Annotated in this window: 102 protein-coding genes, 1 tRNA gene, 7 pseudogenes and 2 riboswitches (2 of these 112 only partly in view); of the genes and pseudogenes, 71 read left to right on the top strand and 39 right to left on the bottom strand. The window is 59.3% G+C overall.

From position 1 onward, the window contains the following. The 5 genes and pseudogenes from JHX88_RS18255 to JHX88_RS18235 form a co-directional block, all read left to right on the top strand. Positions 1 to 194 (top strand): annotated as a pseudogene (locus JHX88_RS18255) (transposase) (its annotated part extends 193 nt beyond the left edge of the window); the annotation flags it as partial. 643 nt (positions 195 to 837) lie between these two features. Beyond that, positions 838 to 1623: a phosphatase PAP2 family protein gene (locus JHX88_RS18250; protein ID WP_076527849.1), complete on the top strand. Its 786-nt coding sequence runs from the start codon at positions 838 to 840 to the stop codon at positions 1621 to 1623. Between the two features lie 33 nt (positions 1624 to 1656). Further along, complete coding sequence (locus JHX88_RS18245) at positions 1657 to 2358, top strand: response regulator (RefSeq protein ID WP_141225905.1); 702 nt, start codon at positions 1657 to 1659, stop codon at positions 2356 to 2358. 5 nt (positions 2359 to 2363) lie between these two features. Next, the gene (locus JHX88_RS18240; protein ID WP_076527852.1) at positions 2364 to 3650 is read left to right on the top strand and encodes an ATP-binding protein; all 1287 of its coding nucleotides are present in this window, start codon (positions 2364 to 2366) and stop codon (positions 3648 to 3650) included. A 396-nt stretch (positions 3651 to 4046) separates the two neighbouring features. Then, positions 4047 to 4670 (top strand): annotated as a pseudogene (locus JHX88_RS18235) (IS6 family transposase). 9 nt (positions 4671 to 4679) lie between these two features. Here JHX88_RS18235 and JHX88_RS22380 read toward each other — a convergent pair. Both JHX88_RS22380 and JHX88_RS18230 read right to left on the bottom strand, forming a co-directional pair. After that, positions 4680 to 4766, bottom strand: a complete 87-nt coding sequence (locus tag JHX88_RS22380) for a sugar phosphate nucleotidyltransferase (RefSeq protein ID WP_076527854.1) — start codon at positions 4764 to 4766, stop codon at positions 4680 to 4682. A 186-nt stretch (positions 4767 to 4952) separates the two neighbouring features. Beyond that, on the bottom strand, positions 4953 to 6098 hold the full coding sequence (locus tag JHX88_RS18230; protein WP_076527856.1) for an amidohydrolase family protein: 1146 nt from the start codon (positions 6096 to 6098) through the stop codon (positions 4953 to 4955). A gap of 555 nt (positions 6099 to 6653) precedes the next feature. Here JHX88_RS18230 and JHX88_RS18225 point away from each other — a divergent pair. After that, on the top strand, positions 6654 to 7460 hold the full coding sequence (locus JHX88_RS18225) for a MipA/OmpV family protein (protein ID WP_076527858.1): 807 nt from the start codon (positions 6654 to 6656) through the stop codon (positions 7458 to 7460). A 158-nt stretch (positions 7461 to 7618) separates the two neighbouring features. On the opposite strand, the gene JHX88_RS18220 is transcribed toward JHX88_RS18225, so the two are convergent. Further along, a complete protein-coding gene (locus JHX88_RS18220; protein ID WP_272848099.1) occupies positions 7619 to 8665 on the bottom strand; it encodes an NmrA/HSCARG family protein in 1047 nt (348 codons plus the stop codon). Between JHX88_RS18220 and JHX88_RS18215 the strand changes: the two genes are divergently transcribed. Further along, a complete protein-coding gene (locus JHX88_RS18215) occupies positions 8664 to 9092 on the top strand; it encodes a winged helix-turn-helix transcriptional regulator (RefSeq protein ID WP_076527860.1) in 429 nt (142 codons plus the stop codon). The genes JHX88_RS18220 and JHX88_RS18215 overlap by 2 nt on opposite strands. A 233-nt stretch (positions 9093 to 9325) precedes the next feature. Here JHX88_RS18215 and JHX88_RS18210 read toward each other — a convergent pair whose 3' ends face one another. Continuing rightward, a complete protein-coding gene (locus JHX88_RS18210; protein ID WP_272848098.1) occupies positions 9326 to 10300 on the bottom strand; it encodes a quinone oxidoreductase family protein in 975 nt (324 codons plus the stop codon). Positions 10301 to 10437: 137 nt separating this feature from the next. Further along, positions 10438 to 11046: a TetR/AcrR family transcriptional regulator gene (locus tag JHX88_RS18205; RefSeq protein ID WP_272848097.1), complete on the bottom strand. Its 609-nt coding sequence runs from the start codon at positions 11044 to 11046 to the stop codon at positions 10438 to 10440. A gap of 78 nt (positions 11047 to 11124) precedes the next feature. On the opposite strand from JHX88_RS18205, the gene JHX88_RS18200 reads away from it, so the two are divergent. Together JHX88_RS18200 and JHX88_RS22375 are read left to right on the top strand one after the other, a co-directional pair. Beyond that, complete coding sequence (locus JHX88_RS18200; RefSeq protein ID WP_076527862.1) at positions 11125 to 12192, top strand: saccharopine dehydrogenase; 1068 nt, start codon at positions 11125 to 11127, stop codon at positions 12190 to 12192. Beyond that, complete coding sequence (locus tag JHX88_RS22375; protein WP_076527865.1) at positions 12189 to 12446, top strand: ankyrin repeat domain-containing protein; 258 nt, start codon at positions 12189 to 12191, stop codon at positions 12444 to 12446. The genes JHX88_RS18200 and JHX88_RS22375 overlap by 4 nt, the downstream gene beginning before the upstream one ends. Positions 12447 to 12716: 270 nt before the next feature. Here the strand turns inward: JHX88_RS22375 and JHX88_RS18195 are convergent, their stop codons facing one another. After that, positions 12717 to 13619 carry a LysR family transcriptional regulator gene (locus JHX88_RS18195; protein ID WP_076527868.1) on the bottom strand — a complete coding sequence of 301 codons (903 nt, stop codon included), beginning with the start codon at positions 13617 to 13619 and terminating at the stop codon, positions 12717 to 12719. Positions 13620 to 13716: 97 nt separating this feature from the next. Here JHX88_RS18195 and JHX88_RS18190 point away from each other — a divergent pair, with 97 nt between their 5' ends. The 5 genes from JHX88_RS18190 to JHX88_RS18170 all read left to right on the top strand — a co-directional run bounded on the left by JHX88_RS18190 (position 13717) and on the right by JHX88_RS18170 (position 18646). Further along, a complete protein-coding gene (locus JHX88_RS18190; RefSeq protein WP_076527871.1) occupies positions 13717 to 14535 on the top strand; it encodes an SDR family oxidoreductase in 819 nt (272 codons plus the stop codon). A gap of 126 nt (positions 14536 to 14661) precedes the next feature. Further along, on the top strand, positions 14662 to 15696 hold the full coding sequence (locus JHX88_RS18185) for an alpha/beta hydrolase (protein ID WP_084203272.1): 1035 nt from the start codon (positions 14662 to 14664) through the stop codon (positions 15694 to 15696). A gap of 310 nt (positions 15697 to 16006) precedes the next feature. Continuing rightward, entirely contained in the window at positions 16007 to 16636 is a 630-nt protein-coding gene (locus tag JHX88_RS18180) for a TetR/AcrR family transcriptional regulator (RefSeq protein WP_076527875.1), read from the top strand. A gap of 101 nt (positions 16637 to 16737) precedes the next feature. Continuing rightward, positions 16738 to 17757, top strand: coding sequence for an alpha/beta hydrolase (locus tag JHX88_RS18175; RefSeq protein ID WP_076527877.1), 1020 nt, complete (start codon positions 16738 to 16740; stop codon positions 17755 to 17757). Positions 17758 to 17888: 131 nt separating this feature from the next. Beyond that, positions 17889 to 18646, top strand: a protein-coding gene (locus tag JHX88_RS18170) for an IS5 family transposase (protein ID WP_141225907.1) whose coding sequence is annotated in 2 segments (ribosomal slippage) — positions 17889 to 18225 and positions 18225 to 18646 — 759 coding nt in all. Because the reading frame shifts where the segments join, the coding sequence is not laid out codon by codon here. A gap of 474 nt (positions 18647 to 19120) precedes the next feature. Here JHX88_RS18170 and JHX88_RS18165 read toward each other — a convergent pair. The 8 genes from JHX88_RS18165 to nrdH form a co-directional block, all read right to left on the bottom strand. Next, positions 19121 to 19570: a thermonuclease family protein gene (locus JHX88_RS18165; protein WP_076527885.1), complete on the bottom strand. Its 450-nt coding sequence runs from the start codon at positions 19568 to 19570 to the stop codon at positions 19121 to 19123. Between the two features lie 87 nt (positions 19571 to 19657). Continuing rightward, positions 19658 to 20422 (bottom strand): ABC transporter ATP-binding protein, encoded by a 765-nt coding sequence (locus JHX88_RS18160; RefSeq protein WP_076527887.1) that lies wholly within the window; start codon positions 20420 to 20422, stop codon positions 19658 to 19660. Beyond that, the gene (locus tag JHX88_RS18155; RefSeq protein ID WP_084203275.1) at positions 20419 to 21468 is read right to left on the bottom strand and encodes a FecCD family ABC transporter permease; all 1050 of its coding nucleotides are present in this window, start codon (positions 21466 to 21468) and stop codon (positions 20419 to 20421) included. Before JHX88_RS18155 ends, JHX88_RS18160 begins: the two co-directional genes overlap by 4 nt. After that, positions 21465 to 22505, bottom strand: coding sequence for an ABC transporter substrate-binding protein (locus JHX88_RS18150; RefSeq protein WP_076527889.1), 1041 nt, complete (start codon positions 22503 to 22505; stop codon positions 21465 to 21467). Before JHX88_RS18150 ends, JHX88_RS18155 begins: the two co-directional genes overlap by 4 nt. Positions 22506 to 22559: 54 nt before the next feature. Beyond that, positions 22560 to 22775, bottom strand: a riboswitch (cobalamin riboswitch). 67 nt (positions 22776 to 22842) lie between these two features. Beyond that, a complete protein-coding gene (nrdF, locus tag JHX88_RS18145; protein WP_419182349.1) occupies positions 22843 to 23799 on the bottom strand; it encodes a class 1b ribonucleoside-diphosphate reductase subunit beta in 957 nt (318 codons plus the stop codon). Positions 23800 to 23884: 85 nt separating this feature from the next. Beyond that, entirely contained in the window at positions 23885 to 26008 is a 2124-nt protein-coding gene (gene nrdE, locus JHX88_RS18140; RefSeq protein ID WP_076527893.1) for a class 1b ribonucleoside-diphosphate reductase subunit alpha, read from the bottom strand. Next, positions 25993 to 26406, bottom strand: coding sequence for a class Ib ribonucleoside-diphosphate reductase assembly flavoprotein NrdI (gene nrdI / locus JHX88_RS18135; protein WP_076527895.1), 414 nt, complete (start codon positions 26404 to 26406; stop codon positions 25993 to 25995). The genes nrdE and nrdI overlap by 16 nt, the downstream gene beginning before the upstream one ends. Positions 26407 to 26412: 6 nt before the next feature. Continuing rightward, entirely contained in the window at positions 26413 to 26634 is a 222-nt protein-coding gene (gene nrdH, locus JHX88_RS18130) for a glutaredoxin-like protein NrdH (protein WP_076527896.1), read from the bottom strand. A 95-nt stretch (positions 26635 to 26729) separates the two neighbouring features. Next, a riboswitch (cobalamin riboswitch) is annotated at positions 26730 to 26912 on the bottom strand. A 689-nt stretch (positions 26913 to 27601) separates the two neighbouring features. Here nrdH and JHX88_RS18125 point away from each other — a divergent pair. The 3 genes from JHX88_RS18125 (at position 27602) to JHX88_RS18115 (ending at position 30384) form a co-directional block, all read left to right on the top strand. Further along, positions 27602 to 28882 carry a hemolysin family protein gene (locus JHX88_RS18125; protein ID WP_076527898.1) on the top strand — a complete coding sequence of 427 codons (1281 nt, stop codon included), beginning with the start codon at positions 27602 to 27604 and terminating at the stop codon, positions 28880 to 28882. Positions 28883 to 28996: 114 nt separating this feature from the next. Continuing rightward, positions 28997 to 29473, top strand: a complete 477-nt coding sequence (locus tag JHX88_RS18120) for a hypothetical protein (protein ID WP_141225908.1) — start codon at positions 28997 to 28999, stop codon at positions 29471 to 29473. A gap of 518 nt (positions 29474 to 29991) precedes the next feature. Then, a complete protein-coding gene (locus tag JHX88_RS18115) occupies positions 29992 to 30384 on the top strand; it encodes a pore-forming ESAT-6 family protein (RefSeq protein WP_141225909.1) in 393 nt (130 codons plus the stop codon). A 400-nt stretch (positions 30385 to 30784) separates the two neighbouring features. Here JHX88_RS18115 and JHX88_RS18110 read toward each other — a convergent pair whose 3' ends face one another. Together JHX88_RS18110 and JHX88_RS18105 are read right to left on the bottom strand one after the other, a co-directional pair. Beyond that, on the bottom strand, positions 30785 to 31051 hold the full coding sequence (locus JHX88_RS18110; protein ID WP_076527903.1) for a conjugal transfer protein TraD: 267 nt from the start codon (positions 31049 to 31051) through the stop codon (positions 30785 to 30787). A 1-nt stretch (position 31052) separates the two neighbouring features. Continuing rightward, on the bottom strand, positions 31053 to 31379 hold the full coding sequence (locus tag JHX88_RS18105; RefSeq protein WP_176011488.1) for a conjugal transfer protein TraD: 327 nt from the start codon (positions 31377 to 31379) through the stop codon (positions 31053 to 31055). Positions 31380 to 31551: 172 nt separating this feature from the next. Between JHX88_RS18105 and traA the strand changes: the two genes are divergently transcribed. From traA to JHX88_RS18080, 5 genes are all read left to right on the top strand, one after another. Beyond that, complete coding sequence (gene traA / locus JHX88_RS18100; RefSeq protein ID WP_076527907.1) at positions 31552 to 34554, top strand: Ti-type conjugative transfer relaxase TraA; 3003 nt, start codon at positions 31552 to 31554, stop codon at positions 34552 to 34554. A gap of 120 nt (positions 34555 to 34674) precedes the next feature. Then, positions 34675 to 34881, top strand: coding sequence for a helix-turn-helix transcriptional regulator (locus tag JHX88_RS18095; RefSeq protein WP_076527909.1), 207 nt, complete (start codon positions 34675 to 34677; stop codon positions 34879 to 34881). Positions 34882 to 35104: 223 nt separating this feature from the next. Continuing rightward, entirely contained in the window at positions 35105 to 37132 is a 2028-nt protein-coding gene (locus JHX88_RS18090; protein WP_076527911.1) for a type VI secretion system Vgr family protein, read from the top strand. A gap of 95 nt (positions 37133 to 37227) precedes the next feature. Then, positions 37228 to 38088, top strand: a complete 861-nt coding sequence (locus JHX88_RS18085) for a hypothetical protein (protein WP_141225910.1) — start codon at positions 37228 to 37230, stop codon at positions 38086 to 38088. Next, positions 38089 to 39423: a Tle-like phospholipase domain-containing protein gene (locus tag JHX88_RS18080; RefSeq protein ID WP_076527915.1), complete on the top strand. Its 1335-nt coding sequence runs from the start codon at positions 38089 to 38091 to the stop codon at positions 39421 to 39423. A gap of 2 nt (positions 39424 to 39425) precedes the next feature. Here JHX88_RS18080 and JHX88_RS18075 read toward each other — a convergent pair whose 3' ends face one another. The 5 genes from JHX88_RS18075 to JHX88_RS18055 all read right to left on the bottom strand — a co-directional run bounded on the left by JHX88_RS18075 (position 39426) and on the right by JHX88_RS18055 (position 41930). Continuing rightward, positions 39426 to 39689, bottom strand: coding sequence for a PAAR domain-containing protein (locus JHX88_RS18075; RefSeq protein WP_076527917.1), 264 nt, complete (start codon positions 39687 to 39689; stop codon positions 39426 to 39428). Between the two features lie 184 nt (positions 39690 to 39873). After that, the gene (locus tag JHX88_RS18070) at positions 39874 to 40374 is read right to left on the bottom strand and encodes an Hcp family type VI secretion system effector (RefSeq protein ID WP_076527919.1); all 501 of its coding nucleotides are present in this window, start codon (positions 40372 to 40374) and stop codon (positions 39874 to 39876) included. A gap of 547 nt (positions 40375 to 40921) precedes the next feature. Then, positions 40922 to 41269 carry a type II toxin-antitoxin system HicB family antitoxin gene (locus JHX88_RS18065; protein ID WP_076527921.1) on the bottom strand — a complete coding sequence of 116 codons (348 nt, stop codon included), beginning with the start codon at positions 41267 to 41269 and terminating at the stop codon, positions 40922 to 40924. Then, a complete protein-coding gene (locus JHX88_RS18060) occupies positions 41266 to 41520 on the bottom strand; it encodes a type II toxin-antitoxin system HicA family toxin (protein ID WP_076527923.1) in 255 nt (84 codons plus the stop codon). Before JHX88_RS18060 ends, JHX88_RS18065 begins: the two co-directional genes overlap by 4 nt. Positions 41521 to 41723: 203 nt before the next feature. Next, on the bottom strand, positions 41724 to 41930 hold the full coding sequence (locus JHX88_RS18055) for a helix-turn-helix domain-containing protein (RefSeq protein ID WP_076527926.1): 207 nt from the start codon (positions 41928 to 41930) through the stop codon (positions 41724 to 41726). 192 nt (positions 41931 to 42122) lie between these two features. On the opposite strand from JHX88_RS18055, the gene JHX88_RS18050 reads away from it, so the two are divergent. The 12 genes from JHX88_RS18050 (at position 42123) to JHX88_RS17995 (ending at position 56653) form a co-directional block, all read left to right on the top strand. Continuing rightward, complete coding sequence (locus JHX88_RS18050; protein WP_076527928.1) at positions 42123 to 42803, top strand: hypothetical protein; 681 nt, start codon at positions 42123 to 42125, stop codon at positions 42801 to 42803. A 251-nt stretch (positions 42804 to 43054) separates the two neighbouring features. Next, entirely contained in the window at positions 43055 to 43297 is a 243-nt protein-coding gene (locus tag JHX88_RS18045; protein WP_076527930.1) for a hypothetical protein, read from the top strand. A gap of 16 nt (positions 43298 to 43313) precedes the next feature. Continuing rightward, complete coding sequence (locus JHX88_RS18040) at positions 43314 to 44984, top strand: recombinase family protein (protein ID WP_076527932.1); 1671 nt, start codon at positions 43314 to 43316, stop codon at positions 44982 to 44984. 933 nt (positions 44985 to 45917) lie between these two features. Continuing rightward, complete coding sequence (locus JHX88_RS18035) at positions 45918 to 46880, top strand: Dyp-type peroxidase (protein ID WP_076527934.1); 963 nt, start codon at positions 45918 to 45920, stop codon at positions 46878 to 46880. Positions 46881 to 46886: 6 nt separating this feature from the next. After that, on the top strand, positions 46887 to 49184 hold the full coding sequence (locus JHX88_RS18030) for an FdhF/YdeP family oxidoreductase (protein ID WP_076527936.1): 2298 nt from the start codon (positions 46887 to 46889) through the stop codon (positions 49182 to 49184). 39 nt (positions 49185 to 49223) lie between these two features. Then, the gene (locus tag JHX88_RS18025; RefSeq protein ID WP_076527959.1) at positions 49224 to 50612 is read left to right on the top strand and encodes a cytochrome ubiquinol oxidase subunit I; all 1389 of its coding nucleotides are present in this window, start codon (positions 49224 to 49226) and stop codon (positions 50610 to 50612) included. A gap of 4 nt (positions 50613 to 50616) precedes the next feature. After that, positions 50617 to 51621: a cytochrome d ubiquinol oxidase subunit II gene (gene cydB, locus JHX88_RS18020; protein WP_076527957.1), complete on the top strand. Its 1005-nt coding sequence runs from the start codon at positions 50617 to 50619 to the stop codon at positions 51619 to 51621. Then, entirely contained in the window at positions 51621 to 51752 is a 132-nt protein-coding gene (locus JHX88_RS18015; RefSeq protein WP_076527938.1) for a DUF2474 domain-containing protein, read from the top strand. The genes cydB and JHX88_RS18015 overlap by 1 nt, the downstream gene beginning before the upstream one ends. 74 nt (positions 51753 to 51826) lie before the next feature. Then, entirely contained in the window at positions 51827 to 54757 is a 2931-nt protein-coding gene (locus tag JHX88_RS18010; RefSeq protein ID WP_076527940.1) for an ATP-dependent Clp protease ATP-binding subunit, read from the top strand. Between the two features lie 137 nt (positions 54758 to 54894). After that, entirely contained in the window at positions 54895 to 55695 is an 801-nt protein-coding gene (fdhD, locus tag JHX88_RS18005; RefSeq protein WP_076527942.1) for a formate dehydrogenase accessory sulfurtransferase FdhD, read from the top strand. Between the two features lie 193 nt (positions 55696 to 55888). Further along, positions 55889 to 56296 carry an ion channel gene (locus JHX88_RS18000; RefSeq protein WP_141225912.1) on the top strand — a complete coding sequence of 136 codons (408 nt, stop codon included), beginning with the start codon at positions 55889 to 55891 and terminating at the stop codon, positions 56294 to 56296. A gap of 48 nt (positions 56297 to 56344) precedes the next feature. After that, positions 56345 to 56653: a YrhK family protein gene (locus JHX88_RS17995; RefSeq protein ID WP_076527946.1), complete on the top strand. Its 309-nt coding sequence runs from the start codon at positions 56345 to 56347 to the stop codon at positions 56651 to 56653. A 3-nt stretch (positions 56654 to 56656) separates the two neighbouring features. On the opposite strand, the gene JHX88_RS17990 is transcribed toward JHX88_RS17995, so the two are convergent. Further along, entirely contained in the window at positions 56657 to 57043 is a 387-nt protein-coding gene (locus JHX88_RS17990) for a DUF488 domain-containing protein (protein WP_141225913.1), read from the bottom strand. 257 nt (positions 57044 to 57300) lie between these two features. Here JHX88_RS17990 and JHX88_RS17985 point away from each other — a divergent pair, with 257 nt between their 5' ends. The 22 genes from JHX88_RS17985 (at position 57301) to JHX88_RS17880 (ending at position 89046) form a co-directional block, all read left to right on the top strand. Then, positions 57301 to 58230 (top strand): LysR substrate-binding domain-containing protein, encoded by a 930-nt coding sequence (locus JHX88_RS17985; protein ID WP_076527948.1) that lies wholly within the window; start codon positions 57301 to 57303, stop codon positions 58228 to 58230. Between the two features lie 352 nt (positions 58231 to 58582). Continuing rightward, positions 58583 to 59935: a sigma-54-dependent transcriptional regulator gene (locus JHX88_RS17980; protein ID WP_272848096.1), complete on the top strand. Its 1353-nt coding sequence runs from the start codon at positions 58583 to 58585 to the stop codon at positions 59933 to 59935. Positions 59936 to 59938: 3 nt separating this feature from the next. Continuing rightward, complete coding sequence (locus tag JHX88_RS17975; RefSeq protein ID WP_076529182.1) at positions 59939 to 61906, top strand: sensor histidine kinase; 1968 nt, start codon at positions 59939 to 59941, stop codon at positions 61904 to 61906. A gap of 229 nt (positions 61907 to 62135) precedes the next feature. Next, entirely contained in the window at positions 62136 to 63860 is a 1725-nt protein-coding gene (locus tag JHX88_RS17970; RefSeq protein ID WP_272848095.1) for an OFA family MFS transporter, read from the top strand. Between the two features lie 191 nt (positions 63861 to 64051). After that, complete coding sequence (locus tag JHX88_RS17965; RefSeq protein WP_076529100.1) at positions 64052 to 65719, top strand: formate--tetrahydrofolate ligase; 1668 nt, start codon at positions 64052 to 64054, stop codon at positions 65717 to 65719. Between the two features lie 93 nt (positions 65720 to 65812). Continuing rightward, positions 65813 to 66712, top strand: a complete 900-nt coding sequence (folD, locus tag JHX88_RS17960; protein WP_076529102.1) for a bifunctional methylenetetrahydrofolate dehydrogenase/methenyltetrahydrofolate cyclohydrolase FolD — start codon at positions 65813 to 65815, stop codon at positions 66710 to 66712. A gap of 37 nt (positions 66713 to 66749) precedes the next feature. Beyond that, complete coding sequence (locus JHX88_RS17955) at positions 66750 to 67727, top strand: HpcH/HpaI aldolase/citrate lyase family protein (RefSeq protein WP_076529104.1); 978 nt, start codon at positions 66750 to 66752, stop codon at positions 67725 to 67727. A gap of 3 nt (positions 67728 to 67730) precedes the next feature. Continuing rightward, a complete protein-coding gene (locus JHX88_RS17950) occupies positions 67731 to 68987 on the top strand; it encodes a glycerate kinase type-2 family protein (protein ID WP_076529105.1) in 1257 nt (418 codons plus the stop codon). Positions 68988 to 69070: 83 nt separating this feature from the next. Then, positions 69071 to 70321 (top strand): pyridoxal-phosphate-dependent aminotransferase family protein, encoded by a 1251-nt coding sequence (locus JHX88_RS17945; RefSeq protein ID WP_076529107.1) that lies wholly within the window; start codon positions 69071 to 69073, stop codon positions 70319 to 70321. Between the two features lie 27 nt (positions 70322 to 70348). Continuing rightward, positions 70349 to 71545 (top strand): malate--CoA ligase subunit beta, encoded by a 1197-nt coding sequence (locus tag JHX88_RS17940; RefSeq protein WP_076529109.1) that lies wholly within the window; start codon positions 70349 to 70351, stop codon positions 71543 to 71545. Beyond that, positions 71545 to 72435, top strand: coding sequence for a succinate--CoA ligase subunit alpha (sucD, locus tag JHX88_RS17935; protein WP_076529111.1), 891 nt, complete (start codon positions 71545 to 71547; stop codon positions 72433 to 72435). Before JHX88_RS17940 ends, sucD begins: the two co-directional genes overlap by 1 nt. Before the next feature lie 11 nt (positions 72436 to 72446). Continuing rightward, positions 72447 to 73418 (top strand): 2-hydroxyacid dehydrogenase, encoded by a 972-nt coding sequence (locus JHX88_RS17930; RefSeq protein WP_076529113.1) that lies wholly within the window; start codon positions 72447 to 72449, stop codon positions 73416 to 73418. After that, positions 73418 to 76072, top strand: a complete 2655-nt coding sequence (locus tag JHX88_RS17925; RefSeq protein ID WP_076529115.1) for a phosphoenolpyruvate carboxylase — start codon at positions 73418 to 73420, stop codon at positions 76070 to 76072. Before JHX88_RS17930 ends, JHX88_RS17925 begins: the two co-directional genes overlap by 1 nt. Positions 76073 to 76093: 21 nt before the next feature. After that, the gene (glyA, locus tag JHX88_RS17920; protein ID WP_076529117.1) at positions 76094 to 77389 is read left to right on the top strand and encodes a serine hydroxymethyltransferase; all 1296 of its coding nucleotides are present in this window, start codon (positions 76094 to 76096) and stop codon (positions 77387 to 77389) included. A gap of 109 nt (positions 77390 to 77498) precedes the next feature. Further along, on the top strand, positions 77499 to 79073 hold the full coding sequence (locus JHX88_RS17915) for a Re/Si-specific NAD(P)(+) transhydrogenase subunit alpha (RefSeq protein ID WP_076529195.1): 1575 nt from the start codon (positions 77499 to 77501) through the stop codon (positions 79071 to 79073). A 10-nt stretch (positions 79074 to 79083) separates the two neighbouring features. Continuing rightward, the gene (locus JHX88_RS17910) at positions 79084 to 80526 is read left to right on the top strand and encodes an NAD(P)(+) transhydrogenase (Re/Si-specific) subunit beta (RefSeq protein WP_076529197.1); all 1443 of its coding nucleotides are present in this window, start codon (positions 79084 to 79086) and stop codon (positions 80524 to 80526) included. 127 nt (positions 80527 to 80653) lie between these two features. Beyond that, the gene (locus JHX88_RS17905) at positions 80654 to 81511 is read left to right on the top strand and encodes a delta-class carbonic anhydrase (protein WP_272848094.1); all 858 of its coding nucleotides are present in this window, start codon (positions 80654 to 80656) and stop codon (positions 81509 to 81511) included. A 118-nt stretch (positions 81512 to 81629) separates the two neighbouring features. Continuing rightward, the gene (locus tag JHX88_RS17900) at positions 81630 to 83564 is read left to right on the top strand and encodes an acyl CoA:acetate/3-ketoacid CoA transferase (protein WP_076529151.1); all 1935 of its coding nucleotides are present in this window, start codon (positions 81630 to 81632) and stop codon (positions 83562 to 83564) included. Between the two features lie 317 nt (positions 83565 to 83881). After that, the gene (locus tag JHX88_RS17895; protein ID WP_076529147.1) at positions 83882 to 85627 is read left to right on the top strand and encodes a sigma-54-dependent Fis family transcriptional regulator; all 1746 of its coding nucleotides are present in this window, start codon (positions 83882 to 83884) and stop codon (positions 85625 to 85627) included. Positions 85628 to 85776: 149 nt separating this feature from the next. Beyond that, the gene (locus JHX88_RS17890) at positions 85777 to 87576 is read left to right on the top strand and encodes an NAD(P)/FAD-dependent oxidoreductase (RefSeq protein ID WP_076529145.1); all 1800 of its coding nucleotides are present in this window, start codon (positions 85777 to 85779) and stop codon (positions 87574 to 87576) included. 66 nt (positions 87577 to 87642) lie between these two features. Further along, on the top strand, positions 87643 to 88698 hold the full coding sequence (locus JHX88_RS17885) for a 2,3-butanediol dehydrogenase (RefSeq protein ID WP_076529143.1): 1056 nt from the start codon (positions 87643 to 87645) through the stop codon (positions 88696 to 88698). Positions 88699 to 88743: 45 nt separating this feature from the next. After that, complete coding sequence (locus tag JHX88_RS17880) at positions 88744 to 89046, top strand: FCD domain-containing protein (protein ID WP_084203349.1); 303 nt, start codon at positions 88744 to 88746, stop codon at positions 89044 to 89046. A gap of 131 nt (positions 89047 to 89177) precedes the next feature. On the opposite strand, the pseudogene JHX88_RS17875 reads toward JHX88_RS17880, so the two are convergent. Next, positions 89178 to 89725, bottom strand: a pseudogene (locus JHX88_RS17875) (transposase); the annotation flags it as partial. Positions 89726 to 89775: 50 nt separating this feature from the next. Then, a pseudogene (locus tag JHX88_RS22370) lies at positions 89776 to 91307 on the bottom strand (transposase). Between the two features lie 219 nt (positions 91308 to 91526). On the opposite strand from JHX88_RS22370, the gene JHX88_RS17860 reads away from it, so the two are divergent. Beyond that, positions 91527 to 92135, top strand: a complete 609-nt coding sequence (locus JHX88_RS17860) for a glutathione S-transferase family protein (protein ID WP_272848093.1) — start codon at positions 91527 to 91529, stop codon at positions 92133 to 92135. A gap of 228 nt (positions 92136 to 92363) precedes the next feature. Here JHX88_RS17860 and JHX88_RS17855 read toward each other — a convergent pair whose 3' ends face one another. Beyond that, the gene (locus tag JHX88_RS17855; RefSeq protein WP_272848092.1) at positions 92364 to 92768 is read right to left on the bottom strand and encodes a hypothetical protein; all 405 of its coding nucleotides are present in this window, start codon (positions 92766 to 92768) and stop codon (positions 92364 to 92366) included. 137 nt (positions 92769 to 92905) lie between these two features. On the opposite strand from JHX88_RS17855, the pseudogene JHX88_RS17850 reads away from it, so the two are divergent. Further along, positions 92906 to 94305: pseudogene (locus tag JHX88_RS17850) on the top strand (IS3 family transposase). A 531-nt stretch (positions 94306 to 94836) separates the two neighbouring features. Here JHX88_RS17850 and JHX88_RS17845 read toward each other — a convergent pair. Together JHX88_RS17845 and JHX88_RS17840 are read right to left on the bottom strand one after the other, a co-directional pair. Further along, entirely contained in the window at positions 94837 to 95778 is a 942-nt protein-coding gene (locus JHX88_RS17845) for a DMT family transporter (protein WP_076528968.1), read from the bottom strand. Positions 95779 to 95825: 47 nt separating this feature from the next. Next, positions 95826 to 96443 carry a nitroreductase family protein gene (locus JHX88_RS17840; RefSeq protein ID WP_076528970.1) on the bottom strand — a complete coding sequence of 206 codons (618 nt, stop codon included), beginning with the start codon at positions 96441 to 96443 and terminating at the stop codon, positions 95826 to 95828. A 129-nt stretch (positions 96444 to 96572) separates the two neighbouring features. Between JHX88_RS17840 and JHX88_RS17835 the strand changes: the two genes are divergently transcribed. Next, positions 96573 to 97466 (top strand): LysR family transcriptional regulator, encoded by an 894-nt coding sequence (locus JHX88_RS17835; RefSeq protein WP_076528972.1) that lies wholly within the window; start codon positions 96573 to 96575, stop codon positions 97464 to 97466. 44 nt (positions 97467 to 97510) lie between these two features. Then, positions 97511 to 97831: a hypothetical protein gene (locus JHX88_RS17830; RefSeq protein WP_272848091.1), complete on the top strand. Its 321-nt coding sequence runs from the start codon at positions 97511 to 97513 to the stop codon at positions 97829 to 97831. 88 nt (positions 97832 to 97919) lie between these two features. Here JHX88_RS17830 and JHX88_RS17825 read toward each other — a convergent pair whose 3' ends face one another. After that, positions 97920 to 98738 carry an alpha/beta fold hydrolase gene (locus tag JHX88_RS17825; protein WP_076528976.1) on the bottom strand — a complete coding sequence of 273 codons (819 nt, stop codon included), beginning with the start codon at positions 98736 to 98738 and terminating at the stop codon, positions 97920 to 97922. Between the two features lie 47 nt (positions 98739 to 98785). On the opposite strand from JHX88_RS17825, the gene JHX88_RS17820 reads away from it, so the two are divergent. Next, positions 98786 to 99094 carry an ArsR/SmtB family transcription factor gene (locus JHX88_RS17820; protein WP_076528978.1) on the top strand — a complete coding sequence of 103 codons (309 nt, stop codon included), beginning with the start codon at positions 98786 to 98788 and terminating at the stop codon, positions 99092 to 99094. A 179-nt stretch (positions 99095 to 99273) separates the two neighbouring features. On the opposite strand, the gene JHX88_RS17815 is transcribed toward JHX88_RS17820, so the two are convergent. Together JHX88_RS17815 and JHX88_RS17810 are read right to left on the bottom strand one after the other, a co-directional pair. Then, on the bottom strand, positions 99274 to 100488 hold the full coding sequence (locus JHX88_RS17815) for an SGNH/GDSL hydrolase family protein (protein ID WP_076528980.1): 1215 nt from the start codon (positions 100486 to 100488) through the stop codon (positions 99274 to 99276). Further along, a complete protein-coding gene (locus tag JHX88_RS17810; RefSeq protein ID WP_076528982.1) occupies positions 100485 to 101678 on the bottom strand; it encodes an MFS transporter in 1194 nt (397 codons plus the stop codon). The genes JHX88_RS17815 and JHX88_RS17810 overlap by 4 nt, the downstream gene beginning before the upstream one ends. Before the next feature lie 108 nt (positions 101679 to 101786). On the opposite strand from JHX88_RS17810, the gene JHX88_RS17805 reads away from it, so the two are divergent. Further along, positions 101787 to 102635, top strand: a complete 849-nt coding sequence (locus tag JHX88_RS17805) for a LysR family transcriptional regulator (protein ID WP_076528984.1) — start codon at positions 101787 to 101789, stop codon at positions 102633 to 102635. A gap of 178 nt (positions 102636 to 102813) precedes the next feature. Here the strand turns inward: JHX88_RS17805 and JHX88_RS17800 are convergent, their stop codons facing one another. Further along, positions 102814 to 103719, bottom strand: a complete 906-nt coding sequence (locus JHX88_RS17800; RefSeq protein WP_076529012.1) for a LysR substrate-binding domain-containing protein — start codon at positions 103717 to 103719, stop codon at positions 102814 to 102816. Between the two features lie 148 nt (positions 103720 to 103867). On the opposite strand from JHX88_RS17800, the gene JHX88_RS17795 reads away from it, so the two are divergent. After that, positions 103868 to 104548 carry an FMN-dependent NADH-azoreductase gene (locus JHX88_RS17795; RefSeq protein WP_076528986.1) on the top strand — a complete coding sequence of 227 codons (681 nt, stop codon included), beginning with the start codon at positions 103868 to 103870 and terminating at the stop codon, positions 104546 to 104548. A gap of 25 nt (positions 104549 to 104573) precedes the next feature. Then, on the top strand, positions 104574 to 105263 hold the full coding sequence (locus JHX88_RS17790) for a DUF1989 domain-containing protein (RefSeq protein WP_076528989.1): 690 nt from the start codon (positions 104574 to 104576) through the stop codon (positions 105261 to 105263). Between the two features lie 91 nt (positions 105264 to 105354). On the opposite strand, the gene JHX88_RS17785 is transcribed toward JHX88_RS17790, so the two are convergent. After that, positions 105355 to 105714 (bottom strand): MerR family transcriptional regulator, encoded by a 360-nt coding sequence (locus tag JHX88_RS17785; RefSeq protein WP_076528992.1) that lies wholly within the window; start codon positions 105712 to 105714, stop codon positions 105355 to 105357. A gap of 78 nt (positions 105715 to 105792) precedes the next feature. On the opposite strand from JHX88_RS17785, the gene JHX88_RS17780 reads away from it, so the two are divergent. Next, complete coding sequence (locus JHX88_RS17780) at positions 105793 to 106605, top strand: aminotransferase class IV family protein (RefSeq protein ID WP_076528994.1); 813 nt, start codon at positions 105793 to 105795, stop codon at positions 106603 to 106605. 281 nt (positions 106606 to 106886) lie between these two features. On the opposite strand, the pseudogene JHX88_RS17775 reads toward JHX88_RS17780, so the two are convergent. From JHX88_RS17775 to JHX88_RS17750, 6 genes and pseudogenes are all read right to left on the bottom strand, one after another. Beyond that, positions 106887 to 107362: pseudogene (locus tag JHX88_RS17775) on the bottom strand (IS5 family transposase); the annotation flags it as partial. A gap of 391 nt (positions 107363 to 107753) precedes the next feature. Next, positions 107754 to 107984 (bottom strand): hypothetical protein, encoded by a 231-nt coding sequence (locus tag JHX88_RS17770; RefSeq protein WP_076528996.1) that lies wholly within the window; start codon positions 107982 to 107984, stop codon positions 107754 to 107756. Between the two features lie 134 nt (positions 107985 to 108118). Beyond that, entirely contained in the window at positions 108119 to 108322 is a 204-nt protein-coding gene (locus tag JHX88_RS17765; RefSeq protein ID WP_419182348.1) for a hypothetical protein, read from the bottom strand. Between the two features lie 200 nt (positions 108323 to 108522). Next, positions 108523 to 109305, bottom strand: a complete 783-nt coding sequence (locus JHX88_RS17760; protein WP_076528998.1) for a metal ABC transporter permease — start codon at positions 109303 to 109305, stop codon at positions 108523 to 108525. Between the two features lie 24 nt (positions 109306 to 109329). Then, positions 109330 to 110064, bottom strand: coding sequence for a metal ABC transporter ATP-binding protein (locus tag JHX88_RS17755; RefSeq protein ID WP_076529000.1), 735 nt, complete (start codon positions 110062 to 110064; stop codon positions 109330 to 109332). Further along, positions 110061 to 110555: a Fur family transcriptional regulator gene (locus tag JHX88_RS17750; protein WP_076529003.1), complete on the bottom strand. Its 495-nt coding sequence runs from the start codon at positions 110553 to 110555 to the stop codon at positions 110061 to 110063. Before JHX88_RS17750 ends, JHX88_RS17755 begins: the two co-directional genes overlap by 4 nt. Before the next feature lie 95 nt (positions 110556 to 110650). On the opposite strand from JHX88_RS17750, the gene JHX88_RS17745 reads away from it, so the two are divergent. Together JHX88_RS17745 and hemP are read left to right on the top strand one after the other, a co-directional pair. Continuing rightward, positions 110651 to 111718, top strand: coding sequence for a zinc ABC transporter substrate-binding protein (locus JHX88_RS17745; protein ID WP_076529005.1), 1068 nt, complete (start codon positions 110651 to 110653; stop codon positions 111716 to 111718). A 131-nt stretch (positions 111719 to 111849) separates the two neighbouring features. Beyond that, positions 111850 to 112026 carry a hemin uptake protein HemP gene (gene hemP, locus JHX88_RS17740; RefSeq protein ID WP_076529018.1) on the top strand — a complete coding sequence of 59 codons (177 nt, stop codon included), beginning with the start codon at positions 111850 to 111852 and terminating at the stop codon, positions 112024 to 112026. 43 nt (positions 112027 to 112069) lie between these two features. On the opposite strand, the gene JHX88_RS17735 is transcribed toward hemP, so the two are convergent. After that, positions 112070 to 113371 (bottom strand): pseudouridine synthase, encoded by a 1302-nt coding sequence (locus JHX88_RS17735; RefSeq protein ID WP_076529007.1) that lies wholly within the window; start codon positions 113369 to 113371, stop codon positions 112070 to 112072. Between the two features lie 116 nt (positions 113372 to 113487). On the opposite strand from JHX88_RS17735, the gene JHX88_RS17730 reads away from it, so the two are divergent. From JHX88_RS17730 to JHX88_RS17715, 4 genes and pseudogenes are all read left to right on the top strand, one after another. Further along, positions 113488 to 113940 (top strand): nucleoside deaminase, encoded by a 453-nt coding sequence (locus tag JHX88_RS17730; RefSeq protein WP_076529009.1) that lies wholly within the window; start codon positions 113488 to 113490, stop codon positions 113938 to 113940. Further along, positions 113937 to 114539: an HAD family hydrolase gene (locus JHX88_RS17725; RefSeq protein WP_076529011.1), complete on the top strand. Its 603-nt coding sequence runs from the start codon at positions 113937 to 113939 to the stop codon at positions 114537 to 114539. Before JHX88_RS17730 ends, JHX88_RS17725 begins: the two co-directional genes overlap by 4 nt. Before the next feature lie 39 nt (positions 114540 to 114578). After that, a tRNA-Gly gene (locus JHX88_RS17720) sits at positions 114579 to 114652 on the top strand. A 254-nt stretch (positions 114653 to 114906) separates the two neighbouring features. Beyond that, positions 114907 to 115343 (top strand): annotated as a pseudogene (locus tag JHX88_RS17715) (IS5 family transposase); its annotated part runs 527 nt beyond the window's last position; the annotation flags it as partial.

Genomic DNA, 115343 nt, shown 5'->3' with positions numbered 1-115343 from the left:
CGAGCTTGCTCCAGATCCTGTTCTCGATCCGATCCAAACGGCAGTTGATGGAGCAGATGGACTACAACCAGATGTTCCGCAGATTTGTAGGCCTCGGAATTGACGATCCGGTCTGGGTGCCGACCGTGTTCAGCAAGATTCGCGACCGGCTGCTGACGACCGAGATGTCACGCAAGGTGATGGCGGCAATCGTGTATCGCGACCGGGGCGATGAATATGTCGTCAAGTCCCATCATCTGACGCGCGATGTGCAGGGGCTCTATTCGAAGCTTCGCCGTTTCACTGCGGATAGCGGCCAGATCGTGCAGATCCAGACCCCTACGACGACCAGATCAATCACATTCAGCTCGGTATCGACACGACGGTCGTTCCCTACGGTTCCTCAGCCAAGCAATCGGAACTGGAAGACAAGATCGCAGTTTGCGGATCTGACGGACGTTCAACGATCATCTATCAATATGAAAAACCCACGAGGGTAGCCTCCTGCCAATCAACTGCGCCAGTCGACATGTTATTCTGTCCGGATGCTCGGGTGGAGGGAAGTCGATGCTATTGCTTGAACTGAAGCGGCGGGGATTCGAAGCCACCGAGGAGCCGGGCAGCTCACCCGATACTGGCGCAGAGCCTTCAGTTACTGTCCGGTCGAGACAGAGGCCAGTTCACGGTCATGGGGACATGACTATTTCGTTTCTTACATTGCCTGTGACGCAACATGCCACGATAGCGCCAAGATATGCGCCATGGCGACGATGCCGAAACAAATCTTAACATAACTCAACAACAGTGCCGGCCTCAGCCCCTTAGTACTTTCTTCGATTTCAAACGGAGAAAGACACGATGGTGCCGACGACCGCAAAACAGCTCTGTTCAAAGCAGAGGGGTTCGCATTGGGAACATCTCGTTGAGCTTACCGATGATATACTTTGGCGCAGTTTGCTGGGTATTCTGCTGCTGGGTGTTTTGGCGAGCGCAGTTTTCCTCACTTTTCCAGAACTAGATATCACCATATCTAAACTATTTTTTGACGGGACAGAATTTCCTCTCGCCAATGATCCATTATTGGGACTGCTGCGGCGGGTGACGACGATGGCAAGTGGCACATTGCTGATCGCCTGTATCGCGCTCCTCGCCAGCAAAAGGTTGCGTGATAGCGTCCGGGTCTCACGGCGAGATGCGCTATTGCCGATCATGACATATACTATCGGCGTCGGTTTCGTTGTTCATCAGCTCATGAAGGAGCAATTCGGACGAGCCCGACCGCACCAAATAGTGGAATTTGGAGGCGAGGCGCCATTCACACCGGCCTGGACGCTATCAGAGGCTTGCCTGAGCAATTGCTCTTTCACCTCAGGTGAAGCCGCAGGTGCCATGGCATTGATTTCCGGCGTGGTTTTGTGCCCAGCTTCGATACGGAGGATCGCGATGCCTGCCGTTTTCGGTCTCGCTGTTACCCTCGGTATGAATCGCGTCTTGTTCGGGGGTCACTTCCTTTCGGATGTGATCCTGTCCATGCTGATAATCAGCGCGATAATGATCGGACTACGAATCGCTATGAACACCTTGGCACCTTCAACCAAGAAAAATTTGTTATCTTGCGAGGACGGCTCGCGACGGCAATCCTAGATTTCGATGGTAACCGAAAGGCCGAAGAGCATCATGCAGAACAACCGGGTTCTGATCGTCGAAGATGACCGCGAGATTGCGGAAATGTTGGCGCGCACCTTGGCCGAGGCGGGGCTCGATGTCCGCATTGCGGCTGATAGTGCCGAGATGGCAGTAGAGATGCGCCGCGCTCCTATCGGATTGATTGTTCTCGACCTCATGTTGCCAGGCGAAGATGGGCTATCGATCTGCCGCAAGCTGAGAGCAGAAAGTACGGTACCTATCCTGTTTCTAACTGCCGTCAATGGCGAAATGGATCGCATCATTGGGCTGGAGATCGGCGCAGACGATTATGTGACAAAACCGTTTAACCCGCGTGAGGTTCTGGCTCGCATCCGCAGTCTTCTGCGACGTGCCTCTTACGGTCCGGGAAATATCTCAAACCGCGTATTGCGATTCGATGGCTGGCGTGTCGATCCTCTGCGTCGCCTGGTGCATGATCCGAACCACACCCGCATTCCAATGACCAGCGCTGAGTTTGACCTGCTGCTAGCCTTTTGTCACAATCCTGGCCAAGTCCTGTCGCGTGAGGAGTTATTATCCTTGACCCACACGGGCCTGGCGGGGCCAATCGCACGTAGTGTCGATGTTCATGTCAGTCGCCTGCGTCAAAAGATTGAAGCTGATCCCCGGGAACCGAAAATGCTGATAACTGTCCGTTTGGGTGGTTACGTCTTCACCCCCAGTGTTGAGTGACCCTGATGCTGAAAGAACCACGCCTGCGCCATTGGCTCTTCAGTATTCGCGCCCAGGTGATTGCCGTGTGCCTGGGATCAGTATTGGTCGTCTGGATATTGGGCGGTGTAGCGGAAAACGTGATCCAACAGCGGCAAACAAAAATGATGGACCTGGAGGGACAGGTCATCTCCGTGTCTGCCATAATGCGATTGATCGCCGTTTCCGATGGTGAAGAACGAGAAATTATCCTGAACTCCATACTTGATGCTTGGGAGAACGTGCTCCTCGTCAGCACAACGACATTTGAGGCACGCAGCGGGCCCTCCGACTTGTTTTACTGGCCCGGTCAAGATCCTCCCATTCTTCCTGAAGGGCTTTCCCTGATCCGTTTCGACGCGACAAACGCTCTAACTTTTCCACTGGATGATAGTCGGCATTTTGTTTTTCCTGAGCTGCCACCACACTTTGTGACGGTCGAAATGGCGTATCTCCTGGTTATGATTAGTGTTCTGATTGGGGTTTTTTCAGTCTTTGCTGTCTGGGCTATTATAAGGCCCCTCCAACAAATGGCCGACGCTATCAAAAGCGCAGACGAATTTCTTGCGAGCGAAACATCCGTTTCACCCGCTGGGGCATGGGAATTTCGTCAGTTGGCGCGGGTATTGAACGATATGCGTGGGCGAATTCGGTTTCTGTTGGAAAGTCGAACATCGATGCTGCGCAACGTCAGCCATGACTTGCGCACCCCCCTGACCCGTTTGCGCCTTCGGGCCGAGACAATTGCTGATCCCGGTTTAAGCCGGAAGATTTTGACCGATATCTCCGAAATAGACGCCATACTCGGGACAACGCTTAGCTATCTGCGCGATGGCAGTGCTGCGCTGAACCTCGAACGGTGTGATCTGGCAAGCCTTCTTCAGATGATTTGTGACGGGTTCAGCGATATGGGCAAGGACATTGCTTACTCCGGCCCTGCCCATCTGACCATCCAATGCGGTGTGTCCGAAATTACTCGCGCCATCACGAATCTATGTGAAAACGGGCTGAAATTCGGTACCGCGGTACGAGTTTCGCTTGAACGCACCGATAAAATGGCCGTCATCCGGATTGTGGACAATGGCCCCGGCATTGCCGAAGAACTGCGCGAGAAGGTGATGGAGCCTTACGCAAAATTGGATACTGCGCGCTCCAGCGAAGGATTTGGGCTTGGTCTTTCCAGCGCTTCAGAGATTGTTGCCCGTCATGGCGGCATCTTACGTCTAAAGGGGGGGAATTGCGGGCTTGTTGCTGAGGTAGAATTACCGCTGTGATCTTCGCGGGGCGTGCTGGGCGGATACGTCATGTCGAACCATTCGAAGGCGCTCCGGTTGCGACCGTCGTATAGGTGATCCACCGTACGCTCACGGTAAACGTGGTGAGCCCGGGGATGTTGGATGTCTCTGCTTCGCGTTACCGCGCGTGGTTTCAAGGCCACAAACCCGTGCCGTCACAAGACGTTGGCCTGGCATATGCCAAGTGTGTTGAAGGCGCCCTCACTGGGCAGGTGATTACTATGGCATGGCGCGTCGCCCCGCATAGCGGCCATTGGCGCAGCCGCTGCAAAAGCCCGCATCGTCCGCACAGGGTTCTGTCGCAAGTTTTACTTTTTGTTTCTGGGGCTCTATCGCTCGATCTGCGCGCAGCAGAGCAGCAGGGGCGTGTTTGGGATGGCAATACCGTTCAAGGGCGCACAATACCCAAAGAGCATAATCCTGTTCGCTGCCTTTTTCTACCTGCATTACCCGGTCTCGTACCGCGATCTTGAAGAGATCATGGCCGAACGCGGAGTGAAGGTTGACCATACCACGCTGAAACGCTGGGTGGTGAAATACGCGCCGCTTCTCGCCGGTCGTGCTCAAATCTGAAAACGGGCGACGGCCATATCGTGGCGGGCTGACGAGACCTATATCAGGGTCCGTGGCAAACGGACTTATCTCTATCGTGCCGTTGATCGTGACGGAAGAACGCTGGAATTTATGCTGTCGGCGCGCCAGGACCTGCCTGCTGCGCGCCGTTTCTTCAGAAAGTCCATTGCCCGTAACGGCCCTCCGGAGCGGATAGTGATCGACAAGAGCGGCGCCAACCTGGCCGGCTTGCGAGCAGTGAACGTCATCCTCAATTCACCGGCGGCGGCTCGACGATCGAGATCCGGCAGGTGAAATATCTCAACAACATCCCCGAGCAGGATCACAGGTTCATCGAGCGCATCACGGGCCCGATGATGGGCTTCAAGGCGTTCCATTCTGCTGCAGCGACGCTGTGCCGGGATCGAGGCCGCTCACATGATCTGAAAGGGGCAATTAGGCCTTGCGGCTGAGCGGCCAAAGCCGGGTGCCAGACCCGCCACAGAGGAGGATCGGGGTGATTATAGTTTTCCTGCCTACCATTGATAAATGAAATGAACCTTTAAGGAATTGCACTTCTCAAGCTGGATCTGGTGCCAATTTTTGGATAAGCTCCTGCACCTGATTTGATATCCTTTGGCTGTACTCTCACGGTACAGCCAAAGTCATCTCCGCTATGCCGCCATTGACACGAAAACGAGTGGCATTCTTCGTTACAGTGCCGATGCGTCAGATCTTTATGCCGAACAGCTTTTCGGCATTTCGGAACGCGATCATTTCCTTGTCTTCCCGTGGCAGATTGACTGCCCGAAACCAGTTGGTTCCTTCCTTCATGTCTGCAAACGGGTAGTCGGTCGCAAACATCACTCGATCCACACTGATGTACTGCAGCAAGAGGTGGAGCAGTTCATCCTGGAAGAATGCACTGGTTGTGAACCAGAAGTTGTCATGGAAGTATTGCCCGAAGGGCTTATTCAGTGAGTTTTGGGTCGAATCGCTCATGTCTCCCACGACACGCTCGTAGTAGAATGGAAGACCCTCTCCCATGTGTCCGATAATAATCTGTAGTTTGGGAAATCTATCGAATACCCCATACGTGATCATTCGAATGCATTGAGTAAGCACCTCTTGGTGCCATCCATATCCTGAACCACTGAAAATGTAGTCCTGGTATTCTTTCTTATATTCTGGCCGCGTAGTGCTGTAGTAAATTTGGAAGACTTCGTCAGCTGGATAACCTGGATGGAGGTAAATCGGCACATTAAGGGCTTCGGCACGTGCCAGCACGGGCTCAAAATCGGGATGATCAAGGAATTTTTTCCCGATGTGTCCATTGGTCAGAGCTCCCAGGAAGCCGTCTTCCCGAACTGCGCGTTCCAGTTCATCTGCTGCGGCCTCCGGATTCTGCAACGGCAAGGTTGCAAAGGCCTCGAATCGTCCCGGATAGGTTGCCATTGGCCCGTCAACAAGCTGTTTGTTGAGACGATAGGCAAAATCTATACCCTCCTGACCTAGGACATTCTGCACACCTGGCGTGTGTGCGGAGAGGATTTGAACGTTGAGCCCCGCCTCATTCATTGCACCGATGCGGCGCGGGCCGAGTTCGGCAAGACCAGTGTCCTTGAGGTACAGTATGTGATCCTCGTTAATGGAGTTCAGCACCATCAGCTCAGGGGTAGAAAAGGTCTCTTCCGTGCCGATAAATGGCAGATCTTGGTCACGCAACGAGATGTCCGAGATATCTTGCGCGGCGGCGCGCGAGATGATGGCAGGCGCGGACAATCCGGCGCTAACACCAAGTGCAGCTGCGCGACTTAGAAAATTGCGGCGTCCCATCACCACCAGGCTCTTCAGGTTTTTTTCGATCGGTTTCATGTCAGTTCCCACTCCAATGTTGCGTTATGCAGGGCGCGCCTTTCGCTTGGTAAAGACGTCAGCTTGACCCTTAGAAGCCGAGGGATATCCTGCCGTGTTCGTTCACGGTCGGTTTCCTTAAGACCGGCTCTGACGGCACCAAGCACGATTTCGTCGTTGATTTGGGTTTACTCTTGTTAAGAGTTGTTTCGCGTATGCCCGCCCGTAGCCACAACCTCGCCAGCGGCGAATGAACCACACAATCCTTGCGAGCAGGCTTTCCGGATCAAGAGGTTGGACCACCTGCGACACTTTGGCACCCTGTCTGGCACCACTAGTGACGCTTCAGAGGATCGGTAGCGGGCGGCACTTTTTCTCTGATGCTGTTTTTACGGTTCTGATCATTGCCGGGTTGGGGGCAGTTGCTCTGGACATTTGCTATTGGTCCGAAGGTCGCCCTGCTCGCTCGCAACATTTCTTAATAATTCAAAACCCTGCGCAACGGCTACTTGAAGGAAACCTTGCCTATCGGCAACCGCAAGGTCGTGCCGGCCTCACCTTTAAGGAGACCTTCCGATGAGAAAAAGAGTACTGCCCCGGTCAAAGGACCTAATAAGAAATTCACCGTTGCTCCTGTGCGCTGCCCTGATGGTCGCAGCCGCTCAGGCAAGTGCACAGGACTTCGATGACGACAGCGCCAGTGATGGCAAGTGGGAGTTCGTCCTCGGGGCTGGGGGCTTCTATGAACCGACCTTCGAGGGCGCCAAGAACTATGAAACGACCGGGCTGCCGTACTTCTCGATCACCTATGATGACAGGTATTCACTCGGCATCGAAGGCTTGTCCGCCAAGTTCTATGATAGCGGAACGCTCGGTCTGACGGCGAAGATCGGCTACGAATTCGATCGCGACGAAGCCGACGATCCCCATCTGGCTGGCCTGGGAGACATCGAAGGAGGAGCCACTCTTGGCTTCGGCGTAGACTACGCGGCAGGTCCGATCGACCTTTATGCCGATCTCGAGCGATCCTTTGGAGACAGCGATGGGATCATAGGAAAGTTCGGGGCCGAGGTATCAAGGCCGGTCGGCCAGTTCCTGCTCGGTGCGAACCTTTCGACGACCTGGGGGAACGACAACCACATGCAAAGCTACTTTGGGGTGACGGCAGCTCAATCTGCATCGTCCGGCCTGGCGGCGTATGAGGCTGGCGCGGGGTTCAAGCGCGTAGATCTCGAATTGTCAGCAACTTACGCGTTCTCCGAGAACTGGATGCTGCTCGGGCAGATCGAAATTGGCGAACTCATCGGAGATGCGGCACACAGCCCGATCGTCCAGAATACGACTCAAACTTCTGCAGGTATATTCGTGGCCTACAGTTTCTGAAACCATTCCCGGAGTGGGCCCACGTGGTCCCATTTCAAGCTAGATGCCGTTTGGATCGCCCTTTCGAAAGAAAGTTCATCAGCTCGCGATTGGCCTGCGACGCGAACGACGTAGATCATCCGCGTTTGACAGTACTATCGCGGAACTCACCACAGATGTTACCTGAGCTCGAGAGGCCGATCATCGCTTGCGAGTGCGGCTTGGAGCGCGGGCTTTCCCGGGCCTGCCAGCCAATCCGACACGCTCCAAAGCTCCCCGAACTCGTTTTCCAGAGCGGCGATATTCGCGTTTCCGGCCGCCCGGCCTTCTTCGAACAGTTTTGCGTTGCGACGCAGGAATTCATTGCCGTTCAGTACCACATCGGGGAACCGCTGGTAGGCAATCCTACGGTCGGCAGCGTAGCTCAGGGCTTCTGCCAACTCCAGTCCTGTCAGTTCATCGCCTGCGATCTCGATGGTTCGACCGGCGTACACGCTTGGATGTTCAATGACTTGCGCAGCGATCTTGCCGATGTCATCGACGGCTATGGCCTGAAAGGGTTGATCCGGGTGCACGAAGAACGAGAACGTCTCCTGATCGAGCCCGAAACCGGGTAGCGTGAAAAGGTCCATGAACGTGGCGGGTCGTATGATCGTGCTCGGCAAATCCAGGCTGCGGATATGCTCTTCGATCTCGATCTTGGTGTCGAGGTTGGGCAGGCCGGTCTTGCCCCTGCTGATGATGCCGGCCGAGCTGTAGACGAGATGTCTGACCCCGCTTTGCATGGCGATGTCGGCAACGCTTTTCCCGATGCGCACTTCCTCGGAATCGGTGATTCCCGATCCCGCACTTCCCGAATTGGGCTGCACGCTGAAGACTCCGTCGACCCCGGCCATGGCGTTCTCGACCGAGGTCATGTCCGCGAAATCGCCCGCGAATATGTCGATACCGGCTGAAGCAAGACGTTGGACCTCTTCGCGCGCGGTGTTGCGGACGAGGGCGCGAACAGCCCAACCGTTGGCTCGCAACGCCGCCGCGACTGCTCCGCCCTGTTTGCCGGTGGCGCCGAATACGAGCACGGTTCCCTTGTTCTGCGTCTGATCGTCTTTGTACATGTCGCTGCGCATCCGGACTCTCCTTGGTGGTGGAAACATCAAGGTATACAGGATATACCTGAATTCAATTACGCACCTGAAAGCGACCAGGTACCCCGGAGTATCCCACATGCCCGTCCAATCGTCCGATGACCTGGAACACATCCGATCCGTCCTTGACGAATTGACCGGCAAGTGGAGCCTACTGGTTCTGAATGCTCTGTGCGACGGGCCCGCGCGCTTCAATGCGCTCAAGCGCATCAATAAGGGTGTAAGCCAGAAAGCACTCACTCAGTGCTTGCGCAGGCTTGAGGCAAGTGGCCTGATCACGCGAACAGTCGTCAGCACATCGCCAGTTGCGGTCGTCTATGCGGTGTCCGATCTCGGTGCATCCTTGGAGCCGCATCTGAAGGGCTTGCTGCAGTGGTCACTCGATCATCGGCAGCAGGTTGCAGAAGCGAGGGAAACCTTCATGAACGGGGGTGCCGCCCGGCAATTCGCTGATGCCGAGAACCACCCTCCGGGGTCGGACGGAAGATCCGGACCTTCGGGCAGTTAGGTGCGAAACGCCGGGATCGTCATCGTGCGGACGTTGAGGGGGCGACGCCGTCCTCTCGACGCGCGATCGCGTCCATGACGATACTTCCGTCGCCCTTGCCGAATCGTCATCGACGGTCGCAAACAGCCAAGCATGGCCAGCGCCTGATCGAGGTTGCAGTTCCCATCTATGGCCACGATTCCCGATGCAGCGACCCGGGCACATGCCTTCGCGGCGGGCCCGGGTCTTGCAGGTCAGGGGACGAGGACGACCCGGCCCAGAATAGAATTTTCCTCGGCATGGGCATGTGCCGCCGCGGCCTCGCTAAGCGGAAACCGCCGTTCGATGGGAACCTCGATTCCACCGGTGGCGGCCAGACGCAACATGTCGTCGACCGTCCTGTGAACTTCGGGTTTTTCGAGCTGGCTGCCCATGAACACACCCAGAAGCGTCTGGTTGGCCTGCAAGGCGGGCCAGAGGTCCAGGTCGAGCGACGCGCGCCCTGCATTGCCGACGAAGACCAGACGGCCCTCGGGCCGGAGTGCGGCAAGCGATCCCGCGAGCGTTGAGCCGACAGGATCGACGACCAGATCCACGCCGCGGCCGTCAGTCAGCCGCATGACGGCCGTGGTCACATCCTCCGAGCGGTGGTCGATCGCGGCGTCCAGCCCATAAGCCCGCAGTCTCGCGGCGCGATCCGCACCCGAGACGGTCGCCAACACCTTGGAGCCGGTGCGATGTGCCAGTTGGATCGCCGCAACTCCGACGCTGCCCGCTCCGCCCTGCACGAGGACGGTCTCGCCGTCGACCAGATTTCCGCGCGCGAACAGGCTGTGATGGGCGGTTCCGAACGAGATGGGCAGCGCGGCCGCAGCCGCCATCTCCAACCCGTCCGGCACGATCCATGTCCGCGTGGCCTTCACGGCGCGCATTTCGGCATGGGACCCGCCCATGTCGAATGACGTCACCTTCTGCCCGATGAAGCGGTCGTGGACCTTCGCGCCAACCTCGACGATCTCGCCCGAGGCCGCATAGCCCGGAACGTGGCCCGCCGTCTGGGGCGCCGCCGTCGCCCGATTGATGAGATCGCCCCCCTCGATCGAGATCGCCTCCACCCGGAGGAGCACTCCGTCCGCGGGACAGGCCGGAGCCTCGACTTCCGTGTAGCTCAGGACCTCCGGTCCGCCTGGAACATCATAATATGAAGCCTTCATGGTCTTTCCTTTCATCGGTCTTCTTCCTTGAGCAGTCAGATGGCGATGCAAGAGCCGCCGGTCCTGACCTCATGGTTCTGGCCGGGGAGTCCTGCCCGCCACCGGACGGTCATGCCCGACGCCGCGCGCGACGGAACCGGGGCCGGCGTTTCCTAGATGCAGCCCGCGATCATTGAGGAGAACGTGCCTGTAACATCGGCCTTGCTGCGGGTTCCGCGAAGGACGGCCATCGAGAGCGCCTCGCCCGCGCCGACGAGGCCGATGCTCCGCCGTTCCAGTTCCCCGGGCGGCAATTTGCAGTGCGGTCCCAGGACGGCGACGAACATCGCGACGGCCTGGTCCAGAAGCTCTTGCAGGACATCGGCCTTCTCATCGCTCCCCGCCAGCGCGGCGCCGACCGCATGGAACTCTCCGGACGTGTCGACGGCGCAGCCTACGTAGGCGGTGGCGAGTTCTTCGATCGCGTCTGCCCTGGCGGGGTTCCGGCTGAGAAGGCCGTTGCGGAAGGTATTCATCCGCTCGGTGTCGATCCACTTGTAGAGCGCGATCAACAGGCCGGATCGATCCCCGAAGTGATCGTAGGCAACCGGCTTCGATACGCCCGCACGTTCGGCGAGGTGGCCGAGACTGAGCCGGTCCGTGCCTTCCTCCCTGACGACCGCCAGAGCCGTGATCAGCAGCTGAGCGCGGCGCTCCGCCTTGGAAAGCCGCGCTGCCGCCCGTCGTCCGTCGGTTTTCTGCTTCGTCGGCATCTTCACCATACGCCCTCTTGCAACCTACCAATAGTAGGTTATGTGTTTCCTACGAAAAGTAGGTAATAGCACAAGGAGGGCATGACAATGTCGATCAACCCGATATTGCTGGTGGGAGGCTCCGGTGTCGTGGGTCGGCACACGGCTCGGTATCTTCGGGACGCACACCCCGATTTGCCCCTGCTGATCGGAGGGCGTGACCTCGACAAGGCGCAGCGCGTGGCGGGCGAGATCGGACATGCGGAAGGCATCGCCATGGATTTGTCGGCCGACGATCTGGGCATAGGCGATCGCCCGGTCGGTGCCATCGCGGTCCTTTTTACTGACCAGAAGGTCGCGGGCCTCCGCTTCGCCCAGGATCGCGGCGTGCCATACGTGAATATCTCGCCGGGCATCATCGAGCTGGGCCCGGAAGTTGCCGCCTACATTCATCGCCCCGACGCCTCTGCAGTGGTCCTCGGGACGGAATGGCTGGTGGGCGCGACCAGCGTGCCGGCAATGGCCGCCGCGACCGCCTTCGGTCATGTCGAGGATATCCGTATCGGCGCCCTGCTCGACGAGGAAGATGCATTCGGCCCCTCTGCCGAGACGGATCTTGAGCGCCAAACCCAAGTCATGGCGGCGGCGCTGGAACGCCGCGAGGGCTCCTTTACCTGGCGAACCGGGGACGCCACGACCTCCCGCTTCCGGGCCGTGGATGGGACCGAGATGCAGGCGTCCGCCCTTTCGCCGAACGATCTTCTCGGCCTGTCCATGGCGACGGGCGCGCCGAATGTCCGGTTCGACCTGGCAATCGGTGTCAGTTCCAGCCGCCGCGCGGGCGAACCGCTCTCTGCCGAGATCCTGATCGAGCTCTCCGGCACGGACCACGAAGAAAACCCCTTGGCCATGCGGTTTGCCGTCGTGCATCCCGGTGGACAGATGCCACTGACCGGACTGGGGGTAGCGATGGTTCTTGAAAGCCTGACCGGGCTTGGCGGGCAGGCTCCGACACCGCCGGGCCTCTATTTTCCCTGCCAACTCCTCGACACCGGGGCCTACTTCGCACGACTCCAGCAAATCGGCGGATCAATCATCGACCTTGAACCCGATGGGGAGAGTCGCAAAATGGTTTCGATGGAGCAAATCGTTGCCGATGTCAGAGGCCCCACATGAGACACGAGACCGCAATCCGAGCAGGCGACCGCGCGACCGTCACCGGTATCCTCCGCGAAGGAACGGACCCGAACCATTCCGGCCCCGAAGGGCTATCACCGCTGATGGTAGCGGCAGGCCTCGGACAACTGAACATGGTAAAAATCCTGTTGACGGCGGGAGCGAATGGTCTGGCAATCGAACCACACAGGACGCCTCGACACTTCACAAGACTGCCGTGTCGGGCAATGACACCACTCCACGATGCGGTCTGACACGGGCATCAGGAAGCGGCGCGGGCATTGGTCAGGGCCGGTGCGCGTCTCGAGCTGCGAACGCATGCGGGGCTGACACCACACGAGTTGGCCATTCTCAACGGCTACAAAGAGCTGGCCCGGTTTCTTGCCGTTGCTGAAAAAAGGAACCTGCCGGAAACATGCAAGCTTAACCGATTTGCGATTCCTGATACCCCGGGCCGCGCTGGCTTTGATGTCGTCGGGGAGCGACTACAACATCAAAGCCCCTCGATGGCACCATTTTCTCAATCATCGGCTCTCTCTGGTCTCCTGCCGCAGGCTCTCGAGAAACAAGGTGAAGGCGCGGGTCGGTTGGCGCCGGCTTGAATAGAAGGCGTGATAGCCCGGAAACCGGAGGCACCAGTCGGCCAGGACTTCAACAAGACGACCGTCGCCCAGGAAGGGCGAGGCAAGGTCCTCAAGCATGTAGGCCAGGCCCATCCCCGCAAGGGCCGCCCGCACAAGCGCGTCACCGTCGTTGACGACGACGGACGGCGACACCTTCACCGTCTCCGCTTGCCCGTCCTTCTCGAACGACCACGGCGACAGGGTGTCGTCGGCATTCCTGAAGCCGATGCAGCGATGCGCGGACAGCTCGCGCGGTGTGCGCGGCGGGTCAGAAGTATCGAGATAGTGCGGTGCCCCCACGACGACAGCACGCAAGGATGGCCCCACGGGCACGGCGACCATGTCCATCTCCAGATCATCGCGCATCCGTATCCCGATGTCGAACCGCTCGGCGACGATATCGACGTAGCCGTTCTCCACGCTCAGTTCGCCCTCGATCTCGGGATGAGCCGCGATCAGCCGCGAGAATGCCGGCCAGACGAGCGTATCCGCGGCATGTTTTCCGCAGGTCACCCGCAGACGCCCGCCCGGTTCCTCGCGCAGCCGTTCAAGAGCGTCCATCTCCGCGCCGAGCTCCGCAATGACCGGAGAGAGCGTGGCGAGCAGACGCTCGCCCGCCGCGGTCGGCGCAAGGCTGCGCGTCGAGCGCGACAGCAACCTGATGCCCATCTCCCGCTCGAGGCGCTTGACGGTCTGGCTGACGGCGGACTGGGTCACGCCGAGGCCGCGTGCCGCAGCGGTGAAACTGCGTTCTTCGGCAACCCGGTTGAAGATGAAGAGATCGGAGAACCTTCGCGGATCCATTCATTAGCCTCACTACTTGGCCCTACAAAATTCAGGGATCTAATCGAGAACTCCATAAATGCATTAATTAAGCACCAGCAAACAAGAGGAGCTGACGATGACTGGCAAAGTATGGTTCATCACCGGGGCAGGCAGGGGCCTGGGACAACTGATCGCCCGCGAAGCATTGAAGGCAGGCGACAAGGTCGTCGCGACCAGCCTGACCGTCGACGGGATCGCGGACAGCCTTCCCGCTTCGGACGACAACCTGCTCGTGCTGCCGCTCGACGTGACCGAACCCGAGGCCACTTCGGCTGCGCATGACGCGGCCATCGAGGCGTTCGGCCGGATCGACGTTCTGGTCAACAACGCAGGCCGCGCGCAGCTGGGATGGTTCGAGACGATTCCCGATGAGGACGTGCGCCGACAGTTCGAGATCAATCTCTTCGGAGCGATGAATGTGGCGCGCGCGGTCCTGCCCTCGATGCGCCGGCACCGTTCGGGCCTCGTGGTGACGATCTCGTCGGTGAACGGCCTCGTCTCGAACCAGGGCGGATCGGTCTATTCGGCGTCCAAGTTCGCACTCGAAGGCTGGATGGAGGGCCTCGCCGAAGAGATCGCGCCGCTTGGCATCCGCTCTCTCGTCGTCGAGCCGGGAATGATGCGGACGAACTTTCTCGATCCGTCCACTGCGCGGCAGGGCAATGTCGCGATTGCCGATTATGCGGAGGCCGTGGAGGGTTTCCGAAGCTTCATCGCGCAGGCCAACGGCGCACAGCAGAACGATCCCGAGGACCTTGCGACCCTGATCGTCGCCGAAGCGTCGGCGACCGACCCGGCGCGACGGCTGTTGTTCGGGGCCGATGCGCACGAATGGGCAGGCGCCAAGTGCAGGCAACTCGCGGCGGATATCGAAGCCTCGAGCGCGCGTGCCTGAGCAAGGCAACGCGCGCTTCGTCCTGATATCGGCAACGCTACGACCAGGAGCCGCGAATGGGCGGTCTAATTTGTGGAGTTTGTCCCCGCAGGATAGACCCTCGAAACCAACGCGAGGACCACATCCATGCGACCCGCCCATCTCATCGTTGCGCAATTGCTTATCGGCTTTACAGCGGCGACGTACGTGAGCGCCCAGGCAAGCGGTAATGTAGACGGAGGAAGACGGTTGCCGATACAGGAAGATCTGAGCGCGCCGGGGCCCTCGGGGACCCTTGTGGGAACTTTGACCCTCCCGGCTCACGGCGGCCCGCTTCCGACGGAAACGCCGGTCCTTCTGATTGTGCCAGGTTCGGGCCCCACTGATCGCGACGGCAACTCGCCTCTTGGCGTCGCGGCGGCGCCCTACAGGCTCCTTGCCGAAGCGCTGGCCGAGCGGGGCTATCCTTCGGTACGGATCGACAAACGCGGGATGTTCGGTTTGGCGGGGGCGACATCGGACCCGAACGACGTGACGATTGCAGCCTACGGGGACGACCTGCTTTCCTGGACGAACGCCATCCGGGAGCGGCTGCCGGCGAAGGACGGTGCGCGCTGTGTGGTCCCCTTGGGGCACAGTGAGGGCGGACTGGTTGCATTGGCTGCCATGGCACGTCTTCCAGACCCGTGTGGGCTGATCTTGCTCGCGAGCATCGGCCGGCCGTTGGGCGAGGTGATACGCGATCAGCTGCGCGCTAATCCCGCGAATACGGCATATCTGGAAGAAGCGGACGAGGCGCTCGTGTCACTGAAGCGCGGCGAGCGGGTCGATGCGAGTGCATTGAAACCGGCGCTCCAGCCTCTTTTCGCACCGGAGATTCAGGGTTTCCTGATCGACGCGATCTCTTACGATCCCGTCGAACTGGCCGCAGCGGTCGATGTGCCTACGCTCGTCTTGCAAGGGACGCGAGATTTGCAGGTGAGGAACGCGGACGCACGCCTGCTTGCAGATGCCGCACCAAATGCCGAACTGAAACTTCTTCCGGACGTGAATCATGTACTCAAGTCCGTGGCCTCCGCCGATCCTTCAGCCAACCTCGCAACTTATTCAGACCCGAATCTTCCCATTGCACCCGGAGTTGTGGAAGCAGTTGCGAATTTTCTTGCGCGGATCGGGGGCTGATAGAGCCTGCGCCGCGTTTTTCTGCACTGGTTGGCCCCCGAACGCCGTCGTCGGCAAATGCTGTAGGTCGGGCGAATGGTGGCTTCGGTGCCCCTGAGATCATCACGTGAATGCTTTCCGCAAATGCCGAAGTCGGCTGGCACCTTTTGACCCCGAGACGATGTGATGAAGCTAAGCGCCTAAGGTTCAGCGGTATCGTCAGTCCGGCCTTGCAAGCACACACTCATGGTGGCACTAAGTGACCACTTGAATGACGCATGGCGCCAAGAGATTGGGAATGAGCCCTTCATCAAAGCGAGACGATGTAAAGATGGAGATCGCCCGCAAGGCCGCGATACTCTTCTGGGAAAGGGGCGTGGCTCGAACCCGGGGGGAGGACATCGCTGCCGCGTCTGGTCTTTCAAAACGAACGGTCTGGCGCCACTTCCGGTCGAAGGAAGCCTGTGTCGAACCGTTGCTTTCCGCGACATGCTACCGGCTCGTCACTTGGCTCGAGGACTGGCCGCCAAGCCTACCGCTTGAGAAGCACCTCACTCAGGCGGTCCGCCCAGACCTGCAACCGGCCCAAGATCGCTCCGACGATATAGCCGCGGTCCGCCTCGTTTCCATTCTGCCTCAAGAGCCTGCGCTCCGAACAGCATGGCTGATGGCCTGCGCCGCCGCCGAAAAGGACTTCGTCACCGTGGTTGCGCGACGTGCCGGCTTACGCGAGGAGGCATTCGAAGCGCGTCTCTGCGCAGCTGCGATGATGGCGGCTGTGCGCGTGGCAAACGAGACCTTCGCCGAGTCGGCCGTCGTTCGAGGCGAAAGCTATAGCCTGCAAGGCGTGCTGAGCCGTCTAGGGGCAGCGATGCGATCGGCCGCGACCTTGCCGATCTGCGATCCAGTCTTCGACGACTGGCGCAGAGCCATCTCAGATACCGGAGGGGAACTGCAATGACTGCGCCAGCCTCTCACGACACTGCAAGTCTATCGACCGCGTTGGCTCCCGCCTATCGCCCCGCGCCTAGCACACGCCCTCCAATATTCCAAGGATCCCCCATGCCCAGCACTGAAAACCAGGATATCCAAGGCGTTCTCATCGAGGCACAAGTGGTCCCTGTCCCTTCATCGATCAGCATTGAGGCCCAGGCTATATTGCGAGCGGCTGTGGGCGACGACGGGAGGCCGCTGAACGCGCTCCACCCATCGCCTGGCCCGGATGACCACGACGCCTGGCGCAAGATGCAAGCGGTCGCGGACGCCCACTATGCGGAGCAGATCAAGGGTCTTGCCGGTGAGGTGAGGGCCAATGTCGAGACGCTTAAGATTGGCACAGCGACTGTTCATGTCGCGACACCGCGAGAACTTCGCCACGAAGACTGCGTCTATGTCGACCTACATGGCGGGGCCCTGGTGTTCGGGGGTGGCGAGGCCTGCCGCCTGGGCGCCCAGATACAGGCGGATCAACACGGCATGGTCTGCTACGCAATCGATTACCGGATGCCGCCGGATCATCCTTACCCGGCCGCCCTCGATGACTGCATTTTGGCCTACCGGCGTGCTATCGACATCTACAGCGCCAACCGCGTCGTTATCGGTGGTCGCTCCGCCGGCGGCAACCTCGCGATGGCCACCCTGCTGCGGGCGCGCGACGAGGGCCTCCCGATGCCGGCTGCTGCTGTGCTCCTCTCACCTGAGGTGGATCTGACGGAATCCGGCGAGAGCTTTCGCACCAACCGGCTGCTTGACGTGGTTCTGCCGACCTCGCTGATGAACACCAACCTGCTCTACGCGGGAGGGGAGGATCTCGCGCACCCCTATCTCTCTCCTCTCTTCGGCGAGCTGAGCGCCGACTTTCCGCCGACCTTCCTGCAAAGCGGAACGCGGGATCTCCTTCTGTCGAACACCGTCCGTCTCCACCGCGGGCTTCGCCAGGCAGGCGTTTCGGCCGAACTGCATATCTTCGAGGCGATGCCGCATGGCGGCTTCGGTGGGACCACGCCCGAGGACATTGATTTGAAGCGCGAGATCATCGACTTCGTTCGGCGCCAGCTTTCCCCACCAGCTGGCCGGACATAAGACTGAACTGCGGGCGCAGCCGTCTTTCGCCGCTGGCGCTGGCGGGCCACATGGTATGCCGAGTTAGGGTCAGGACCCATTGATTTCGGATACCTCTCGTGATTCATCGCTCGCAAAAATAGAGCGGTAATATGAGCGATCTTTTCTGGTTGAGTGACGCGCAGATGGCGCGTCTCGAGCCTTACTTCCCGAAGTCCCACGGCAAGCCGCGCGTTGATGACAAGCGCGTGCTGTCTGGAATAATATTCATCAATCGCAATGGTTTGCGCTGGCGAGACGCGCCGAAGGAATACGGCCCTCACAAAACATTATACAATCGCTGGAAGCGATGGAGTGACAAAGGTATCTTTGCGCAGATCATGATCGGCCTGGCTGCCGAGACCCGCGAGGAGAAGACAGTGATGATCGATGCGACATATCTCAAAGCGCATCGCACAGCGACCAGCATGGGTGTTAAAAAAGGGGGCGTGGACGCCTGATCGGCAGGACCAAGGGCGGCATGAATACCAAGCTGCATGCCGTCTGCGACAGTCAGGGCCGTCCGATCCACTTCTTCATCACCGCAGGACAGGTTAGTGATTACAAAGGTGCTGCCGCACTCCTGAGCAACTTGCCGAAGGTCGAATGGCTTCTTGGAGATCGGGGTTATGATGCCGATTGGTTCAGAGAAGCCTTGAAAGACAGAGGTATACGCGCTTGCATCCCGGGCCGGAAGTCACGCGGTAAGAAAGTCAAATACGACAAGCGACGGTACAAACGCCGCAATCGTATCGAGATCATGTTCGGCAGGCTCAAGGACTGGCGACGCATCGCAACACGCTACGACAGATGTCCCAAGGTCTTCTTATCCGCCATCGCACTCGCGGCGACTATCATCTTCTGGCTATGAAAATGAACGAGTCCTGACCCTAGCGTGCACTCAACTTTTCTGTTCATATGGCGATTCTGCAAGCAAAAAACCACCTGGCCCGCTTCGATCACTCCATTCCCATCATCTTCACACTCGATGCGGCCTTGAGGTCCATATTCTTCATCCACATGGGGAATGCATTGGCATCCTGCAGCGAGTTTCGTTGCCGCACATATCTCTAGCGCCCGATCCCATTCGCTGCGTTCTTCAGTCGATTGTGCAACAGCGGCGAACGCCGAGAGCATATAGACAGCTAGAAATGTAACGGCTTTGGTCATCTTCCTTGCCCTTGCAGGACTATCCACATACCTGCCGCCCATCTTGGGTGGGGGCGCATTCAACTGATTGTGCGTCGTCGGCGGGCCCATGGCAAGCGCCAAGAGCTAAGAAGGCCACCAGCGTTATTGACGCGAAGATTTTTGTCATTGTTTCTCCTGGATTATCAGTTTTCCCTCAGCGCCAGCGCGCGGCTCGCCATCCTGCGCTGACAGCTTCAGCTTCGTCACAGAACCAACGCTCGCCTTTGCCTTCGGTAATCTTCGTTCGGGAATAGGCCGGTGACCACGGGGTATGGTAGATGCGCTCGCCATTGCTGGCGATATTGCCTTTGATGGGACAACCAGCGCGCGGAAACGCAGCTGCGGCACGGTTCCATCGGTCGTCGCGACAATCCACTGGTGCCTGGTTGTCCGCTTCCCATATCCCGATGCCCGCGGCTTTCGCGGCAGCCTCCTGCGGGGCATAGTCATCCGAGTACCTTCGGAAGGCCCATGCCAGACCAGCATCCACAAGAGCCGCGCCGATATCCTGATCATTCGCGAAGCACCGAGCAATGATCCGGCCATAGCCATCGCGGTCCAGCGCTTGGCAGGATAACTCGCGATCGGCCACCAGTTCGGCCAAAGCATTGGTCGCGTCAGGTTCTAAAGAGTGTTCAGGTTTCGCGCGTCGCAGCCAAGCCTGAGTGGTCTTTTTCGGTTGACGAATGTTTCAGTCCGGCAGGACATCAAGGCGCAAGCGACCACTCACAGGATCTTCGCAGACAGTTGCCGCAACCTTGAAAACGGACCGGATCAGTTCCGAGGTCATCACATTGCCGGGTTTCCCTTGGGCCACGAGTTGACCGTCCTTGATGACGGCGATCTCGTCGCAGAACGCGACAGCATGGTTCAGATCATGGAGGGCGGCGACACAGCTTGTTCCAAGCCCCTTGAGCAGCTTCAAGAGGTCGAGCTGATGACGAATATCAAGGTGGTTCGTGGGTTCGTCCAAAAGGAGTTCCCGGGGTTCCTGCGCCAGGGCGCGGGCGATCTGGATGCGCTGCCGTTCGCCGCCTGACAGGGTCGACCAGGGCTGGTCCGCCCGTCCCGTCATGCCCGTCCGCGCAAGCGCGTTTGACACTGCGGCGTGATCAGTCGCGTTCCAGTTCCCCCATGCCCCGCGATGCGGCGTACGGCCAAGGGCCACCACCTCGCGCGCGGTCATTGCGATTTCTGTGGTGGCCTGTTGCTCCACGAGCGCGAGTCGGCGGGCCACCTCGCGCCGGGGAATGGTCGGCATGGGCCGCTCATCGAGCAGGACCGCTCCACCCGAACCGCGCCTGAGTCCTGCGAGCAGGCGCAGGAGGCTGGATTTTCCCGAACCGTTCGGCCCCACGAGGCCAAGAAAGCGGCCCGCTGGAAGCCGCAGGGTCACGCCCCGAACGATAGGCTGGCCCCCGGCCTCCCATGCGATATCACGAGCCTGCAGCGTCATGCGCGCCGCCTCGATCGCCAGAGGATGAAAGCAAAGGCCGGAGCTCCGAAAAGCGCGGTTACCACCCCGATCGGCAGCACCTGTCCCGGCACCACGATGCGCGACAGGACGTCCGCCGTAACCATGAAGACACCGCCCGCCAGCGCCGTCGCCGGGATCAGCCGCCCATGGGCAGGCCCGACCAGGAAGCGGCTGGCATGTGGTACGACCAGACCTACGAACCCGACTGCACCGACAAGGCTGACAATCCCTGCCGTCAACATTGCCGTGATGGCGAAAAGCTCGGCGCGGATGCGGACAGTGTCGATGCCGAGAGAGGCGGCCGCATCCTCGCCGAAGGCGAAGGCGTCAAGTGCACGCGCCCGGTAAAGGCAGATCGCCAGACCTGTCGCGAGAACCGGCATGGCAAGGGCGACATCGGGCCAGCGCACGCCGCCGAGGCTGCCCAGAAGCCAGAACATGATACCGCGCGTTTGCTCCGCATTGGCCGAGGTGATTACGATAAAAGAGGTCGCGGCATTGAAGAGCTGCGACCCGGCGATACCCGCGAGGATGATCCGCTCGGTGCCGCCGCCAGAACCATGCGCCAGAAACGCCACGAAGGCGAAGGCCAGGCCGGCGCCGAGAAACGCGCCCCCCGACAGGGTAACGGCTCCGGCGCCGATCCCGAGTATCATCACGAGGACGGCCCCGGTCGATGCGCCCGCGGAAATCCCGAGCAGATAAGGCTCCGCCAGCGGGTTGCGCAGCAATGCCTGCAAAACCGTGCCGCAAACCGCCAGCGCGGCACCTGCCGAAGCGGCCATTGCCGCGCGGCTCAGACGGTAATGCCAGACGATCCCTTCACGGATCGGATCGACGGCAAAATCCATTCCGAAGATCCGGTTGCCCAGCATCTTGAGAATTTCGGCTGGCGGTACGGTGATGTCGCCGATGGCGACCGCACCGACCATCGCGAAACACAGTGCCACGAGCGCGATCAGCTCGAAAACCGGCAAGCGCAGCCGGCGAAGAGGGCGGGGTGACAACTCGGCCTGAAGACTCATTCTGTCAGGCCAAGCTCGCGCAGACCCCGCGCGAGGATCTCTACCCCATCGACCGCCCGCAGCGTCGGGTTCATGGATTGCGCATCCATCTCGATCAGGTTCCCCGCGCGTATCGCGGTCATCTGGCTGGTGACCGGATCGTTCAGAAGAAACTCGCGCTTGGCGGCGACGTCGTCCCCGGGCAGGTTGCGGCGATCCATCGAGCCCAGGACGATGACGGTAGGATCCAGCCCGGCGATCGTTTCCCATCCCACCAGGGGCCATTCCTGGTCTGACGTGATGACATTGCGGATACCTATCACATCCGAAATCCATGCCGGCGCGCCGAACCGTCCCGCTACATAGGCCTCGCCGTCGAGTTCGGGGGATGAGAACCAGTAGAGTACCGATATGTCATTCCCGCGAAGCGCCTCGACATCCGCTGCGGCCTTCGCGATCCTTGCCCGGTTCTCGGCAATCAGTACCTCACGAGCGGGCCGGACATTGAAGATGGCGGCAAATTCCCTGATTTCTCGGTGCAGCAGATCGGCAGTCCAGGCCCGGGACCGCGCGCCATCGCCGCTACCGACACTGAATTCACTCTTGGCGCATTCGGCGGGCGACACATAGACCGGGATGTCGAAATCCCCGAATTGCGTAAAGCTGCCGACGCGGCTTTCGCCGGGGCCGATGTCATTGATCCACTGGCTGGTGACGAAATCCGGTCGCGTGCCGAGAACCGCCTCGAAACTGGGAGAGTTGTCGGCAAGGCGTGGCAAGGCATCGCCTTCTTCGGAGAGCTGATCCGGCAGGGGCGCCAGCCAGATCGCGGTTCCGACAACGCGGTTTCCAAGACCGAGCGACAGCAAAATCTCGGTCGAACCCTGCCCGATAGAGACTACACGCTCGGGCGCGGATGCAAATGACAGCTTGCGACCGCAATTCTCTATCTCGAGCGGATCGCCGGTGGCTTGCGCCGAAGCGGGAACGATTGGCAGGACAAGAAAGCCCGCAAGCAGGCTGCAAAGGCGGGTCGCGCCGCCGGTCGTGGTGGACATATGGCTCCTTTCCCGGACACCCCGCCCGGCTTCATGAGGGTGAGAAGCCACATCGATCGCGGCTCCGGAACGGCAGGTCTCCTGACTTGCGGCCTTGGTTCCGGTCCCGGCCTTCCCATGCGCATCCGCACAGTGGCCCTGACCTCGAGGGTCAGATGGGGCGGAACGGCCGCTTACAGTTGCGGGGGCAGCTCCGGAATTCGCAGGACAAGCCTGCGGCACCGGATTCCCTTTTGAGCCCGTTCGGGCACCGTTTCCGATGGTAACCTATCCCGGCATGAGGTGTTGTCAACCGGCTCCGTCGACCATGACGTGGCGCCGTTGATCAGATCACGGTTCAGAAATCCCAGTCCTCGTCTTCCGTCGCAATGGTCTTGCCGATCACGTAGGAGGAACCGGAGCCGGAAAAGAAATCGTGGTTCTCGCTATCGGGCGAAAGGGCGGCCATGATTGCCGGGTTGACCTCGCAGACCTGCGGCGGGAACAGCGCCTCATAGCCCAGATTCTGCAAAGCCTTGTTGGCGTTGTAATGCAGGAATGCCTTCACATCCTCGGTCAATCCGAGGCTGTCATATAGTTCGGCGGTATATTTCACCTCGATATCGTAGAGATCGAAGATCAGCGAAAAGGCGAAATCCTTCATCCTTGCCTGATCCGCCTCGTCCAGCCGCGCAAGCCCGCGCTGATATTTATAGCCGATATAATAACCATGTACGGCTTCATCACGGATGATCAGGCGGATCAGATCGGCGGTATTGGTCAATTTTGCGCGGCTGGACCAGTACATTGGCAAGTAGAAGCCCGAATAGAACAGGAAGCTTTCCAGAAACACGCTGGCGATCTTGCGTTTCAGCGGATCTGTGTCCGACTCGTATTCATCCAGGATCAGCCGCGCCTTGGCTTGCAAATGCGAGTTTTCCTCGGACCAGCGGAAGGCTTCGTCGACTTCTTTCGTCATGCACAGCGTCGAAAAGATTGAGGAATAGGAACGCGCGTGAACCGCCTCCATGAAGGCGATATTCGACAGCACGGCCTCTTCATGCGGGGTGATCGCATCCCCCATCAGAAGCGGTGCGCCGATGCTGTTCTGCACGGTATCCAGCAGCGTGAGCCCGGTGAAGACGCGGATGGTCAGTTTGCGTTCTTCCGGGCGCAGGGTGGCCCAGCTTTGCACATCATTGGACAACGGCACTTTCTCAGGCAGCCAGAAATTCACCGTCAGACGGTTCCAGACCTCGAGATCCTTGTCGTCCTCCAGCCGGTTCCAGTTCACCGCCCGCTGCGGTTGCCGCATGACCTGATCCTTCATATCGAAGAACCCCCTTCATTCCTGATTTCGATATCTGTTCCAAAGGCGCGCCCGCACCGGGCGGCAAGCCTTACAATGTGCATGACACGCAGCCCTGAACCTCCGTTCCTTCCAACGCATCCTGACGCAGCCGGACGTAATAGATCGTCTTGATCCCCTTCTTCCACGCATAGATCTGGGCGCGGTTGATATCGCGCGTCGTGGCGTCCGCAGGAAAGAACAGCGTCAGCGACATGCCCTGATCGACATGTTCGGTGGCCGCCGCATAGGTGTCGATGATCGCCTCGGGGCCGATCTCATAGGCGTCACGGTAGTATTCGAGATTCTCGTTGCTCATGAAAGCTGCCGGATAATAGACGCGGCCGATCTTGCCCTCTTTGCGGATCTCGATCTTCGAGGCGATCGGATGGATCGAGCTTGTCGAATTGTTGATATAGCTGATCGAGCCGGTCGGCGGCACTGCCTGCAGATTGCGATTGTACAGCCCGTGCTTCATCACCATTTCCCGAAGGGCAGCCCAATCCTCGCGCGTTGGCAGGGTAATGCCTTCGAAGACCCGGACGACATCGGGCAGCTTCGGATGCCAGTCGTGGCGGGTATATTTGTCGAAGAACGATCCGTCGGCATAGGTCGATTTATCGAAACCCCTGAAACTGCGTCCTTTCTCTTGCGCCAGCAGGTTCGACGCCCGGATCGCATGGTAGGCGACAGCGGCGAAATAGACACTGGTGAATTCGATACCTTCGGGGCTGCCGTAATGGATATGCTCGCGCGCGAGGAACCCGTGCAGATTCATCTGCCCCAGCCCCACCGCATGCGCCTCGTCATTGCCGCGCCGGATCGAAGGCACCGAGTCGATGGCCGACATCTCACTGACGGCGGTCAGGGCGCGGATCGCCGTCTCGATGGTGGCACCGAAATCCGGGCCGTCCATGGTGGCGGCGATGTTCAGCGAGCCGAGATTGCAGGAAATATCCGTACCCAGATGCGCATAGCTCAGATCGTCATTGAACCGGGACGCCTCGTTTACTTGTAAAATCTCGGAACACAGATTCGACATGGTGATGCGGCCATGCACAGGGTTGGCGCGGTTCACCGTGTCCTCGAACATGATATAGGGATAGCCCGACTCGAACTGGATCTCGGCCAATGTCTGAAAGAACGCCCTTGCGTTGATCTTGTGCTTGCGAATGCGCTTGTCATCCACCATTTCAGCATATTTTTCCGTCACCGATATATCCGAGAAGGGCTGTCCATAGACGCGTTCGACATCATGGGGCGAGAAGAGATACATCTCCTCGTCCTTCTTGGCTAATTCAAAGGTGATATCTGGGATTACCACCCCAAGCGACAGCGTCTTGATCCGGATTTTCTCGTCGGCGTTTTCCCGTTTCGTATCCAGAAAGCGCAGGATATCGGGATGATGCGCGTTCAGATAAACTGCCCCGGCGCCCTGCCGCGCGCCAAGCTGATTGGCATAGGAAAAGCTGTCCTCAAGCAGCTTCATCACCGGGATGATGCCCGAGGACTGGTTCTCGATGCCTTTGATCGGCGCGCCGGATTCGCGGATATTGGTCAGCATCAGGGCCACACCGCCGCCGCGCTTGGAAAGCTGAAGCGAGGAATTGATCGCTCGGCCGATGGATTCCATGTTGTCCTCGACCCGCAGGAGAAAACAGGAGATCAGTTCTCCCCGGCTTTTCTTTCCGGCGTTCAGGAAAGTCGGAGTGGCCGGTTGAAAGCGTCCCGACAGGATGTCCTCCATGAAGCGCATGGCCAGGTCTTCGTCCCCGTGAGCCAGCGCAAGAGCGACCATGACCACCCGATCCTCGTAGCGCTCCAGATAACGCTGCCCATCACGAGTCTTCAGCGTGTAGCTCGTGTAATATTTAAACGCGCCAAGAAAGGTTGGAAAACGGAATTTCCGGGCGAATGCCGCCGCCCAGATCCGATGTAGGAAATCGCGGCTGTATTGCTCCAGCACCTGTGGTTCGTAATAATCTTCATCGACCAGATAGTTCAGCTTTTCGTCTAGCGAGTGGAAAAAGACGGTGTTCTGATTCACATGCTGCAGGAAATACTGACGCGCGGCCATGCGGTCCGCATCGAACCGGATACGCCCCTCAGAATCGTAAAGGTTCAGCATCGCATTCAGCGCGTGATAGTCCAGATCGGGCTTTATCGTATCGACCATTCCATCCCCCAGAGTTCAGTCAGCCCCGCTTTTACGCGCAGCCTGTCGGTTTCCGTCCCAGCCAATTCAAAGCGATACAGCATCGGAACATTACATTTCTCGGCGATGACGCGGGCAGCCAATGCGAATGTCGCACCGAAACTGCGGTTGCCCGCACCAATGACTCCGCGCAGTAAGGCGCGGCGGGTCGGATCGTTCAGAAAGCGGATCACCTGTTTCGGTACTGCTCCCCGCCCTTGCCCATCGGCGAAGGTCGGGCAAATCAATACGAATGACTTCACGGGCTCGGGCATGGCCTCAGCCGGGCGCAAGGGAATGCGATCCGCCGCCATATCCAACCCGGCCACGAAACGCACCGTGTTGCCCGAGGCCGAAGAATAATAGACCAGCCCCATCAAGCGCGATCAGGACAACCGGCTGATCATGTCGGGACGAAATCCCGCCCAATGCGCGTCGCCCGCGATGACGACCGGTGCCTGCCGATAACCCAGGGTGGTCACATGCTCCATCGCTTCGGCATCTTCGGTCAGGTCGATGACGCTATAGGAAAGGCCGCGCGCTTCCAGCGCCCGGGTTGTCGCTGTGCATTGCACACAAGCGGGTTTGGAGTAAACGGTGATGGTCATGTCGCCCTCTGCCTTGTGATTGTGGCGGCAGGGGCGCGGAATGGAGCCAGCGATGCAAGGCATCCCGAAACCACGCCGCCGGACCCACCGCCCGGTGTCGTTCGCATGCCATGGCAGGTCTCCTGGCTCGCGGGTTTTCGCTCGGCTGGCCTTCCCGGTTTCCCAGTGGCGTCCTCAACCTTGCTTGCCGCTTACAGTTGCGGGGGCAGCGCCGGATTCGCACCGGCTTCCCTTTTCACCCCCGACAAGTCAGGGGCACCATAGCCACTCCATTTAGGCACACCAATAGGCTTCCGGTCAATATCTAGTATGGGGCCGGTGATAGATTATAGAGTGATCATCATCCTCCCCATCTGCTGCGGCAAAACGCGGCATTTGACAGAAGGACAATATTCACCACTCTCGGGCACAATGGAGACATGGCGGCTGGCAATAAATTCGTGCCCGATCGAACGACCATTCTCGACGCAGACCGGTATCGCAATAGTGATGAGATTTATGTCTACTCCATTGCCGTCCAAGACCCTCTTAAATAGGTCTGGGCGTCATCACCGCATTAGTCAGATGTCGAGAGCAGCACACACGGATCCCCCTCCGGCGTGAGGGTCGTGGTGTGTACTTTCGCGCGCGTAACGTTGACACGGAAACTCTATCGAGCGTCCACTATCAGTCTGTCAGCAATATTCTCACGCACGTTCCGGTCGAAGTTGGCCACGACCTTGTAGCACGATTACATATCGATCTGGCGCGGGCCTCAGAGCGATTACTTCTGGCAAGACGACGCGTGACCTCATTGTTGCAGCGATATCCATTGATCTCTCGGGGTTGGTGCTGGGCTGTTGCAATGCCTGCACATCGGCAGCGTGGAGGCGCACGTCATTTCCATGGTCGTCATGCTCGGCGTGGTTTAGGCTTCGTTGAGGTGGCGAATGCGCAAGAGCAAAAGCCGCGCTCGAACCGCAAGAACATGCTGCTTGAGATCCTGATCGTTTTTACCCTGACGCTTGTGAATGGCGTTCTGGCCATGTCCGAGCTTGCCGTCGTCTCCTCACGCACCGCGCGGCTCAAGGTCATGGCCGACAATGGCAATCGCGGAGCCGGGATCGCCATGCGGCTTGCGGCTGATCCCGGCAGGTTCCTGTCCAGCGTGCAGATCGGCATTACGCTGGTCGGCATCCTGTCCGGTGCGTTCTCTGGGGCGACGCTCGGCGTGCGGTTGGCCGATGGCCTGGCAGCGGCCGGGTTAAGCACCACCCTGGCGCAGGCCATCGGTGTCGGGGGCGTCGTGGTCGCGATCACCTATATGTCGCTGGTCTTCGGAGAGCTGGTGCCCAAGCAGATCGCGCTTCGTGACCCCGAGAGCGCGGCAGCCCGGATCGCGCCGCTTCTCCATGCCATCTCGATTGTTGCCGCGCCGGCGATCTGGCTGCTCGACAAATCGGGCAAGATTGTGCTCGCGCTTCTCGGTCAGTCCGGCACCCCGGATAACGGCGTGACGGATGAGGAGATCAGGCTGGTCCTGTCGGAGGCCCGCACCGCCGGCGTGATGGAAGCGGCTGAAACCGATATGATCGCCGGGGTGATGCGGATTGCCGACCGCACGGCGCGGGGGCTGATGGTACCTCGGCACGAGGTCGAACTCGTGGATATGACGGATGATCCGGCGGCCGTAGTCGCGCGCTTTCGGGAAACGGATCATTCACGTCTTCCTGTGCGGGATGGTGGGCCAGATGACATCGTCGGTGTCGTCAAGTCCCGCGATTTCCTTGATGCCGGAGCATCCGACACGGTGCCGAAACTGCGCGATCTGATCGTCGAAGCGCCGGTGGTTCGCGACGGGATGGCTGCGCTCGATGTGCTCGAAACGCTGCGCAAGACCCCTGCGCATATGGTTTTCGTGTATGATGAATACGGTCATTTCGAGGGTATTATCACCCCGATGGATGTGCTCGAGGCGATTGTCGGAGAATTCCACGAGGGCGAAGGAGCCGAAGCGAAGATCGTTCGCCGCGAGGACGGCAGCCTGCTGGTGGCCGGCTGGACCCCCGTCGATGAATTCGCAGAACATATAGGGTTGGTTCTCGACGGGGATCGCGACTACGCAACGGTGGCTGGCCTCGTGTTGGAAAAGTTGGGGATGTTGCCGCAACCGGGCGAACATTTCGAGCTAGGCGGGTGGCAGATCGAGGTCGTGGATGTGGACGGGCGCCGGATCGACAAGCTCCTCGTGCAGCGCAAGACCGTGTGAAAGTGATGGTTCCCGCCGCGGCGATCGATCACAAGGCTGCTTTCAAGGAGGTCTTTCCAGTGTCATTTTCCCCAGGAATAGGCCGTCCCGCTTAAGGTGATATAAGGCTTTAATATGACTCTGATACTCTGTTCTGATTCTGTTGGCACCGTCTTCCCGCATTATAGCAGTTCATACATGTCACTACAGGCTTCTTTCAGAAACCTGCGCGGCTGGCTGCGGAATACGCAGATCGCTGTGTTGTTGTCGTTGGTTTCGACAGTAGTCCTTTACGCGGAGGGGGCTCCACAGGAGTGGTTGCCGGATGTTCTCGATCTGCCCTCCGATATGGAGGTTCTGACGGATAGGGCCGTCGGCTCGACGATCCGCATGTTCTCGTTCAGAACCTCGAGAGATCCCGACGAACTCATGAAAGAATGGGAAGAGGATTTGATGGAAGGTGGTTACATTGTCCGACAGATCGAGGTTGAAACCGTGGCCTCAATAATTGAGTTCTCGGGTTCTGGTATCCTCAACGCACAGATCGCGGTTATCCCGCCGACGAGCGACCAAGACCCTTCTATCTTCGAGTTTGATGCCACACTCAAGTGATCACCCAAAAACAATAGATCGCAGCAGCATGGCCGTCATGGGCGCAATCGGAACCGCTTGGGTGTCCGGTGAAACGGAGGCCAACTCAGGTGGGGCCGGCGGGCCAGTTAACAAAGTCCACCGACCCCAAGCCTTCCTCAGAGCATGAAGTGAAGGCTCCCGCACAGCTACCCCAAGCCACCTGATTCCCCAAGCCCGCTGCCGGGTTGGCCCTTTTTATCTTTTTCATAAATAAGTTCAGAATATTACAGGAGGTGGGGCGATCTGGAATTGACGGGCGACACAATTCCGTCGGCATACACTTCACCGTATTCGCCATTAGGCAGATGCAATCCGGCCAGTAAAACCTGATGCCTTATATCGCGGCTATCTCGAAGCATCGAAAGATCTACGCACAATCAGCGGGGAAATGCCGGATTCCTGGATAACTGGATAGTTACCCTGCCATTTCAAGGCGCGCGTGTTAGGCGCGACCATACCTCTGTTCGAGGTCAAAATGGCATAGGAGTATCCAGAATATGATCCGTAGTATCATCGTTGCATCAACTATCATGATGAGCAGCACCATGGGCTTTGCTCAAGAGGCAGCACAGGCTCCTGAAATGACCGAAGCTGAAATGGAGCAGGCTTACCTCGCAATTCGCAATCAACTCGGCATCCTTAAACATTGTGAAGAGCAAGGTTTTGTCGGGGCAGAGGCCGTTGCGGCGCAACTCGACGTGCTTGCGACACTGCCTGACGGAGATGTCGAAGCAGGGGAAGCCGCAGAACAACGTGGTCTTGATGGCACAATAGACATGCCCGGTCAGGAAATGTCTCTGGAGGATTTCGCGGCCCAGCAAGGGGGAACTGCTGAAGGGGTGTGTCAGGCAGTTGGAGATGCGGTCATGCAGCATACCCCACAGCAGTAACCATTCATTTTAATGGTTGGGATCAAATAGCCGAGCGCCGTGGATGCGCTCGGCTTCTTGGTTGGTGTCGTCCTGAATCTTTCCGTTGCCGCCAAGTTTGTGCCCTATCAACGCCAGTTAGGAAGCAGCCTATAAGAGAACGGCCTCTTTGAACTTGCTGAACTGCACGCCGACGGAAATGCAGCGAACTGAACTGTGCTCTATAACCAGTCTTGAAGCTTTTTATGACAGAGGCATGTCAACGAAATCAACGCCAAGTGCTGAACTTAGCTATGAAAAGCGACAAGAGTCGGCAGTGCCAGATGTTTAACCGACACGCAGGACCAAACAGTAATGGAGAAAGCCGCGTGATGGCGGACAGTGTTGCGATAGTCGATGTCTCCGCGCTGCCCGCCATTGGTCACGCTTGATCCTGTTGCAGCCGCGAGGTGGTTGGCGCATCTGGCGTCCGTTCCGCTTCGAACCCCTCTTTCCCCATTCCGCTCCACAGTTCCCGCGCCCGTTCACCATCCTCGCTCTTAAGTTTCTCCGCCATCCAGATCAGCGCGCCGAGGATCATGGCGCGATCATCGCCGGTCAGGTCCACGATGCCCGCCTTGACCACGAGACCACCGAGTTCGATCAGATGCCGTGTGCGCTTGCGGCGCTCGACCTGCCAGGACCGCATGTCACGCCGCGCCCGCGCCGCCTGATGCCGGTTGCGCGCCGCCCGGTTGTGTTTGATCGCTGCCGCCGTCGCGGTCAGGCGCTTTCGCAGATCGCCGCGATTTGCTGCGAAAGAACGCGGCCCCGCGTTTTGCCCATGCCTCCTTTTTCCCAGTATCGGTGATTTCCGCCAGCGCGACCAGCGCACCCGCCAGTTCCTCGGCACTGAGCGCATCCGTCCCGGTGGCGATGACCAACTCGCCGAGCTGCTGCACTTTGCGGGCTTTGAGTTCCTTGGCCTTCGCCTCCAGCGCCTTCAGTTCCGCATCGAAATTCCGTGGTTTGCGCATCTTGTCCTCCATGAATTGCCGATGGAACAATGATAACGGCGCCCCCGCCAGAAGGCTGTAGGGTCGGCGAGACGCTGCGGGACGGCCCGGTCCCGCCCGAGAATTTTTCGAGGAAGGGCGCGCTTATACGTCGTTCCGACATGCGCCGAGACGGCATAGATCACCTGCCATCATGGCGATCTATCACCTCTCCGTTCAGATCATGTCCCGCAAGACGGGCCGCAGCGCGGTGGCCGCGGCCGCCTATCGGGCGGGGGCACGTCTGCGCGACAACCGCCTCGACCGCGAGCAGAACTTTTCCAGGAAACGCGGGGTCGTCCATTCCGAGGTGTTGTTGCCGGAGAACGCACCGGAGATTTGGAAGGACCGCGAACGGCTCTGGAACGATGTCGAAGCCGTCGAACTGCGGAAAGACGCGCAGCTTGCCCGCGAGGTGGAATTCGCCATCCCGCGCGAGATGAACAAGGCGCAGGCCACCGAACTCGCCCGTGACTTCGCCCAGTCCGAATTTGTCGATCAGGGCATGGTCGCTGATCTGAATGTGCATTGGGACGTGGTCGAAGATGGCATGCCCAAACCCCATGCCCATGTGATGCTCACCATGCGCGAAGTCGATGAGAGTGGTTTTGGCAAAAAGAACCGCGACTGGAACCGCACGGAGATGGTTGAGCGCTGGCGCGAACGCTGGGCCGAACACGTCAATGAACGGCTGATGGAACTCGACATCGATGCCCGCATCGATCATCGCAGCCTGGAGGCGCAGGGCATCGCGCTGGAGCCGCAAACTCAGATTGGCGCATCGGCGCAACGTATAGAAATCGAAGGCATGGACACCGCCGACCGCGCGGAGATGCATCGCGAGATCGCCCGCGACAACGGCGCACGGATCATTGCCGATCCGTCCATCGCCCTGGACGCGATCACCCATCAGCAATCGAGTTTCACGCGCCGTGACATGGCGCGCTTTGCGCACCGGTACAGCGACAGCATTGATCAGTTCAACGAGGTCATGGGCGCAATGGGCCGGTCTCCTGATCTTGTCGAATTGGGCCAGGATTTGCGCGGCCAAGACCGCTTCACCACGCGGGACATGATCGAAGCCGAACAGCGGCTGCATCGCGCGGCGGAGCTGATGGCGGAGAAGGAGTTGCATGGGGTCAGCGACCGGGACAGGGAACGTGCGCTGGCGCGTGCCGCGACGCGCGGGTTGGTCCTGTCGGGCGAGCAGGGGGACGCGCTGGCGCATGTCACGGAGGGGCGCGGTCTCGGCATCGTCGTCGGCTATGCCGGGACCGGCAAGAGCGCCATGCTGGGCGTCGCACGCGAGGCCTGGGAGGCGGCAGGCTATGAGGTTCGCGGCGTTGCCCTGTCCGGTATCGCGGCCGAGAATCTCGAAAGCGGTTCATGCATTGCATCCCGCACCATCGCCAGCATGGAACATGGTTGGGCGCAGGGTCGCGATCTGCTCACCGCCCGCGATGTGCTGGTGCTCGATGAAGCCGGCATGGTCGGCACGCGGCAGCTGGAGCGCGTGCTGTCTCAAGCCGCCGAACGCGGGGCGAAAGTCGTGCTTGTCGGCGATCCGCAGCAATTGCAATCCATCGAGGCGGGCGCGGCCTTCCGTTCGCTCCATGAACGCCATGGTGGTATCGAGATTGGCGAGGTACGCCGTCAGCGCGAGGGCTGGCAAAGGGACGCCACCCGTGATCTGGCGACCGGTCGCACCCGGGACGCCATTCGCGCCTATGACGGCCAAGACATGGTCCATGCGGCCCAGACGCGGGGGCAGGCACGCGATGACCTGATCACCGGCTGGGATCGCGATCGGCAGGCGGCACCAGATACCAGCCGCATCATTCTCACTCATACCAATGCCGAGGTGCGCGAACTCAACGAGGCCGCGCGACAAAAAATGCGGGAGGCGGGTGATCTGGGGGCGGATGTGGACCTAACCGTCGAGCGCGGTGCGCGCCGCTTCGCCCGCGGTGATCGCGTGATGTTCCTACAAAACGAACGCGGGCTGGGCGTGAAGAACGGCACGCTCGGAACAATCGAGCAGGTCAGCAGCCGATCCATGTCGGTGCGCACCGACAATGGGGCCGACATCTCGTTCGACCTCAAGGATTACAACCGCATCGATCATGGCTATGCCGCCACAATCCACAAGGCACAGGGCATGACCGTGGACCGCACCCATGTGCTGGCGACACCCGGGCTGGACGCCCATGGCAGCTATGTCGCAATGTCGCGGCATCGCGAGCAGATGGATCTGCATTACGGCCGGGATGATTTTGCCAGCCGCGACCGGCTGATCCGAACCCTGTCGCGCGATCGGGCCAAGGACATGGCCCTGGACTATGATCAGCCGCGCGATCCGGTGCAGGACTATGCCGAGCGGCGCGGCATCAGTTTCCGGGCGCGTGTCGTCGAGGTCATCCGCAAGTTCGTGCCGGAGAGGGTCCGCGACAGGATCGATGGGGTGTTCGACGGCGCCCGCTCTGCCGGAGGCGATGTGCATAGCTCTGAGGGCAGGCAGCAACCGGAAAGGGGAAGGGTGGGTCCGGAGCTTGCGCGGCAGGACCCCCATATACCGGAGAACGAGACCTCCGAGGATCGGGAGCGGGCGCTGCGCCGCGCCCGCACACAGGCATTGGTGCGGCACGCCCGCGCCGTCGACACGATCTTCGAGGCGCAGGAGCGGGGCGGCAAGGCCGGCCCGGAGCAGATGATGACACTGCGCGAAGCCCGGAAGCACCTCGAGGAGCTGCGCCCCTTCGGTGCGCACGACGCCGAGGCCGCTTATAGGAAGGACCCGGACCTCGCGCGCGAGGCGGCGACAGGCCAGGTTCGACGTTCCGTGCGGGCGCTGCAACTGGAAACCGAGCTGCGCACGAGTCCTGAGCGTCGCGCGGATCGCTTCGTGAGCCGCTGGCAAAAACTCGACCGGGCCGTTGAGCTGAGATATGCGGCGGGAGATTACTCGGGCTATCACGCCGCGCGGACGGAAATGGGCGAGATGGCCAGGAGCCTGGAGCGCGATCCGCAACTGGAATCCCTGCTGGCCAATCGCAAGCGGGAACTCGGCATTGCGTTCGAATCGGGCCGCCGGCTTGGCAGAGAACTGGCCTTCCACCACGGCATCGATCTCGGTCGGGGGCGCGGGCTCGGCTTGTGAGGCCCATCCGATTTGCCACCCATACCGCGCCACAATACGACGGGGCGATGATTCTTCTTGCGCGCTTGTTTCTGCCTGTCCTGTCTGGACCAGAATTTATCAGCAAAAGGCAGCACGGCCATGCCGGACCCAGATCGTATCATCCGCCTGAAAACCGTCCTCGCCCGGACCGGCCTGTCCCGCTCCACCATCTACCGCAAGATCGCCGAAGGAACCTTTCCGGCCCAGATCAGGATCAGCATCCATGGCGCCGGCTGGCGGGAATCCGAGATCAATCGCTGGATCGCCGATCCGGTGGGGTGGTGGCCGGAAGGTGAAGGGGATTGAAGCGGGTGAGGGCAGGTAGTATTCGATCCAGAGCATGCATGAGTTGATGAGGTTGAGGCAGGTTTGATTGGGGCCTTCTAATGTGGCAGAGCTCTTTGCAGCGCCATGATCTGTTATCAGCGAACCGGACAATGCTTGGGGGGCAAAACTTGGGCTGGACTCATCCGCGACTTCGCTCCATCTTGACTGCCACATTTCTCGCGTGATGATTGTTAGGAATTTTATGAACGTACCTTTTAAACAAGCCGGACGGCTCGGCCGCCTTTCGACATCTCTGGGCGAAAACGTGCTGGCCCTGCTACGTTTTGAGGGAACGGACGCGCTCAACGACTTGTTTGATTACCGGGTAGAAGCGCTCTCCACGAAAGACGATCTAGACTTCAACAGCCTCCTGGGCACGCACGCCACAGTTGAGATCGAAGGTCGGGATGGTATCTGTTGTTTCGATGGTATCGTGACGCATGTGAGTTGGGCGGGAGCCAGCGAAAACGGGTATCGCTATAATCTGAGGCTTCAGCCTTGGATTGCGCTCGCCGGGAAACGCCGCAACATGCGCATCTGGCACAATAAGACCGTTGATCAGATTTTGCGAGAACTGCTCGTCGATTACGCTGGCCTTGGCGACCCTGCATTTGAAATCAGATTGGTTCGAGAATACCCGGTGCAAGAATATACGGTTCAACATTCAGAAACCGATCTGGACTTTGCCCGCCGTCAGCTTGAGCGCCATGGCATCTCTTTCTACTTTCGGCATGTTGTAGGCTGCCATACGCTCGCGATAACCGATGAGGAGCTTAACCTCCACGTGATAGGAGAGCGTGAGTTCAGACCAGCGGATGGCCATCACAACTATGATCGAGAGCATTTCTGGGAATGGAAGCCGGAACGAAACCTGACGACCGGGGCGGTTCGCCAGACTGATTACAATTTCAAACTGCCGTTTCAAAAGATGGAGACCGAGCATTTAGGGGATGCGCAGCATCCCTATGGGCAGATCGAAGCCTATGATTGGCCTGGAGACTATACCACCGAAGCAGCGGGAAAACCTGTCACCCGCATGCGCACGCGGCAGGAACGTGGTGCTGATCAGCGTATCCGGGCTGTGGGTGATTGCGTTGGTCTATCATCGGGCTACCGCGTGAAACTTACCGGAGACAAGGTTCCTGGTTATGGGGAAACCCATATCTGCCTTGCTGTTACTCATAGCTTTATCAGCGAAGCCTATGGCAGCGGGGGCAAGGAAAGCGACGGCTACAGTTATTCTGGAGCATACACGCTTATGCCGGATGCTGCGCCGATGGTGCCGCCGAAACGTACGCCCCTGTCGCGTGTCTACGGCCCGCAGACTGCGATGGTTGTGGGGGAGGGTGAGATAGATGTCGATGAATATGGCAGGATCCTCGTACGTTTCCACTGGGACCTGAACAAGGCGAACTCAATGCGGTGTCGGGTTTCGCAGAGCTGGGCCGGCAACGGGTGGGGTGGAATGGTGATCCCTCGGGTCGGCATGGAGGTGGTTGTTGAGTTCCTGGAAGGCGATCCGGATAAACCGTTGGTCACTGGTTGCGTCTATAATGGCAAGAACAAGCCTCCATACTCATTGCCCGCAGGCAAGACACGAGCGACGTTTAAATCCGATACGCATAATGGCCAGGGATTCAATGAAATTCGCTTTGAAGACGAAAAGGATGAGGAAGAAGTCTTCATCCACGCACAACGCGACATGAACACCAAAATCGAGCATCACCGAACCGAGCGAGTGAACTACAATAAGGTCGAAAGTATTGGGGACTCGAAGGGAAGCGAAGTGCATAACGTCTTTAGTCAGGTCGTAGGCGGCGATATGCGGATCTCGGTCGGCCCCGGTCATCGAGGAAAGTTGACCCCGGCAGATGCAAGTCGCACAACGGACGGTATTGGCGGAACTGCCGATATGATCGGAGGCACTATCGGCGACAGCGGCACGGGAAACCTGGAAGTCGCGGTCGAGCGCGACATCAATACGAATATTGGCCGTAACGGCTCCGAATTGCTGGCTAAAGTAAAATCAACTTCGGTGGGAGAAAGTTATTACATTGACGTCCGTAAGAACTTCATCCTCGATGCCGGCGAGCAGATCACTCTCAAATGCGGGCAAAGCGTCGTGACGTTGGACAAGGGCGGAAACATCACGGTGAACGGCAAGGTTGGTATTGTTAATATGGACCAAATGCTCCGTCTTTTGTCCGATTTCGTGAAGATCAACAATTGATGCGGCGGGTGGTCTATCTCGTTCTGGTGCTTTGCCTTGTCGCTGGAACCGCGTTCGTATTTCATTCCCCCCCACACTGGCTAAGGGAGGCACTTTTGACTGAACCCGCGTATCGTGCTGATCGTCTATTCCAACGCGAAGACCCGAATTACGATCCGGACATTCACAAGCTCGCCCAAAAAATCGAATGGGGTGATAAGATCGCACTGGACGATGTCGCCTGGCTGGGCGAGCGGATCGATCAACGCCATGGAAAGGACATCACACTTCTGTTTCACGCTCTGTCTGCAGGTAATATTGCTGCAGTTGATGCGCTTCTCGCAGCAGGGGCCGATACCTCGATACCTGACAAGGTAAGCGGATCAGACCGGAATTTCGTCTATTACCTAACCCTGTCTGGGGGGGATATTCTGGATCAGCCCGGTATCAACAGGGTGATCGCGTCATATTTGGAACATGGCGGTAACCCGAACGGCACGGGGGGACTCGACGAAAACGGAAAGCTCTTACACGGTCTGCGCGTTGTGCTGCCCGAGGGCATTGCGCTATCGAAGAATTATGAAGGGTTGCGCATGGTACTTGCAGCCGGCGCCGATCCTTGGCTGCCTGTTGTTGACAAGAGCAGCGGAGAATATTCTGGCAATGCGGTGGACGCTCTAGCGCGCGCGCAGGCCTTTGCTCTGCTCGACGAACTGATCGAATCCGGTTATTTCGACAACAGGTCCCAATTGGAGCTAGAGCACTTCCTGACTGCCCTTGGCGGTTATGCGCAGCGGAGGGACGATGCCAGCCGTGAAATCAAGCGGATCGCGATGCGCGTTCTGAAGCGCAATCCTCACTACATAGAAACGGCCACCCACGATGTTCGAACTCCGCGCATTTTCAAGGATCACTGGAGCGATCCGGAACCTGGTGAAATCCCTTGGGACGAAATCCGCTCTGATCGGGTGAAGTAAATGAGTTCGACACATCCCGGTGATGCCAAATGGAATTCCTGCTGGCGTCAAGCCGCCTATCTCTGCAAGCACATCTATAAGAACCCTGCTCCTGACGGGGGCTTTAAAACCTTCTACCCCAATAAGATGACCGAGGTAGAACAGAATTGGGAAACCTGGGAGGAAGAGAACCAGCAGTCCGGCACTGGTCTGGTCGCGCGCCTCTATAAAGTCAAATCTTGGGATCCGGCGGATGCCAAGGCGCCCTCTTGTCCGCCCTGCCTAGTCTTTCGGGGAACCGATTTCGAAGACATGCGTGACCTTGGGTTCTCTGCGAGTATCCGGGTTCAAATGGGAGCATGGTGGACCTTCCATTTCAACAAGCTTTTTGATCCGACCGTGCCAGCTAGAGAGGAAGAGTACACTCGGGAAGAGTTTTTGAATATGGGCTTCACTCCCATCAACATTCTGAACGAGGCAGGACGCGTTGCAGCAGATGGATTCATCTTCAATCTGACAATGAACGCCGACATTATGGCAAGAGAGAATGGCGACTGGGTCAGCAATCTCTATCAGGGCCTCGGACGTGGTTCGCCGCAATATGATCAGGCAATGAAATTTGGTTCGCTATGTGTTGATAATAAGATTCTTGCGCTGGCGGACAAGCGCATGGAGATTAGCGGTCATTCGCTTGGCGGTGGACTTGCCGCAGCCGTGTGCTGTTATCTAGACCATAATTATCCTGACGTGATATTCCACGCGATCACCTTCAACGCCGCCGGGGTGAATGCCAACACCGTTGTCCCGGCAACTTTGAGTAGCGGCACGATCAATTGCTTTGCAGTTGAGGATGAAGTTCTGACGACATTGCAAAGCCATACCGCTACGATGCCCTTCATTGGCGCGGTGTTCCGCCATGCCTCACGCAGCCTTGGGATGGCTGCTATGCCGCCCTCACTAGGAACAATGAAGCGAGTGCGTGGCAAAAGTCCGGGCGGAAATCTTGGTGCGCAAGGCTCGGATCTGACAAAGCTTTTCCCAATGCAGAATGCAAATGGAAAGTCGCGTGTGCCGCTACTGGCTGAGTTGGACGGGATGCTCCTCGCCTCAGCGACTATTTCGCAATTTGCGGAACGCTTGCTTCATTGGCTGAAGCAGCGCTACGGTGAGAGAGCGCTGGATGATCTGCCTTGGTATGGGCAAAATGTTATCTCGCAATGGGTTAGAATATGGAACATGTTTATGGCCGATCTTCGCCCTGAGATTGCACTTGTCACTGACGCCTTTCTGCATTCCGCCGAATATCACGGCATGGACGTTGTGATTGCAACCTACGAGGCGTCTTTCCCGGCTTAGGCTCAGCCTGAACGGACTTTTTCTGTCACTGATCCGGTGGTGATAAAGCCACCATGTGAGGTTTGGCTACCGATATGGGCTATACGCCGCCCGTCAATCATATTGACGGGCGATCCAGTGGTGATGACTGCTCCGCATTCCGTCACATCGCCCACCGTTGCAATTTCCATTCCGTCCAGTTTCATGCGAGCAGCGACATCGGCTATCCGGTTCTTACCGTGCAGCGGACAATCGTGTTCGTCAGTGCGTCTTGCTACGGGCTGCATTATCTGAATTCCTTATTGTCCGTGCGGTGTTCCTGACCCGTCAATTCGGATCATACTCCCAATGCCGTCGTCCTACATGAAGGGAAATTGTTGCCAAGACTGAACCATTCAGGTGTATGAGGACGACGTGGGCAAGGTCGGCACCAGACAGCGTCGATCCTGCCCAGATCGTAAGAACGGAGGCTTAGGCGGTGCCCCATTCCTTGTTCTCGGCGACATCCCAGCCCGTCGTGGTTTCGGCCCCGGGCGCGCCGGATTCCTCCTGCAGCGTGTAAAGCACTTCGAACTTGCGGAAGTTCAACGTCAGGGTTTCCTGGATGCGGTCCAGCCCGTCCTTCGCGCCGCCGGTATTGTAGCTGGTGATCATGATGTTTTCCATCTTGATCCGGAAATACTCGACCGGGGCCGCGCCGCCCGACTTGCGGACGATCAATTCGCCATTCTCGATATGCTCGCCCGAGGTCGAGCGCTTGATCAGGTCATTGGTGGCCAGGTCGACATATTTGGTCAGCGTGATGTCCAGCACATTGACCTTGCCGCCGCCGCCGCCCGAGCCGATATGCGTCGTGCCGGATTGGGTCAGGCCCCAGTTCCAGGCAAGCACGTCGATCTCGTCACGATGTGTCTCGTCCTGCGATTCACCGCGAATACTGTTCGAAAGTTTAAGAAAAATATCGACAGCCATGAAAATCGTCCCTCTATTACAATGGCGTATGAAATCTTTGCTTTTGTAGGTGGAATCCGGTCAATTTTCCATATTGACGTTAGGTCACCTCCGACGCATTTCTCCTGCATCTCGGGTAGCTAACATCGTTATGCTCCAGGGTGTCCTTGCCACGAATTCGGCGAGGCTCAATGTTCTCCGCTACAGGTCGGCTCCAGCTGACAGGGTTGCTCCGTTTGACTGACTGTCAGAATGCAAATCTGTCTGAATACAAGATTTTTATAAATAAGCTTCTGTAAAGAAATGGATTTTCGACGCCGTGTCCTCAATCTCGTCAGCACCGGTAGTATCGAGTGTAAGTGCTTCAATTTGAGTAAAACTTCCCGATTTCAATGAGATGGTGATCATCTTTACGCGAAGCGTCAGCACCGAAGGTGCATAGGGTGTGAGAATGCAACTATGGGCAAATCATACGCGGCATCATCCCAGTGGTCCATTCGAATGTTGGGTTGGTGACTGACCTGCCCCTGAACTTTCATCCAGTCGCGACCATGACCGGGAAGCCGCGTCACTCTGCCGGGTGAACGTGAGAGGCGGCGCCAGCCAATGCTTCCTCAGCCCATTGATTGAGGCTCTTGCCCGACAGTTCAGCGGCCAGAGCCGCTTTCTGGTGAACCTCTGGCGAAATCCGGAACATGACTTTCCCGGAATATGGTTTCTGAGGCTCCTTGCCAATCTTGGTGCAAGCTTCGAGATAGTCGTCTACTGCCTCGTGGAAGGCGCCCTTGAGATCCGGTACGGTCTCGGCGTGAAAACCGACCTCATCAGTTATACCGGCAATGTGACCAACGAAAATTGCATCGTCGTCATCGTATTCGATGCGGGCATGATACCCCTTGTAAGTCATGGTGTTCATGGCTCAACTCCAATCTGGATCAGGAACGATCTGGCATCCCGGACCTGATACCGTTTTGCTTCCTTGGCCGGATGCGGGCGATGAAAGCTGGCAATAACACCGTCCTTTTCGAACCGAACGCGCGAACCGTTTCCTTCAATGGTTCTGCACCCGACCGCAACAAGTAGGCTTTCGATTGCCGCCCAGTCGATTGTCCCGGATACGGGATCTTTGAAGATCGCGGCCAATATCTTCTTCTGCTTGCTGTTCATGCTAGCAATATGGCGCGGCTCATCAAAAATGCAAGCGCAAATTGATAGCGGTTACCCGAAGGAGCGTGCAGGAAGACCACTGCGCTTGCCAGCACGGGCTATTGGGAAGGCAATATTCGTGGCCGGTGGTGGTACAACCGGGGGCAAGCAATTCAGCCAGCGCGCTAGCAGTGGGCGGAGACTTGTTACTGATAGACGGCAATTCACGAATAATTTCGTACTTGAGTTAGTCTCACGCCAGGTCCGCCACCATTTTCCGGGATGAACTCGACCCCAGCGGCTTCCAAAGCCGAACGAATTGCCTCCAAGTTGTTAGGGTGGGGTACGCGAGCTTCTCGCTCGAAGTCTACGATTGTGGGGCGCGAGACCCTCGCGACTTCGGCCAATTGACGTTGGCTTATGCCGAGCATGGCTCGAGCACCTCGACATTGCGCGGCAGATATTTTATTATTGGACAAATGTTTGTCTCATTGGTTGACTTTTGGTTCGATCTTCTACAAATTATCAAAGGTTGAATGCCGCAACAACGAACTCGGTCGAACAAGATGTTTGCACCATCTTGTCCGACCTGACCGCAACCCAAGCTGTTAGGAGCTCGGATCATGGCTGATTCCGACCATACACGAATTCACGCTGCCGTCACGCGCCGGAAGGCACTGAAAGCAACAGCAGCGGGCATGATGTCCGTGCCATTTCAGATCATTGGCCCTGTTGCGGAGGCAGGAGCCGAGCAGCCCGATCCTGCCTTGGCGCTGTGGCGGGACTGGCAGGCCGTCCATCATCAAACGGATGCGCTCTGTCGACAACAACAGCACCTTGAGGCACTGCTGATGCGAACAATCGGTTTTCCTCGCGTGATGGTTGAATTGGATGATGATGGCACGGCCGTTATCCTGTCCCAAGAGGACGATATCGAGGACCTGCTCGATGATAATCCCGCATTGGCCGGGGCATGCATAAAGGCAAAGCTTGAATTTGCTGCTCGTCAGGCCCGCTGGGCAGAAGCCGATGCCTTGGTTGGCTACTCCTCGGCACGGCGCGAAGAACTGGCGGCTGCTGATCAAGCGCAACAGCTGATCGACGCCTTGACGGTGACGCCGGCAACGACCCTTGCTGGTGTGGCGGGCAAGCTCGACATGATCCTGCGAGAAGGTCAGACCTCCGAGGATTGCGAAGAATTTCCCTGGCGGGAAATCCGCTTGGCGCTCCTCGATCTTGTGCAGATCGGGCAAAGCCTCTGGCCCGACAGTTTCATGCCGAGCAAAGAGCCTATGGAGCCATAGATGCGCCGGCATTTGCTCCGGAGGAGACCTCTCTGGTGCCGTGATGCATTGCGTCTGCTACGGTGAATGTGCCGAGAATCACTCTCCTGATGCGCTGTGGTGCCTCAAAAGAAATCGGTGTGAGACTGCAGACGCAAACCCTCCGATTCCTATCCGATATCCCGCCATGGCCGCATGAGCGGATTTATTGTTTGGTTTCATCTCTTCCGTGCCGTTTCATACCCGTTCCCATCGTGCAGAGAGGGAGAGGCATGGAGGACGAGGGGCAGACCGGGCCGGGAAAAGATAGGCCGGCCAATGACAACCGCCCACCCGACGGGCAGGATAGCGGGCAGGGGGCGTCACCATCCGCACGGCTGGACGCGGTGGTGCTGTCCATCGCCCGGCTGATCGGTCGGCGCATGGCCCGGGAAGATCACGAGAAGGCGTTCCGCGCCGCCAATGACAATGCGCCACCTTCCCGCGACGGGGCAGGGGCCGAAGACCCGGATTGACCGAAGGGAGAATGCCATGACCCGGACTGCGCTTTACGCCCGCTATTCCTCCGACAACCAGAGCGAGTCATCGATCGAAGATCAGTTCCGACTCTGCCGGGACCATGCGCGGCGGGAGCAGTGGCAGATTACAGGGTCCTATGAGGATGCGGCGATCTCCGGGGCCAGCACGATCCTGCGACCGGGCATCCAGCGGCTGATGCGCGACGCGCAGCAGGGGGAGTTCAACATCCTGCTGGCCGAGGCACTGGACCGGATCAGCCGTGACCAGGCCGATGTCGCCACGCTCTACAAGCAACTCAAATTCGCGGGCGTCACGATCGTCACCCTGGCCGAGGGCGAAATCTCCGAGCTGCATGTCGGGCTCAAGGGCACGATGAATGCGCTGTTCCTGAAGGACCTGGCGATGAAGACTCATCGCGGGCTGCGGGGCAGGGTGGAGAAGGGCAAGGCCGGCGGCGGCCTCTGCTACGGCTACAGGGTGATGAAGAGGACGGACGCCAATGGCGAACCGGTCCGGGGCGATCGCGAGATCGTGCCCGAGGAAGCCAAGATCATCCGCCGCATCTTCCGCGAGTTCGCTTCCGGCAAAAGTCCGAAAGCCATCGCCGTCGATCTGAACCGCGACGGCATTCCCGGCCCGCTCGGCCGGGCATGGGGCGACACCAGCATTCGCGGCCATGCCTCGCGCGGCACCGGCATCGTCAATAACGAGCTTTATGCCGGTGTCCTGGTCTGGAACCGGATGCATTTCATCAAGGACCCGAGCACCGGCAAGCGAGTCTCCCGCATCAACCCGGAAGGCGAATGGATCAGGACAGAGGTGCCGCATCTGCGGATCGTCGATGATGGGCTCTGGAATGCCGTCCGTGCCCGTCAGAAGCAGATCGCCAAAATCTTCGGGCCGAACCCGGCCAATACCCGTGAGGGGCGCATGAAGCGGATGCATCTGGCGAACCGGCCGGTCGCGCTGCTGTCCGGTCTGCTGAGCTGCGGTTGCTGTGGTGGCAGATACGGGATCATCACGACCGCGCGCTATGGCTGTCTCAACCATCACCGGCGCGGCACCTGTGACAACAACCGCACCATCACCCGCGACAAGATCGAGGCGCGTGTTCTGACCGGGCTCAGGAAACGGCTGGTCTCAACGGACGCGGTTGCGGAAGCCGTGCGCGCCTATGCCGAGGAAATGAACCGGCTCAACCGTGATCGCCGCGCGCAGATGGAAGGGGATCGCAAGGCACTTGCCAAGGTGGAGAAGGCCATCGCGGGGATCCTCGCCGCGATCGAGGACGGCATGTATCAGCCCTCCATGAAGGCCCGCATGGACGAGCTTGAGCGACAGAAGGTGGAGATCACGGCACGTATGGTGGAGGCTCCGGCTGACATCCCCGATATGCACCCGAACATCGCTCATCTCTACCGGCTCCGAGTCGAACGCTTTACGGAAGCCCTGGACGATCCGGATGGCGGCCGACAGGCGGCAGAGGCGCTCCGCTCCCTCATCGGGGAGATTGTTCTCACCCCCGGCGACGGTCGGGGCGAGGTGCATGCCAAGCTACGCGGCGAGTTGATGGGCATCCTCGATTTCGCCAGGGCCGAGGAGGGCGGGCAGCCGGAAATCCCTCTTATGACAGCAGTGGAAGCGAGCCCCCGCAACCAATTAGATCCAAAAACATCCATATAAATTAGTAGCTTACACACAGCTCGCCAAATGGTGCGCTTCTAGCATTTGCTCGAAGAACGCCAGAACTGGAGCGTCTTATCAAGTAATATCAATATATTAACCAATCAAAGGTTCAAATCGGGGTGGCAGAACCCGCAACCAAAACGCAAGCGCCAACCGGATCGGCGCGGCATTTCGGTGGGCAACAAAGCGCAGATCTTCGAGCCGTTCTTCACTATCCGCCGCGCCTTGAGCGGCACCGGAATGGGGCGATTGACAGCAGTCGCAGGGCGGGTTCACTGGACACTCACCAAGTTGAGAATCCATTTTCTGAAACACGGCCGCGAGAAGTCGGTGTGTCTCTATGACGGCATCGTACCCCGACAATTGCCTCATTGGCCGCGGAGCGCTTGCATCCGCCATCGGCGTGAACGCTGAGGTCGCTCGCCAGCATTGTCCCGACTTGCGGTTTGTAACTCGTTTCGTCGCGCAAGAGCACATACATCGTCCGCGCCATGTGATTCGCAAGTGCGATGGCGACGGCTTTGGTCTCTTTCGCCTCGAGTTTACGCAGAACCAGCCGGTGCCCGGGCGATTGGATCTACCTTTGCGAGTGGCTTCAGTCACCTATTCTGTTTCAGCGACTTGTGGCTCCTATCGGCGTCGTGCTCTCGCGCCGAATCACAGCCGGCTTGCGTGATCCTGTGGCTGACGGCCTCATTCAGCCTTTCAAATGGAGGTCTCGAATTTTGATAACTGCTCCTTATCAAAATATTCACGCAAAAAATTAGACCTGAAACACACGCAGATCTAAGGTTGCGAGGTTATTGAAAGGCGCTGCTGTCGGATTTTACGAAATCGTGAGCGGAAGTGACGGTTCCACTTCCTTTATGAGGCCCGTTGGCTTTGTGCGACATGCGACGACACCGGATCATGAATGCTAGGGAGTTGTAGGTGCCATCCATAAAGTCACAGCCGATCGATGCCCGATTGACCCGCTCTGCCATCTTCCTGATTGCCACAATTCACCCGGACGGGCAAAACCAGAAAAGGGTGCGGAAATTGTGCGGGGATCTGTCCGGGCTTCTGCGTGCGGTAGGTTTTCGCGATCCCAACGGCGAACTGTCCTGCGTGACGGGTTTTGGCTCCGATGCATGGGACCGTCTTTTCGGAATTCCGAAACCCAGGGAACTGCATCCTTTTCGTGAGTTTCACGGTGTTCATGACGCTGTCGCAACACCTGGCGACATTCTGTTCCATATCCGGGCCGCGCGAATGGATCTGTGCTTCGAACTCGCGAGCCAAATCGTGCAGCGTCTGGGAGATGCCATCTCAATCGCCGATGAGGTGCATGGTTTCAGCTATTTCGATCAGCGCGATTTGTTGGGATTCGTCGATGGAACGGAGAATCCGACCGGTGAGGCTGCGGTGGAGGCCACGATCATCGGAGAAGATGACCTGGACTTCCAGGGCGGCAGCTACGTGATCGTTCAGAAATACCTGCATGACCTGGAAAAATGGAATGCTCTGCCGGTGGAGGAGCAGGAAAGGATTATTGGCCGGAAAAAGCTGTCGGATATCGAACTCGACGACGATGAAAAGCCAAGTTCGGCGCATAATGCCCTGACAACCATCGTCGAAAACGGGGAAGAGCTGGAGATCCTCCGCGACAACGTGCCTTTCGGAGATGTCGGCAAGGGAGAATTCGGTACTTATTTCATTGGCTATGCCCGTTCTCCGCATCGCATCGAGATGATGCTCGAGAACATGTTCGTCGGAAAGCCGCCCGGCAATTACGACCGTCTTCTCGATTTCAGTAGTGCGGTGACGGGGGGGCTCTTTTTCGTGCCTTCGTTCACCCTGCTCGAGACGCTTGTAGAGGGGGCGCCGGCCACCTCGGAAAACCTGCAGGAGTAAGATGCCGTGGCCAATGGTAAACCCAGATACAAAACCTATGAGAGCCCGGCCGGTGGCTGGGGGGCAACGGCGGCGACCGCCAAGGTGTTGATGCAACAGAGCGTTCTGACCAAGGGGTCCAAAGCCTTGCTGTCGATGAACCAGCCGGGCGGGTTCAAATGTCCCAGTTGTGCCTTTCCCGATCCCGCCTGCCGCAAAAAACTGGAATTCTGCGAAAACGGTGCCAAGGCATTGGCCTTCGAAGCGACCAGATATCGGGTTACCCGCGAGTTCTTTGCGGCTCACACGGTTTCCGAATTGATGGAGAAATCCGATCACTGGCTGGAAATGCAGGGCCGCCTCACGGAACCCATGCGATATGACGCGGCATCCGATAAATATGTCCCCTGCACATGGGATGATGCGTTCGACCTGATCGGCCGCCATCTGCGCGCGCTCGACAGCCCGCATCAGGCCGAGTTCTACACCTCGGGACGCACACCGAATGAGGCGGCGTTTCTCTATTCCATTTTCGTGCGCGAGTTCGGCACCAACAATTTCCCTGACTGCTCAAACATGTGTCATGAACCCACCAGTCGCGGACTGCCGCCTTCGATAGGGGTGGGCAAGGGCACGGTGGTGATGGAGGATTTCGATCACGCCGAGGCGATTTTCGTGATCGGACAGAACACCGGGACGAACTCGCCGCGCATGATGACGAACCTGGTCGAGGCGCGAAAGCGCGGCGTGCCCATCGTGGCGGTCAACCCGATGCCTGAACGTGCATTGGTCCGCTTTGCCGATCCGCAGGACATTGTGCAGATGGCGACCTTCGGCTCGACCGAGATCGCCAGCGAGTTCGTGCATATCCGCATCGGCGGTGATCTGGCGTTGTTCAAGGGCATGATGAAGGTCATTTTCGAACGCGATGCGGCTGGCGAAAATGTCATCGACTGGGATTTCATCAACGATCATTCCACGGGCATTGACGCGGTGCGCGACGAGGTGATGGCCCAGGACTGGGCCGAAATTGTCGAGATTTCGGGCGTCTCGGAAGAGCAGATCCGGCGTGTCGCTGAAATCTATATCCGTTCCGGGGCGACGATGATCTGCTACGGCATGGGGCTGACACAGCACCAGGAAGGATCGCGCCTCTTGCAGCAGGTGGCGAATCTGCTGTTTCTGCGGGGCAATTTCGGCAAACCGGGCGCGGGGATTTCACCGATCCGGGGGCATTCCAACGTGCAGGGCGACCGGACCGTGGGCATCGATGAACGGCCCTCGCAGGAATATCTCGACCAGGTTCGCGAGGTTTTCGGCTTTGAGCCACCGCGCGACTGGGGCCATCATACGCTTGAAGCCGTCGAGGCGATGGAGAAGGGCACCGCTCGCGTCTTCATCGGCATGGGCGGGAATTTCGTCCGTGCGATCCCCGATACCGAACGTTCTTATCAGGCAATGCGTAAGCTCGACCTGACGGTCGGCATCACCACCAAGCTCAATCGCGGCCATCTCGTTCATGGTAAGGAAGCATTGATTCTTCCGGTCATCGCGCGATCGGAGGTGATCCGTACCTCGGGAGGCGAACAATTCGTCACCATCGAAGATTCGATGGCCAATGTGACGGCCTCGCGCGGTGTTCTTGAGCCTGCCAGCCCGGATCTGAAGCCAGAGGTGGAGATTGTCTGTCGGATGGCGATGGCCGCATTGCCTGACAGCAGGGTTCCGTGGGAAAGCTTTATCGCGGATTATGATCGCATCCGTTTCAAAATCTCGGAAGTCTATCCGGAGATTTATCGAGATTTCAACGACAAGATCCGCTATCCCGAGGGCTTTCATCTGGATGTGCCGCCGCGCCGCCGTGATTGGCCGACACCGAGCGGCAAGGCGAATTTCCTCGTCTTTCCGGGACTACATGTGAACGAGCCCGTGTCCGATCCTGGCATGCTGCGCCTAGCGACTGTCCGGTCGCATGACCAATTCAATACGACCATTTACAGTTACAATGACAGGTATCGCGGGGTATATAATGACCGCATGGTGCTGTTCATGAATGCCGAGGATCGAGCCGTGCGGGGGCTGGAGGATGGGGCGACCGTGACGCTGGAAACAATCTTTGATGACGATGTGAAACGTCGGGTCCCGGGGCTGACAGTAATCGATTATCCCATGCCGCGAGGTGCGGTCGCCGGCTATTACCCCGAGCTCAATCCGCTCCTGCCGCTTGAATATTTCGACGAGATCAGCGGCACACCGGCCGCCAAGTCCATTCCCGTGCGTATCGTAGAAAGCCAGGCCGCAATGCACAGGGACTTTGATGTTTAACGAAAGGAGCGAGGCGTGTTCGAGCAGCTTGATCCGGTGATGCTGGCGCGCATCCAGTTCGCATTTACCGTCTCGTTCCATTTCATCTTTCCGGCCATCTCGATCGGGCTGGCCAGCTTCCTGGCGGTGCTGGAAGGGCTGTGGCTGAAGACCGGCAAGGGGGTCTATGCCAATCTCTTCCGCTACTGGCTGAAGATCTTCGCGGTCGTGTTCGGCATGGGTGTCGTATCAGGCGTGGTGCTGTCCTATCAGTTCGGCACCAACTGGTCGGAATTCTCCTATCGCGCGGGGCCGATCATCGGCCCGCTGATGGGTTACGAGGTGATGACCGCCTTCTTCCTGGAAGCCGGATTCTTGGGCGTGATGCTGTTCGGCATCAACAAGGTCGGCAGGCGGTTGCATTTCTTTGCCACCTGCATGGTCGCGCTCGGCACGCTGATCTCGGCGACGTGGATCCTTTCGGTCAACAGCTGGATGCAGACGCCTGCGGGTTATGCCATCAATGACGCGGGACAATTCGTGCCCGCGGGTTCGTGGTGGCCGATTGTCTTCAATCCGAGTTTTCCGTATCGGCTGGTTCACACCGTCCTGGCGGCGTTCCTGACCACGGCCTTCATCGTCGGGGCGGTCGGCGCCTGGCATCTGTTGAAGGATCGCACGAATCCCGGTGCGCGCAAGATGTTCTCGATGGCGATGTGGATGGCGGCGCTGGTGACACCGCTTCAGATCGTCGCGGGGGATCAGCACGGCCTCAATACGCTCGAACACCAGCCGGTCAAGGTTCTGGCGATGGAGGGCGATTACCAACCCAGCCCAGAGGGCGCACCGCTGATCCTGTTCGGCTTTCCCGACAGCGAAGAGGCGCGGGTGCGCTACGAGGTGGCCATTCCAAAGCTCGGGTCGTTGATCCTCAAGCACGACTTCGATGCCCCGCTTCCCGGCCTGATCGATTTCCCAAGAGATCAATGGCCGCCGGTGCCAATCGTGTTCTGGTCTTTCCGCATCATGGTCGGGTTGGGATTCGCAATGCTTGCCATTGGCCTCTGGAGCCTAGTGACGCGATGGCGGGGCACACTCTATGATTCGAGGTGGATGCACCGCGCGGCTGTCGTGATGGGACCTTCGGGCCTGGTGGCCGTGATCGCGGGCTGGGTCACGACCGAGGTCGGCCGGCAACCCTTTACCGTCTATGGCCTGATGCGCACGGCCGAGTCCCATTCACCCCTGGCGGCCCCTGCCGTCGCGGCATCGCTGATCGCCTTCGTGGTGGTCTATTTCTTCGTATTCGGGGCGGGCATCTATTACCTGCTGCGCCTGATGTCGAAACCGCCACAGCGGGGTGAAGCATTGCTAGCGAACCAGCCGCATCGCGCCGCCGGGATCACCCCTGCCTCAGGGGTCGATGCCGCATCTTCGAAAGGGGGCTGAGATCATGGCAAGTATCGATGTGACTGTCATCTGGGCCTGCATGATCGGTTTCGCGGTCTTTGCCTATGTGGTGATGGACGGATTTGATCTGGGGATCGGTATCCTGTTTCCGGGCCTTAAAGCCGGGGAAGAGCGCGACCAGGCGATGAACTCCATCGCGCCGGTCTGGGATGGCAACGAAACCTGGCTCGTCTTTGGTGGAGGCGGGCTGATGGCAGTATTTCCGCTGGCCTATGCGATCATCCTGCCGGCGACCTATCCGTTGATCATCGCCATGCTGCTCGGCCTCGTTTTCCGGGGCGTCGCCTTCGAGTTTCGCTGGCGCGATCCCGGCCACCGGAAATTCTGGGATATCGCGTTCACGCTGGGATCGGTCATCGCCGCGCTGTCGCAGGGGATCACGCTTGGCGCCCTTCTTCAGGGCATCCGGGTCGAGGATGACGCTTATGCGGGCGGATGGCTTGACTGGCTGAGTCCATTCAGTCTGCTGACCGGTGTATCCGTCCTGCTAGGCTATGGCCTGCTGGGGGCGACCTGGCTGATCTGGAAGACTGAGGGCACGGCGCAAGCCCATGCGCGTCGCATGGCGTTTCGGCTGGGTATCGCGACATTTGCGGCGCTCGCGGCCGTCAGCCTTGCAACACCGTTCTTGCATATCGACTATTGGCGACGTTGGTTCGAGTTGCCGCAGGTGCTGTTGACCGCGCAGGTTCCGGTCCTGACGGTGATCTGTGCCGGGATTTTTTTCCAGAGCCTCGCGAAAGGTCACGAGCGGATGCCCTTCCTGATGGCGCTCATCCTGTTCCTGCTGGGCTTTGTTGGTCTCGGGATCAGCATGTTTCCCTATGCGGTACCGCAGGCCGTCACGATCTGGGATGCCGCCGCCCCGCGCGCAAGTCAGATCTTCCTGCTGGCGGGCGCGGTTGTCATCGTGCCGATGATCCTTGCCTATACAGGCTGGGCTTACAGGGTTTTTCGCGGCAAGGCTGGAATCGAGGGGTATCACTGATGGCTGCCCTGTCCCCTCTCTGGAAACGGCTGTTCTGGATGGTTGTCATCTGGGGCCTGAGCGTGCTTGCGCTCGGTGCTGTCGCAGGGCTCCTGCGGCTCGTTCTCTCCAATGGTGCAAATCATGGCTAAGCTTGTCGGAAATTGATCTGGATGGACGCTTTGTGAACCGGCCCACGAAGTCGACAAATCAAAGGAGAAATACCATGAGTGACGGCATCTGCGATATTTGCGGGAAAAAACCTGCGACCGTCAGGGTTCAGGCTCATGTCAACGGAAGACGGCGGACACTCGAGCTATGCGACGAGGATTACGAAAAACTGCGCGCCCGGCAGCATGGCGCGGCGCGCTCACCGTTCGAGTCGCTCTTCTCCAATCATCCGCTGATGAGCGGCATGATGGGAAATCTCTGGCAGGGCGCGGACGGAGATAATGATTTTCACCTCGGTCCGCGCAGCCCGCGCGAGACCGTCAATGTCGTGGACGTGCTCTCCGAACGTGCCAAGGAAATGTTGCAGGAGGCCGCACGCCATGCGCAGGAGCGGGGCCGTGGCGATGTCGATACCGAGAACCTGCTGTACGCGCTTGCCGATACGGATGTCGTGCAGGCCATCCTTGAACAAGTGAAGGTGAGTCCTGCGGATCTCCGGCGCTATATCGATGAAAATGCTCCCAGGGGCGATGCGACCGACAAAGAACCCCAGGAGATGGGGGTGACCCCCCGTGTCAAGGATGCGCTCAGCCGCGCACTCGCCGCCGCGCGTGACATGGGGCATTCCTATGTCGGACCCGAACACCTGCTGGTAGGTCTTGCGGAAGAAGGGGAGGGTTTCGCTGCCGAGATCCTGAAGAAATACGGGCTGACGCCGCATGCGCTTCGTCAGCAGATCGCTAAGGTCGTCGGCAAGGGAGCGGAGTCCGGCGAGGTGGACCGTCCCTCGGACACCCCTGAATTGGACAAGGTGGCGCGCGACCTGACCAAGCTTGCCAGGGATGGCAAGCTGGACCCCGTGATTGGACGGGCACGGGAGATCGAGACGACGATAGAGGTGCTTGCGCGGCGCAAGAAGAACAATCCAGTGCTGATCGGGGAGCCCGGCGTCGGAAAGACCGCCATCGTCGAGGGCCTGGCACAGCGCATCATTGCGGGCGAAGTGCCCGAGACGCTGCGCGACAAGAGGCTGGTCGAGTTGAACGTCAACGCGCTCGTCGCCGGCTCGAAGTATCGCGGTGAGTTCGAAGAGCGCGTGCAAAACGTTCTGGACGAGGTAGAATCTGCTTCGGACAGTATGATCCTCTTCATCGACGAGGTGCATACCATCGTCGGCGCCGGGGCGAACGAAGGTGGACTGGATGTCGCCAATACCTTCAAGCCCGCGATGGCACGAGGTGAGTTGAATCTGATCGGTGCGACAACGCTCAACGAATACCAGAAACATATCGAGAAGGACGCGGCCCTTGAACGCCGCTTCCAGCCGGTCATGGTGCCGGAGCCGAGCGTGGATCAGACCGTGATGATCCTGCGCGGCTTGCGCGATACGTTCGAGGCGCATCATAAGGTGGTCATCAGCGATCCGGCGGTCACCGCGGCGGCCGAGCTCTCCGACCGCTACATCACCGGCCGTTTCCTGCCTGACAAGGCCATAGACCTGCTGGATCAGGCAGCTGCGCGGGTACGAATGGCCACCACCTCCCGTCCGCCCGAGGTGCAGGAATCCGAAGCTGAGTTCCGCCAGCTCGACCGCGAGCTGGACTATGCGAAGACACGCAAGGACGAAGACCGGCAGAAGGATATCGAATCCCGGCGTGATGCCGCGCGGAAGCGGCTCGACGACGCCGAGGAAGCTTGGCGCAGCGACCGCCGTTCGCGCTCGGATGAAGTGCGGATCGAGGATATAGCCGATATCGTGGCCAAGTTGACGGGTATCCCGGTGTCGGAGCTGACTTCCGAGGAGCGCACCAAGCTGATGCAGATGGAGGACACGCTGCATAACCGTGTCATCGGGCAGGACGAAGCGGTGAAGGCGGTGTCCGACGCGGTACGCCTTGCGCGCGCGGGGCTGCGCGAGGGCGCGCGGCCAATCGCGTCCTTTCTGTTCCTTGGCCCGACCGGAGTCGGGAAGACCGAACTTGCCAAGGCGCTCGCCTCGAGCGTGTTTGGTGATGAGGATGCGATCATCCGCATCGACATGTCGGAATATATGGAGAAGCACACAGTCGCCCGGCTGATCGGCGCGCCGCCGGGATATGTCGGCTATGACGAGGGTGGCCAGCTTACCGAAAGGGTCCGCCGCAAGCCCTATTCCGTGGTTCTGCTGGATGAGATCGAGAAGGCCCATGGCGATGTGGCCAACGTGTTGCTGCAGGTCTTCGACGATGGCCGGCTGACCGATGGCAAGGGACGGGTGATTGATTTCACCAACACGATCATTATCGCGACCTCAAATCTCGGCGCCGATCTGATTCAGGCCGAGATGAAACGGCGTGGAACGGCGGATGCCGATGACGGGCGATTGAAACGCGATCTGATGGATGTGCTGCGCGGGCATTTTCGTCCCGAGTTCATCAATCGGATTGATGAGGTCATCGTCTTCCATGCGCTCGACCGAAAGCAGATCCGTTCCATCGTGGAACTGCAGCTCGAAAGGGTGAAGCACATGGCGCTTGGTCAGGGTGTGACGCTCGAATTCGATGATCGCGCCATCGAGCGGCTGGCGAACGAGGGTTACAAGCCGGAATTCGGCGCCCGTGAACTGCGGCGGCTGATCCGTTCCTCGGTCGAGACCATTCTCGCCCGGAAGATGTTGGACGACGAGGTGCATGAGGGCGACAAGGTGAAGGTGACTGTCGCCGACGGTCAACTGGAGCTCAATGTCGAGAAGGCCGCCAAACCCGAGGAAACCGGCCCGCAAGCTCCGTCCGATGGTAAACAGGCCGGGCCGTCAACCGAGCCGTCCCCTCCTGACAAAGCTCAGACAAGTGATAACGCCATCGCAGCCGAAGAAGGCGCCGACGAAACCGCTGTAGATGAAGCCGCAGCGGCTGAAGCTACTCTTGCGATGAAGCCGATGGACGCCAAAACAGCGAAGCGCGGCCGTGCCTCGAAAAATGGTACAGCGTCAAAAGGTAGCGGCTGACTCATGGCTGGTGTTATTTCCGGGTTGTCCGGTGACGGCATTCTCGTTGCGCGAAGCCGCTTGTATGCGCACCGGCGGCAATGGCCACGCGGTTGGGTGCGGGTTTCCGGCGGGCTAAACACGCGAAGGAGATAGCCATGTTAAGCTTGAACGAGTTTCCGATCTGTTCAGCGACATTTACGGATGCCGGTAGGGCGCCGCGCGTATTGCCGGAAGAAACCGCCGTCGCGATAACGGTGAATGGAAGCACCTACGCTGTATTGATGGCAACTCCCGCCTCGCTGGAGGACCTCGCGATTGGCTTTGCGCGAACTGAAGGTATTGTCGACACGATCGGGGACATCGAACAGGTGGAGATCGTGGCTTGCGAGGACGGCCTTGAAGCCCGTCTCTGGATATCGAAGGATCGTGCCGATGCGATGGCTGCAAGGCGTCGAGCAATGGCCGGCCCGGTCGGATGCGGGTTATGCGGCATCGAAAGTCTGAAGGAGGCCATGCGGTCGGTGCCGAGAATGTCTGGGTCAGGAGCCTTGATCTCTGAAACCCTGGCTTCCCGGGCAACAACTCTTCTACGGCACCAGCAAAGACTGCACATGCGAAGCGGATCGATGCATGCTGCGGGTTTCCTGTCGCCGAAGAAGGGCATTGTCGCCGTGCGCGAGGATGTCGGGCGGCATAATGCACTCGATAAGCTTGTAGGATGCGTGGAGAATATGGGTTGCGCTCCGGAAAGCGGTGCTTTCGTCCTGACATCGCGTGTTTCGGTGGAGTTGGTGCAGAAGGCCGCCATGGTGGTCTGCGGCATGATCATCGCAGTGTCAGGACCGACAGCGCTAGCCATACGGGTTGCACATGAGGCGGGCATCACCGTTCTCGGTTTCGCGCGAAATGGCACCTACGAGTGCTACTGCCATCCATATAGAATATCGCAAGGATGAGCTACCTGTTTGACTGGCTCGCGCGGCAACGCGACCTGTTCCGCGCAGATCCACCAATCGGAAGAGGCCAAACTCGGATTTAGGGAGGCGATGCCCAGGTATGCGTTTCCCGAAAATGCCGCGCGGTTGATTCAACTCCTTTGGCAGTCCACTCTGTTGTCGTGATCAAGGTGAAATTCCAGAACGAAATCCAATGCCATCAATGAAATCGATATTTCCGCGCCTGATTGGCGACATCCGGGCCGTTATTCAGGCCGCAAGCCCAACCCACTCCGATTTGCGGGACAGGTTGGTTGCCGCAGTATCCCTGACCGTGGTGGTGGATGTGTTCGCGACCTTGCTCTTGTATCTGTTCGAGAAGGACCACGGGAGCACGGAAATCCACAATCTCTGGGACGCATTCTATTTCACCACATCCCAGCTTGTCACGATCTCTACATCCATGGCGAACCCGGTGACACCGGCGGGACAGGCGCTTTGTATCGTAATTGACGTTTATGCAATCACGGTGGTGTCGACGGTCGCAGGGATGTTTGGCGCGTTCTTCTACCATCGCAGCCACGAGCGGCGAGATGCAGTGCGTAAATCAGGCGGCTCCTGACCGCCATCGACAGCTGCGTTCCCGAATATCAATCCAGGAGAGGATAACATGACCACCACAGATACGACCCCCCAGAAGCTTTCGAGCGAGATTGTCCATATCGGGCATGACGAACTGGTTGTCCGGGATCGCTACGAGGTGCTCAGCATATTGAACGATATTCTGATCGGCGTCTGGTTCATTATTGGCAGCATATTCTTTCTGTTCGGATCGCTGGCAGAGGCCGGAACCTGGCTGTTCATCATCGGGAGCGTGGAAATGCTGATACGTCCGGTCATCCGCCTGGCCCGTCGCATACATCTGAAGCGGTTTCACCCCGACCGCCGTATTCCTCTCGAAAGCGCGGGAGATTTCTGAGCATCATCGATTCACGCCGGTCTTGCCGAGCAGCACTTCTTTCAGGACGACGGCGTTATTCCGTGTCTCGTCATGTGCGCTGTAGACTAGAGTGACACGCCTCGTTCGGGCCAGTTGGCGGATGTGATCTATTTGTCGTTCGTGCTGTCGGAGTTCCGCCCTGTAGCGGCGTCGGAAGTCCGGCCAGCGCTCTGAATCGTGACCGAACCATTTTCGCAATTCGGTGCTCGGGGCGATCTCCTTCATCCAGTCATCGAGCGCGGCATCCTGCTTGCGTAACCTGCGAGGCCAGAGACGGTCGACGAGGATTCTGAGACCATCGCCTGCCGCAGCCGACTCGTAAGCGCGTTTCAGTTGCAGGTTGGAGACGGGAAAAGGCGGGACGATCACGTTTGCAGCCTCCTGTGAAGGTCAATCTGCCGATAGGTTTCTGCTGTCATCTGGATTGTCGGTGATTCACATCATCTTGTCGAATCCGTGACAGGCCTTCGCGGGGCATGGAGGTGCTGCCGGTTCCCGGCCCGGTCATGACGAGTTGCCCGGAACATGTCGGCCATGCTTGGCGAATATTGCCCGCATGGATCAGACGATTGCGGCTGCTGATATCGTCTGTAGGATCATCCTGCCGAAACAGGAATGGGGATCCGATGTTCATACGACAGCTCCATTATCTCCTCGCGTTGAACAAATACCGACATTTCAGCAGAGCTGCCGAAAGCTGCCATGTGTCGCAGCCGGCGCTGTCGAACGGGATCAGGGAGCTTGAGCGGGAGCTCGGTATCACCGTCGTCAAGCGAGATCGTAGTTTCCGAGGAATGACGCCGGAAGGTGAGCGGGTGATCATCTGGGCTCGGCGGACGCTCGAATCCCTGGAAGCACTCCGTCAGGAGGCGGAACTGGTCCGTGATGTACCCAGTGGTCACCTGTCCATCGGCGTGGTTCCAACCGCGATTCACGCCGCCTCGATCCTGAGCGCGGAATACAGACAGATCACCTCGCGCATTACCCTGGACGTCCGATCACTCAGCACGCCCGAGATACTCCACCTGCTTGATGACCAGGAACTGCATCTTGCGATGCTGTATGCCAGCTCCGTGAGCGATGAGGTTTATGATATACTGCCCGTCTTCGCCGAACGCTATGTCCTGATCGCGGCGGAACAGGCCGTGCTTCCGCGCGAACTTTCTTGGGGAGAGGTGGCCGATCTGCCGCTTTGCCTGCTTTCGCGCGACATGTGGAACCGTCAGGTTCTGGACGGGATATTCCGATCACATGATGTCGCGCCCAACGTGGTGCTGGAGACGAATGCGTTGCGGGTGCTTTTGGCCGAAGTGCGGAGCGCGCGTTCTTTCAGCATCATACCGCTTAGCGCATTGTCTGCCCGGACCGGAGCGGCGGGGTTGGTTGCTCATCCGATCATCCCGGATCATGTCGAAGATATCTGCTTGGTCAGGCTCAAGCGTGGGGCTCAGACTGCGCTGTCTCACGTGGCATGGAAGATCGCGGGGAAGCTTGATTTTCAGAGCATCCTGGATGATCCGTGGGCGAAGCGGCCGGACTATTTTCGTAGTGTGTGAAGTTCAGTTTGGGAACGAAGAATACTGACTTCGTGTGATCTGACACGGGCTCGTGGCCGCTGCAATACAGCGAAAGCGATACTCGTGGTTTGGGCAGGGGTGGTTATGTCTTCGGCAAGTCTGGAACCACTCCAAGAACACTCGATAACACACGCGGGGATCTTTTGTCATCCACACTGTCCTGCCTTGGCCTCAGCACGGCTGATTTTTTCATTATCGTCGACTGGTGCCACCGAAAATCGCGCTCCTACAGATTGACAGCTCTCGCGTACGAGTATTCCCATTCACACGGGCTGCTGGCCTTTTCCGTTTGCTCGCGTCACGATGATGCAAGAGGAAAACGGGACTTCGAATGGATCGCGGAGAGCAGCAACTGACCGGGCTTCTGGCACGCGCAAGCGTGCTGGTGGTCGATGACGAGCCGGGCATGCGGAATTTCCTGGTCAAGACGCTGACCCCGCATTGCCTGTCGGTCGCCGAGGCCGGAAACACGGTGGAGGCGGAGGCGGAGCTTGCCCGGCGGCATTTCGACGTCATGATCCTCGACAACATGATGCCGGGCCAGCGCGGCCTGGATTGGCTGGCCGAGCAGCGCGGCAAGGGCGGTTTCACCGATACGGTCATGGTCACCGCCTATGCCGACCTGGAGACCGCGATCGAGGCGATGCGGGCGGGCGCAGCCGATTTCGTGCTGAAACCGTTCCGCTCGAACCAGTTGCTGAACGCCGTGGGCCGCTGCATCCAGATGGCGCAGCTGCGGCGCGAGAACATGCTGCTCCGGCGCGAATTGGACGGGCAGGATATCGGTCAGCAACGGCGCGAGCTGATCGGATCGTCGCCCGCCATCGCCGCCACGCGCGACATGCTGGCCCGTATCCGCGACGTGACCACGCCGGTGCTGATCACGGGTGCGTCGGGAACCGGCAAGGAGGTCGCGGCACGGCATATGCACGTGACGTCGCATCGCTCTGCGGCGCCATTTGTGCCGATCAACTGCTCTGCCATACCCGCCGAGATGATCGAAAGCGAGTTGTTCGGCCATGTGGCGGGGGCATTTCCCGGCGCGGGGGCGGCACGAGAGGGCTTGCTGCCGTCGGCACAGGGGGGAACGGTCTTTCTCGACGATGTCGCCGGCCTCAGCCCTTCTGCGCAATCGGCGTTGCGGCGGGTGCTGGAGGACGGGACGGTCAGGCCGGTCGGCGCGGAGCGGGAAACGCGGCTTGACCTGCGTTTCGTCCTGGCCACCAGCAGGGCATTGGACCGGGAAGTCGCCGAAGGCCGCTTCCGCGAGGACCTGTTCTTTCGCATCAATGTCATCGAGCTGCGAATGCCGGCACTGGCGGAGCGCGAAGGGGACATCATAGAACTGGCAGCCCTGTTCCTGCGGGAAATTGCCTCCCGTCTCGATCTTCCCCGGTTGGAGATCGACAGCACCACCCGTGCCGCCTTGCTGCGCCACAACTGGCCGGGCAATATTCGCGAATTGCGGAACTTCATCGAAAGATCGCTGATTTTCGGGCGATTTCCGCTCGAAACCCTGGCACCGCCATCGGAACAGGGCCCTATCGAGCCCTTGATGCAGGTCGAGAGACGGGAAATCCTGCGCGCCCTCGATGCGACCGGCGGCAACCGTTCGGAAGCGGCAAGGCGGCTCGGCGTCTCGCGCAAGACCATCGACCGCAAATGCGCGGCGTGGGGATTGTGAGGAATGTCGGGTCCGGGACGTCTCCTGCGCTCGGTTCGCGTGCGCCTGCTGGTGATCGCCTTGCTGCCGATGCTGGTGCTGTTCCCGGTCATGCTGGGCGGCGCGATGCTGCGTTGGTCGAACAAGATGGACAACCTGCTGATCGTCAAGGTCAACAGCGACCTGACCATCGCCGATCAATATTTGCAGCACCTGCTGGAAAATTCTGTCGAACGGCTTGACGCGCTGGCCGGTTCGGTCGCCTTCGAAGAGGCGCTGCAAAGGGACGGGGCCAAGGCCTATATCGCGGCACGCAAGGAGGAGCTCGGGCTGGATTTCCTCTACCTGTCGGATGGAAGCCCGTTACCCCGGGGGTTTGTCCCGAGGGATTGGCCCGTCATCGAGGACGCGTTGGCCGGAGCGCCCCGCAGCGCCATCGATATCCTGAGCGCTGGCCAACTTGACGCGCTGTCGCCCGGCCTGCCGGAACGCGCCGCGATCCGGCTTGTGCCGACTCGCGCCGCCCGGCCAACCGACCGCTTGACGGAAGATCGCGGCATGATCATCCACTCCGCCGCGCCAGTGACCATGCCCGATGGCACGCGCCGGGCATTGGTCGGCGGGGTGCTTCTGAACCGCAATCTCGATTTCATCGATACGATCAATGCGCTTGTCTATCGCGAACGCTCCCTGCCCGAAGGCAGTCAGGGCACAGCGACGCTGTTCCTGGACGATGTGCGCATCTCGACCAATGTCCGGCTGTTCGAGAATGTCCGCGCCCTTGGCACCCGTGTCTCCGCCGAGGTGCGTCAGCGGGTGCTTGACGATGGAGCGACATGGCTGGATCGCGCCTTCGTGGTCAATGACTGGTATATCTCTGCCTATCAGCCGATCACCGACAGCAAGGGCGAGAATGTCGGCATGCTCTATGTCGGCTTTCTCGAAGCCCCGTTTCAGCGCCAGAAAATCAACACGATCGTGGCGCTGTCGCTGATCTTTGTCTTCGTTGCCGCGATCTCGGTCCCGATTTTCCTGCGGTGGGCAGGGCGGATTTTTCGGCCGCTGGAGCGAATGACCCAGACCATCGCCGAGGTCGAAGCCGGAAATCTGGACGCGCGGAACGGTCCTCATGAGGAAAGCGGTGAGATCGCGCAGGTCGCACAGCATCTGGACGGGTTGCTGAACGCCGTGCAAGAGCGTGATCGGCAGCTGCGCGATTGGGGCGAAAGCCTGGAGCAGAAGGTCGAGGAGCGAACCCGTGACCTGCAAGAGGCCAACAGCAAGCTGGAACGCGCGACCGAACGCCTGATCATGTCCGAGAAACTGGCGGCAGTGGGAGAAATCACCGCCGGTGTCGCGCATGAGATCAACAATCCCATCGCGGTAATCCAGGGCAACCTGGACGTGGCGCGCGACCTGCTTGGAGAGGATGCGAAGAAGGTGGAAACGGAGTTCCGGCTGATCGACGACCAGGTCTATCGTGTCGGTGTGATCGTCTCGAAGCTGCTGCAATTCGCGCGCCCGGCCGAATATTCCGGCGCCGCCAACCTGATCGTTCCGGCAGAGGTCGCGCGCGACTGCCTGGTTCTGACCCGTCAACAGATCGAGAAGGCCCGGATCGAGAGCCGCACGAATTTCGCCACGACGCGCGCGGTGCTGATGGAACGGACCGAACTTCAGCAGGTGGTTGTCAACCTGATCCTCAACGCCGTTCACGCCATGCCGGGTGGCGGCATCCTGACAATGAGCGTCCTGGACGAGGACGACCATGTCGTCATCCGGATCGAGGACACGGGATCAGGCATCCCGTCCGAGACGCTGAAACGCATCTTCGATCCGTTCTTCACCACCAAGCAGGCGCAGGGTACCGGGCTTGGCCTGTCGATCAGCCAGCAGCTGGTCGGCCGAATCGGCGGGCGCATCGTGGCGGCGTCCGAGCCCGGTCAGGGCAGCCGTTTCGACATCATTCTGCCAGCCGCCGAAAATTCCTGAGAAGGACAGAATGTCCCAATTCCGGCCGCCTTTCGACCAAGGCGGCGGACAGATTGTCGCGATTATCGGCGCCATTGCCGTTTCCGTCGGTCAGAATGTCTATTAACTAATTGATATTGCTATAAAAATAAATTGACGCGCGACATCGGCATGACCACAATCCCTTGGCATGAACAGTGGGGGACGTCGAGTGAAACCGGCGCGAACCACGACCTTGGGAGGAGGATTCATGGAAAACGCCAAGCCCGGCGGCGCGCTCGCATTCCTGCGCAAAGAGAACATCGTCGCCAAGCCCGGTTTCAACCGCTGGCTCGTACCCCCCGCATCCATTGCCATTCATCTCTGCATCGGCTCGGTCTATGCGTGGTCGGTGTTCAACCCGCCGCTGACCCGCGAACTCGGTGTCGTCGCATCAAGTGCCGAGGACTGGAGCCTCGGCTCGGTCGTCTGGATTTTCTCGGTGGCGATCGTGTTTCTCGGCCTTGCCGCGGCCTTTGCCGGCAAATGGCTGGAAGAGGTCGGCCCGCGCATGGTCGGGGTGCTGGCGGCCTTCCTGTGGGGCGGCGGCTTCCTCATCGGCTCTCTCGGCATCTCGCTGCATCAGCTCTGGCTGATCTACCTGGGTTACGGTGTGCTGGGCGGCTGCGGGTTGGGACTGGGCTACGTCTCTCCGGTCTCGACCCTGCTGCGCTGGTTCCCCGACCGCCGCGGCATGGCGACCGGCATGGCCATCATGGGTTTTGGCGGCGGCGCGATGATCGGCGCGCCCGTCAATGGCTGGCTGCTGAACCTGTACGAGAAGGCGCCGGATTACCTGGGCGCGCAGGGCACGGTGGAGACCATGGTCGAGAACGGCCGGGTGTTCGCCGAGACCGCTGCCGGCAAGGTGGAGGTGGTGATCGCCAATGCCGCCCAGGCCGCCGAGATCGGGGGAGAGGCCGGCCTGTATGCCATCGGCACCGGCAACACGGGGGCCGCGCAAACCTTCATGACACTGGGGATCGTCTATTTCTGCGTGATGATCCTGGCCTCCTTCATGTATCGCGTGCCTGCCAAGGACTGGAAGCCCGAGGGCTGGGTGCCCAAACCCGCCAAATCCGGGCTGGTCACGCAGAACAACGTGCATATCGACCAGGCGCTGAAGACGCCGCAATTCTGGCAGATGTGGCTGATGCTGTGCTTCAACGTCACCGCCGGGATCGGGGTGATCGGTGTCGCCAAGACGATGATGTCCGAGATCTATGGCACCACCATGCCCGGCATCGTCACCGCGGCTTTCGCCTCGACCTATGTGCTGATGATCTCGGTGTTCAACATGTGCGGGCGGTTCTTCTGGGCCTCGACCTCGGATTACATCGGCCGCAAGATGACCTATCACTGCTTCTTCGTGCTGGGCACGCTGCTGTATCTGTCGATCCCGTTCTTCGCCTCGGCAGGGGCCGAGAGCCCGAACGTGATCTACCTGGTCGGCTTCTATGTCGCCACGATGATCATCTTCTCGATGTATGGCGGCGGGTTCGCGACCATCCCGGCCTATCTGGCCGACATGTTCGGCACCATGCATGTGGGCGGCATTCACGGCAGGCTCCTGACCGCATGGTCGGCGGCCGGGGTGCTCGGGCCGTTGGCGATCACCTCGCTGCGGGATTTATCGGTGGGCAAGGCGGTCACCGACCTGACCAGCAGGATCGATCCGGCGGCATTCGCCGAGAAATTCGGTGCGCCCATCGAGCAGCTCGACCAGCTTGTCGCCGCCAAGACCGTGACCATCGCCAAGCTGATGGAGATCGCTCCAGAAGGCACCATCGATCCGACCTCAAGCCTCTACAACACAACCATGTACGCCATGGCCGGACTGCTCGTCATCGCATTCTTCGCCAATCTGCTGATGCGTCCCGTTAAGGAACACCATCATCACGACGAGCCGGAATTGCAGGCCATACCAGTCGAATGACTCGCTCCTGCCCCCGCTGAGGCCGTGTCACATGTGACTCTGGTCAACCTTCGGGGGCAGCCCACTGGGATTGATGTCGCAGCCTCACAATTCGCCGACCGAAGGCCAAAGCGGTCCGTGACAGCGGTACGACTGCACGATGAACTGCGGCATCGCGACAAAAAGCACGATAGGGAAAACTCGTGGCACATATGACTGATATCGAAATTGCGCGTGGCGCCAACAAGAAGCCGATACGGGAAATCGGCGAGAAGCTCGGAATTCCGTATGAAGCCCTGCTGCCCTACGGTCATGACAAAGCCAAGGTCAGCCAGGAGTTCATCAATTCTGCACAAGATCGCGGGAATGGAAGGCTGATCCTTGTGACTGCGATCAACCCGACACCTGCCGGCGAAGGCAAGACGACCACGACGGTGGGCCTTGGCGACGGGTTGAACAGGATCGGCAAGAAGGCGGCGATCTGCATCCGCGAAGCGTCGCTTGGTCCCAATTTCGGGATGAAGGGGGGCGCGGCGGGCGGCGGCCACGCGCAGGTCGTGCCGATGGAGGACATGAATCTCCACTTCACCGGGGATTTCCATGCCATCACCTCCGCGCATAACCTGCTGGCTGCCATCATCGACAACCATATCTACTGGGGCAACGAGTTGGGGATCGATATCCGCCGGGTCGTCTGGCGCCGGGTGATGGACATGAACGACCGAGCGCTGCGACAGATAACCGCTTCGCTGGGCGGCGTTGCGAACGGCTTTCCGCGCGAAACCGGGTTCGACATCACTGTCGCTTCGGAAGTCATGGCGATCCTCTGCCTGTCGAAAGACCTAGCCGATCTACAAAACCGGCTTGGCGATATGATCGTCGCCTACAGGCGCGACAAGTCGCCGGTCTATGCCCGCGATCTCAAGGCGGATGGGGCGATGACGGTTCTTTTGCGGGACGCGATGCAGCCAAACCTGGTGCAGACGCTGGAAAATAACCCGGCCTTCGTGCATGGCGGACCGTTTGCGAACATTGCCCATGGCTGCAACTCCGTCATCGCGACCACGACCGCGTTGAAACTTGCGGATTACGTGGTGACCGAGGCGGGCTTCGGTGCCGATCTGGGCGCCGAGAAGTTCTTTGATATCAAGTGCCGCAAGGCAGTGCTCAAGCCCGCAGTCGCAGTCATCGTCGCGACGGTGCGGGCCATGAAGATGAATGGTGGAGTGATCAAGGAGGACCTCGGGGCCGAGGATGTGACGGCGGTGAAGCGAGGCTGTCCGAATCTTGGCCGGCATATCGCCAATGTGAAGGGGTTCGGTGTCCCGGTGGTGGTGGCGATCAACCATTTCCATTCCGATACCGAGGCCGAGATCCAGGCGGTCAAGGATTACGTGGCCGAGCAGGGCGCCGAGGCGATCCTTTGCCGACATTGGGCCGAGGGATCGGAAGGAGCCGTCGATCTGGCCACCAAGGTCGTGCAGCTTGCGGAATCCGGCCAGGCGGAATTTGCTCCTCTCTATCCTGACGACATGCCGCTGTTCGAGAAGATCGAAACCATCGCCAAGCGCATCTACTATGCGGACAGGGTTCTGGCCGACAAGAAGATCCGCGATCAGCTGCATGAATGGGAGCAGCAGGGATACGGCAACCTGCCGATCTGCATGGCCAAGACTCAGTACAGCTTTACCACTGATCCGAACATGCGCGGTGCGCCGGTAAATCATTCGGTACCGATCCGGGAAGTGCGGCTGGCGGCGGGAGCAGGTTTCATCGTGGCCATGTGCGGCGAGATCATGACGATGCCTGGCCTGCCCAGAAAGCCGGCGGCGGACGCCATCAGGTTGGGGGAAGCCGGCGAAGTCGTGGGACTTTTCTGACGCAGGCCGCGCCGGGGAATGGGCGCGCTCAACGATTGTCGAACAAGATCAGCCGGTTCCTGGAAATCGGCACAACGTTTAGGGAGAGCGGAGATGACCCCCAAAATAATCGACGGCAAGGCATTCGCGGCAAAGGTCCGGGAGAAAGTGGCCGAGCATACCGCGCGTCTCAAAAGCGAGCATGGCATCACCCCCGGTCTCGCGGTCGTGCTCGTTGGCGAGGATCCGGCAAGCGAAGTCTATGTGCGATCGAAGGGCAAGGCGACGATTGAGGCGGGGATGAACTCCTACGAGCACAATCTTCCGGCGGACACCTCGGAAGAGACACTGCTCGAACTCATCGACCAATTGAACAACGATCCGGATGTTCACGGCATTCTCGTACAATTGCCGCTTCCAGAGCACCTCGATTCAGAACTCGTGATCAGCGCGCTCGATCCCGCGAAGGATGTCGATGGTTTTCATATCTCGAATGTCGGGCTTCTCGGGACAGGGCAGAAATCCATGGTTCCCTGTACGCCGCTTGGCTGCCTGATGATGTTGCGTGAGCATCACGGCTCGTTGTCGGGCCTGAACGCGGTCGTTCTTGGCAGATCCAATATCGTGGGAAAACCGATGGCGCAGCTTCTCTTGGGTGACAGCTGCACCGTTACCATCGCCCATTCCCGCACCAGGGATCTCGATCAGGTCTGCCGCGGCGCCGATATCCTCGTGGCCGCTGTCGGTCGACCCGAAATGGTCCCCGGTGATTGGGTGAAACCTGGCGCGACGGTCATCGATGTTGGCATCAACCGTCTTCCGCATCCGGAAAAAGAGGGCAAGACCAGACTCGTGGGTGATGTGGATTTCGAAACCGCGGCGAAGCTCGCGGGTGCGATCACCCCGGTGCCGGGCGGCGTCGGGCCCATGACGATCGCCTGTCTTCTGGCCAATACGCTTACCGCCTGCTCGCGGGCGCATGGTCTTGCCGAGCCGGAAGGGCTGACGGTCTGAAACGTTCTTGAAACGACAATACAGAAAGGATCTTTCCATGAGTTTTCATCCTGTCGAACAAGCCCCGGCGCGCCTCAACCGCAGCGAGCTTGCCGTGCCGGGAAGTGCCCCGCAAATGTTCGAAAAAGCGGCGGAATCGGATGTGGACGTGATTTTCCTCGATCTCGAGGATGCCGTCGCGCCCGATGAGAAGGCCGAGGCCCGGAAGAACATCATCAAGGCGTTGAACGAGATTGACTGGGGGAGCAAGTCCATGTCGGTCCGGATCAACGGTCTTGATACCCACTACATGTATCGCGATGTGGTCGATGTGGTGGAACAGGCCGGCGAACGGCTTGACCTGATCATGGTTCCAAAGGTCGGAACAGCGGCCGACGTCTACGCGGTGGACATGCTGGTCACCCAGATCGAGGACGCGAAGGGCTACAAGAAACGCATCGGCTTCGAGCATATCATCGAGACTGCGCTCGGCATGCAGAATGTCTCCGAGATCGCGGCTGCCTCGAAGCGCAATGAAAGCCTGCATTTCGGCGTTGCCGATTATGCCGCCTCGACGCGGGCGCGGACGACAATCATCGGCGGCGTCAATCCCGATTACTCGGTGCTGACCGATCCCGCCGATGACGGGGCACGCGAAACGCATTGGGGCGATATGTGGCATTACGCTATTGCCCGCATGGTGGTTGCCGCGCGGGCGAATGGGTTGCGCCCCATCGACGGCCCGTTTGGCGATTTCGGAGACAGGGAGGGGTATCTTGCCGCTTGCCGCCGCGCAGCGGTTTTGGGCTGCGAAGGAAAATGGGCGATCCACCCGAGCCAGATCGCACTTGCCAACGAGATCATGAGCCCGTCGGAGGCCGAGGTTACCAAGGCAAAGCGTATTCTCGATGCCATGGCAGAGGCTGAAGCCTCGGGGCAGGGCGCGGTTTCGCTCGATGGACGGCTCATCGACTACGCTTCGATCCGTCAGGCCGAGGTGCTGGTCGAAAAGGCCCGGCAGATAGCCGGAGCTTGATTGATGGGCACGCTCAGGCGCATTGCCAGGACACTTTTCGCGATGGCCTGCGAAGCCGCCGACCCGGCGAATGCGTTGCGTGCCGCACTCGCTCAAAATCCACCACCGCCCTTGGGAGAGAACGGCCGCTATGTCCTTGTTGCCGTGGGCAAGGCAGCTGTTCCGATGGCCAAGGAAATGCTTTCGCAGATTGCAGCCTACCCATCCCGGGCGATGGTGGTCACGAACCGCGAGAACATTCGCGAATTGTCCGGTGCGACGGTCATGGAGGCAGGCCATCCGATTCCTGATGAGAATGGTGTGCGGGCCGCTGATGCAATTACCTCGCTTCTGGTCGGCTGCACGGCTGCCGACCGTGTAATCGCTTTGATTTCTGGTGGTGGTTCAGCCCTTCTTGTGGCGCCGGCGGGAGATCTGACGCTTGCCGACAAGGCGGAAGTCAACCGTCTCATGCTTGAGAATGGGTTCGAGATCGGTGCGATGAACCTCGTTCGTCAACAGTTATCGCGGCTGAAAGGCGGTGGGATGCTTTACTTCGCCGATCCAGCCCCTGTCACGGCGTATATCCTGTCCGATGTGGTCAGTGACGAACTTGAAATAATTGCGTCCGGCCCAACGGTGTCACCGATCGGAACACGAGAGGATGCCCGGTCCCTGCTCGAAGCGCGGGGAATGTGGCTGCTCTTGCCCGAAGCGGTCCGCGAGCACCTCGGCCGTGGAACGGTTGGCGGGGCGCCTCCTCCGGCTGCCCGGAATTACCTGATCGGTTCGAATGGCAAAAGCCTCGAGGCGGTCGCGGAAGCCGCCGCAGGCCTCAACCCGGTGATTGTCAATAACCGGCTCGTCGGTGATGTATCCGATGCGGCGGCATATATTGTCGAGACGGCCATCGCCGCGTCGCCAGAAGGTTCTACATGTCTGATTTTCGGCGGTGAGACCACGGTGAAGCTTGCTGGCAAAGGGCTTGGGGGGCGGAACCAGGAACTTGCACTTCGCGTGGCGTTGACAATGCCCGATCTCGGACGGGACTGGGTATTCCTTTCGGGCGGTACAGATGGCCGTGATGGCCCGACTGACGCGGCTGGCGGGCTCGTCGATGCAGGTACAGTGGACCGGATCCGCGTCCGAGGGGCCAACCCCGAAGCGCTTCTTGCCGATAACGACAGCTACACCGCGCTCAAGCTGGCCGATGATCTCCTGATGACCGGGGCAACCGGCACGAATGTCGCAGATGTTCAAATCCTGCTGCTCGGCCGGTGATTGGGCGGCGATAAAGAAACAGTCAAAGTGGATGCCGGCTGATCCGGTGTCTTTACAGGTAGCAAAAAGGAAAGGCTTCAACGATGGACAACACCAGTATCGTTTTCCCGCCTCTCGAGATTCCCGAGACACTGGCCGCTGGTCCGGGACCCGGCAATACCGATCCACGCGTTCTCGATCGCTTTACCCAGACAGGGCTCGCAGACCACATGCAGGCTGACGTTCTGCGGGGAATGATTGAATGCAAGGTCATGCTTCGGGAGATTTGGGGCACAAGCAACGTTTACACCTACGGCGTTGGTGGCACCGGGTTTTCAGGGCTCGACTGCATGCTCAGTGCGATTTTGCCGGGCGACAGTGTCGTTGCGTTCGTCAACGGGACGTTTTCGGGTCTCGACGGTCTGGCGATCCGTATGAAAGCTGCAACCCGTGCGGAACTGAAGATTAACGCACTCGATCCGAAACCGAGTTCGGTGACGATCGTGGAAGTTCCGCATGGCCAGTCTGTGACGGGTGAAATTGTCGAAAATGCCCTCGCGGAGCATAAGCCGAAATGGGCGTTCATGGCGCATTGGGAGACCGGATCTGGCCGAGTCAACGATCTGAGGGGCTTTTCCGATGCCTGTGAGAAATACGACGCGCTCGGGTTGGTCGATGCTGTGTCTTCGCTCGGTATCGCGGATTTTTCGATCGACGATTACCCCGGCATTGTCGGTTGGGCTTCATGCCCGCAAAAGGGTGTGCTCTGCCTGCCGTTGACCTATGCACCGGTCAGCTTCACAGAGCGATACATTGATGAGGTGCGCGAGAACGGTTGCCACACTTACGTGCATAACCCGATCCTCGAAGCCCGTCACTGGGGCATTATTGACGGCGAGGATGTCGAGAAGGGGACCTACCACCGCACACATTCGGGCTATGCCGTTGCGGCCTTTCACGAAGCCCTGCGGATCATTTTACAGATCGGCAAACCGCAGCGCGCGAAGGATTACGCTTTCCATGAGAAGGTCCTGCGTGAGGCGGTAGAGGCGATGGGCTGTGAGGTCACGTCCGATATGACCAGTCTCGTCGTCTTGAACCTGCCGGATTCGCTTGCCGGGCGGGAGATGGAGCTGGTGCAGGGGTGCCGCGCTGAGGGCTTCGGAATTTGGCCGACATTATCGGAGCCGGTGCAGATCCGGATAGGCATTCTCAACCAGCTGTCGGAAAGCGCAATCACCGATATCGTGGAGCGCTTTGCCGCAGCGATGACGGAAATGGGCGCGGATATAGACTTGTCCCAAGTGCACCACGTCCTCAAGCGCCACTACGAGTCCGATATGGTTTCCAAATAGGAAAATGCCTCGGGGAGGAGGTGTCAAATGGACATTCATGAATATCAAGCCAAGGAGCTGCTTTCGAGGTTCGGTGTGATAGTCCCTCAAGGCTCGTTGGCATACAGCCCGGAACAAGCTGGCTACCGTGCACGGGAGTTGGGGGGTGATCGCTGGATCGTGAAAGCTCAGGTTCATGCCGGAGGACGCGGTAAGGCTGGCGGTGTGAGGCTTTGCGACAGCGATCAGGAAATCATCGCCGCTAGCGAAAGCATGTTCGGCCGCAAATTGGTCACGCACCAGACCGGTTCCGAAGGCAAGGGCATCTACCGAGTTTATGTCGAAGCTGCCGTGCCGTTTGAGCGCGAGATCTATCTCGGCTTCGTGCTCGATCGTTCGAGCCAGCGGGTAATGATTGTCGCCTCGTCGGAAGGGGGGATGGAGATCGAGGAGATCTCGGCGAAGAAACCGGACAGTATTGTTCGCTCTACAGTCGAACCGGCGGTTGGATTTCGTGAGTTTCAGGCCCGCGAGATCGCCTTCGCGCTCGACATTCCGGCGGCACTTACGCAACAGATGGTGCGGACGCTGCAAGGGTGTTATCGCGCCTTCCGGGACCTTGATGCGACAATGGTCGAAATCAATCCCTTGGTGATCACCAGTGACAATCGCATACTCGCACTGGACGCCAAGATGACCTTCGACGACAACGCGTTGTTTCGTCATCCCCAGATTGCGGAACTCAGGGACAAGAGCCAGGAGGACCCGCGCGAAAGCCGAGCAGCGGATCGTGGGCTCAATTATATCGGGCTCGTAGGCAATATCGGCTGCATCGTGAACGGTGCGGGCTTGGCCATGGCTACCATGGACACGATCAAGCTTGCTGGCGGAGAGCCCGCCAACTTTCTGGACATCGGAGGCGGTGCGACACCTGAGCGAGTGGCCAAGGCATTCCGTCTGGTTCTATCCGACGGCAATGTGCGGGCCGTCCTCGTGAATATCTTCGCCGGGATCAACCGTTGTGACTGGGTGGCTGAAGGCGTCGTAAAGGCGCTGACTGCCAATCCGGTTGGAGTGCCGGTGGTCGTGCGCCTCGCCGGGACAAATGTTGAGGAAGGGCTTCGGATTCTGGAAAATTCCGGTTTGCCGATCATCGGTGCCACGTCCCTCATGGATGCCGCAGAGCAGGCGGTTGCTGCCTGGAAAAACGATCAGGCTCGAGACCCCGAGGAGGAGACCAGCTGATGAGCATTTACCTCGACAGCGATAGCCGCGTGATCGTTCAGGGCATCACTGGACGGATCGCGCAATTTCATACCAAGGAGATGCTTGACTACGGCACCAACGTCGTCGGCGGAGTTGTTCCCGGCAAGGCAGGCGAGACCGTGCATGGAGTGCCGGTATTCAATACCGTAAAGGATGCGGTGGCGGCGACCGATGCTGATGCAAGTCTGGTGTTCGTGCCGCCACCCTTTGCAGCTGATTCGATCATGGAAGCTGCCGATGGAGGCATCCGTTATTGCGTTTGCGTCACGGACGGCATTCCGGCGCAGGACATGATCCGCGTCAAGCGCTACATGCATCGCTATTCGCGAGAACGACGCATGGTGCTGACCGGGCCGAATTGTGCAGGGACGATCAGTCCTGGAAAGGCCCTGCTGGGTATTATGCCCGGGCATATCTACTTGCCGGGAAATGTAGGCATTGTCGGCCGCTCAGGCACGCTCGGGTATGAAACCGCCGAGCAAATGAAAGATCTTGGGATTGGTGTGTCGACCTCGGTCGGCATCGGTGGCGACCCGATCAACGGGTCCTCGTTCAAGGATATCCTCGAGGAATTCGAAAATGACGGAGAAACCGAGTTGATTTGCATGATCGGTGAAATAGGTGGACCGCAGGAAGCCGAAGCGGCTGAGTTCATCCAGAGCCAGATGACCAAACCTGTCGTTGCCTACATCGCGGGGCTGACCGCACCCAAGGGCCGCACCATGGGTCATGCAGGCGCGATCATTTCGGCCTTCGGCGAAAGTGCAAGCGAGAAAGTGGAAATGCTCACAGCCGCAGGTGTGACAGTTGCCGAGAACCCATCGGTCATCGGTGAGACCGTGGCACGGGTCGTCAGGAAAACGGGATGAGGGAGGATAGAATGGAAAAACCAAAGGTACTTGTCACACGGCGCTGGCCCGAAGCGGTAGAGACGCGAATGACAGACATGTTCGATGTGACGTTCAATGAGACCGATCAGCCGCTCAGCCCTTCCGACATCGGCGAAGCAATGGCGGTATTCGACGCAATTCTTCCGACGGTCACCGACCGTCTGTCGAAGGAAGTCTTTGACAGACCGAATATACGCACAAGAATTCTCGCGAATTACGGCGTTGGCTTCAGCCATATCGATGCAGATGCGGCAAAGAGCCATGGCATTGTCGTGACAAACACCCCTGATGTGCTTTCAGAATGCACCGCCGATCTCGCCATGACCCTGCTACTGATGACTGCTCGGCGCGCAGGCGAGGGAGAACGTGAGCTGCGTGCGAGTGCCTGGTCTGGCTGGCGGCCAACGCACATGATCGGCAAGAAAGTGTCGGGTGCGACGCTTGGAATCGTCGGCTTTGGCCGTATCGGGCAAGCCATGGCTCAGCGCGCCAGATTTGGATTCGGGATGAAGATTCTTGTCCAGAACATTCCGCCCGTTCCGGACGATGTTCTGGCCGCCTATGACGCCGAGCAGGTCGATACGATCGACGAACTTCTTCCCCGATGCGATTTTGTCTCGCTTCATTGCCCGGGCGGTTCGGCAAACCGGCATTTGATCAATAGCCGGCGGCTCAACTTGATGAAGCCCGGTGGCTATCTCATTAACACTGCCCGGGGGGAGGTCATCGATGAACTCGCATTGGCGCAGGCGTTATCATTCGGGACGATTGGTGGCGCGGGCCTCGACGTATTCGAGCATGAACCTCAGATTCCTGATGAACTCCTGAATGCCGACAATCTCGTCATGTTGCCCCATCTCGGTTCCGCCACAAGAGAGACCCGCGAGGCGATGGGATTTCGCGTGCTGGAGAATCTTCTCGATTTCATTGAGGGGCGTGAACCACGGGATCGTGTGAACTGATGCAAGGAACAGAAGCATACGCCGAGGATCGACTCGATCAGGGAAGTGGTAGTTATGCTACACTTCTCCGGTCCGAGTTGTATGAGCTCTGGCATGACGTCATAGCCTTGCGCGCACCTCAGGTGGCAAAGAATTTCGATGCTGGCGCCGAGGTCAGAATACCTCGGGGCAATGCGGCTATCCCCTATCTCCAGGCGTTCAATATCTGGTTTCAGCTGCTCCGGATCATCGAAGAGAATGCGGCCGTGCGGAACCGTCGCCAAGCGGAAACGAAATACGGTCCGGACGCGGTGCCGGGGAGCTTTGCCAAAGTTCTGGCCGAACTCCATGACAAGGGGATCAGTGAAGCGCAGCTTGCGGACACATTACGTGATCTTTCGATCGGGCCGACGATCACCGCTCATCCTACCGAGGCAAAACGTGTCACGGTGTTGGAGATCCATCGTCGGATTTATCGAAAGCTCGTGGCTCTCGAGACACAGCGTTGGACTCCGCGCGAGCGTACCGTGCTTTCCGACGATTTGCGCAGCGAGATTGATCTTCTGTGGATGACCGGGGAGTTGCGGCTGGAACGACCGAGTATCTCGGACGAGATCGAGTGGGGATTGCAGTTCTTCCGCGATAGTATTTTCGACGCGGTGCCGATACTTAATGAGCGCTACATTGTCGCCGGGTTCGATCCCGACACTACTCCCGGTATCCGGTTTCACAGCTGGATCGGCGGTGATCGTGACGGCAACCCCAATGTTACGGTCAGCACCACCGAAGAAGCGTTGGCGCGAAACAGAACGGCCATTCTGGACAAGTACGTCTCCGGCCTTCGTGATGCGGCGGAGCAGATAAGCATCAGCTCTACCATCATGGCGATTCCTGAAGAGGCAAGATATTCGCTAGATGCTCTGATAGCCGAGATCCCGGAACATTTGGGTCGTAATCCGGGCGAGGTTTTTCGTCAGGCGCTAACAGTAATCCGAGATCGCATTGAAGACCTGCGTGACGGGCGCGGTGGATACCGGCATTTGCTGGATTTCATCGCTGATCTAAAAGTGATCGAGGATGGACTTGAGGCGATCGATGCCGGGCATCTGTCACGTCGCCTCGTTCGTCCGATCCGCTGGCAGGCGCAAAGCTTCGGCTTTCGGACCGCGACATTGGACGTACGGCAGAATTCTACCGTTACGACCGAGGTCCTGCATGAAATCTGGACGATAAGTAGTGACGATCCCACGCCGGAATATGGTACGGCGGAATGGTCGAGCCGGTTGCGGCAAGAACTTTCGGACTCGGACCTGGCCGAGGTTGCTTCAGACCGTCTGAGCGATATGGGCAAAGAGCTGATCATTTTGCTCCAGCTGATGCGTTCTTTGCGGGAAAAGGCGGATCGAGAGGCGATTGGCCCGTTCATATTGTCCATGACTAGGTCCACGGACGATCTTCTTGGTGTCTATCTGCTGGCGCGTTATGCCGGTTTCGAGGCGGAGATGCTGGATCTGCGTGTCGTGCCATTGTTCGAAACCATCGATGATCTTCGAGCAGGACCAAAAATTCTGTCGGATCTGCTTGAGGTGCCGTTGGTCCGGCGGAGCCTCAAGGCCAGAGGAGATAACCGGCTCGAGGTAATGCTGGGTTATTCCGACAGTAACAAGGATGGCGGGTTCTTCTGTTCGACGTGGGAACTTGAGAAAGCACAACGCAACATTCTGCGTACCTTGGAACCGTTTGGCATTCGGCCAGTCTATTTTCATGGTCGCGGAGGCTCTGTCAGTCGGGGCGGGGCGCCCACGGAGCGCGCTATCGCGGCTCAACCCCCCGGGACCGTGGCCGGTCACATGCGGATTACCGAGCAGGGTGAGGTGGTATCGTCTAAATATGCCAATCGGGGTACGGCACTGCATACACTGGAAGTTCTGGCCTCGTCCGTGCTGGCCCATTCCGCCGGAGGAATGTCGCGTCCGGCAACGCCGGAATTCGACGATGCGCTTGAGGGGCTGGCGGGGATGTCACAGGCCGCCTACGTGACCCTTTTGCGGAAACCCGGTTTTATCGATTACTTCCAGCAGGCCAGCCCGGTGGAGGAGTTGGCAATGCTCAAGATCGGCTCGCGCCCGGCACGGCGGTTCGGAGCCAAATCGCTTGATGATCTGCGGGCGATACCGTGGGTGTTTGCCTGGTCGCAGAACCGCCATCTCATTACGGGCTGGTATGGCTTCGGATCGGCGATAGCAAGTTTTCGCAAGGTTCGCGGAAGCGAAGGCGACAAGCTGTTGAACAGGATGTTCGCGGATTCGCCGCTGTTTCAACTGATCGTTGATGAAGTCGAGAAATCACTGTTCCAGGCAGATATCGATATTGCAGCCCGGTATTCTGCTCTGGTCGAGAATACGGATGTTCGCGATACGATTTTCAGTGACATCCTGAACGAATATCGCTGCAGTGAGAAAGCGGTCCTCTGGATTACCGGCAGTAGCTTGCTGGCGGAGCGCTTCCCGGCAATGCGCGAGCGTTTCGACTGCGTAAAAGGGCCGATGGGCAGCATTCATGCATTGCAGGTGGATTTGCTGCACGACCTTCGTGATCAGGCGGCCCCAAGGCTATCGGTCCCACTGCTGCAAACGATGAACTGTATCGCAGCCGGACTTGGATGGACCGGTTAATAACCAAGTGAGGAGATGAAAATGAACGCTGCTGACCGCGATGCTGGCTTTTTTACTGAGAGCCTTTCCAACCGCGACCCCGATCTTTATGCCGCAATTCGTGACGAACTTGGCCGTCAACGAGACGAGATAGAGCTTATCGCCTCGGAAAATATTGTCTCCAACGCAGTGCTGGAGGCGCAGGGGTCGGTACTGACCAATAAATATGCCGAAGGGTATCCGGGCCGCCGCTATTATGGCGGCTGCCAGTTTGTTGATGTGGTCGAAAACCTTGCGATTGATCGCGCGAAGAAACTTTTTGGCTGTGAGTTTGCTAACGTGCAACCGAATTCCGGTAGCCAGGCAAATCAGGGCGTCTATACAGCGCTTCTTCGACCCGGAGATACCATTCTCGGCATGAATCTTGCCTCCGGTGGTCATTTGACTCATGGTGCGGCGCCAAACCAATCGGGCAAGTGGTTCAATGCAGTTCAATATGGGGTTCGCCAACAGGATTGCTTGATCGACTTTGATCAGGTCGCCGCGCTTGCGAACGACCATAAGCCAAAACTCATCATTGCTGGCGGCTCGGCCATACCGCGGGAAATTGACTTTGTAAAATTCCGCGAAATCGCCGACAGTGTCGGCGCTTATCTCATGGCCGATATGGCACATTTTGCCGGGCTCGTCGCCGGTGGTGAACATCCCTCTCCTTTTCCGTATGCCCATGTTGTCACGACTACGACGCACAAGACGTTGCGGGGCCCGCGTGGCGGCATGATACTCACCAATGATGCGGAGATTGCGAAAAAGGTGAATTCGGCGATTTTCCCGGGAATACAGGGCGGACCGCTGATGCATGTTATTGCTGCCAAGGCAGTGGCGTTCGAGGAGGCTCTGCAGCCTCAATTCAAGGCCTATGCTGGTCAGGTCGTGAAGAATGCGCAGGCTCTGGCTGACGAATTGATCAAGGGCGGCCTCGACATCGTCACCGGCGGTACGGATACGCATGTGGTGCTCGTCGACCTCAGGCCGAAGAATGTGAAAGGCAATGAAACGGAGAAGGCGCTTGGCCGTGCCCATATCACCTGCAACAAGAACGGCATCCCCTTTGATCCGGAAAAGCCGTCCGTAACTTCAGGTATTCGTCTGGGAACGCCCGCTGGCACCACTCGTGGGTTTGCAGAATCCGAGTTTCGCCGAATTGCCCGGCTTATTGTCGAGGTGGTCGATGGGCTTTCGGCCAACGGTGAAGCGGGCAATGCCGAGGTCGAACAGAAAGTCAAAACCGAGATCGAGGAACTCTGTTCCCGTTATCCGATCTATCGGCGTCTCTGAGCCCGAGGTTGGCAGCTTTGAGTGCGGCACGGATGGCGGTAATTCTTTTTCCTACAATATCAAATGGTTGATCAATAGATAGAAACGGAAAAACGGGGGCTAGAACGCCATGAAGATTGGCGCTTTGAAGGAGAGTTACGAGGGCGAGGCACGGGTGGCGATCACGCCGTCTTCGGCAGCGCATCTCCAGAAGCTTGGACACGAGGTTTTCGTCGAATCCGGTGCCGGGGTACGGGCTGGTTTTTCGAATTCCGACTATGAGAAGGCCGGGGTCACTGTCGCACAAACCGTGGCCGACCTGATCAAGGCCGTTGATGTCGTGGCCAAGGTGCGCGAGCCTGCGGATGCCGAGATCGGGCAGATGCGCGAGGGGCAGACGCTGATTTCGTTCTTTTACCCGGCGCAGAACGCTGAATTGCTTGAAAAGGCGAAAGAGCAGGGCATTACCGCGATTGCCATGGACATGGTGCCGCGCATCAGCCGCGCCCAGAAGATGGACGCGCTGTCCTCGATGGCGAATATCGCCGGATATCGCTCGGTCATCGAGGCGGCGAACAATTTCGGCCGCTTCTTCACCGGGCAGGTGACGGCGGCGGGCAAGGTGCCACCAGCCAAGGTGCTGGTCGTGGGCGCTGGTGTGGCCGGCCTGGCTGCCATCGGCACTGCCACCAGCCTTGGCGCGCGGGTCTTCGCCTTCGACGTGCGCCCAGAGGTGGCAGAACAGATCGAATCGATGGGCGCCGAATTCGTGTTCCTCGATTTCGAGGAGCAGACGCAGGACGGGGCCGCGACCGGTGGCTATGCCGCGCCGTCCAGCCCGGAATTCCGCGAAAAGCAGCTCGAGAAATTCCGCGAACTTGCCCCCGACATGGATGTGGTCATCACCACCGCGCTGATTCCCGGACGGGATGCGCCGGTCCTGTGGACCAAGGACATGGTCGAGGCGATGAAGCAGGGCAGCGTCATCGTTGACCTTGCGGCGGAAAAGGGCGGCAATTGCGAACTGACCGTCGCGGATGAGCGAATCGTCACGGAAAACGGCGTGACCATCGTCGGTTATACCGATTTTGCCAGCCGGATGGGGGCGCAGTCCTCCGAGCTTTATGGCAACAATATCCGTCACTTCATGACCGACCTGACACCGAAGAAAGACGGTGTGATCGTGCATGACATGGAGGATGACGTGATCCGTGGCGCCACCGTCGCGCATGATCACGACATCACCTTCCCGCCGCCTCCCCCCAAGGTTGCGGCGATCGCGGCGCAGAAGCCCAAGGAAAAGCCGAAGGAGCTGACCCCGGAAGAGCGCCGCGCGCAGGAGGTCGCGGCCTTCAAGGCGGAAACAAAGTCGCAGGTCACGATGCTGGCCGGGGGCGGCATCCTGTTGCTTCTGATCGGGCTGATCGCGCCTGCCAGCTTCATGTCGCATTTCATCGTCTTCGTGCTGGCCTGTTTCGTGGGCTTCCGGGTGATCTGGAATGTCGCGCATTCGCTGCACACGCCCTTGATGGCCGTGACCAACGCGATTTCGTCGATCATCATTCTCGGTGCGTTGATGCAGATCGGTTCGGGCTCGGCATGGGTGCTGATCCTCGCGGCGCTTGCCGTGCTGATGGCGGGGGTCAACATCGTCGGTGGCTTCCTCGTCACCCGCCGCATGCTCGCCATGTTCCAGAAATCGTAAGGAGGGGATGATGGAATACGGATTCACCACTGCCGCTTATGTGGTCGCCGCGATCCTGTTCATCCTGTCTTTGGGTGGGCTTTCGGGTCAGGAAAGCGCCAAGCGCGCGATCTGGTACGGTATCGCCGGCATGGCGCTGGCCGTGCTGGCCACGCTGTTCGGTCCCGGCGCGGGCAACTGGTTTCTGTCGGTCGTGATGATCACGATTGGTGGCGCCGTCGGTTTTGTGGTCGCCAAGCGCGTCCAGATGACCGAAATGCCGCAACTGGTTGCCGCGATGCACAGCCTTGTCGGGCTGGCCGCCGTTTTCGTGGGCTTCAACGCCCAGATCGAAATGGCGCGCATGTTGCGGATCAAGGCCGAGAACGCGGCGCATGAGTTCCAGGGCTTTGCCGCCGTTCTGGCGCACAAGACGCCCGCCGAACTGGCAATGCTGAAGATCGAGGTTTTCCTGGGCATCTTCATCGGCGCCATCACCTTCACCGGCTCGGTCGTGGCCTTCGGCAAGCTTGCCGGCAAGGTCGATGGCAAGCCCAAGAAGCTGCCCGGCGGGCATATGCTGAATGCCGGCGCGTTGGGGTTGTCGATCCTGTTCGGCATTCTCTACTGCACCGGGGTCGGATCCGGCGTGTTCTGGCTGATCCTGATCGCGCTTCTGGCTTTCTTCATCGGCTATCACCTGATCATGGGTATCGGCGGCGCCGATATGCCGGTCGTCGTCTCGATGCTGAACAGCTATTCTGGTTGGGCGGCCGCGGCCATCGGCTTCACGCTCGGCAATGACCTGCTGATCGTGACCGGCGCGCTGGTCGGCTCTTCGGGTGCGATCCTCAGCTATATCATGTGCAAGGCGATGAATCGGCATTTCGTCAGCGTGATCCTTGGCGGCTTCGGCGGCGAACAGGGTCCGGCGGCGGAAATCGAGGGCGAGCAGATCGCCATCGATGCCGACGGCGTGGCCGCCGCGCTGAACGAGGCCGACAGCGTGATCATCGTGCCGGGCTATGGCATGGCGGTGGCGCAGGCGCAGGCCGCGGTCAGCGAGCTGACCCGCAAGCTGCGGGCCGCAGGCAAGGAGGTTCGCTTCGCGATCCACCCGGTCGCAGGCCGCTTGCCGGGGCATATGAACGTGCTGCTGGCCGAGGCGCGGGTGCCTTACGATATCGTGCTGGAGATGGAGGAGATCAACGAGGATTTCCCGTCCACGGATGTGGTGATCGTCATCGGTTCGAACGACATCGTGAACCCGGCCGCGCAAGAGGACCCCAACAGCCCCATCGCCGGCATGCCGGTGCTGGAGGTCTGGAAGGCCAAGCAGGTCTTCGTGTCCAAGCGCGGACAGGGCACCGGCTATTCCGGCATCGAGAACCCGCTGTTCTTCAAGGAGAACACCAGGATGTTCTATGGAGATGCCAATGAATCCGTGAACAAGCTCATGCCGATGATCGATTGATGGACACGTTTCATCCACAGAACCTACGCACTGTTTGACATGGTTTTCGAACCGACACGGATCATGATCACACAAGAAGAAAACTTTCCATGGCAAACCGGCTGTTCCAATGAGAGAGGATTCCAAATTGTCCACAGAAATCTTCAAACTGAGTGCTGCACTACTTGCTATGACGGGAACCGCCGCACTGGCAGATGACAGGAGCAAAGCCGTATCCGACGAGGTGATCGGAGCCCAGCGTGCCGCTTTGGCCTCCGCAACCGATGGTGCTGGCTTCGGTCCACAGGCACCGCGAGATATTGATAGTGCCACAGGGAACAACCGCCGCGTTTTCGGGGCCTCGTCCTCATTTGCAAGAATGAATCTCTGCAATATCCATTTTCATGAAAGTGCTGAGCACAAGGGCGGAGAGTTTACCACTTACGCCGGCAACGGCGATGGTCATGGGTATGGTACAGGCTTCAAGTATGACGGTGACCTTTCCGAGGCTGAACTGGCGCCGATCGACATGAGCGTGGGCGGTAGCAAGTATGGTGGACTCGAGCCTGGAGACACGATCGAAATCCATTTCGTGTACTCCTCAGCAGAGGTCAGCCCCGGCCCAGCCCTTGACGCCTGCATGAGTGCTGCGGTCAAAAAACCGGACCTGCGGGTGGAGGCCGTGATTGCTGTTCTGGTCAGCAATGGTGGTGCGAATTTCACCGAGATGACGGATGTCGAAATTGCTGATGGCCTGTACCAGGCGGTAAACTTGCCCTCCGATCTGGGAAAACCCGTTGTCTATGCCGGCTCCACCACTGGTCCAGACTACAATGAAGAAGGTTCACCTTACCAGGTAACCTGGAGTGTTCGTCCGCAGGTCGCGAAACTGGACATTGCGTCGGTGGATACGTGGCTGAAGAACAACCTGTTCGAGGAGAAACACGCGCATGCGGTGCGTAACCTGATCATAGATCCGGATCTTCTGGCGCCGATCATGCGTTAATAATCATGGGAGAACGATCAGGAAGGACGTTTGCAACATGATGCGCTGGTGCCGACATCGTTTGTCCTTCGACTTCGCCACATCTCCCGATACCCGGCAACAGAGGCTTTCGAACGCGATGCAAAAGAACAAGGTTCTCCAGGCCGACGAGGCCGTGTCCCTCATCCGCGACAACGATGTGATCGCGACCACCGGCTTCGTACAGAGCTGTATTCCCGAAGCTTTGCATGCGGCGCTTGAGAAGAGGTTCGTGGAGACCGGCGCCCCGCGCGATCTCACGCTGATCATGTGTGCCGGGGCCGGCGACAGCAAGGGGCTGGGAACCGGACGGTTGCATCATGAGGGCCTGCTCAAGCGCGTCATTGCCGCGAATTTCGGCCGCATGCCGAAAGTCGCGCAGGCGGCTGTGGAGAACAGGATCCAAGGCTACAATCTTCCGCAGGGTGTGATCTCCAAGCTTTACCGTTCCTGCGCCTCCGGTTCGCCCGGGCTGTTCACGAAAGTCGGTCTGCATACCTATGTCGATCCCCGTCTTGGCGGCGGCAAGGTTAACGAGATCACCACCGAAGACATCGTCCGCATGGTCGAGGTCGACGGGGAGGAATGGCTGTTCTACAAGGCCACGCCGATCGATGTTGCGCTGATCCGCGCCACCAGTGCCGATCCCTCTGGCAATCTGGGCATGGAAAAGGAATGCCTGACGCTGGATGTGCTGGCGCAGGCGATGGCCGCGCATAACAATGGCGGCGTGGTGATCGCCCAGGTCGAACGCATCGTCGAGCAGGGCTCCATCCGGCCGAAGGAAGTGCGAGTGCCAGGCATCCTCGTGGACTGCGTTGTGGTTGCCGATTCCGCCGAGATGCATCGCATGAACTACGGCGTTGAATACAATCCTGCCCTGTCGGGCGAGATCCGCGTACCGGTTGCAAGCATGGTGAAGATGCCGCTGGACGCGCGCAAGGTCGTCGCCCGCCGCGCTGCCTTCGAGCTTCCCCTGAACGGTGTGATCAATCTTGGCGTTGGTGCGCCGGACGGGGTCGCGGCGGTGGCAAGCGAGGAAAAGGCCACGCCTTTCATCACCATGACCACCGAAGCCGGCGCCATTGGCGGCGTGCTGGCGGGAAGTTCCAGTTTCGGGGCCTCGACCAATGCGGATTCGATCATCGACCAGAACCAGATGTTCGATTTCTACCATGGCGGCGGGCTGGACCTGACTTGCCTCGGGATGGCGGAATGCGACCGGCAGGGCAACGTGAACACCAGCCGCTTCGGCGGGCGTCTCAACGGGTGCGGCGGGTTCATCGACATTTCGCAGAACTCCCGCGCCGTGGTCTTTGCCGGGACCTTCACCGCCGGCGGCCTCAAGGCGGAGGTCGGCGGCGGTGAGCTCCGTATCCTGCAGGAAGGCAGGTCGCGCAAGTTCGTGCAGGCAGTCGAACAGATCACCTTCTCGGGCAGCTACGCGGCCCGACGTTCGCAGCCGGTGATTTATGTGACCGAACGCTGCGTGTTCCAGTTGACGCAGGGCGGTCTCGAACTCATCGAAGTCGCGCCTGGCATCGATATCGACCGCGACATCCTTGCCCAAATGGATTTCACCCCGGTCATCAACAAGCCGGTGCCGATGGATATTCGTATCTTCACCGACGCGCCGATGGAGTTGATGTCCGACTTGCTGAACCTCAAGCTGTCCGAGCGCGTCAGCTATGACCCCGAGCGCAACATATTGTTCCTCAATCTGGAAGGTTGGAGCGTGCGCAAGGAGAGCGACATTGACGATTTGCAGAAGGTTCTGGTCAACGCCTGTGAGAAGGCAGGCCGGCGGGTGAATTCGGTGGTCAACCATGATGGCTGTCGTATCGCCGAGGATCTGTACGACCGTTACGCGGACATGATCGAATACCTGATGGAATATCATTACGCGACGACCACGCGCTACAGTACAAGCGCCTTCATGAGAATGAAAATGCAGGAGGCGCTATCGCGCCGTGGCCTGCAACCGCATATCTTCGAGCGCGCCGAGGAAGCACATGCGAAATTGGCGGAGAAGTGAGCTTGAGTATTGGAAGGGACGTTCGAATTCTTAGGTGTATTAGTCCTCAGGCTGGGGTTGTCTGTCCTGCATGACAATTGAGCCAATCAGGCCCGATCGGCAGATCGCCCCCAACTTTGTCCCGTTGACGGCAAATGTTGCCACTGCCCCCTAATGCGGCCTTTGTCCACGGTGGAGGCATGACCTTGTATTGACGCTAGCGGGCAGACTGAAGACGCTCCTTTCGGGCCCGGTGCCGCTGATCATCGGGCACTGAACATTTGCAACGAATCTGTCTGCGATGACATACTGGCCGTCACGACGTAAGGGAAGGCCGGATGCGGGACACCGATCATGTGCGCGAAATCGACCGGGTGCTGCGCGGGCAAACGACCGGGCGCGACGGCGTCGTGTCCGAAAGCTGGCGGCGCTGCGTCGAGACCTATGGCATGGATCCCTCGCGCCCATCGCCCGCCCATATCGTCACCGAGGCCGAGCTGCGCGCCCATCGCGAGCAATCCGAGCGGCTGATCGCCATCGCCCGTTCGGGGCTGGATTCGCTGTTCCGGCAAGTGGCCGGGCAGAACTACGTGCTGCTGCTGGCCGATGCCAAAGGCGTCACGGTCGATTTCTTTGGCGACCGGCGCTTCGAGGACGATCTGCGGACGGCGGGGCTTTACATGGGCTCGGACTGGTCCGAGAACCGGGCGGGAACCTGCGGGGTCGGTTCATGCATCGTCACCGGCGAGGCGATCACCATCCACCAGACCGACCATTTCGACCTGCATCACACGCCGCTGTCCTGCACGGCCGCCCCTATATTCGACACCTCGGGCAATCTTTCGGCGGTACTGGACCTGTCACTGCTGCGCTCGCCCCAGCCCAAGGCCAGCCAGAATCTCGCGATGAACCTGGTCTGCTCCTCGGCCCGCCGCGTCGAAATGGCGAACCTGATGGCGATGACCCGTCGCGACTGGGTGCTACGTTTCTCGGCCAGCCCCGAATTTCTAGAGGTCGATCCCGAGGCCGCCATCGCATTGGATGACTCGGGCCGGGTCATCGGGCTGACCCATGCGGCGCAGCAGGTGCTGGGTTCGCAAAGCGGCAGCCTGCTGGGGCGGCGTCTGGATCAGGTAATGGAATTGTCGGTCGATGACCTGCCCGAACTGATGCGCGGGCGGCCAACCGAGGAACGGGTCATCCGGCTGCATGACGGCCGGGCGCTTTTTGGCCATGCGATCGCGCCGCAAACCGCGCGAGTGCCGCGCCAGACCGGAATCGCGCTGCCGGGCGGCCTGTCCAGTATTGCGGGCCCGGATCCGGCAATGCAGGCGTTACTGACACGGGCAGCAAAGCTGGCGCGAACGCAAATTCCGCTGCTGCTGAGCGGAGAGACCGGGACAGGCAAGCACCGGCTGGCCCGAGCCATTCATATGTGCGAAACCGACGCGCGGCCCTTTATCCAGCTGGATTGCGCCAGGGCCGATCCAGCCGCCATCGACGCCATGCTACCCAGCGCGGGAACCCCTGGCACGCTGTTCATGCAAGGTGTGGACGATCTCTCCCCTGCAGGGCAGGCAGCGATCTTGCGGCTGCTGACCGACGCCAAACTGCGGGTGATCGCCTCGGTCCGCGATGATCTGTCTGCGATGACTCGCTCAGGCGCGTTCCGGGGCGACCTGTTCTTTCGTATTGCCGGGGCCACGCTGTCAGTGCCTCCGCTGCGATTGCGGCAGGATTTCGACTGGCTGCTCGACCGGCTTCTGCGGCAACGCAACCCGGACGGCTTGCGGCTGACCCCTGCGGCGCGATCTGAACTCAAGGCCCGCAGCTGGCCGGGCAATCTGCGCGAATTGGGCAATACGCTCGATGTTGCCGTCAGCCTGGCCGAGGGCGCGGATATCGATATCACCGACCTGCCCGACCCCGTGCTGGTCGAAACTCGCGCGGATGATGCCGAATGCCTCGAATCACTATTGGATGCCTGCGGCTGGAACATGGCGCAGACCGCGCGGCGATTGGGGGTAAATCGCTCGACCATCCTGCGCCGGGTGCAGCGCCTGGGGCTGACTCCCCCGCAATAGGGTTGCGATGATGTTGCGCGCGGTTGCGGACGCAACGCGGCACGCGCAAAGTTCGCCCTCGCCCGGCCGGATACGGCAATTTTTCTGGCCGCGGACTCCGATCTGTCACAGCCTGTCTCCCGGAGGAATTTCAGTCTTGGGAGGAAAACATGCTTGATTCCGCATTGTCAGACCACGTGCAGAACGTGCTGGACGAATTCGGCGCGGCACTGGAGGCCGGCGATATAGACCGCGCCGCGCAAATGTTCGTGACGGATTGCTACTGGCGCGATCTGGTCGCTTTTACCTGGAACCTGCGCACCATGGAGGGGCAGGGCCAGGTTGCCGACATGCTGCGTGCGCAGCTTAGAACGACAAAGCCGACCGGTTGGAAACTGGCCGAAAACGAAGTTCCCGCAGAAGAGGATGGGGTAGTTACTGCTTGGATCACCTTCGAGACCGCCGCGGCGCGGGGGTATGGCCTTGTCCGCCTGCGCGACGGCAGGATCTGGACCCTGCTGACCGCTATGCAGGAACTCAAGGGCCATGAGGAGGCCAAGGGCTTTGCCCGGCCCTTGGGCGCGAAACACGGCGCAGGCAAGAACCGGCAAAGCTGGAAGGAGGAGCGCGAGGTCGAGGCCGCCGAGTTGGGCTATAGCCGCCAGCCATATACGGTCATCATCGGCGGCGGACAGGGCGGCATCGCCCTTGGCGCGAGGTTGCGGCAGCTTGGCGTGCCGACCATCGTACTGGACAAGCACGACCGCCCCGGCGACCAGTGGCGCAAACGTTACAAGTCGCTGTGCCTGCATGACCCGGTCTGGTACGACCACCTGCCTTATATCAAATTTCCCGACAACTGGCCGGTCTTTACGCCCAAGGACAAGGTGGGCGACTGGCTGGAGATGTATGCCAAGGTCATGGAGCTGAACTACTGGACGCGCAGCACCTGCCAGCGCGCCAGCTATGACGAGGCGACAAAGGAATGGACCGTCGCGGTGGATCGCGACGGCGAAGAGGTGGTGTTGAAGCCGAAACAGCTGGTGCTGGCCACCGGCATGTCGGGCAAGCCGAATGTGCCGAAATTCCCCGGCGCCGACAGTTTCAAGGGTGAGCAACAACACTCATCGCAGCATCCCGGCCCTGACGCCTACAAGGGCAAGAAGGTTGTGATCATCGGCTCGAACAACTCGGCCCACGACATCGCCGCCGCGTTGTGGGAGCATGACGTCGACGTGACGATGATTCAAAGGTCCAGCACGCATATCGTCCGCTCGGACACGCTGATGGATATCGGGCTTGGCGGTCTGTATTCCGAGCAGGCGGTGCAGAACGGCGTGACTACGGAAAAGGCCGACCTGATCTTTGCCTCGCTGCCCTACAAGATCATGCATGAATGGCAGATTCCGCTCTACGACCAGATGCGCGAACGGGACAAGGCGTTCTATGACGGGCTGGAAAAAGCCGGGTTCAAGCTGGACTGGGGCGATGACGGCTCGGGCCTGTTCATGAAATATCTGCGCCGCGGTTCCGGCTATTACATTGATGTAGGTGCAAGCCAGTTGATTATCGACGGCAAGGTCAAGCTGGCCAAGGGTCAAGTGACCGAGATCGTTCCCGATGGCATCAAGCTGGACACGGGCGAGGTACTGCCCGCAGATCTGATCGTTTATGCCACCGGCTATGGCTCGATGAATGGCTGGGCCGCCGACCTGATGGGGCAGGAGATCGCGGACAAGGTCGGCAAGGTTTGGGGTCTCGGTTCTGACACCACCAAGGATCCCGGTCCGTGGGAAGGCGAGCAGCGCAACATGTGGAAACCCACCCAGCAGGAGGCGCTGTGGTTCCACGGCGGCAACCTGCACCAGTCGCGGCATTACTCGCTGTATCTGGCATTGCAGCTCAAGGCGCGGATGGAGGGGATCGAGACCCCCGTCTACAAGCTGCAGGAAGTGCATCATCTGTCCTGATGCCACCTGATCGTCCGGGGCAGCCGTCCCGGACGAACCGGATTTTTTTAGACAAGGAGAAACGCCATGAAGGCTGCCCGTTGGTATGCCGCGAAGGATCTTCGCGTGGAAGAGATCGATGAACCAGATCCCGGACCGGGAGAGGTGAAGATCAAGGTCGCATGGACCGGGATCTGCGGTAGCGATCTGCATGAGTATCTGGCTGGGCCGATTTTCGTTCCGGTGGATCAGCCTCACCCTCTCAGCCGTGGCAAGGCCCCGATCACCATGGGGCACGAATATTGCGGCACCGTCAGCGAATTGGGCGATGGGGTCGATGGATTGACCGTGGGCGACCGTGTTGCCATCGAGCCGATCTTTGCCTGCGGCGAGTGTCAGGCCTGCCGAGAGGGAAAATACAATCTTTGCGATAGCCTCGGCTTTGTCGGGCTGTCGGGTGGCCATGGCGGCTTTGCTGCATATTCGGTTGTGCCCGCGCATATGGTTCACAAGATGCCGGATGAACTGCCGATGGAGCAGGGGGCAATGGTCGAGCCGGCGGCGGTGGCATTGCATGCCGTTCGGCTGAGCCGGATCAAGGCGGGTGACAAGGCGGCGGTGTTCGGTGCCGGACCTATCGGCCTTTTGGTGGTCGAGGCCCTCCGCGTCGCCGGAGCCGCCGAAATTCACGTGGTTGAACCGTCCGAACAACGCCGGACCATGGCGATGGAACTGGGCGCGACCAGTGCTGTCAGTCCGGGCGATACCGACGCTGTCGCCGCAATCCGGGAAGCGACCGGCAGCGGCGTCGATGTCGCTTTCGAGGTAACCGGCGTACCGGCGGTGCTGTCCCAGTGCATCGACGCAACCACGCATGAGGGGCAAGTCCTGATCGTATCGATCTGGGAAAGCGATGCTGCCTTCCAGCCCAATACCGTCGTTCTGAAAGAACGGCAGTTGAAAGGGACCATTGCCTATCGCAACGTCTATCCAGCCGTGATGGCACTGATGGTTCAGGGCTATTTCAGCGCCGAACGACTGGTGACCAAGCGGATCAAGCTGGACGACATCGTGGAACAGGGTTTCGAGGTGCTGGTTGCCGAAAAATCGCAGGTCAAGATTTTGGTAGAGGCGTCTGGCTGATGCACGTGTTTCTGAAAGTGGCAGCCGGCGGATGCCGCCTCACGCATTGCACTGCTGCAGCTTTCCGTCGATACGATTCGTCCGGCGGGCAGGTCCGAACGAACTGTCGATCCGCATGATTTCATGGCTTCAGGTCTCGACAATCCATTCCTGCAGCAGGCCTATGTGACGAATCGCAACCGCATCGCAATCATTCAGAATGCCCGCAGTTTTTTGGCTGACCGAGTGGTGCCTGCCATGCGAGAACATCTGGAAATCATCGCGGCATTGGAGAGCGGGGACAGCGATGCGGTGGTCGATCGGATCGAGCATCATCTGAAACTGACGCTGCGCTGGTGGGGAGTGTGAATCGGCGCGGGGTCTCGACGCCAATACCCTCCAGGTTTCATGAAGGGCGCCCGGCCGCCGCGAGAGCGACCGGAGCGCGGTTTGTCAATGATGGATGTCAATCCGCCCTACCTGCGCCTGGGCGGATTCGGATTCACAGCCCATCCGGCCTGTCGCAGCAAGGCCGTGATCCGGCGGTAGCCATAGCGCCCATACTGGCTGGCGAGTGCGATGATATCCGCGGTCAACGCGTCTTCATCGGCCCGCTTACGCGGCACTTTCCGCTGTGTCGAGCGGTGCTGCCCGAGAACCCGGCAGGCAAACCGTTCCGAGACCCGAAACTTCTGCCTGACATGATCGACGCAGGCACGGCGACGGGCGGGGCTCAGAAGTTTCCCGATGCATTCGGCATGTCATTCGAACCAGTGGCATTCCATACCTCATCCCGCAGGATCAGCTTCTCAAGCGTCAGGTCGGAAACTGCCTTCCGCAACCGCTCGTTCTCTTTCTCGAGGTCCTTGAGACGCTTCACTTGGTCGGTCTTCAGGCCACCGAACTCCTTGCGCCAACGGTAATAGGTGAATTGCGTCACTCCGATCGAGCGAACTGCTTCAGCTACAGAGCGGCCTTGCGAAACCAACACATCGACTTGCCGGAGCTTGGCGACGATTTCCTCAGGTTTGTGCTTCTTCTGGGGCATTCCTTCATCCTCCATCTGGCTCAAAAGCCTACTTCAGGGAGGACCAATTTTCAGGGGGCAGACCAGAGGAATTCATCATTTACGCCGCATGGGCCGCGTAATCGGAGCCGATTTAGGCCGAGGATGCGCTTGAGGTGGGCGAAGAGCATCTCGACTTTCTTTCGAAGCTTCATCGAGACGTCGTATTGCTTGGTCTTGGCGATGTCGCGCGCGACTTGGCGGGCGTTCTCGTGTTCTTCGCGGGTGATCGATCTGGCATCGGCGTTCGGGCAGCATTTCTGTTTCGACGGACAAACCTGACAGGTCAGTTTCAGGGCGCGATATTTGGCGCGTCCCTTGCCGGTTGGTCCCCGGTTCGGATCGGAATAGTAGCGGCGAACCTGCTTCAGCTCGTGGCCCTCGGGGCAGATGTATCGATCGTTCTTCGCGTCCCATTCGAAGTCGGCCCGTGTCCATGTTCCGTCGGCGCGCCCAGACTTGTCGAAGACGGGTATGTGGGGAGCAATCTTGCGGTCGACCAGCCAGCCCAGTATCGGTCCGGTACCATAGGCGGTGTCGGCAATCAGCCTTTCGGGATACGGATCGAACCTGTCCTTTACCCGGCCCAGCATCGTGCGTGTGGCCCCATTCTCTTCATCCCAGGTGAAGTCGGAACGTGAAAACGTGCCGTCAGTACGCTCACCCTTGTCGATCACCGGGATGAAGGGCAGGTTCTGCCGCTTCAGGACGATCTCGACCAGGCTTTCTTCGGAGCCAAAGGCCGTATCGGCCACCAGCCAATCCGGGCGGATATCGAAGCGCTCTGTCGTGCGGTCCAGCATCGTAAGCGTGGAGCCGACCTCGGCCTGCCGAACCGAACGGCTCGCTTCAACATCCATGATGATCCCGTGATCCGTGTCGATCAGGTAGTTGTCCGAACAAGCGAAGAAGGCCGGCCCTTTGCGCGCTGTCGTCCACTGACTGGCGGGATCGGCATGGGCCGCGAACTTGGGTTTGACGGGCGTGGCTGCACCGAAGGCTTCCTCATCGAGCGTGTCGAGATACTCGCGCACCGCCCTCGGGGCCTCCGCCGGATCGATGGTTGAGGCGTCCCATTCGCTCTGGCGGCTGGAGCTCTGCTTGTGGACATCGGCGCTGATCAGGCTGGCATCGACGGCAAAGCCCTGACCGCCGACCAGGCCATGGGCAATGCACTGGGCAACCACGCGCTCGAAGACGTGACGGAAGATATCGCTGTCGCGGAACTTGCCATGTCGAAGCTTCGAGAAACTCGAGTGATCCGGCACCGTGTCCTCGAGTCCGAGCCGGCAGAACCAGCGATAAGCGAGGTTGAGGTGAACTTCCTGGCAGACACGCCGCTCGGACCGCAGCCCCATGACATAGCCGATCACCAGCATCCGGATCATGAGTTCAGGATCGATAGAGGGTCGACCGGTGTGGCTGTAGAAACCGCGCATCTCCTCGTGCAGACCGGTCAGATCCAGGAAGCGGTCAATACCCCGAAGGAGATGGTCGGGGGGATGTGCGTCTCGAGATCGAACTCGTAGAAAAGCCGGGTATGGACCTTCTGCCTTCCAAGCATCGCAATCCCTCCAGAACCCTGTAACCAATGGGAATCAGAAGCCTCGATCCCGATCAAGCCCAGAGTTTTTCAACAGCATCAGCCCAGATTCACCGATGCTGCGTTCTGCATGAATGTCAGGTATGGTGAGGCAGTTGCGTAAGTGGCGAAAACAAACCATCTGATAGGTCAGTCCAAATGCCTACAATAACAGCTTTCAAGTCTTCACCTGATAGGGGAATGGGGCTGGCGCGGGATATGCCGGTGCGCTGGGCTTTCGAAGAAGTCGGTCAGCCATACGACGTCCGACTTGTTTCCTTCACCGAAATGAAGGAACCGCCGCACCTCAGGGTTAACCCCTTTGGACAAATCCCGACCTATGAAGATGGCGAACTTGCAACCTTCGAGTCAGGGGCCATCGTATTCCATATTGCGGAAAGTCATTCTGGCCTTCTGCCGACAGACAAAATCGCCCGCGCGAATGCTATCAGTTGGATGTTCGCCGCGCTGAACACTGTCGAACCCCCCATTGTAGAGCGTGATTACGTAAAATACTTTGAAGAGGGTAAAAGCTGGCAAGGTGAACGTTTCACCATGGTCGATGAACGCATACGGAACCGACTGGACCAACTTGCCGCTTGGTTCGGAGGGGCCAACTGGCTCGTTGGGACATTCAGTGCAGCCGATATTCTTATGATCCATGCTCTACGAAGGCTGGAAGGGTCTGGAATATTGGAAGACTACCCGACTTTCAGGGACTACATCGCACGGGGGACTGAACGCCCCGCGTATAAGCGCGCATTCGAGGCTCAATATGCAGTCTTTAGCAGGAGCTCTTCTTCCGACTGAAACCGCAGACATTCGAATGGTTTCAACCAACATTTGCTCCGTTTGCGCTTTCGCCGTTCGTGTTCCGGAAATGCTGCACGATGTACTAACGGCCGGTTCCACGGGCTGTACCGCAACGTAGCGAGGTCACGACGAGCGGCCGGCTTGGGCCGAACGCTTCTGGTAAGTCGTGCCAAAGAGTTTTTTTAATCCCGATCTTCAGGATGGCTTCCAAACTTGGAAACCTGACTACAAGTCTTCGGCGGCCGCGCGCCAAAATTCGACGGCCTTTTTGAACTCTGCCGCGTAGAAGGCTGGGTCCTCCGATCCCGACGGATCACCGTCGAAGCGCCCAACGCGCCGCGCGCAGTCGAAAAAGCCCGGCGCGGGCAATCCATGCCGTGCCTTGCTGATCACGAGCGCTGCGATCAACGGGCGGGCGGCGGCGGTGTCCGCCTCAATCAGGTATTCCAACGCGACTGTGAGTTGATGGATCGTATTCGGCGGTGAGAGATCCAAGGCCTTGGCAAGTGCTTGATAGGTGATGGGAACCGCCTGATCGGCGGCAATTCGGCAGAGATAACTCCGGATCCGCGATGCCAACAAGTTGGCCGTACACGCACCATCGCTCGCAGTCGAAACAACAAGCCGCAATTAGTCCCTCCCAATTTATACCAACCTGCGACGTCCTTTCTAAACAGTCAACTGTTGGCCGTCAGCACCCATGGCACAGATTTGAGGTTGTGATTTAAGGAGGATTTGGGTCTCGTCGGAGTGACGAAGGAACGCAGATGAGACCCAAATCCTCAAAATCGAAATCACCCTCCAAAGCCCCCGCCGAACAGGTGGTGAAAGATATCCGCCGCAAGACGCGGCGCCACTTCTCGGCGGAGGACAAGATCCGGATCGTGCTGGAAGGCTTACGTGGCGATGACAGCATTGCGGAGCTATGCCGCCGCGAAGGGATCGCCCAAAGCCTGTATTACACATGGTCCAAGGAGTTCATGGAGTGAGGCGTGAGCCGCCACCGGTTCGAGGCCACGCCGAACGGCAAGCGTCGGCTGGCTGGTGACACGGTCCGGGCAGCAACCACCGACGAGGTGAAGGGCTTGCGCCGTGAGGCACATGACCTGAAGGAATGCGTCGCCGATCTGACGCTGGAAAACCGGCTGCTTAAAAAAAGCATGATCGCGGATGGGGAGGTCGACGAATGAGGTATCCCGCAGCTGAGAAGCTCGAGATTATCCGGATCGTCGAGCAATCCCACCTGCCGACAAAGCGCACGCTGGAGCAGTTGGGCATCGCACGCCGAACCTTTTACCGCTGGTATGATCTATATCTGGCAGGCGGCCCTGAAGCGCTGGAGGACCGTCCATCCGCGCCAGGCCGGGTCTGGAACCGAATCCCCACTGCGATCCATGACCAGATCATCGAGATGGCGCTGGAGCAGTCCGAGCTGTCCCCCCGAGAGTTGGCAGTGCGGTTCACCGACGAAAAGCGCTACTTTGTATCGGAAGCCACGGTCTATCGCCTGCTCAAGGCACATGACCTCATCACCAGCCCAGCCTTCGTGGTGATCAAGGCGGCTGATGAGTTCAAACGCAAGACCAGCCGCCCCAACGAGATGTGGCAAACCGATTTCACCTATTTCAAGATCATCGGTTGGGGCTGGGTGTATCTGTCGACCGTGCTCGACGATTACTCGCGCTACATCATCGCCTGGAAACTCTGCACCACCATGCGTGCCGAGGATGTGACCGATACGCTGGAACTGGCGCTCTGTGCTTCAGGCTGTGATCAGGCCCATGTGCGCCACAAGCCTCGGCTACTCAGCGATAATGGTCCGAGCTATATCGCCGGCGAACTGGCTGAATGGATCGAGGCGCAAGGCATGAGCCATGTGCGTGGCGCTCCATTGCATCCCCAGACCCAAGGCAAGATCGAGCGCTGGCACCAGACACTCAAAAATCGCATCTTGCTGGAAAACTACTTCCTGCCGGGCGATCTCGAAGCCCAAATCGAGGCCTTCGTCGAACACTACAATCACCGGCGATACCATGAGAGCCTGAACAACGTAACACCCGCCGACGCCTACTTTGACAAGGCCGACACCATCATCAAACAACGCGAAAGGATCAAGCGAAAGACCATCCAACACCGGCGCTTGCAACACCGCAAGCTCGCCGCGTAACATTAACCCAATGACGAGGCCTATACTCCGCTAATTTACGCAACCATCTGCGCATAATGTTCTGACGACGGACAAGTCAACTTCCGAAAACGGACATGCGAAGCGCGCTCTGCTAGGTATCCCAGTTACGCAGTTGCGCGAACGGCAGTTTCAGCGATGCGCAGAAAGTGAACTTTGCAAGATTGTGATCTCCGGAAGCACTGCATCGATTTGCCCGGCCCATTGCGGCCGTCCGGCGTGGGTTTTGGTTAGGGCAGTGAGGCCCGTCGAAGCTGCCATTCGCTGCGATCGCAAAATCCGAATGCAATCGATCAAGCGTAATGCAGGTCCCTTCGGTTAATTTCTGCAGCAGCGGCTTGGCCTGCCGCAGGTGATGTCGCGGTGGATAGAGCCCTAAGTGCCTCTACCGGGACACGGGAGGAGTTGTCGGTGAATGGCGAGGCAAGGAATGGCCCAGTGTGACTAACTGCGATCCGAAGCCTGTGACGGAATGGCCGTGAACCCTGCCTGGACTGCGTCCTGTCATTCCAGTTAGTCGCGTAAAGACCCCAAATCGCTATGCGAAACAGCAGGCTCCGTGGTTCCAGTGCGGAAGAGCAAAACCATCGCCGTTACTACCAACACGCTGCCCGGCAACCAATACCAGCCAATGACCTCCGGTTGTGTGGCAAACAACACCAGCATCGACACAAACGGGGCAAGATAGCTGTAAGCCGTCACCGCGCCCGGCGTCAGCACGCCGGTTCCGCGCTGCATCAGCCAGAAGGTGACACCGCTGGAAAACACCCCGAGATAGGCAACCAGCAATATGTCCTTGGGCTGCATCTTCGCCATGGCAGCCACTGGCTCCATGGCAAGTCCGGCCAATGCGATCAGGGCGCCTCCCATGGCGAGGCTCCAGAACGTGCGAATGGCTGCATCGGGTGAGAGGGTGCCGCGAGCCAGCCCCCATTTGGACAGGACCGGGTAAAGGGCTGATGCGATGCAGCCCAGCAAGAACGCAGCCTCGCCCCAGCCAAACTGCAATGTCGCCAGATCGCCGCCACTTTGAGCGAGCGCAAGGGCAAGTGCTCCGACTGCGCCCAGGGCAAGGATGGCCGGCAGACAAGTTGCGCGCGGCTCTATGCCGAAAGCCCTGCCAGCACCGTAAGCCAGCAGGGGCATCGATACGAACAGCGCCGACATCGACAAGGCGCTCACCCGGTGAGCAGCCCAAAACATCACGCCAAAGAAGCCAGCCAGACAAAGCCCCATCGACGCGTAAAGCAGCAGGGCGCGGATACCGGGAATCCTCGGCCCCCTCCGCCACACCAATGGCAGCATTGCCAGCGCCGCAATCGCGAAACGCATTGCTGTCAGTAATAGTGACGGCAACCCCTCGCTCAGCAGGCCAACCACGGGAAAGGAGGCGCCGACGATGACCGCCCATAGCACCATTCCCAGATGCGCGCCCGTCACATCACCATTTTTCATTTATCTTCTCCCATACGGATCAGAGGCTTTTGCTTGCAGGAATGATCTCAGGCAAATTCCAGAACCTGCGACACTGGCAGCCTTGGTTTCTGCGGCCAGTTGCCCTCTCTGGCATGCCCTACCGCGATGAGCACCACAGGGATTTCGCTTGTCGCCAGATTGAATTCGCGCGCGACGGCCTCCGGATCGAAGCCAACCATCGGTCCTGTTGTCAGGCCAAAGGCCTCCGCAGCGAACATCAGGAACGCAGCGCCCAGTGTTGCCGTGCGGACTGCCTCGTCTCGCTGCATCTGCGCATTGCCGCTATAGCTATCCTCGACCGCCTTCGTCCATGCGCCGATCAAGTCGGAAGGCATGAAGCCTGCCTCGACGGAAGGTTGCAGCCGTTCTTCCATGACCTTCGAAACAGGCCGCTGCCCGCAGACGATATAAGTCACCGCAGCCTCGGTCACCTTGGCCTGCCCGTAGGCCGCCGCCTGCAGGCGGGTCTTGGCCTCGGCGCTTCGGACAGCGATGAACCGCCAGTTCTGGAGATTGTAAGCCGTGGGTGCTCGCGTGGCGAGGCTGGTGAGTTCGACAATCTGCGCGTCGGTCAGTGCCTTCCCTGCATCGAAAAGGTTCGTTGAGACACGGTTCTCGATAGCGGTGACAATCGGATTATTCATCTGTTTCGACCTTTGACAATTATTTGTTCCGGCGGAAATACCGCTGATGAGGACAAAATAATTCATTTCCTCTTGTGAGATAATCCGTTAATCAGTATTAAAATTAACAACTATTAGTAAATAATAACCATGGATCAGTTGCAGGCCATCCGGGTATTTCACCGGACGGTGGAAGGCGGTTCCTTTGCTGAGGCTGCACGTTGGCTTGGTCTTTCTCCGGCTGCGATCAGTAAGAATATCCGGGAACTTGAGGCGCATCTTGGAGTTCGCCTTCTCAACCGAACCACGCGCCGGATGAGCCTGACCGAGGCCGGCCAGCGCTATCATGAGCAGATTACCCGCGTTCTCGACGATCTCTCGGATGCCGATAATTCTCTGGGACCATTGCAACAGATGCCAAGCGGCCTGTTGCGGGTCAGCGCCCCCATGGCCTTTACATTGACGCGCCTTTCGGAGGCGATCATCGGCTTTCTCGACCGCCACCCCGACCTGACGCTTGACCTGAAGCTAGAGGATCGCCGCGTTGATCTCGTGAAGGAAGGGATAGACGTCGCCATTCGCGGCAGCGACCGGCTAGAAGATTCCAGCCTTGTCGCGCGCAAACTGACGACGCTTAAACATGTGATCTGCGCTTCGCCGGACTATTTCGCGCGTTATGGCCAACCGAAGAATCCCGAGGATCTGCGCGCGCATAATTGCGTGCAGTTCACGCTTTCGGGTCATGTCCAGCAATGGGCCTTCACACAGATTGGTCAGAGCGTATCCGTGCCGATCGAGGGGCGCTACAAGGTGACGACCAGTCTGGCGGTTCGTGACGCGTTGCTTGCCGGCTTCGGCCTAAGCCTGATTCCGTATATCTATGTGGAACGGGATATTGCCGAAGGGAGGCTTGTGACTGCATTGGGCGATTGGAGTGCAGTCGAAACTTCGATCCATGTGGTGTATCCTTCCCGACAGTACATCCTTCCCAAGGTGCGGGCCTTCGTGGATTTCCTGGCCGACGAGCTACAGGCGGAGGGCTAAACGTCTTCCGACTGGACGACGCGCGTGATGGGCCGGAAAACTCGATGGTCACTGCGCTCCGCCCGAAAATCTGGAAGCTTGCCATAGCGACTCAACATCGGGCCGACGATCCTCGGCTATCAGAACGCCAATCTCTTCGACGGCCGCATCCGGTTGGTCGAGATGTTTGCCGAACTGTGGTGTGGGTGGTTCAGCTCACCTATAACGATCAGAATTGCGCGGTGCCGCTCAGGCGTAAAAGCGATGCGGTGCCGCTGGCCTTTCTCAGTACCACAACGGTGTTCGGGACGGCCACCGATGTGATGCTGTCGGAGGTGACGATCGAGGCGTTCTTCCTAGCCGACGACCGGACCCCCGGGCAATGATGCGCCAATCCGGCGTTTGATGGTTCCGAACACCGTGGCACTGACGACCCCGGGATAGCCGCATTCCACAGTAGCGGGAAAGCTGCCGTCAGGCGGACGCGATCTGTTTTAGCACGGCGGCGACGATCACTTCCGGCCGATCCTCTTGGACAAGATGCCCGGAATTGGGAATCTGCACGCAGGGATGATCGGAAATCAACGTCGCCAGTTCCTCGCCCTTCCCATAAGGGATCCATTCGTCCTGTTCGCCCCAGAGTACAGTGACGGGGCAATCCATGGCATCGTAAAGCCCTTCAACCTCGTCGGTAAACCGCTGATCCATCTGCGCGATCTGTCGATAGAAGGCTGGCTGGCCAACAGGTCCCAGCCATGGGGCACTGTAGATTTCCAATGCCTTGTCCGACAAGGGATTATGCGCCGCTGTTTGCAGATAGGCCATCAAAAGTGCGCGGTGCATATAGTCCGGCATGCCGGAAAACGCTGCCTCATGCTTCCGCACATGCCGAACGAAAGGAGAACCCCAAGGGGCGAGTGCAACGGCATCGAATATGATGAGCGAGGCGTAACGCACCCCGTTCAAGTAATATGCCCGCAGGGCCGTCGCTCCACCGAAATCATGTGCCAGCACATCCGGCCGGTCGAGCTCCCATTCCACAAACAGGTTCGCGAGAACCTTGTTCTGCACCGCCAGGGATACGTCCTGCCCCTCACGCATTTCGGATTGGCCATAGCCAACCAGGTCGAAGAAATAGACGGTTCTTCGATCAGCGAGATGTGGCACGATCCTGCGCCAAACCTGCGAAGAAAATGGCGTGCCATGAATGGCCACCAGCGGTGGCCCGTCTCCGCAGCTTCCCCATCTGACCATGTTTCCGTCGATACTCGACGTGTTTGACAATTCCAGCATGGCAATATCCAAATTGTCATTTAGCTAATCAACGATATGATGAATGTATGGATAAATCAACACAGATCAAGGCGATGGCCAGCGAAACCCGGATGCTGATCCTCCGGTTATTGGCAGAGCCGCAAAATCATTTCGGCCATCAATGGTCGGCTGATCCGAGGGAGTTCGGGGTTTGCATGACCCTGATCGCAGAGGCGCTTGCCGTCGCGCAACCGACGGCAAGCAGGCATCTCGACATCCTCAGGCAGGCAGGATTCATCACGGTTCGGAAGCACCAGAAATGGTCATACTGTAAGCGAGATGAGACCGCGATCCGGGAACATCTTGCCTGGTTGGGACGGCAGCTTCTAGTGTAACTGGTTCGCGGATCCTGAAACGAAGTTGCGAACTGCTCCCACGGTCCCCCATGTGGACGAGCGGCCCATTGCGGCCGTCGGACACGTGCCGGGGTGCCGCGATGCAGCTTTCACATTGCGGGCATTCGTCGATGATGCAGCATTCTCAATCGATCAGTAATGACCACCCCATCCGATGTTCACGGTGTCTCCCCTTTCAAAACCTTCGACGAAACAGCAGCCGCCATCGCCTCATTCCCTGCGGCGCCCGGATGCAGCCGGTCTCCGCTGTCATAAGTAGGTTTCAGTTGCGAATGATCGTCCGGATCACGCAGGACAGCGTCGAAATCGACCAGTTCGTCGACCAGGTCGGTTGTTCGCAGCCAATCGTTGAACTCACGGCGAAGGCCATCTTTCCCGGCACTCCAATAGGTGGCTTCCATCGGTGTGTCGGGTAGCGCACCACGAAATGGCGGAACGGTTCCCACGATCAGGTGCACCCCCTGAAGCCTGGCCTTTGCGGCAATGGCAGAGATGCCTGCCTGCAGGCCTTCGAGCGTCATTGGGGCCTCGTCAGGCGCGAAGGGCGAACCCGGCCAGGCGATATCGTTGGTGCCGATCAAAAGCACCACGGCATCAACTCCCGGAACGGCGAATACATCGCGGTCGATCCGCGCCAGAACGCTTTTTCCCATCCCGTCCGAGAGCAGCCTGCCGCCGGATATACCCGCATTGATCACCGCGACACCTTCCGGGGCGAGCCGCCGGGCCAGAAAATCCGGCCAGCGCACATCCTCGTTCATCGCCGCGCCGTTGCCGTCAGTGATGGAATCCCCCATCGCGACCACGACCATCTCGGCCGGATGATCGGTCAGCACACCGGCGAGACTCACGCGGGCGGTGATCTCTTCATCGATGCGATTTCCGTCAATGACAAAGCTTGTCTCTCTCGCATCCCAGTGGAAATCCTGCGCCACCGCGTCCTCGCCATAACTCAGGGTGACCGAGATGCGCTGGCCAGCCTCGACCGGCAGCGCCACCGGGTCAGACGTGATCCGCGCGCCCGGCGGTATGGTTACCTCGGGTTTGCCGCCAAAGAGAACGGGTAGCTCCTGCCCTTTCAACGCGGCACCTTCGCCGCCGAGTGCCACCATGGCCGCGTCAACTGGCAGGGGTGTCGTGCCGTAGCTGTTCGACAGGGTGATGCGCAACCTGTCCCCGCCCCAGGCAAGTGTCAGCGGCTGGCGAATGGTCTGCCCGGCGATGCTGTCGGGCAGTCCGGTGGGAAAGTCGAATTCGGTACTCCAGACCGCCTCCGGGCTTGCAGTCCAGGCCGGGGTCCATTCCTCTGAATGGGCGATTCCAGTGGATAAGGCAAAAATCAGCGAGGCGGTTGTCGCGATGATCGGTTTCATGAGTCTTCTCCGGATTTGAAGGTTGCAAGGGTCAGCAGCACGGCCAGGGCGGGCATGACGGCGCCAAGCGGGAACAGGCTGCCAAGCCCCCATCCTGCCGCGATTGCGCTGCCGCCGATGGCCGCACCGATGGCATTGGCGAGGTTGAAGGCCGAGATATTCAGGGTCGAAGCCAGTTCCGCGCTTGCGCCTTGGGACTGGCGCAGCATGAAGGCCTGAAGTGGCGCGAGGGTCGAGAAGGCTGCGACGCCGAACAGGAAAAGCGATAACATCGCGGCGACCGGATGACCCATGCCAAGGCGCATGGCGAGTATCACAGCCGCCAGACCCGCCAATGTGCCCAGCAGTGCCGGGCGCAGCCCGCGATCTGCAAGGCGCCCGCCAAGGATATTGCCCACCACGATGCCGGCCCCGAATAACAGCAGGTATCGCGACACATGAGTCGGTGAGACGTCGCTGATCCCGGTCAGGATTGGCGCAATGTAGGTGAAGACCAGGAACACCCCGGCATAACCGAGCGTCGTTGTGGTAAGCGCCAGTAGCGGCGCACCACGCAAAAGCCGTGCCAGGCTGCGCCAATTCGCCGGGGTTTCGCCGCGGGTGCCGGCGGGCAGAGACAATGCGCTGGCGATCAGGGCCAGCAGGCCGATGCCGCTTACGCTCCAGAATGTGGCGCGCCAGCCGAACACTTGACCCAATTCGGTCCCAAAGGGCAGCCCCAGAACTGTTGCCAGCGTCAGGCCGGTAAAGATCAACGCAATGGCCGAGGCTTTGCGCTCGGGAGGAACCAGGCTTTGCGCAACGACGGCACCGACGCCGAAGAAGGTGCCATGGGCAAAACCACTAGTGACGCGCCCCAGCATCAGCAGCCCATAGCTTGGCGCTACGGCGCAAAGGATATTGGCGAGGATAAAGATCGCCATCAGCGCAAGGATCACGTTGCGATGCGGCAGGCGCGCCGTGGCAAGGGTCAGCAGCGGGCCGCCAAAGGTAACGCCAAGCGCGTAACCGCTGATCAGCAGGCCTGCCGATGGCACGCTGACCGAAAGCGACTGCGCCACCTCGACCAGCAATCCCATGATCACGAATTCGGTCAGGCCGATCCCGAAGGCGCCGATGCCGAGTGCGACAAGGGCCCAGCGGGCTGTACGACTGGTCTCGATGCGCCCTGCAGTCAGAGTCGTTGTCATGATGCAAATCTCCACTTGTTCCTGTGGAAGATCGGCGCAGAGTGCTTGAGAAACCAGACGCTGCAAGATACAAGCTATTGTGCCTGCAGTTCACAGATGGATGGGCGAATGCGCGACACGAACCGGCTTGTGGAAATCGAGACTCTGCTGAGCGTCATTGCAGAGGGCAGTTTCTCTGCCGCCGCGCGGATGCGGGGAATGACGCCTTCGGCCGTTTCCAAGATGATGGCCCGGCTCGAGGAGAGGTTGGGTGTGACGCTGCTGAAACGCTCGACCCGCAAAGTCCAAGTGACCGAGGAAGGCGCGCGGTTCGCGCGCCAGGGCCAGGCCATTCTCGAAGCACTTGACGCAGCAGAGCACGAGGCAAGCTGTGGCCGGGTCGCGGGCACAGTGCGTATCGCCACCAGCGCCGCCTATGCCAACCATATTCTGGCGCCGGTGCTTGGTGGGCTGTTGCGTTCCCATCCCGAGATCCGCGTCGACCTGGTGATCGGCGATCATGTCAGCGATCTTTACGGCCAGCCGATTGATCTGGCGGTGCGCGCCGGGCCGCTTGAAGACTCGAACCTCATGGCGCGCCATCTGGGTCGCAGCGAGATTGTCGAGGTCGTGGCTCCATCCCGAGGCGACGACGTGCCGCCCTCGCTCCGTATCGGGTTCTCCTATGCCCGTCGCGATATTGCTTGGCGGGGAGGATCATCGCGTCTGCAGGTAAATGACGGGGCGACCATCGCGGCGCTTGTTGCCGCGGGCACCGGCACCGCTCGTGTTGGCCGCTTCACTGTCGCCCGCGAACTGGCATCCCGTGAGGTCGTCATCTGCAGCCCGCATGCCGAACAGGTTTTCGAGGATTTTCATCTACTCTATGTCGGACGGGCCAAAACGCTTCCGCGTAGGGTTCAGGCGGTGCTTGACTATATTTCCGAACATGGTCGTGTTGATCAGCATCGAGAATGATCGAGCATTTGGGAACCTTCCTCCAACCGTGGAAGTATTGGAAATAGTTCACAGCGGCAGATGCCCGCACATCGCGTCGTCACTCGGGCTATCGTTGCGATTTCCGTGCCTGGATGAGACAGACCGCTCCGGTCCGTTCACTATACTATCCTGATGGCCCGGGTTACCCAAAGGGACTTCAAGGACAACCTTCATCCCGATCCGCGTTCCTCATCCAGTCGATAATGCAAAGAATATCCTTCTTTCTTGTGCTTTCCTCCTGGAATACCGCCCAGAATGTTTGCCCGTCCAGGGAATGCTCCGAAAGTTTGATCAAATGCCCCTTCCTCAAGTCATCGGCCGCAACGATCTCGGAGGCCAGCACCACCCCCAAGCCGGCAATTGCTGCATCGAGCGCATGGATTTCTTCCGAGAAGACCTGTGCGATGGGAGGCGCAACTCCTCTTCCATTGATCCTGGTAAGCCAGTTTTTCCAAGTTGGCGAGCCTGCGGATTTTTGCTTCCAGTCATAGTGTATCAATCGCCAATCCGACAGATGTTCAGGATCGAAAGGAACATCGATTTCTTCCAGCAACCGGGGTGAACACATCGGCACTAGCCTGTCGGCGAACAAGACTGTCCAGTTCCCTTCGCTAGATGGATCATTGGCATAGCGGATCGCCAGGTCGATATTGTCGCGTTGAAATATAGCGGGCCTATCATCGGCGTTGACGATCAACTCGATTCCCGTTTCCTCGCGCAGCTGTGCAAGGCGAGGCATGAGCCATCTGCTGGCGAAAGCCATGGTGACGGATACCGAAAGCGGTCGGCCCGCATCTTCACTCGACACCGTAGCGATCGCGGCGGCAATCTGATCTAGGGACCGGTTCAGCACGGGAAAAAGCATCTCACCTTCGCGGGTCAACCGCACCGGGCGAGGATGACGGATGAATAACTTGACCCCAAGGATCGCCTCCAACTGGCGGATCTGGTGGCTGATGGCGGTGGGGGTCAGGTGCAATTCAGCGGCGGCATGCCCGAAATGGAGATGACGGGCAGCAGCTTCGAATGCACGAAGGGCGTGCAGGGGAGGCAAACGTCGCATGGCTTTGACCTCAACATATCCGGGCAAAGATGAATTTGGTTCATCTTGTGACTGAATTATTGGCTTTCGCCAAGCGTGAAGCCGGCTGCTAGCAGAGGATCAGGCCGCGACGGCCAGCCACTGCTTCAACAATCCAGGAGACCGCAAGATGACGACCTTGTTGCGTATCGATTCCAGCGCACAACTGGCAAGCCGCTCACTGACGCGATGGTTGACCGGCCTGTTCGTCGATGAGTTCCGACGCGTCGACCCATTCAGCCGCGTCACGATCCGGGATGTCGGTCATGAGCCTGTCCCGGCCATCGATCATCGCTTCATAGAGGCAGCCTTTACACCCGAATCTTCCCGCGAGGACTGGATGCGGCAAAGGCTCGCTCTCTCGGATCAGTTGATCGACGAGGTGATTGCCGCCGATATTCTGGTCATGGGCGTGCCGATGTACAACTATGGCCTGCCGACAGCCTTGAAGGGATGGATCGACCATGTGGCCAGGATCGGCCGCACATTTTCCTTCGATCTTGCCCGCGGCGATACGCCCATCGAGCCGATCCTGCATGGCAAGCGGCTGGTCGTATTGTCGTCGCGTGGTGAATTCGGGTTTCATCCGAGAGGCATGCGCGCCCCTATGAATACGCTTGATCCGGCGATTTCCGCTTGTGCGCATTATTTTGGTGTCCGCCAATCGGATATCATGACGATCGCTATCGAATATCAGGAATTCAAGGATCATCGGCACACCCATTCGGTCGAGAAAGCCGAGGCGGCTACCATAAAACTGGCACGCGATCTGGCGGCGGAACACTCCATCGTCCAAGCTGGCGTGGAATGATCCCGAAATCTGAACGGAGACCAGCATGCCCAGAACCAGCACAACCTCGTCACCGCAGCCATCTGGGCGCAATCCCTCGGCCAGTGAGGCCCTCGGGCCGGACGGCCGTATCGAGCCCGGCAAGCTCCATGAAATTCCCGCACGCCAGGGACGCGCCTTGCGCGTGGCAACAGGCCAAATCATGCAAATCGTCAACACGCATGGCAGCCAAGTCGGCGATTTCTGGTGTTTTGCGGATGGCGACATGACTGAGTTTCTCTCGATGGAGCATCTGCGGACCGGTTTGCGCCGGTTGTCTCCAGGACAGGGCGATGGGCTGATCAGCAACCGCCGTCGCCCGATCATGACACTCCTGGAAGACAGTTCACCCGGTGTGCATGACACATTGGTCGCGGCCTGCGACAGCAGGCGGTATACGCAGCTTGGCCATGAAGGCTATCACGATAACTGCGCTGACAACCTGCTGATGGCATTGTCCGCGATCGGCCTGCGGGCGCCCGAAATCCCCGCGCCGCTGAACTTGTGGATGAATATCCCGGTCGAAGAAGGAGGCGCGATGAGCTGGCAGGCGCCGGTATCGCGCCCCGGCGACTTTGTCCGGTTGAAGGCCGAGATCGATGCGATCGCGGTGATTTCCTGCTGCCCGATGGACCTTCTTCCCATCAACGGCGAAGACGCAAGGCCCAAGAGCCTTGGCATCATGCTGGAAACCTGAAGCTTGTTATATAATGCCTTCGCCTTCCTGCGATTCGTCGATTGCGCATTGAAGGTCGCCACACCGCTCTCTGAAGCGCGGAACGAAACGGTCATTCAACCCGTATATCGATTTCGTCCAGAAGCGCTGACAGAAGTGTTCGGCTTTCCGCGAGCGCATCCATCCGCCTGTCAACGTCCTCGACGTGATGCTGAAGGATGGAGCGAAGCTCATCGCATGGTTCGAATGCGCCTCGCCCATCTATGGCGCAAGGCAGAAACCGCTGGATCACGGGCAGGGTCATCCCGCAGGCGCCCAGCGTCTTGATGCGTTCGATCGTGTTCAGCTCGACTTTGCCATAGTCCCGGTATCCGCTGGCGGTTCTGGCAGGTGCGAGCAGACCCTGCTCTTCATAGTAGCGCAGCATACGAATGCTGACGCCAGTTCTTTCTGCCATCTCACCGATCTTCATATTTCATCCTTGACCCTCACAGTGCTGTCATAGTCTATACCCGCGCTCCTCAACCTGAAACACTTGAGGAGCAAACACATGCAAAAGGTTTCTTCGTTCGTAACCATGCTTGATGGGCACGAGGCTTCGGCACAGGATCTGGCACCGCTGGCATTCGCAGGATTTGCGCATTTCACCGCGATGCAAATCCGCGAAGGCAAGGTCCGGGGCCTCGATCTGCATTTGGACAGGCTTCGCTCGGCTTCCATGGCCATGTTTGGGAAGGCTCATGCCGATACGGATATCCGGGACTTCTTGCGCGCGGCGGTCGAGGCCGGGCCATCGGACCTGTCCCTGACGGCGACCGTGTTTTCGCGCAGTGGAGAGTTCACGACTCACGGAGCATCAAACGATCCCGCAATCCTAGTGAGAACCTTCCCGGCGTCCTCCGGCCCCGCTGGTCCACTTACCTTGGGCGTCGTGAAACACCAACGTTCCTTGGCCGACCTCAAGCATGTCGGGGAATCGATGAAGACCTATTCCCTGCGCCAGGCAGCCGAAAAGGGATTCGATGATGCTGCCTTCATCGACGAACAGGGGCGAATTGGCGAGGCGACCATCTGGAACCTGGCATTCTGGGACGGCAATTCCATTATCTGGCCCAAGGCCGATATTCTTAAAGGCATTACCATGCAGATTATTGAGCGGCAGATTGCGAAAACCGGTGTCCGATCCGAGACTAGGGAAATTGACTTGGCAGATATCAAACAGTTTTCCGGTGCCGCGCTCATGAATTCCTGGACACCCTGTGTTCCAGTCAGCACCATCGGAACTGTTGACCTACCAGTTCCAAGCGATTTCAGGGAGATACTCCGTTCAGCCTACCGGGCAGAGCTGCCGGTGAGGATTTGATTTGACCTCGCCACCAAGCGAAGCCCCCCTGATCCCCCTTGCGGCGTTGCGGCAAGGGGGCCTTGCCACCTATGGCACTGAGATGACACGGCTGGCCCAATACGGGTCCGGTACCGGAGTCTCCTCAAATCAAACCCGCTCCGCGAGTCGACGCGTATCTGTCCACGGTCGCGGAATACAATCGCGGCGCGATGGCAGTGCTGAAGACCGCGTTGAACCACGCCGAGTGAGCGACAATGACTCAGAAGAAAGAAGGAAAACGAGCTAGGTGTCGTCTGCATTTATACGAGCCATGCCATTGCGCAGGCCAGATCGACGGATGCCTTGAATGAGGAGATGGTCTTTTCACAGCGCAGGGCAATCCTTCTGAACCGTTTGATCCGATTGAAAAAACATTCAATCAAATGCCTCTCCTTATAGAGGGTCCAGTCAATGGGGCGATCTTCACGCCGGGTTGGGTTGCGCTTGATATGAGCGGTTGCGTCAAGTTCATCTGCGATGAAGTCGCGAAGATAATCGGCATCCATGATGACATGGCCCACGCCGGACAGCCCGTCAATCAAGCCTTGCGCCTGCGGACAATCGCCCCAGTGTCTGGGCGTGATGGTGAACCGGACCGGCAGGCCCAGGGCATCCACCACCGCGTGGATCTTCGTGGTCAAGCCACCTTTGGAGCGACCGATGCCGGCAGCTTCAAGCCCCCTTTTGGAGCGGGCATATCGGCATGTGTCCTGCAGATTGTCGCGTCCACCAGCACACTTCTTTGGCGATGCGCTCGTCTGATAAAACAGGTCCACCCGCCCCAGGTTTCCGGGGCGGGTGGACCTGTCTTCACAAGGGCGGTTGACTGGACTAGTCATCGCCCGACTGATGAAACGACCGAACCATGAGACACAAACTATCACGCATCACTACTCTATCGCGTCGTGCTGTTTTGTTTCGGCTGAGCACATCGGGTGCCCGAGAAATTCGGGATATCTGCCATATGGTTGCGACATCCGCTCGACCTGTCGACAGTCTTGTTGGACTTTGATGATGTGACCGCCCCCTGACGGCATGACTGTGCCGAGGTGGATCTGCGATGATCCATAAAGGAGGACGGTCATGTCGGAGGGTATCACGGCAGGAATTTATACGATCATTGGCCGTTAGGCAGGTTGAAGACGTAGCGGCTGTCTGTTCGCCTCGACAATCGGCGAAAGCTGAAGTGCCTGACCGAAGCTGCAGCGCATCTCGACATTGCCATGCAGAACCACGTCTTCCGCGTCCAGGGCGCGTCCCAGAATGTCCTTGCCAATCCAAATCTTCGCCATCGTCCGAACATCGGCCAGCACGTAGAGATCGACCTCGAAACCGGGGTCCGAGAAGCAAATGTCCATCCTCGCGTCACGAAAATGCGCGCAATTCAAGCCGGCATTTCGCCGTCGCTCTTCCACGATGTGGCAAAAAGAAAAGGGCTGACCAAAAGGTCAGCCCCTGAAAACAGATCGGTTATTTCCGATCCGCTTCGAAATCAGCTGTCGTCATCGTCCGAAGCGACGGCAGCGATCACACCCAGCAGAAGCAGGGCGGGAACAACCAGGCCGGCGTTCGAGGAAGCAGCTTGTTCTTCGACAACGACAGGCTCGACGTCGACGACGGGGGCAACATAGCCACCGGCCAGAGCGGAAGTAGCGGTCAGGCCGAGAGCGGCAGCGAAAGTAGCGAATTTGGTCATGATCATGCTCCGTTTCGTTTTGAAGGCTGCCGTCTCCGGCAACATCGAGGCGACAGTTACACAATCCTACGCAGTTGAAAAGCAACATTACTGCTTCACCTGCGCGGGCTTGCACCCACTGTTGCATATTGGCCAACACTTAAATCGCGGGTCGGTTCCAGACATCCGGCGACATCCCGGAAAAATGTTGCCATTATGCACTATCTGGTACGAACCCCCTGCGCAAACACAAAAAATACGGTTGCGGCGGCAACAATCGAGGGCCCGGCGGGGCTATCGAGATAGAGGCTGGCCATCAGCCCTGCCAGGACCGATGATCCGGCAAGAATCGAGGCGATGGCGGCCATTCGCTCGGGGGTGGCCGCAAATCGGCGAGCCGTTGCCGCCGGGATGATCAGCATGGCCGAAATCAGCAGCGAACCCACGATTCGAATCGCGATGGCCACCACCAGGGCCAGCGCGATCGACAGCGCCAGGCGCTCCAGCCGAGGATCGATTCCAGCCGCCATCGCCAGCTCCTCGTTGACCGAGGCCGTGACCAACTTTTGCCAGCGCCAGATCAACAGGGCCAGCACCGACAGCGCGCCTGCCCATATCCAGACCAGGTCCATACGGCCGACGGCCAGGATATCTCCGAACAGGTAGCTGGCCAGGTCGACCCGCGCCGCAGGAACGAAGCTGATCGCGACCAGCCCGAAGGCTAGCGCCGAATGGGCGATTACCCCAAGTACCGTGTCCATCGCCTGTCCGCGCGCGGTGAGCGCTGTGACCAGCACCGCCACGGCAAGCGCGACGGTAATCGTCCCGGCATAGATCGACAGGTCGAAGGCAAGGGCGAGCGCGACGCCCAGGATCGCGGCATGGGCGGTCGAATCGCCGAAATAGGCCATCCGCCGCCATACCACGAAGCTGCCGAGCGGCCCGGCCACCAGTGCCAGCCCCAGCCCTGCGAGAATTGCGCGTGTCAGAAAGTCGTCCAGCATCCTGTTTCCGGTCCTTGGCGGGGCTTACTCATGATCGGGGCAGTCATGGTCGTGATCGTGGTGATGGCGATAGAGAGCCAATGTGCCCCGTGCCTCGGTGCCGAACAGTGCACGGTATTCAGGGGCATTGCCAACGTCCTGCGGCGTCCCTTCGCAGCAGATATGACCGTTCAGACAGATCACGCGGTCCGAGGAACGCATGACCACCAGCAGGTCGTGACTGACCATCAGCACGGCCGCGCCGGTCTGGTTCCGCACATCCTCGATCAACTTGTAGAAGGCAACCATACCGGGCTGGTCCAACCCCTGCGTCGGCTCGTCCAGCACCAGGAGCTGCGGATCATGCAGCAGCGCGCGCGCCAACAGGACGCGCTGGAACTGCCCGCCGGAAAGCTCGGTCAGTTGCCGTGCCTCCAGACCGGCGACACCGGTTCGCGCCAGGGCATTGGCGATGCTCCCGGCCCCGACCCAATGCGGCAGCGACAGGAAACGCCGGACGGTCATGGGAATGGTGCGGTCCAGTTGAACCTGCTGCGGGACATAGCCGATGCGCAGCGCCTTGCTTCGGGTAATCGCGCCGGAAACCAAAGGCATATGACCCAGCAGCGCCCGGATCAGCGAGGATTTCCCCGAGCCGTTCGGACCGACTACGGTTACGATCTCGCCCGGAGCGATGCGGAAATCGATGTCATGCAGCACCGGCTCGCTTGTGCCGGGGCGGTGGATGGTGAGTTTTTCCGAGGTGATCAGGGCGGTCATTCCCGCCCCTCGGCGCAGACGGGGCATAGCCCGAGCGCCTCTATCGTCGCGCGCTCGACCTTGAAACCCTGCACGCCTGCCGCGGCATGCAATTCCCTGCGGACCGCCGGAGCGTTGGTTTCTGCCACCTTGTCGCATTCGCGGCAGATCAGGAAGACTGGGGCGTGATCCTCTCCCGGATGCAGGCAGGCGGCGAAGGCGTTGAGCCGTTGCAGGCGATGCGCCAGCCCGTGCTCGACAAGGAATTCCAAGGCCCGATAGGCGACCGGGGGCTGGCGGCCGAAACCGTCATCCGCGAGCCGGTCCAGCACCTCGTAGGCGCCCATGGCGCGATGCGCCTCGAGCAGGATTTCCAATGTGCGCCGCCGGACAGGTGTCATGCGAGCGCCCTGCCGACTCAGCCGTTCCTCGGCTTCAACCAGGGCGCGTGACTGGCAGGCCGCATGGTCGTGAGGGGCGAAAGCCTCGCCGTGATCTGATTCTCCGTGCAATTTGTTACCTTATTACAGATTGCTTGACTTGTTATTACATAACATGAGATGAGCTGCGCCCGCAACACGGCCCGCAACTGATCGAGGAAGTTATCATGCGCCTGACCACATCCACAGCGATATTGACGCTGTTCGCTGCCCCTGCCTTTGCAGAACCGCCGCAGGTCGTCACCGATATTCCGACTACCGGATCGCTTGTCCAGCAGGTTATGGGAGATCTTGGCGAGGTGCGGGTTCTGATTGGCGAGGGCGCCGATCCGCATCATTTCCAGCTTCGCCCTTCCGATGCGCGGGGGCTGCAATCCGCGGATCTGCTGGTCTGGATTGGTCCCGAACTGACCCCGTGGCTTGAGCGCACCGTCGAGAACTTTGGCGACGGAGAGGCGATTGCGCTGCTGAACGTGCCTGGCACGCATGTTCAGGAATTCGGAGCAGAGCATGGCGATCATGACCACGCACATGAGCATGGAGAAGAACACGCGGACGGGCATGACCACGGCCACGGGAACCATGCGGAAGACGAGCATGCCGAAGACGAACACGGCCATGATCACGATCATGCCGGTGAAGAGCATGGCGAGCACGAGGCGCATGAAGGTCATGACGAGCATGAAGGGCACGAGGGGCATGACCATGACGGCATTGACCCGCATGCCTGGCTTGACCCTGCGAATGCCCAGCTTTGGCTGAGTTCCATCGCCGAAGCTCTGGCGGCCCGCGATCCCGATAACGCCGAGACTTATGCGGCGAATGCCGAAGCTGCCATCCGCGAGATCGAGGCTCTGGAGCAAGAGATCACCGCCCGGCTTGAACCGGTCCAAGCGCAAAGCTTCGTCGTTTTCCACGATGCCTATGGCTATTTCACCAATCACTTCGGCCTGCAGCCGGGAATTTCCGTATCGCTCGGGGATGCATCTTCGCCTTCTGCCGCGCGCCTGAAAGACGTATCCAGCCGGATCGCCGAATCAGGGGCCAAATGCGCCTTCCCCGAATATGGCCATGATCCAGCGTTGATCGACAGCGCGACCGAGGGTAGCAATGTCCGGATTGGCGGCGAGTTGGACCCGGCTGGCCGTGGTCTGGAGGCCGGTACGGCGCTTTACGGAAATCTGCTGCAAAACATGGGCAACACAATCGCTGATTGCCTGACAGAAACCGAGTGATTCACGGCTTCTGCGGCGATGTCACTCAACTGATATTGCCGCAGATTTTAATCCCGACTCTTTTTGTTTGACATTACCAAGTAAATTAGTCAGCTTTAGATGGAAGCAACCTTTCAGGAATGAGGCTGACCATGACAGCGACGCGCCCTGCCGATTTTGCCCGCCCCGGAGCCAGCGTTCTGGCCCGAATGCCGCAGCATGACGCCAACGAGCTGACTCGTGGCGGAAACCAGGCGCTGATCGTGCTGGATGAGCAGGTTTACCAGCTGCGCATCACCCGCGCCGGCAAGCTGATCCTGACCAAGTAAAAAGGGCGCTTGCGCGCCCCTCCACTTGCTTCGGTTCCGGCCCTTAACCCCTTGGCCCGCCGCGCGGTTTCCCGGATGGGCGCCCGCCCGGCTTGCCCCCAGGTTTACCACCGAATGGTTTTCCTGCAGGTCGTCCGCCAGGCTTCGCGCCAAATGGCTTTCCAGCGGGACGCCCGGCCGGTTTTCCGCCGAATGATTTTCCGCCATCGCTATCGCCCCTGCCCGCATTGCGTTGGCCCTTGAAACCCGGCTTGCCGGAAAAGTCGCGCGCGCCCTGCCCACCGCCGGGCTTTGCGCCAAAGCTGCGCTTCGGGCGATCGCCCGCCGCGCTATCACCGGCGCGGGGCTCACTTGGCCGTTCCCTCTTGTCCCAAGGCTTGTCGCCCCGCGCCGGACGATCTCGGTCCTGTTTTGGTCCGGTGCCGAACTTGCGAGGCGCACCGCCCTTGCCATCCGCCCGGCGGGGAGCCCAGTCATCGCCACGGAATGGGCGGCCTTCGCCACGCTCGTCTCGTTTTCCCGGTGCATGGCGTGCGGCTTCGGCGCCACGTGGCCGCATTTCGCGCTCTTTCTCGGAGGCTTCGCCGGTCATCAGGCCGCCAAGCTGGTCGCGCAGGACGCGGCGCTTGATCTCGGTCACCTGGTTCTTCTCCATGCCGGTCAGGCGGAACGGACCGTAACCTACGCGAATCAATCGGTTCACTTGTAGACCGATATGGGCCATGGCCCGCCTGATCTCGCGGTTCCGGCCCTCGCGAATCCCCACCGTCAGCCAGGCATTGGCCCCTTGCTGACTATCCAGCTTGATCTCCATCGGTGCGAATTCCTCGCCATCAATGGTCACGCCCCGGCGCAACGGCGCGAATGACAGATCGTTCGGTGTGCCATTCACTCGCACCCGATAGCGGCGCAGCCAGCCCGTCGAGGGCAATTCAAGCTGCCGCTTCAACTCGCCGTCATTGGTCAGTAGCAGCAGCCCCTCGGAGTTCAGGTCCAGCCTGCCGATGGTCATCACCCTGGGCAGATCGCGGGGCAGCGCATCGAATACGGTCTGGCGGCCCTTGTCATCCGCTTCGGAAGTGACCAGCCCGACCGGCTTGTAATAGAGCCAGAGCCGGGTTTCCTGCGGCTCGTCCAGCTTCTTGCCGTCAACCATGATCCGGTCCGAGGGCGATACGTCCAGCGCCGGGCTGGTGATCTTGTCCCCGTTCACGGTGACACGGCCTTCCGTGATCATCCTCTCTGCCTCGCGGCGGCTGGCCACGCCTGCGCGTGCCATCACCTTGGCGATTCTCTCGCCAGAGGATTTACTGTTGTTGTTGGGGGTGTCTGGGGTATCAGTCATGAAAGTTCTCCTGCGCATCTCTGCGGTGGCAAAGACGCCCTTCTACGCGCAATCTTCCCAGCAAGGAAGGTTCTTTCACCGCTTGCGCCGTCAAGCCCGGCTTGCGACAAGCGGATATGGCCGGTTTCACATCCCATATGGCACAGGCCCTGGCAGAAGCGCGGGCGGCAGCGGAACGTGGCGAAGTGCCCGTTGGCGCGGTGATCACCGCCCCAGATGGCCGGGTGATCGCGGCCGCCGGGAACCGCACGCGGGAATTGTCGGACCCTACCGCTCATGCGGAAATCCTGACGATCCGCTTGGCCTGCGCCGCCGCTAGCTCCGAACGCCTGCCCGGTCATACGCTTTGGGTCACGCTGGAGCCCTGTCCGATGTGCGCGGCGGCCATTTCGGCTGCCCGAATCGCGACGCTGTATTACGGCGCAGAGGATTCCCGCATGGGAGGCGTGGCGCATGGCGCGCGGGTATTCGACCATCCGCAATGCCATCACCGGCCACAGGTATATGACGGAATCAGTGCGGATGAATCCCGTAAGCTGCTGCAATCATTCTTCGAGGAACGCCGATGAGACATATCGTTTTCGACCTGGGGCAGGTTCTGATCGAATGGTCCCCGGAACCCGCATTCTCCGGGCATTTCGACGATCAGGCAGCAATCCGCGACTGGATGGCCAGGGTTGATTTCAACGGATGGAACCGGCTGCAGGATGGCGGCCGCCCGCTGGCCGAGGGATTGGCGGCAGCGCGCGCAGCCCACGGAGATGAGGCTGCCCCGCTGGAAAACTACACCGCGAATTTCCCACTCACCATCGCGGCGCCGGTTCCCGGCAGCTGGGAGATCGCCGAAGCACTGAAGGCCGCGGGACACCGGCTGTTCGCGATCACCAACTGGTCGCATGACAATTGGCCGGCGGCACTGACGGGTTATCCGCGGCTGCAAACGCTGTTCGAGGATATCGTCGTATCGGGTACCGAAAGGCTGCTGAAACCCGAACCAGAGATCTATCTGACGCTGACCCGCCGCAACGACATAGCGTCAGGCGATTGTATCTTCATCGATGACAGTGCTGCGAATGTCGAGGGCGCGCGGGCAGTGGGGATGGATGCAATCCGGTTCACCGACAGCGAAGCGCTGCGCCAGGCTTTGAAGGAACGTGGCATCGGATAGCTTGCACCTTGCCGCGAAGCCTTTTATACGGGGTGCGTTGCGGGTGTAGCTCAATGGTAGAGCAGCAGCCTTCCAAGCTGAATACGTGGGTTCGATTCCCATCACCCGCTCCACATTTCACCAAATGTTAGCTGCGGCTTTTCCTGTATTCACAGCATATTCCTGAAAATCATGCAGATTTCGCGCTTGCCGTGCACTGAAAGCGCATCAGCCTCCGGTTGAGGAGTAGTGCTATGGGACTGACGCAGTGTCGCGGCTATTGGTATTATGTAAAGCGCGTGCTCAAATGGTTCGCGCATGGGCGTTGTTTCAGGCCTCGTCGTCGGCAGAATTCACGTTGCGCATCCGGTAGGTTAGAGCGCTCGGCATGCGCAAGCCCGAACCTGCCCGCCACCGCACAACGAACTGGACGTCCTTCAACGAAGGCCTGAAGCGGCGTGGATCATTGTTGATCTGGCTCGACAAGGACATGGCCTGGCATGCCCCCGAGGCCGGGCTTCCGGGTCGACCACCGGTATTCTCCGACGCGGCGGTTCAGTTCTGCCTGATGGTGAAAGTGCTGTTCGGCCTGCCGCTCCGGCAAATCGAGCCATGGAAACGCCACCGGTCCGAGTGACCATGGCGAGGGGGATGGTGTCGAGCATTCTGCAGATGGCTGGGCTGGATTGGCCGGTTCCCGACTTTTCCACCCTGAGCCGCAGACAGAAGAACATCGCCGTCGCGATCTCGAGCCGTCAGGCCCCTTGACCTGCTGGTGGACAGCACGGGGATCAAGTTTCCTGGTGATGGCGAATGGCTGGCCCG

Source organism: Paracoccus saliphilus, assembly GCF_028553805.1.
Taxonomy (GTDB): domain Bacteria; phylum Pseudomonadota; class Alphaproteobacteria; order Rhodobacterales; family Rhodobacteraceae; genus Paracoccus; species Paracoccus saliphilus.
This window is presented reverse-complemented; position numbering and strand designations above follow the sequence as displayed.

Coding starts and splice junctions, on each gene's coding strand:
- JHX88_RS18190 (WP_076527871.1), top strand. CDS start 13,717: ATGACTGGCAAAGTATGGTTCATCACCGGGGCAGGCAGGGGCCTGGGA.
- JHX88_RS17955 (WP_076529104.1), top strand. CDS start 66,750: ATGAGTTTTCATCCTGTCGAACAAGCCCCGGCGCGCCTCAACCGCAGC.
- JHX88_RS17995 (WP_076527946.1), top strand. CDS start 56,345: ATGACCACCACAGATACGACCCCCCAGAAGCTTTCGAGCGAGATTGTC.
- JHX88_RS17820 (WP_076528978.1), top strand. CDS start 98,786: ATGGATAAATCAACACAGATCAAGGCGATGGCCAGCGAAACCCGGATG.
- nrdF (WP_419182349.1), bottom strand. CDS start 23,799: ATGCGGCAACCGCAGCGGGCGGTGAACTGGAACCGGCTGGAGGACGAC.
- JHX88_RS18150 (WP_076527889.1), bottom strand. CDS start 22,505: ATGTCCACCACGACCGGCGGCGCGACCCGCCTTTGCAGCCTGCTTGCG.
- JHX88_RS18185 (WP_084203272.1), top strand. CDS start 14,662: ATGCGACCCGCCCATCTCATCGTTGCGCAATTGCTTATCGGCTTTACA.
- JHX88_RS17765 (WP_419182348.1), bottom strand. CDS start 108,322: ATGACCAAATTCGCTACTTTCGCTGCCGCTCTCGGCCTGACCGCTACT.
- JHX88_RS22380 (WP_076527854.1), bottom strand. CDS start 4,766: ATGGTAGGCAGGAAAACTATAATCACCCCGATCCTCCTCTGTGGCGGG.
- glyA (WP_076529117.1), top strand. CDS start 76,094: ATGAACGCTGCTGACCGCGATGCTGGCTTTTTTACTGAGAGCCTTTCC.
- JHX88_RS17825 (WP_076528976.1), bottom strand. CDS start 98,738: ATGCTGGAATTGTCAAACACGTCGAGTATCGACGGAAACATGGTCAGA.
- JHX88_RS18220 (WP_272848099.1), bottom strand. CDS start 8,665: ATGTGGGATACTCCGGGGTACCTGGTCGCTTTCAGGTGCGTAATTGAA.
- JHX88_RS18225 (WP_076527858.1), top strand. CDS start 6,654: ATGAGAAAAAGAGTACTGCCCCGGTCAAAGGACCTAATAAGAAATTCA.
- JHX88_RS18025 (WP_076527959.1), top strand. CDS start 49,224: ATGCTGGCGCGCATCCAGTTCGCATTTACCGTCTCGTTCCATTTCATC.
- JHX88_RS18120 (WP_141225908.1), top strand. CDS start 28,997: ATGACTCTGATACTCTGTTCTGATTCTGTTGGCACCGTCTTCCCGCAT.
- JHX88_RS17930 (WP_076529113.1), top strand. CDS start 72,447: ATGGAAAAACCAAAGGTACTTGTCACACGGCGCTGGCCCGAAGCGGTA.
- JHX88_RS17730 (WP_076529009.1), top strand. CDS start 113,488: ATGGCCGGTTTCACATCCCATATGGCACAGGCCCTGGCAGAAGCGCGG.
- JHX88_RS17810 (WP_076528982.1), bottom strand. CDS start 101,678: ATGACAACGACTCTGACTGCAGGGCGCATCGAGACCAGTCGTACAGCC.
- JHX88_RS18050 (WP_076527928.1), top strand. CDS start 42,123: ATGGCTGATTCCGACCATACACGAATTCACGCTGCCGTCACGCGCCGG.
- JHX88_RS17915 (WP_076529195.1), top strand. CDS start 77,499: ATGAAGATTGGCGCTTTGAAGGAGAGTTACGAGGGCGAGGCACGGGTG.
- JHX88_RS17945 (WP_076529107.1), top strand. CDS start 69,071: ATGGACAACACCAGTATCGTTTTCCCGCCTCTCGAGATTCCCGAGACA.
- JHX88_RS17925 (WP_076529115.1), top strand. CDS start 73,418: ATGCAAGGAACAGAAGCATACGCCGAGGATCGACTCGATCAGGGAAGT.
- JHX88_RS18240 (WP_076527852.1), top strand. CDS start 2,364: ATGCTGAAAGAACCACGCCTGCGCCATTGGCTCTTCAGTATTCGCGCC.
- JHX88_RS17780 (WP_076528994.1), top strand. CDS start 105,793: ATGCAAAAGGTTTCTTCGTTCGTAACCATGCTTGATGGGCACGAGGCT.
- JHX88_RS17760 (WP_076528998.1), bottom strand. CDS start 109,305: ATGCTGGACGACTTTCTGACACGCGCAATTCTCGCAGGGCTGGGGCTG.
- JHX88_RS18205 (WP_272848097.1), bottom strand. CDS start 11,046: ATGGTGAAGATGCCGACGAAGCAGAAAACCGACGGACGACGGGCGGCA.
- JHX88_RS17835 (WP_076528972.1), top strand. CDS start 96,573: ATGGATCAGTTGCAGGCCATCCGGGTATTTCACCGGACGGTGGAAGGC.
- JHX88_RS17770 (WP_076528996.1), bottom strand. CDS start 107,984: ATGGACATTTGCTTCTCGGACCCCGGTTTCGAGGTCGATCTCTACGTG.
- sucD (WP_076529111.1), top strand. CDS start 71,545: ATGAGCATTTACCTCGACAGCGATAGCCGCGTGATCGTTCAGGGCATC.
- nrdH (WP_076527896.1), bottom strand. CDS start 26,634: ATGACCATCACCGTTTACTCCAAACCCGCTTGTGTGCAATGCACAGCG.
- JHX88_RS18210 (WP_272848098.1), bottom strand. CDS start 10,300: ATGAAAGGAAAGACCATGAAGGCTTCATATTATGATGTTCCAGGCGGA.
- JHX88_RS18180 (WP_076527875.1), top strand. CDS start 16,007: ATGGAGATCGCCCGCAAGGCCGCGATACTCTTCTGGGAAAGGGGCGTG.
- JHX88_RS17890 (WP_076529145.1), top strand. CDS start 85,777: ATGCTTGATTCCGCATTGTCAGACCACGTGCAGAACGTGCTGGACGAA.
- JHX88_RS18015 (WP_076527938.1), top strand. CDS start 51,621: ATGGCTGCCCTGTCCCCTCTCTGGAAACGGCTGTTCTGGATGGTTGTC.
- JHX88_RS18105 (WP_176011488.1), bottom strand. CDS start 31,379: ATGCGCAAACCACGGAATTTCGATGCGGAACTGAAGGCGCTGGAGGCG.
- hemP (WP_076529018.1), top strand. CDS start 111,850: ATGACAGCGACGCGCCCTGCCGATTTTGCCCGCCCCGGAGCCAGCGTT.
- JHX88_RS18230 (WP_076527856.1), bottom strand. CDS start 6,098: ATGAAACCGATCGAAAAAAACCTGAAGAGCCTGGTGGTGATGGGACGC.
- JHX88_RS18175 (WP_076527877.1), top strand. CDS start 16,738: ATGCCCAGCACTGAAAACCAGGATATCCAAGGCGTTCTCATCGAGGCA.
- JHX88_RS17745 (WP_076529005.1), top strand. CDS start 110,651: ATGCGCCTGACCACATCCACAGCGATATTGACGCTGTTCGCTGCCCCT.
- JHX88_RS18000 (WP_141225912.1), top strand. CDS start 55,889: ATGCCATCAATGAAATCGATATTTCCGCGCCTGATTGGCGACATCCGG.
- JHX88_RS17860 (WP_272848093.1), top strand. CDS start 91,527: ATGGGGCTGGCGCGGGATATGCCGGTGCGCTGGGCTTTCGAAGAAGTC.
- JHX88_RS17950 (WP_076529105.1), top strand. CDS start 67,731: ATGGGCACGCTCAGGCGCATTGCCAGGACACTTTTCGCGATGGCCTGC.
- JHX88_RS18110 (WP_076527903.1), bottom strand. CDS start 31,051: ATGCGGTCCTGGCAGGTCGAGCGCCGCAAGCGCACACGGCATCTGATC.
- JHX88_RS17900 (WP_076529151.1), top strand. CDS start 81,630: ATGCAAAAGAACAAGGTTCTCCAGGCCGACGAGGCCGTGTCCCTCATC.
- fdhD (WP_076527942.1), top strand. CDS start 54,895: ATGTTAAGCTTGAACGAGTTTCCGATCTGTTCAGCGACATTTACGGAT.
- traA (WP_076527907.1), top strand. CDS start 31,552: ATGGCGATCTATCACCTCTCCGTTCAGATCATGTCCCGCAAGACGGGC.
- JHX88_RS17785 (WP_076528992.1), bottom strand. CDS start 105,714: ATGAAGATCGGTGAGATGGCAGAAAGAACTGGCGTCAGCATTCGTATG.
- JHX88_RS18055 (WP_076527926.1), bottom strand. CDS start 41,930: ATGCTCGGCATAAGCCAACGTCAATTGGCCGAAGTCGCGAGGGTCTCG.
- JHX88_RS17805 (WP_076528984.1), top strand. CDS start 101,787: ATGCGCGACACGAACCGGCTTGTGGAAATCGAGACTCTGCTGAGCGTC.
- JHX88_RS17940 (WP_076529109.1), top strand. CDS start 70,349: ATGGACATTCATGAATATCAAGCCAAGGAGCTGCTTTCGAGGTTCGGT.
- JHX88_RS18115 (WP_141225909.1), top strand. CDS start 29,992: ATGATCCGTAGTATCATCGTTGCATCAACTATCATGATGAGCAGCACC.
- JHX88_RS18040 (WP_076527932.1), top strand. CDS start 43,314: ATGACCCGGACTGCGCTTTACGCCCGCTATTCCTCCGACAACCAGAGC.
- JHX88_RS18075 (WP_076527917.1), bottom strand. CDS start 39,689: ATGCAGCCCGTAGCAAGACGCACTGACGAACACGATTGTCCGCTGCAC.
- JHX88_RS17840 (WP_076528970.1), bottom strand. CDS start 96,443: ATGAATAATCCGATTGTCACCGCTATCGAGAACCGTGTCTCAACGAAC.
- JHX88_RS18065 (WP_076527921.1), bottom strand. CDS start 41,269: ATGAACACCATGACTTACAAGGGGTATCATGCCCGCATCGAATACGAT.
- JHX88_RS18215 (WP_076527860.1), top strand. CDS start 8,664: ATGCCCGTCCAATCGTCCGATGACCTGGAACACATCCGATCCGTCCTT.
- JHX88_RS17800 (WP_076529012.1), bottom strand. CDS start 103,719: ATGCGACGTTTGCCTCCCCTGCACGCCCTTCGTGCATTCGAAGCTGCT.
- JHX88_RS17795 (WP_076528986.1), top strand. CDS start 103,868: ATGACGACCTTGTTGCGTATCGATTCCAGCGCACAACTGGCAAGCCGC.
- JHX88_RS18090 (WP_076527911.1), top strand. CDS start 35,105: ATGAACGTACCTTTTAAACAAGCCGGACGGCTCGGCCGCCTTTCGACA.
- JHX88_RS17755 (WP_076529000.1), bottom strand. CDS start 110,064: ATGACCGCCCTGATCACCTCGGAAAAACTCACCATCCACCGCCCCGGC.
- JHX88_RS18245 (WP_141225905.1), top strand. CDS start 1,657: ATGCAGAACAACCGGGTTCTGATCGTCGAAGATGACCGCGAGATTGCG.
- JHX88_RS17885 (WP_076529143.1), top strand. CDS start 87,643: ATGAAGGCTGCCCGTTGGTATGCCGCGAAGGATCTTCGCGTGGAAGAG.
- JHX88_RS18125 (WP_076527898.1), top strand. CDS start 27,602: ATGCTGCTTGAGATCCTGATCGTTTTTACCCTGACGCTTGTGAATGGC.
- JHX88_RS17910 (WP_076529197.1), top strand. CDS start 79,084: ATGGAATACGGATTCACCACTGCCGCTTATGTGGTCGCCGCGATCCTG.
- JHX88_RS18200 (WP_076527862.1), top strand. CDS start 11,125: ATGTCGATCAACCCGATATTGCTGGTGGGAGGCTCCGGTGTCGTGGGT.
- JHX88_RS18155 (WP_084203275.1), bottom strand. CDS start 21,468: ATGAGTCTTCAGGCCGAGTTGTCACCCCGCCCTCTTCGCCGGCTGCGC.
- JHX88_RS17895 (WP_076529147.1), top strand. CDS start 83,882: ATGCGGGACACCGATCATGTGCGCGAAATCGACCGGGTGCTGCGCGGG.
- JHX88_RS17735 (WP_076529007.1), bottom strand. CDS start 113,371: ATGACTGATACCCCAGACACCCCCAACAACAACAGTAAATCCTCTGGC.
- JHX88_RS18080 (WP_076527915.1), top strand. CDS start 38,089: ATGAGTTCGACACATCCCGGTGATGCCAAATGGAATTCCTGCTGGCGT.
- JHX88_RS17815 (WP_076528980.1), bottom strand. CDS start 100,488: ATGAAACCGATCATCGCGACAACCGCCTCGCTGATTTTTGCCTTATCC.
- JHX88_RS17970 (WP_272848095.1), top strand. CDS start 62,136: ATGGAAAACGCCAAGCCCGGCGGCGCGCTCGCATTCCTGCGCAAAGAG.
- folD (WP_076529102.1), top strand. CDS start 65,813: ATGACCCCCAAAATAATCGACGGCAAGGCATTCGCGGCAAAGGTCCGG.
- JHX88_RS17845 (WP_076528968.1), bottom strand. CDS start 95,778: ATGAAAAATGGTGATGTGACGGGCGCGCATCTGGGAATGGTGCTATGG.
- JHX88_RS22375 (WP_076527865.1), top strand. CDS start 12,189: ATGAGACACGAGACCGCAATCCGAGCAGGCGACCGCGCGACCGTCACC.
- JHX88_RS18070 (WP_076527919.1), bottom strand. CDS start 40,374: ATGGCTGTCGATATTTTTCTTAAACTTTCGAACAGTATTCGCGGTGAA.
- JHX88_RS17965 (WP_076529100.1), top strand. CDS start 64,052: ATGACTGATATCGAAATTGCGCGTGGCGCCAACAAGAAGCCGATACGG.
- JHX88_RS18045 (WP_076527930.1), top strand. CDS start 43,055: ATGGAGGACGAGGGGCAGACCGGGCCGGGAAAAGATAGGCCGGCCAAT.
- cydB (WP_076527957.1), top strand. CDS start 50,617: ATGGCAAGTATCGATGTGACTGTCATCTGGGCCTGCATGATCGGTTTC.
- JHX88_RS18195 (WP_076527868.1), bottom strand. CDS start 13,619: ATGGATCCGCGAAGGTTCTCCGATCTCTTCATCTTCAACCGGGTTGCC.
- nrdE (WP_076527893.1), bottom strand. CDS start 26,008: ATGGTCGATACGATAAAGCCCGATCTGGACTATCACGCGCTGAATGCG.
- JHX88_RS17725 (WP_076529011.1), top strand. CDS start 113,937: ATGAGACATATCGTTTTCGACCTGGGGCAGGTTCTGATCGAATGGTCC.
- JHX88_RS17975 (WP_076529182.1), top strand. CDS start 59,939: ATGTCGGGTCCGGGACGTCTCCTGCGCTCGGTTCGCGTGCGCCTGCTG.
- JHX88_RS17980 (WP_272848096.1), top strand. CDS start 58,583: ATGGATCGCGGAGAGCAGCAACTGACCGGGCTTCTGGCACGCGCAAGC.
- JHX88_RS18250 (WP_076527849.1), top strand. CDS start 838: ATGGTGCCGACGACCGCAAAACAGCTCTGTTCAAAGCAGAGGGGTTCG.
- JHX88_RS18160 (WP_076527887.1), bottom strand. CDS start 20,422: ATGACGCTGCAGGCTCGTGATATCGCATGGGAGGCCGGGGGCCAGCCT.
- JHX88_RS18060 (WP_076527923.1), bottom strand. CDS start 41,520: ATGAACAGCAAGCAGAAGAAGATATTGGCCGCGATCTTCAAAGATCCC.
- JHX88_RS18095 (WP_076527909.1), top strand. CDS start 34,675: ATGCCGGACCCAGATCGTATCATCCGCCTGAAAACCGTCCTCGCCCGG.
- JHX88_RS17790 (WP_076528989.1), top strand. CDS start 104,574: ATGCCCAGAACCAGCACAACCTCGTCACCGCAGCCATCTGGGCGCAAT.
- JHX88_RS17830 (WP_272848091.1), top strand. CDS start 97,511: ATGGTCACTGCGCTCCGCCCGAAAATCTGGAAGCTTGCCATAGCGACT.
- JHX88_RS18010 (WP_076527940.1), top strand. CDS start 51,827: ATGAGTGACGGCATCTGCGATATTTGCGGGAAAAAACCTGCGACCGTC.
- JHX88_RS17985 (WP_076527948.1), top strand. CDS start 57,301: ATGTTCATACGACAGCTCCATTATCTCCTCGCGTTGAACAAATACCGA.